The sequence below is a fragment of the Halopseudomonas maritima genome (assembly GCF_021545785.1).
In the GTDB taxonomy this organism is placed as follows: Bacteria; Pseudomonadota; Gammaproteobacteria; order Pseudomonadales; family Pseudomonadaceae; genus Halopseudomonas; species Halopseudomonas maritima.
Window position 1 is genome coordinate 3501135 of the sequence record NZ_CP079801.1, and the last position, 114596, is coordinate 3615730.

Annotated in this window: 105 protein-coding genes (2 of these 105 cut by a window edge); 73 read left to right on the forward strand and 32 right to left on the reverse strand. The window is 60.8% G+C overall.

The features are described 5' to 3' along the window. On the forward strand, positions 1-393 hold the end of the coding sequence (sppA, locus tag HV822_RS16205; RefSeq protein ID WP_238873634.1) for a signal peptide peptidase SppA. It extends 576 nt beyond the left edge of the window; 393 of the gene's 969 nt are visible here — the last part of the coding sequence; the start codon falls outside the window, past its left edge; it ends in the stop codon at positions 391-393. Here sppA and HV822_RS16210 read toward each other — a convergent pair whose 3' ends face one another. Continuing rightward, complete coding sequence (locus tag HV822_RS16210) at positions 394-972, reverse strand: Maf family protein (protein ID WP_238871275.1); 579 nt, start codon at positions 970-972, stop codon at positions 394-396. It abuts the gene before it with no gap. 202 nt (positions 973-1174) lie between these two features. Here HV822_RS16210 and HV822_RS16215 point away from each other — a divergent pair, with 202 nt between their 5' ends. The 13 genes from HV822_RS16215 to HV822_RS16275 all read left to right on the forward strand — a co-directional run bounded on the left by HV822_RS16215 (position 1175) and on the right by HV822_RS16275 (position 11212). Then, the gene (locus HV822_RS16215; protein WP_238871276.1) at positions 1175-1624 is read left to right on the forward strand and encodes a YceD family protein; all 450 of its coding nucleotides are present in this window, start codon (positions 1175-1177) and stop codon (positions 1622-1624) included. 19 nt (positions 1625-1643) lie between these two features. After that, on the forward strand, positions 1644-1826 hold the full coding sequence (gene rpmF, locus HV822_RS16220; protein ID WP_065335934.1) for a 50S ribosomal protein L32: 183 nt from the start codon (positions 1644-1646) through the stop codon (positions 1824-1826). 36 nt (positions 1827-1862) lie between these two features. After that, entirely contained in the window at positions 1863-2849 is a 987-nt protein-coding gene (gene plsX, locus HV822_RS16225) for a phosphate acyltransferase PlsX (protein WP_449555753.1), read from the forward strand. Between the two features lie 152 nt (positions 2850-3001). Continuing rightward, positions 3002-3940: an ACP S-malonyltransferase gene (fabD, locus tag HV822_RS16230; RefSeq protein WP_238871281.1), complete on the forward strand. Its 939-nt coding sequence runs from the start codon at positions 3002-3004 to the stop codon at positions 3938-3940. 10 nt (positions 3941-3950) lie between these two features. Continuing rightward, positions 3951-4691, forward strand: a complete 741-nt coding sequence (gene fabG, locus HV822_RS16235; RefSeq protein ID WP_238871282.1) for a 3-oxoacyl-ACP reductase FabG — start codon at positions 3951-3953, stop codon at positions 4689-4691. A gap of 174 nt (positions 4692-4865) precedes the next feature. After that, positions 4866-5102, forward strand: coding sequence for an acyl carrier protein (acpP, locus tag HV822_RS16240; RefSeq protein WP_088275384.1), 237 nt, complete (start codon positions 4866-4868; stop codon positions 5100-5102). A gap of 190 nt (positions 5103-5292) precedes the next feature. Beyond that, positions 5293-6534 (forward strand): beta-ketoacyl-ACP synthase II, encoded by a 1242-nt coding sequence (gene fabF / locus HV822_RS16245; RefSeq protein ID WP_238871284.1) that lies wholly within the window; start codon positions 5293-5295, stop codon positions 6532-6534. Beyond that, positions 6531-7364: an aminodeoxychorismate lyase gene (gene pabC / locus HV822_RS16250; protein ID WP_238871286.1), complete on the forward strand. Its 834-nt coding sequence runs from the start codon at positions 6531-6533 to the stop codon at positions 7362-7364. Before fabF ends, pabC begins: the two co-directional genes overlap by 4 nt. A 5-nt stretch (positions 7365-7369) precedes the next feature. Continuing rightward, positions 7370-8419 (forward strand): endolytic transglycosylase MltG, encoded by a 1050-nt coding sequence (gene mltG / locus HV822_RS16255; RefSeq protein ID WP_396265171.1) that lies wholly within the window; start codon positions 7370-7372, stop codon positions 8417-8419. Beyond that, complete coding sequence (tmk, locus tag HV822_RS16260) at positions 8416-9048, forward strand: dTMP kinase (protein WP_238871287.1); 633 nt, start codon at positions 8416-8418, stop codon at positions 9046-9048. Before mltG ends, tmk begins: the two co-directional genes overlap by 4 nt. 13 nt (positions 9049-9061) lie before the next feature. Continuing rightward, positions 9062-10033 (forward strand): DNA polymerase III subunit delta', encoded by a 972-nt coding sequence (locus HV822_RS16265; RefSeq protein WP_238873636.1) that lies wholly within the window; start codon positions 9062-9064, stop codon positions 10031-10033. Positions 10034-10070: 37 nt separating this feature from the next. Then, a complete protein-coding gene (locus tag HV822_RS16270; RefSeq protein WP_096004676.1) occupies positions 10071-10427 on the forward strand; it encodes a PilZ domain-containing protein in 357 nt (118 codons plus the stop codon). A gap of 5 nt (positions 10428-10432) precedes the next feature. Beyond that, a complete protein-coding gene (locus HV822_RS16275; RefSeq protein WP_238871288.1) occupies positions 10433-11212 on the forward strand; it encodes a TatD family hydrolase in 780 nt (259 codons plus the stop codon). Between the two features lie 204 nt (positions 11213-11416). Here HV822_RS16275 and HV822_RS16280 read toward each other — a convergent pair whose 3' ends face one another. Then, positions 11417-12580, reverse strand: coding sequence for an aminotransferase class V-fold PLP-dependent enzyme (locus HV822_RS16280; RefSeq protein WP_238871290.1), 1164 nt, complete (start codon positions 12578-12580; stop codon positions 11417-11419). 193 nt (positions 12581-12773) lie between these two features. Between HV822_RS16280 and HV822_RS16285 the strand changes: the two genes are divergently transcribed. Together HV822_RS16285 and HV822_RS16290 are read left to right on the forward strand one after the other, a co-directional pair. Further along, the gene (locus HV822_RS16285; RefSeq protein ID WP_238871292.1) at positions 12774-13421 is read left to right on the forward strand and encodes a TetR/AcrR family transcriptional regulator; all 648 of its coding nucleotides are present in this window, start codon (positions 12774-12776) and stop codon (positions 13419-13421) included. Between the two features lie 76 nt (positions 13422-13497). After that, positions 13498-14505, forward strand: a complete 1008-nt coding sequence (locus HV822_RS16290; RefSeq protein ID WP_238873637.1) for an amidohydrolase family protein — start codon at positions 13498-13500, stop codon at positions 14503-14505. A gap of 29 nt (positions 14506-14534) precedes the next feature. Here HV822_RS16290 and HV822_RS16295 read toward each other — a convergent pair whose 3' ends face one another. Next, positions 14535-16205 carry a carboxylesterase/lipase family protein gene (locus HV822_RS16295; protein ID WP_238871294.1) on the reverse strand — a complete coding sequence of 557 codons (1671 nt, stop codon included), beginning with the start codon at positions 16203-16205 and terminating at the stop codon, positions 14535-14537. Positions 16206-16405: 200 nt separating this feature from the next. Between HV822_RS16295 and HV822_RS16300 the strand changes: the two genes are divergently transcribed. The 6 genes from HV822_RS16300 (at position 16406) to HV822_RS16325 (ending at position 24542) form a co-directional block, all read left to right on the forward strand. Then, positions 16406-17302 (forward strand): radical SAM protein, encoded by an 897-nt coding sequence (locus tag HV822_RS16300; protein ID WP_396264931.1) that lies wholly within the window; start codon positions 16406-16408, stop codon positions 17300-17302. Between the two features lie 22 nt (positions 17303-17324). Beyond that, positions 17325-17921, forward strand: a complete 597-nt coding sequence (locus HV822_RS16305) for a DUF4823 domain-containing protein (RefSeq protein WP_238871296.1) — start codon at positions 17325-17327, stop codon at positions 17919-17921. Between the two features lie 73 nt (positions 17922-17994). Then, entirely contained in the window at positions 17995-18576 is a 582-nt protein-coding gene (locus tag HV822_RS16310) for a DUF1285 domain-containing protein (RefSeq protein WP_238871298.1), read from the forward strand. A gap of 140 nt (positions 18577-18716) precedes the next feature. Further along, positions 18717-19505 carry an alpha/beta fold hydrolase gene (locus HV822_RS16315; protein WP_238871300.1) on the forward strand — a complete coding sequence of 263 codons (789 nt, stop codon included), beginning with the start codon at positions 18717-18719 and terminating at the stop codon, positions 19503-19505. Positions 19506-19553: 48 nt separating this feature from the next. After that, a complete protein-coding gene (locus HV822_RS16320) occupies positions 19554-21641 on the forward strand; it encodes a PQQ-dependent dehydrogenase, methanol/ethanol family (protein ID WP_238871301.1) in 2088 nt (695 codons plus the stop codon). 207 nt (positions 21642-21848) lie between these two features. Next, entirely contained in the window at positions 21849-24542 is a 2694-nt protein-coding gene (locus HV822_RS16325; RefSeq protein WP_238871302.1) for a LuxR C-terminal-related transcriptional regulator, read from the forward strand. 185 nt (positions 24543-24727) lie between these two features. Here the strand turns inward: HV822_RS16325 and HV822_RS16330 are convergent, their stop codons facing one another. Both HV822_RS16330 and HV822_RS16335 read right to left on the reverse strand, forming a co-directional pair. After that, positions 24728-26101 (reverse strand): DUF1329 domain-containing protein, encoded by a 1374-nt coding sequence (locus HV822_RS16330; protein WP_396264932.1) that lies wholly within the window; start codon positions 26099-26101, stop codon positions 24728-24730. A gap of 17 nt (positions 26102-26118) precedes the next feature. Next, on the reverse strand, positions 26119-27918 hold the full coding sequence (locus HV822_RS16335; protein ID WP_238871304.1) for a DUF1302 domain-containing protein: 1800 nt from the start codon (positions 27916-27918) through the stop codon (positions 26119-26121). Between the two features lie 229 nt (positions 27919-28147). On the opposite strand from HV822_RS16335, the gene HV822_RS16340 reads away from it, so the two are divergent. Further along, a complete protein-coding gene (locus HV822_RS16340) occupies positions 28148-29620 on the forward strand; it encodes a helicase HerA-like domain-containing protein (RefSeq protein WP_238871305.1) in 1473 nt (490 codons plus the stop codon). A gap of 56 nt (positions 29621-29676) precedes the next feature. Beyond that, entirely contained in the window at positions 29677-31251 is a 1575-nt protein-coding gene (gene rmuC / locus HV822_RS16345; protein ID WP_238871307.1) for a DNA recombination protein RmuC, read from the forward strand. 32 nt (positions 31252-31283) lie between these two features. On the opposite strand, the gene rnk is transcribed toward rmuC, so the two are convergent. Beyond that, the gene (gene rnk / locus HV822_RS16350; protein WP_238871308.1) at positions 31284-31691 is read right to left on the reverse strand and encodes a nucleoside diphosphate kinase regulator; all 408 of its coding nucleotides are present in this window, start codon (positions 31689-31691) and stop codon (positions 31284-31286) included. A gap of 290 nt (positions 31692-31981) precedes the next feature. Here rnk and HV822_RS16355 point away from each other — a divergent pair, with 290 nt between their 5' ends. The 9 genes from HV822_RS16355 to HV822_RS16395 all read left to right on the forward strand — a co-directional run bounded on the left by HV822_RS16355 (position 31982) and on the right by HV822_RS16395 (position 39085). After that, positions 31982-32839 carry an urease accessory protein UreD gene (locus HV822_RS16355; protein ID WP_238871310.1) on the forward strand — a complete coding sequence of 286 codons (858 nt, stop codon included), beginning with the start codon at positions 31982-31984 and terminating at the stop codon, positions 32837-32839. 15 nt (positions 32840-32854) lie between these two features. Further along, positions 32855-33157 carry an urease subunit gamma gene (gene ureA, locus HV822_RS16360; RefSeq protein WP_083725878.1) on the forward strand — a complete coding sequence of 101 codons (303 nt, stop codon included), beginning with the start codon at positions 32855-32857 and terminating at the stop codon, positions 33155-33157. A gap of 9 nt (positions 33158-33166) precedes the next feature. Continuing rightward, positions 33167-33472: an urease subunit beta gene (locus HV822_RS16365; protein ID WP_238871312.1), complete on the forward strand. Its 306-nt coding sequence runs from the start codon at positions 33167-33169 to the stop codon at positions 33470-33472. A gap of 26 nt (positions 33473-33498) precedes the next feature. Then, positions 33499-35199 carry an urease subunit alpha gene (gene ureC, locus HV822_RS16370; RefSeq protein WP_238871314.1) on the forward strand — a complete coding sequence of 567 codons (1701 nt, stop codon included), beginning with the start codon at positions 33499-33501 and terminating at the stop codon, positions 35197-35199. 10 nt (positions 35200-35209) lie between these two features. Continuing rightward, positions 35210-35695 carry an urease accessory protein UreE gene (ureE, locus tag HV822_RS16375; protein ID WP_238871316.1) on the forward strand — a complete coding sequence of 162 codons (486 nt, stop codon included), beginning with the start codon at positions 35210-35212 and terminating at the stop codon, positions 35693-35695. Beyond that, positions 35688-36377, forward strand: coding sequence for an urease accessory protein UreF (locus tag HV822_RS16380; protein ID WP_238871317.1), 690 nt, complete (start codon positions 35688-35690; stop codon positions 36375-36377). Before ureE ends, HV822_RS16380 begins: the two co-directional genes overlap by 8 nt. A 13-nt stretch (positions 36378-36390) precedes the next feature. Further along, positions 36391-37029 carry an urease accessory protein UreG gene (ureG, locus tag HV822_RS16385; protein WP_118129559.1) on the forward strand — a complete coding sequence of 213 codons (639 nt, stop codon included), beginning with the start codon at positions 36391-36393 and terminating at the stop codon, positions 37027-37029. A gap of 166 nt (positions 37030-37195) precedes the next feature. Next, entirely contained in the window at positions 37196-37669 is a 474-nt protein-coding gene (locus HV822_RS16390) for a CreA family protein (RefSeq protein WP_238871318.1), read from the forward strand. A gap of 63 nt (positions 37670-37732) precedes the next feature. Beyond that, a complete protein-coding gene (locus HV822_RS16395) occupies positions 37733-39085 on the forward strand; it encodes a TAXI family TRAP transporter solute-binding subunit (RefSeq protein ID WP_238871320.1) in 1353 nt (450 codons plus the stop codon). Here the strand turns inward: HV822_RS16395 and HV822_RS16400 are convergent. After that, complete coding sequence (locus HV822_RS16400) at positions 39025-39927, reverse strand: alpha/beta hydrolase (RefSeq protein WP_238871322.1); 903 nt, start codon at positions 39925-39927, stop codon at positions 39025-39027. The genes HV822_RS16395 and HV822_RS16400 overlap by 61 nt on opposite strands. A 119-nt stretch (positions 39928-40046) precedes the next feature. Between HV822_RS16400 and HV822_RS16405 the strand changes: the two genes are divergently transcribed. The 12 genes from HV822_RS16405 (at position 40047) to HV822_RS16460 (ending at position 55522) form a co-directional block, all read left to right on the forward strand. Next, complete coding sequence (locus tag HV822_RS16405) at positions 40047-40964, forward strand: AAA family ATPase (RefSeq protein WP_238871324.1); 918 nt, start codon at positions 40047-40049, stop codon at positions 40962-40964. Positions 40965-40972: 8 nt separating this feature from the next. Next, on the forward strand, positions 40973-41935 hold the full coding sequence (locus HV822_RS16410; RefSeq protein WP_396265172.1) for a DUF58 domain-containing protein: 963 nt from the start codon (positions 40973-40975) through the stop codon (positions 41933-41935). Next, on the forward strand, positions 41932-43944 hold the full coding sequence (locus HV822_RS16415; RefSeq protein ID WP_238871328.1) for a transglutaminase TgpA family protein: 2013 nt from the start codon (positions 41932-41934) through the stop codon (positions 43942-43944). Before HV822_RS16410 ends, HV822_RS16415 begins: the two co-directional genes overlap by 4 nt. A gap of 70 nt (positions 43945-44014) precedes the next feature. Continuing rightward, positions 44015-44473: a DUF3429 domain-containing protein gene (locus tag HV822_RS16420; RefSeq protein WP_083729439.1), complete on the forward strand. Its 459-nt coding sequence runs from the start codon at positions 44015-44017 to the stop codon at positions 44471-44473. Between the two features lie 118 nt (positions 44474-44591). Then, positions 44592-46685 carry a type VI secretion system Vgr family protein gene (gene tssI, locus HV822_RS16425; RefSeq protein WP_238871329.1) on the forward strand — a complete coding sequence of 698 codons (2094 nt, stop codon included), beginning with the start codon at positions 44592-44594 and terminating at the stop codon, positions 46683-46685. A gap of 134 nt (positions 46686-46819) precedes the next feature. After that, entirely contained in the window at positions 46820-49918 is a 3099-nt protein-coding gene (locus HV822_RS16430; protein ID WP_238871330.1) for a hypothetical protein, read from the forward strand. Further along, a complete protein-coding gene (locus tag HV822_RS16435; RefSeq protein ID WP_238871332.1) occupies positions 49915-51141 on the forward strand; it encodes a hypothetical protein in 1227 nt (408 codons plus the stop codon). Before HV822_RS16430 ends, HV822_RS16435 begins: the two co-directional genes overlap by 4 nt. A 64-nt stretch (positions 51142-51205) precedes the next feature. Next, positions 51206-51739, forward strand: a complete 534-nt coding sequence (locus tag HV822_RS16440; RefSeq protein ID WP_238871334.1) for a hypothetical protein — start codon at positions 51206-51208, stop codon at positions 51737-51739. Continuing rightward, positions 51736-52968, forward strand: coding sequence for a hypothetical protein (locus HV822_RS16445; RefSeq protein WP_238871335.1), 1233 nt, complete (start codon positions 51736-51738; stop codon positions 52966-52968). The genes HV822_RS16440 and HV822_RS16445 overlap by 4 nt, the downstream gene beginning before the upstream one ends. A 236-nt stretch (positions 52969-53204) precedes the next feature. Continuing rightward, complete coding sequence (locus HV822_RS16450; RefSeq protein ID WP_238871336.1) at positions 53205-54014, forward strand: hypothetical protein; 810 nt, start codon at positions 53205-53207, stop codon at positions 54012-54014. Between the two features lie 41 nt (positions 54015-54055). Then, on the forward strand, positions 54056-54406 hold the full coding sequence (locus tag HV822_RS16455) for a hypothetical protein (protein WP_238871338.1): 351 nt from the start codon (positions 54056-54058) through the stop codon (positions 54404-54406). A 114-nt stretch (positions 54407-54520) separates the two neighbouring features. After that, complete coding sequence (locus HV822_RS16460; RefSeq protein WP_238871339.1) at positions 54521-55522, forward strand: hypothetical protein; 1002 nt, start codon at positions 54521-54523, stop codon at positions 55520-55522. Positions 55523-55529: 7 nt separating this feature from the next. Here the strand turns inward: HV822_RS16460 and HV822_RS16465 are convergent, their stop codons facing one another. The 12 genes from HV822_RS16465 to tssA all read right to left on the reverse strand — a co-directional run bounded on the left by HV822_RS16465 (position 55530) and on the right by tssA (position 71242). Then, complete coding sequence (locus HV822_RS16465) at positions 55530-55865, reverse strand: zinc ribbon domain-containing protein YjdM (RefSeq protein ID WP_238871341.1); 336 nt, start codon at positions 55863-55865, stop codon at positions 55530-55532. Positions 55866-55972: 107 nt separating this feature from the next. Beyond that, on the reverse strand, positions 55973-57109 hold the full coding sequence (locus HV822_RS16470) for a YbaY family lipoprotein (RefSeq protein WP_238871343.1): 1137 nt from the start codon (positions 57107-57109) through the stop codon (positions 55973-55975). A gap of 93 nt (positions 57110-57202) precedes the next feature. Beyond that, complete coding sequence (locus HV822_RS16475; protein ID WP_238871345.1) at positions 57203-59596, reverse strand: fatty acid cis/trans isomerase; 2394 nt, start codon at positions 59594-59596, stop codon at positions 57203-57205. Between the two features lie 63 nt (positions 59597-59659). Further along, the gene (locus HV822_RS16480) at positions 59660-60511 is read right to left on the reverse strand and encodes a DMT family transporter (protein WP_238871346.1); all 852 of its coding nucleotides are present in this window, start codon (positions 60509-60511) and stop codon (positions 59660-59662) included. A 57-nt stretch (positions 60512-60568) separates the two neighbouring features. Next, positions 60569-62104 (reverse strand): sigma-54 interaction domain-containing protein, encoded by a 1536-nt coding sequence (locus tag HV822_RS16485; protein WP_238871347.1) that lies wholly within the window; start codon positions 62102-62104, stop codon positions 60569-60571. Then, on the reverse strand, positions 62091-64571 hold the full coding sequence (gene tssH / locus HV822_RS16490; RefSeq protein WP_238871349.1) for a type VI secretion system ATPase TssH: 2481 nt from the start codon (positions 64569-64571) through the stop codon (positions 62091-62093). The genes HV822_RS16485 and tssH overlap by 14 nt, the downstream gene beginning before the upstream one ends. Then, positions 64568-65581, reverse strand: coding sequence for a type VI secretion system baseplate subunit TssG (gene tssG, locus HV822_RS16495; protein WP_238871351.1), 1014 nt, complete (start codon positions 65579-65581; stop codon positions 64568-64570). The genes tssH and tssG overlap by 4 nt, the downstream gene beginning before the upstream one ends. After that, positions 65545-67323, reverse strand: a complete 1779-nt coding sequence (gene tssF / locus HV822_RS16500) for a type VI secretion system baseplate subunit TssF (protein WP_238871352.1) — start codon at positions 67321-67323, stop codon at positions 65545-65547. Before tssF ends, tssG begins: the two co-directional genes overlap by 37 nt. Before the next feature lie 2 nt (positions 67324-67325). Then, the gene (gene tssE / locus HV822_RS16505) at positions 67326-67754 is read right to left on the reverse strand and encodes a type VI secretion system baseplate subunit TssE (protein WP_238871354.1); all 429 of its coding nucleotides are present in this window, start codon (positions 67752-67754) and stop codon (positions 67326-67328) included. After that, positions 67754-69229 carry a type VI secretion system contractile sheath large subunit gene (tssC, locus tag HV822_RS16510; protein ID WP_238871355.1) on the reverse strand — a complete coding sequence of 492 codons (1476 nt, stop codon included), beginning with the start codon at positions 69227-69229 and terminating at the stop codon, positions 67754-67756. The genes tssE and tssC overlap by 1 nt, the downstream gene beginning before the upstream one ends. A 13-nt stretch (positions 69230-69242) precedes the next feature. Further along, positions 69243-69740 carry a type VI secretion system contractile sheath small subunit gene (tssB, locus tag HV822_RS16515; RefSeq protein ID WP_238871356.1) on the reverse strand — a complete coding sequence of 166 codons (498 nt, stop codon included), beginning with the start codon at positions 69738-69740 and terminating at the stop codon, positions 69243-69245. After that, complete coding sequence (gene tssA, locus HV822_RS16520) at positions 69740-71242, reverse strand: type VI secretion system protein TssA (protein ID WP_238871358.1); 1503 nt, start codon at positions 71240-71242, stop codon at positions 69740-69742. The genes tssB and tssA overlap by 1 nt, the downstream gene beginning before the upstream one ends. 359 nt (positions 71243-71601) lie before the next feature. Here tssA and HV822_RS16525 point away from each other — a divergent pair, with 359 nt between their 5' ends. From HV822_RS16525 to HV822_RS16535, 3 genes are all read left to right on the forward strand, one after another. Further along, positions 71602-72183 (forward strand): DJ-1/PfpI family protein, encoded by a 582-nt coding sequence (locus HV822_RS16525; RefSeq protein ID WP_238871360.1) that lies wholly within the window; start codon positions 71602-71604, stop codon positions 72181-72183. A 35-nt stretch (positions 72184-72218) separates the two neighbouring features. Further along, a complete protein-coding gene (locus HV822_RS16530; protein WP_096004767.1) occupies positions 72219-72530 on the forward strand; it encodes a ribbon-helix-helix domain-containing protein in 312 nt (103 codons plus the stop codon). A 78-nt stretch (positions 72531-72608) separates the two neighbouring features. After that, positions 72609-73244 (forward strand): LysE family transporter, encoded by a 636-nt coding sequence (locus tag HV822_RS16535; protein ID WP_238871361.1) that lies wholly within the window; start codon positions 72609-72611, stop codon positions 73242-73244. Here the strand turns inward: HV822_RS16535 and HV822_RS16540 are convergent. Further along, complete coding sequence (locus tag HV822_RS16540; protein ID WP_238871362.1) at positions 73237-74115, reverse strand: AraC family transcriptional regulator; 879 nt, start codon at positions 74113-74115, stop codon at positions 73237-73239. The genes HV822_RS16535 and HV822_RS16540 overlap by 8 nt on opposite strands. Positions 74116-74297: 182 nt before the next feature. Here HV822_RS16540 and HV822_RS16545 point away from each other — a divergent pair, with 182 nt between their 5' ends. From HV822_RS16545 to HV822_RS16570, 6 genes are all read left to right on the forward strand, one after another. Continuing rightward, complete coding sequence (locus HV822_RS16545) at positions 74298-75203, forward strand: DMT family transporter (protein ID WP_238871364.1); 906 nt, start codon at positions 74298-74300, stop codon at positions 75201-75203. A gap of 20 nt (positions 75204-75223) precedes the next feature. Beyond that, positions 75224-75466, forward strand: a complete 243-nt coding sequence (locus HV822_RS16550) for a hypothetical protein (protein ID WP_238871366.1) — start codon at positions 75224-75226, stop codon at positions 75464-75466. 96 nt (positions 75467-75562) lie between these two features. After that, positions 75563-75796 carry a DUF2789 domain-containing protein gene (locus tag HV822_RS16555; RefSeq protein WP_238871367.1) on the forward strand — a complete coding sequence of 78 codons (234 nt, stop codon included), beginning with the start codon at positions 75563-75565 and terminating at the stop codon, positions 75794-75796. 44 nt (positions 75797-75840) lie between these two features. Next, positions 75841-76032 (forward strand): CsbD family protein, encoded by a 192-nt coding sequence (locus HV822_RS16560; protein WP_238871368.1) that lies wholly within the window; start codon positions 75841-75843, stop codon positions 76030-76032. A gap of 225 nt (positions 76033-76257) precedes the next feature. Beyond that, positions 76258-77448, forward strand: coding sequence for a multidrug effflux MFS transporter (locus tag HV822_RS16565; protein ID WP_238871369.1), 1191 nt, complete (start codon positions 76258-76260; stop codon positions 77446-77448). Between the two features lie 348 nt (positions 77449-77796). Next, entirely contained in the window at positions 77797-79848 is a 2052-nt protein-coding gene (locus HV822_RS16570) for a TonB-dependent receptor family protein (protein WP_238871371.1), read from the forward strand. A 51-nt stretch (positions 79849-79899) separates the two neighbouring features. Here HV822_RS16570 and HV822_RS16575 read toward each other — a convergent pair whose 3' ends face one another. The 7 genes from HV822_RS16575 to HV822_RS16605 form a co-directional block, all read right to left on the reverse strand. Continuing rightward, a complete protein-coding gene (locus HV822_RS16575; protein ID WP_238871373.1) occupies positions 79900-81357 on the reverse strand; it encodes a methyl-accepting chemotaxis protein in 1458 nt (485 codons plus the stop codon). Between the two features lie 191 nt (positions 81358-81548). Then, a complete protein-coding gene (fabB, locus tag HV822_RS16580) occupies positions 81549-82763 on the reverse strand; it encodes a beta-ketoacyl-ACP synthase I (protein ID WP_238871375.1) in 1215 nt (404 codons plus the stop codon). Between the two features lie 11 nt (positions 82764-82774). Next, positions 82775-83290 (reverse strand): 3-hydroxyacyl-[acyl-carrier-protein] dehydratase FabA, encoded by a 516-nt coding sequence (fabA, locus tag HV822_RS16585; protein ID WP_088275273.1) that lies wholly within the window; start codon positions 83288-83290, stop codon positions 82775-82777. Between the two features lie 344 nt (positions 83291-83634). Continuing rightward, positions 83635-85194 carry a class I adenylate-forming enzyme family protein gene (locus HV822_RS16590; protein WP_238871376.1) on the reverse strand — a complete coding sequence of 520 codons (1560 nt, stop codon included), beginning with the start codon at positions 85192-85194 and terminating at the stop codon, positions 83635-83637. A 153-nt stretch (positions 85195-85347) separates the two neighbouring features. Beyond that, on the reverse strand, positions 85348-87270 hold the full coding sequence (locus tag HV822_RS16595) for an ATP-binding protein (RefSeq protein ID WP_238871377.1): 1923 nt from the start codon (positions 87268-87270) through the stop codon (positions 85348-85350). Then, on the reverse strand, positions 87267-88151 hold the full coding sequence (locus HV822_RS16600; RefSeq protein WP_238871378.1) for an ABC transporter substrate-binding protein: 885 nt from the start codon (positions 88149-88151) through the stop codon (positions 87267-87269). The genes HV822_RS16595 and HV822_RS16600 overlap by 4 nt, the downstream gene beginning before the upstream one ends. A gap of 83 nt (positions 88152-88234) precedes the next feature. Then, the gene (locus tag HV822_RS16605; RefSeq protein ID WP_238871379.1) at positions 88235-90433 is read right to left on the reverse strand and encodes a TonB-dependent receptor plug domain-containing protein; all 2199 of its coding nucleotides are present in this window, start codon (positions 90431-90433) and stop codon (positions 88235-88237) included. A gap of 177 nt (positions 90434-90610) precedes the next feature. Here HV822_RS16605 and HV822_RS16610 point away from each other — a divergent pair, with 177 nt between their 5' ends. The 7 genes from HV822_RS16610 (at position 90611) to HV822_RS16640 (ending at position 96571) form a co-directional block, all read left to right on the forward strand. Beyond that, positions 90611-91651, forward strand: coding sequence for an NAD(P)H-dependent glycerol-3-phosphate dehydrogenase (locus HV822_RS16610; RefSeq protein WP_238871380.1), 1041 nt, complete (start codon positions 90611-90613; stop codon positions 91649-91651). Between the two features lie 9 nt (positions 91652-91660). Next, positions 91661-91975: a DUF4389 domain-containing protein gene (locus HV822_RS16615; RefSeq protein WP_238871381.1), complete on the forward strand. Its 315-nt coding sequence runs from the start codon at positions 91661-91663 to the stop codon at positions 91973-91975. Continuing rightward, on the forward strand, positions 91972-92442 hold the full coding sequence (gene sixA / locus HV822_RS16620; protein ID WP_238871382.1) for a phosphohistidine phosphatase SixA: 471 nt from the start codon (positions 91972-91974) through the stop codon (positions 92440-92442). The genes HV822_RS16615 and sixA overlap by 4 nt, the downstream gene beginning before the upstream one ends. Positions 92443-92576: 134 nt before the next feature. Then, the gene (locus HV822_RS16625; protein WP_238871383.1) at positions 92577-94253 is read left to right on the forward strand and encodes an AMP-binding protein; all 1677 of its coding nucleotides are present in this window, start codon (positions 92577-92579) and stop codon (positions 94251-94253) included. After that, complete coding sequence (locus tag HV822_RS16630) at positions 94250-94678, forward strand: hotdog fold thioesterase (protein WP_238871384.1); 429 nt, start codon at positions 94250-94252, stop codon at positions 94676-94678. Before HV822_RS16625 ends, HV822_RS16630 begins: the two co-directional genes overlap by 4 nt. A 119-nt stretch (positions 94679-94797) precedes the next feature. Then, positions 94798-95661 carry an alpha/beta hydrolase gene (locus HV822_RS16635; RefSeq protein ID WP_238871385.1) on the forward strand — a complete coding sequence of 288 codons (864 nt, stop codon included), beginning with the start codon at positions 94798-94800 and terminating at the stop codon, positions 95659-95661. 91 nt (positions 95662-95752) lie between these two features. Further along, the gene (locus HV822_RS16640; RefSeq protein ID WP_238871386.1) at positions 95753-96571 is read left to right on the forward strand and encodes a DUF4892 domain-containing protein; all 819 of its coding nucleotides are present in this window, start codon (positions 95753-95755) and stop codon (positions 96569-96571) included. Between the two features lie 88 nt (positions 96572-96659). Here the strand turns inward: HV822_RS16640 and HV822_RS16645 are convergent, their stop codons facing one another. Further along, positions 96660-99068 (reverse strand): penicillin acylase family protein, encoded by a 2409-nt coding sequence (locus HV822_RS16645; RefSeq protein WP_238871387.1) that lies wholly within the window; start codon positions 99066-99068, stop codon positions 96660-96662. Between the two features lie 98 nt (positions 99069-99166). Between HV822_RS16645 and HV822_RS16650 the strand changes: the two genes are divergently transcribed. From HV822_RS16650 to HV822_RS16685, 8 genes are all read left to right on the forward strand, one after another. After that, positions 99167-100156, forward strand: coding sequence for a patatin-like phospholipase family protein (locus tag HV822_RS16650; protein WP_238871388.1), 990 nt, complete (start codon positions 99167-99169; stop codon positions 100154-100156). A gap of 120 nt (positions 100157-100276) precedes the next feature. Next, on the forward strand, positions 100277-101314 hold the full coding sequence (gene selD / locus HV822_RS16655; RefSeq protein WP_238871389.1) for a selenide, water dikinase SelD: 1038 nt from the start codon (positions 100277-100279) through the stop codon (positions 101312-101314). Beyond that, positions 101314-102420, forward strand: a complete 1107-nt coding sequence (mnmH, locus tag HV822_RS16660; RefSeq protein ID WP_238871390.1) for a tRNA 2-selenouridine(34) synthase MnmH — start codon at positions 101314-101316, stop codon at positions 102418-102420. Before selD ends, mnmH begins: the two co-directional genes overlap by 1 nt. A 106-nt stretch (positions 102421-102526) precedes the next feature. Next, positions 102527-103288 carry an SDR family oxidoreductase gene (locus HV822_RS16665; RefSeq protein ID WP_238871391.1) on the forward strand — a complete coding sequence of 254 codons (762 nt, stop codon included), beginning with the start codon at positions 102527-102529 and terminating at the stop codon, positions 103286-103288. A gap of 170 nt (positions 103289-103458) precedes the next feature. Beyond that, positions 103459-104148, forward strand: coding sequence for a DOMON domain-containing protein (locus HV822_RS16670; protein ID WP_238871392.1), 690 nt, complete (start codon positions 103459-103461; stop codon positions 104146-104148). Between the two features lie 6 nt (positions 104149-104154). Then, positions 104155-105876: a hypothetical protein gene (locus tag HV822_RS16675; RefSeq protein WP_238871393.1), complete on the forward strand. Its 1722-nt coding sequence runs from the start codon at positions 104155-104157 to the stop codon at positions 105874-105876. A gap of 112 nt (positions 105877-105988) precedes the next feature. Continuing rightward, positions 105989-106453 carry a phosphate-starvation-inducible PsiE family protein gene (locus HV822_RS16680; RefSeq protein WP_238871394.1) on the forward strand — a complete coding sequence of 155 codons (465 nt, stop codon included), beginning with the start codon at positions 105989-105991 and terminating at the stop codon, positions 106451-106453. A 4-nt stretch (positions 106454-106457) separates the two neighbouring features. Continuing rightward, positions 106458-106850 carry a DUF6559 family protein gene (locus HV822_RS16685; RefSeq protein WP_238871395.1) on the forward strand — a complete coding sequence of 131 codons (393 nt, stop codon included), beginning with the start codon at positions 106458-106460 and terminating at the stop codon, positions 106848-106850. A 124-nt stretch (positions 106851-106974) separates the two neighbouring features. Here the strand turns inward: HV822_RS16685 and htpX are convergent, their stop codons facing one another. The 3 genes from htpX to HV822_RS16700 all read right to left on the reverse strand — a co-directional run bounded on the left by htpX (position 106975) and on the right by HV822_RS16700 (position 109664). Continuing rightward, the gene (gene htpX / locus HV822_RS16690; protein ID WP_083727383.1) at positions 106975-107868 is read right to left on the reverse strand and encodes a protease HtpX; all 894 of its coding nucleotides are present in this window, start codon (positions 107866-107868) and stop codon (positions 106975-106977) included. Positions 107869-108017: 149 nt separating this feature from the next. Then, the gene (locus HV822_RS16695; protein ID WP_238871396.1) at positions 108018-108440 is read right to left on the reverse strand and encodes a hypothetical protein; all 423 of its coding nucleotides are present in this window, start codon (positions 108438-108440) and stop codon (positions 108018-108020) included. A gap of 12 nt (positions 108441-108452) precedes the next feature. Beyond that, on the reverse strand, positions 108453-109664 hold the full coding sequence (locus HV822_RS16700) for a pyridoxal phosphate-dependent aminotransferase (protein WP_238871397.1): 1212 nt from the start codon (positions 109662-109664) through the stop codon (positions 108453-108455). Between the two features lie 138 nt (positions 109665-109802). Between HV822_RS16700 and msrB the strand changes: the two genes are divergently transcribed. The 3 genes from msrB to HV822_RS16715 all read left to right on the forward strand — a co-directional run bounded on the left by msrB (position 109803) and on the right by HV822_RS16715 (position 111291). After that, positions 109803-110216 (forward strand): peptide-methionine (R)-S-oxide reductase MsrB, encoded by a 414-nt coding sequence (gene msrB / locus HV822_RS16705; protein WP_238871398.1) that lies wholly within the window; start codon positions 109803-109805, stop codon positions 110214-110216. A gap of 125 nt (positions 110217-110341) precedes the next feature. After that, positions 110342-110824, forward strand: a complete 483-nt coding sequence (locus HV822_RS16710) for a glutathione peroxidase (RefSeq protein WP_238871399.1) — start codon at positions 110342-110344, stop codon at positions 110822-110824. After that, the gene (locus HV822_RS16715; RefSeq protein ID WP_238871400.1) at positions 110821-111291 is read left to right on the forward strand and encodes a MarR family winged helix-turn-helix transcriptional regulator; all 471 of its coding nucleotides are present in this window, start codon (positions 110821-110823) and stop codon (positions 111289-111291) included. The genes HV822_RS16710 and HV822_RS16715 overlap by 4 nt, the downstream gene beginning before the upstream one ends. 16 nt (positions 111292-111307) lie before the next feature. Here the strand turns inward: HV822_RS16715 and HV822_RS16720 are convergent, their stop codons facing one another. Continuing rightward, positions 111308-113671, reverse strand: coding sequence for a hybrid sensor histidine kinase/response regulator (locus tag HV822_RS16720; RefSeq protein ID WP_238871401.1), 2364 nt, complete (start codon positions 113669-113671; stop codon positions 111308-111310). A 127-nt stretch (positions 113672-113798) separates the two neighbouring features. Between HV822_RS16720 and HV822_RS16725 the strand changes: the two genes are divergently transcribed. Next, positions 113799-114596, forward strand: the 5' portion of a protein-coding gene (locus HV822_RS16725; RefSeq protein ID WP_238871402.1) for an ATP-binding protein. Its footprint extends 90 nt past the window's final position; the window shows 798 of its 888 coding nt (coding positions 1-798); its start codon is at positions 113799-113801; the stop codon falls past the right edge of the window.

Here is a 114596-nt window from a genome sequence, read left to right on the forward strand (position 1 = left end):
GAGCGGCGGACTTACACGGCTGGTGAGCACAAGGCGTTTCTTGACCCGTTCCAACCGGAGAAGCCGGAGGAAAGGGCGTTCTGGCAGCGGGTGCTGAATACCACGCATCAGCAGTTTATCGATAGCGTGAAGGCAGGGCGTGGCGATCGTCTGAAGGATAATCCGGATCTGTTCAGTGGTCTGGTCTGGTCGGGTGAGCAGGCGCTGGAGCTGGGTCTGGTCGATGGCTTGTCCAGCACCTCGGCGGTCGCGCGCGATGTGATTGGTGCTGAGGAGCTGGTTGACTTTACTCGCCAGGAATCACCGCTGCAGCGCTTTACCCGTCAGCTGGGCGCCAGTATGGGGGCTGAGCTGGCTACCCGTATCGGCCTGAATGGTCCGCAGCTGCGCTGATCAAGGTAGTTGAACGCCTTCTGCTGCCAGCATGGCGCGCAGGCGAATCAATGGCAGTCCGATCAGGCTGTTGGGATCATCTCCCTGCATGCGTTCGATCAGGGTGATGCCCAGGCCTTCGGACTTGAAGCTGCCGGCACAATCGTAGGGCTGTTCACTGCGCAGGTAGCGCTCAATCTCGGCGCTTGTCAGTGAGCGAAAGGTGACATGGTAGGGCTCTACTATAGATTGGCCCTGCTTGCTGGCGCTGTTATAAAGGTAGAGCGCGGTAGAAAAGGTGAGGGTGCGTCCGCTGCTGCGGGTGAGCTGATCAACTGCGCCGGCGTGGTCGCGCGGCTTGCTGACGGGCTCGCCGTCCAGCAGGACGACCTGGTCGGAGCCGATGATCAGGTGAGCAGGGTAACGCTCGGCCAAAGCCTGTGCCTTGCTGCGGGCCAGGCGCTCGGTCAGGCTGGTTGCGCACTCGAAGGGTTGTGCTGTCTCGTCGATGTCCGGCGCTGCGTACTCGAAGGGGAGTTGCAGGCGTTCGAGCAGGGCCTTGCGATAGATCGAGCTCGAGGCGAGGACAAGTGGCAGCATGGTCAGTCTCCGGTTGATTGGGCGCCCATGGTAGCGGCATCTGTGGACGGTTTGCGAGCCGCTGAACGGCAAGCGATCGAGTCTAAATAGTTTTGACAGGCGGGGCGTGTCCCCCTAGAATTGCGCGCTTATGTCTGGAACCATACCCCCGCACATTGAGCCGCTCCGGCTGGTAGACCGCAGAATCACGCTGGAAGGCGTGGTGAAGACGTCCAGTCTTGGGCGTTTGGCTGCACTGCTGGATGCGCCGACGGGCGATGTACAGGTCGAGCTGTACTTCTCTCGCGACGAACAGGGTATCGCCACCATGCATGGCCGCTATCAGGTAGATGCACCTCTGGTGTGTCAGCGCTGCCTGGAGCAGGTTGTGGTGCCGATCGACAGTGAATGTGATGTGGGGTTTGTAAAAAGCGACGAGGCCGCCAAACAGCTGCCGCGTCGGTATGAACCGGTTTTTGTGGGTGAGGAGCCTCTCGATCTGTTTGCGCTGATCGAAGACGAGCTGCTGTTGGCGCTGCCAGCAGTGCCGATGCATCCGCCACAAACATGTCAGCATCCGCCAGGGTATCGCCCTGAGACGGCGGAGCTGGAGGAAAAGTCTGAGAAGCCTAATCCTTTCAGCGTGCTGGCCAATTTAAAACGCGATACCTGAGCTTAGGAGCTTATTAGTCATGGCTGTTCAGCAGAACAAAAAGTCCCGTTCCGCACGCGGCATGCGTCGTTCCCACGATGCGCTGTCCTCCGCTGCCTTGTCTGTCGACAAGACCACTGGTGAAACTCATCTTCGTCACCACGTTTCTCCTGACGGTTTCTACCGTGGTCGTCAGGTAGTGAACAAGGACAACGACGAATAAGTTTTGTCCGCGTCAATCCGCATTGCGATTGATGTGATGGGCGGGGACCGCGGTCCCCGCTGCATTGTCTCCGCTGCCCGGCGTAGTCTCTCTCTTTATCCCTCCCTGTGTATCACCCTGGTTGGCGCTGCCGATAGCGTTGAGCCGTTGCTGACACCTGCCGATCTTGCCTCCGGGCGGATTGTCTTGCGGCCTGCCCGCGAACAGATTCTTGCTGATGACCCGCCTGCCAGCGTCCTGCGTGGCAAGCCTGATGCGTCCATGCGCGTGGCCCTGCAATTGGTGCGCGATGGCGAGGTGGATGGCTGTCTGAGTGCGGGCAATACCGGTGCGCTGATGGTGCTTGCGCGCGCGGTGCTGGGCACCCTTGATGGCGTGCGGCGGCCGGCGATCATGGCGGCGCTGCCTGTATCCGGCAAGCTCTGTCATGTGCTGGATCTGGGCGCCAATGTCGACTGTCCGGCCGAGCAGCTCTTCGAGTTTGCGGTCATGGGGTCGGCGGCCGCAGCGCAGCTGAGCGGCAACCCGGCGCCGCGAATCGCCCTGCTCAATATTGGTAGTGAAACCCATAAGGGCAATCGTCAGGTGCGTGATGCAGCGAGCTTGCTGGCATCTTGCGGTCAGCTCAATTATATCGGGCACATTGAGGGCGACGGGCTGTTCCGCGGCGAGGCCGACGTGGTGGTGTGCGATGGGTTTGTGGGTAATGTGCTGCTGAAAGCGAGCGAAGGGCTGGCGCGCTACCTGCAGGGCGAGCTGCGCGCGGCCTTTGCTGGTAGTCGGCTGCTACGCTGGTTGGCGCCGCTGGTGTTGCATGCAACCCGCGGCGTGCGCGAGCGGCATGATCCGGGTCGCTACAACGGGGCGAGTCTACTGGGGCTGCGCGGTGTGGTGATGAAAAGTCATGGCGCCGCGGATGAGGCGGCCATGGTGGCAGCCATCGGGCATACGATGCGTGCCTGCGAGGTGCGGCTGCCCGAGCGCATTGCCGGCTGCGTGCAGGAATATCGGGCTGCGCTGTGACCTCGATCGAGGGCGGGGCATCCAAAAAACCAGTTAAGGTCTGTTGCCGCCTCGTGATCCTGCCTGCTGTAGTCTGTTGTCGAGCAGGCAGTGAAAAGCGTGGCGTGGTTTAAACCGTAAACTCTGCAATCTTTTGATAACAGGATGATGATATGACGTATTCCCTCGGCTTTGTTTTCCCCGGTCAGGGTTCGCAGTCGGTTGGCATGCTTGGTGAGCTGGCTGAACAGCACGCCGTCATCAAGGATACCTTTGCCGAAGCTTCTGATGCGTTGGGCTATGATCTGTGGGCGCTGAGCCAGAATGGCCCCGAGGCTGACCTGAATCGTACCGATCGGACACAGCCGGCTATCCTGACTGCATCGGTAGCGCTCTGGCGCTTGTGGTGTGAGCAGTCCGCTGCGCGCCCGGATTTTGTTGCGGGTCACAGCCTGGGTGAGTATTCGGCGCTGGTTGCTGCCGGCGTACTGAAATTTGCCGACGCCGTTCGCCTGGTTGAGCGTCGCGGTCAGTTGATGCAGCAGGCCGTGCCTGAAGGGCAGGGCAGCATGGCTGCGATTCTGGGGCTGGAAGATCAGCAGATCATCGACCTGTGCGCTGCAGCGTCTCAGGGTGAGGTGGTCAGTGCGGTGAACTTTAACGCGCCGGGCCAGGTCGTTATTGCTGGTCAGGTGGCGGCGGTTGAGCGTGCTATCGAAGCTTGCAAGACTGCTGGCGCCAAGCGTGCATTGCCGCTGCCCGTCAGCGTGCCGTCGCACTGCGCACTGATGCAGCCAGCCGCCGAGCAGCTGGCGGACGACTTTGCTGCGCTGACCTGGCAGGCACCTGAAATTACCCTGGTGCAGAACGTTACGGCGCGTCCGGCGGCCGATCAGGCGGCGCTGCGTCAACTGCTGGTTGAGCAGCTCTACAGCCCGGTGCGCTGGGTTGAATCGGTGGTATATATGGCTGATCAGGGTGTGACTGATCTGGTCGAATGTGGGCCGGGCAAGGTGCTCGGTGGGCTGAACAAGCGTTGCGCCAAGGGCGTCAACAATCACAGCCTGGAAAGTGCTGCGGGTTTCGAGGCCTGCCGCGCACAGTTTGCTTGAGGAGCAGGACATGAGTCTGGAAGGAAAGGTAGCGCTGGTCACCGGCGCGAGCAGAGGCATCGGGCAAGCCATTGCCCACGCATTGGCAGCGCAAGGCGCCGTCGTTGTAGGGACGGCAACCAGTGACCAGGGCGCTCAGGCGATTGGCGACAAACTGGCTGCTGCGGGGTACAAGGGCGCTGGCATGAAGCTGGATGTACGTGACCCCGAATCGGTTGCTGCGGTATTGGCTGCGATCACCGAGAGCTACGGTGCGCCGGCGATCCTGGTCAACAACGCGGGTATTACCGCCGATAATCTGCTGATGCGGATGAAGGATGACGAGTGGGATGATGTTATCGGCACCAACCTCAGCTCGGTCTACCGTTTGTCCAAGGCTGTCCTGCGGGGCATGACCAAGGGTCGCTGGGGGCGTATCATTAACATCAGTTCGGTGGTGGGCGGCATGGGTAATGCCGGTCAGTCCAACTACGCGGCAGCCAAGGCGGGTATGGAAGGTTTTACCCGTGCGTTGGCCCGTGAAGTTGGCTCACGCGCCATTACTGTGAACGCGGTTGCACCCGGCTTTATTGACACTGACATGACGCGTGCGCTTAATGACAGCCAGCGTTCGGTCATGCTGGAGCAGATCCCGCTCGCGCGTCTGGGGCAGGCAGAAGAAATTGCTGCTGCGGTTGCATTCCTGGCAAGCGAGAGCGCTGGCTACATTACCGGTGCTACACTGCCAGTCAACGGTGGCATGTACATGTAACTGGCTGCCGCCGATGGCACAGCCGTCGGCGGTGACGAGTTTCAACAGGTGGAAGCCGCAGGCTTTGACCTCATTTGCGTAAGATACGATTCACGCTTGAAACCAAGAGAATTGTTTCTATAAACTACCCGCAGTCCGGCTTCTCGGAACTGCAAATAGGAGTGAGAACAAGGTATGAGTACCATCGAAGAACGCGTCAAGAAAATCGTTGCCGAGCAGCTCGGTGTCAAAGAAGAGGAAGTGACCAACAGCGCTTCTTTCGTTGAAGATCTTGGCGCTGACTCCCTGGACACCGTGGAGCTGGTGATGGCTCTCGAAGAAGAATTCGAGACCGAGATTCCGGATGAAGAAGCCGAGAAGATCACCACCGTTCAGGAAGCTATCGACTACGTGAATGCTCATCAGAAGTAATCACGTCGCTTGCTGACTGAAAGAGCCGCAGAGCCGAATAGCCCTGCGGCTTTTTTGTGTCTGCGTATTGTCGATAGCTTGCCGGTTGGCATGCCTGTATTGCCGCTATCGTCATTTGCGCCGACAATAGGGCAGTTTTGCGGCCGTTGTCGGCTGCTCTGATGTTCAAGCGTTTAATAAGGAGTGTGCCGTGTCGCGCAGACGCGTGGTAGTTACAGGTCTGGGGATGTTGTCGCCACTGGGTAATACGGTCGAAAGCAGCTGGCAGGCCGCACTGGCGGGAAAGAGCGGGATCGGCCCGATTGAGCACATGGATGTCAGTGCCTTTGGTACGCGCATCGGCGGCTCGGTGCGTGATTTCGAGGTTGAGCTGTACATGGCCGCGAAAGAAGCGCGCAAGCTGGATTTGTTTATCCAGTACGGGTTGGCTGCCTGCATTCAATCGATTACCGACTCGGGACTGGAGATTACCGACCAGAACCGTGATCGTATCGGTGTTGTGATGGGTTCCGGTATTGGTGGCCTGACCAACATCGAGAAAAACCACGAGCAGTTGCTCAATAGCGGTCCGCGCCGTATTTCTCCCTTCTTTGTGCCCGGCTCGATCATCAACATGGTTGCTGGCTATCTGTCCATTCAGTACGGTCTGCAAGGTCCCAACTATGCGCTGACCACCGCGTGCACCACGGGTACGCACAGCATCGGCATGGCGGCCCGCAACATTGCTTACGGTGAGGCGGATGTGATGGTGGCGGGTGGCTCGGAAATGGCGACCACCAGCCTGGGTCTGGGCGGTTTCAGTGCGGCTCGTGCCATGTCGACCCGTAATGATGATCCCCAGGGCGCCAGCCGCCCTTGGGATCGTGAGCGTGACGGTTTTGTGCTGTCTGACGGCGCCGGCGCCCTGGTGCTGGAGGAGTACGAGCACGCCAAGGCGCGTGGCGCAACTATTTATGCCGAGCTGGTTGGCTTTGGCATGAGCGGCGACGCCTATCACATGACTGCTCCGCCGGAAGACGGTCGGGGTGGCGCCAAGTGCATGGAGAATGCCCTGAAAGATGCTGGCCTGAACCCGGATCAAGTGGACTACATCAACGCCCACGGGACGTCGACCCCCGCCGGGGATGTGGCTGAGACCCGTGCGGTCAAGTCGGTGTTTGGTGCTCATGCCAGCGAGCTGGCAATCAGTTCGACCAAGTCCATGACCGGTCACCTGCTGGGCGCTGCCGGCGCCGTGGAAGCGGTTTTCAGCGTGCTGGCGCTGCGTGATCAGGTCGCGCCGCCAACCATCAATCTGGATAACCCGGATGAAGGCTGTGATCTGAATTATGTGCCGCATCAGGCGCAGCAACGCGCGCTGAATGTCGTGCTGTCCAACTCCTTTGGTTTTGGCGGTACCAACGGCAGTCTGGTATTTCGTCGCTGCGAATGAGCGCTGACGCCAAGCCGGTGAGCTGGACCTTGGTCAATGGCGAACCGGCTGGTAGCTTGCCGGTGAGCGATCGCGGCCTGGCCTACGGCGACGGCCTGTTTGAAACCCTGCGCGCTGTGGCTGGTGGCTTGCCGCTATTGCAGCGCCACCTGAAACGCCTGCAGCGTGGCTGTGAGGCGCTGGCAATACCCTTTGCCAGCGCGCAGATCGAAGCCGAGCTGCGCGACGCCGCGGTGCGGTTGGGTGAGGGGGTCATCAAGCTGACGCTGACACGCGGCAGTGGCCCGCGGGGTTATGCCGCGCCGTCAGAACCGCAGCCAACGCGCATTCTCAGCGCTGCTCCAGCGCCGGTTACCGACCCGGCACGACGCGAGGGCATAGCACTGTTTGCCTGCCGCACGCGCTTGTCGGAACAGCCTCTGCTGGCGGGGTTAAAGCACCTCAATCGATTGGATCAGGTGTTGGCGCGTAGCGAGTGGCAGTCGCCCGAATTTGCTGAAGGTCTGGTGTGCGATCAGCAGGGAAGGCCAGTAGAGTGCACCATGAGCAATTTGCTGATTTGGTTGGACGAGGGGTGGGTTACCCCCTCGCTCGAGCATTGCGGTGTGCGCGGTGTGATGCGCGATTATCTACTTGATACGCTGACCGCGCGGGGCGTCCCGGTAGTAGAGCAGTCGATTGATATGGATATGCTGTTCAGCGCGCAGGAAGTTTGCTGCTGCAACAGTCTGATTGGCGTCTGGCCGGTGATACGGTTGGGCGAGCAGCGTTGGTCGGTAGGGCCGCAAACACGCTTCCTGCAAACCCTGGCAGAACAGGTTTATCAGTGAAAAGTATTGGTAAGTTTTTGGTTGTAATGCTGTTTCTTGGCGTCGTTGTGGGGCTGTGCGGCGGTGTATGGGGCTTTGTTACCTTGCAGCGTGCGCTGCACCAGCCGCTGCAGCTGAGCGCCCCCGAGACGCTGGTGGTGCAACCGGGCAGCAGCCCGGCGCGGGTGTTCAGCGAGCTCCAGCAGCAGGGTGTGCTGCATGACGCCGCCTGGTTGCGGCGTTACTGGCAGTGGCAGATGGAAGGCGCCGTGCTGCATGTTGGCGAATACCAGCTGCAGCCGGAAATGACCGCAGCAGAGCTGCTGCACATGATGGAGCGGGGCGAAGTGCTGCAGCGCTCGGTGACTCTGGTCGAAGGCTGGAACTTCCATCAGGTACGCGCCGCGCTGCGTGCGGCCGACAAGCTGGAGCAAACCCTTGCTGCTGACCTGAGCGATGCCGAGGTGATGAGCACCCTTGGCTTTGAGGGTGAGCACCCAGAAGGCCGGTTTTTCCCGGATACCTATCAGTACACCTTGGGTATGAGCGACCAGGACATCCTGCGTCGCGCCCACGAGCGCATGGTCGCGGTACTGGCAGAGGTCTGGGAGGCGCGCGCCGACAAGCTGCCAATCGACTCGCCCTACCAAGCGTTGATTCTGGCTTCCATTGTTGAAAAGGAGACCGGCGTACCCTCCGAGCGCGGAGAGATTGCCGGCGTCTTTACCCGCCGCTTGCAGATCGGCATGCGCCTGCAGACCGATCCGACCGTGATTTACGGCATGGGGGCTGACTACCAGGGCAATATCCGTCGCCGCCATCTGCAGCAGGCTACGCCCTACAACACCTACGTCATTGACGGTTTGCCGCCGACGCCAATTGCGATGCCCGGACGCGAGGCACTGGAGGCCGCTGTCAATCCAAAGCCCGGCAAGAGCCTGTATTTTGTCGCCAAGGGTGACGGCTCCCATGTATTTTCCAACTCGCTGCGCGAACACAACCGAGCGGTGCGCGCTTATCAGCTGCAGCGGCGCAGTGACTACCGCTCCAGTCCGGCGCCGGAGAGCACCCCGTGAGTGGTGTCTTTGTCACGCTGGAAGGCCCAGAGGGCGCCGGCAAGTCGACCAATCTCGCTTATATCGCTGACGCTCTGCGCGCGGCTGGCTGTGAGCCGGTGCTGACCCGTGAGCCGGGCGGCACGCCCATCGCCGAGCAGGTGCGTGGGGTGCTGCTGGCGCACCATGAAGAGCCGATGGCAGATGATGCCGAGTTATTGTTGGTGTTTGCCGCTCGCGCGCAGCATCTTGATCGGGTTATTCGCCCGGCCCTGGCGGCTGGCCGTGTGGTCATCAGCGACCGCTTCACTGACGCCACTTACGCCTATCAGGGTGGCGGACGTGGCATAGATCAGACGCGGATTGCCGAGTTGGAGCAGTGGACGCAGGGCGACCTGCGCCCCGACCTGACCTTGATTCTGGATGTGCCCGTTGAGGTCGGTATGCAGCGTGCCCGTGCCCGTAGCGCGCTGGACCGCTTTGAAAGTGAGCAGCAGACGTTTTTCGAGGCGGTACGCAGCAGCTATCTCACGCGTGCAGCGATGGCGCCCGAGCGCTACGTGGTGGTGGACGCCAGTACGGACCTGGCTCAGGTGCAGCAAAGCCTGCAGCCGTTTATTGACCAACTGCTGGAGTGCTGGCGTGCTTGATGCTGTCACCGCCATGCCCTGGCATCAGGGGCATTGGCAGGCGCTGGTCGCCCAATCACAGTTTGCTCATGCCTACCTGTTTACCGGACCATCAGGCGCGGGCAAGCGCGCGTTCGCCAGTGCCTTTGCGGCCTGGTTGATGTGCGAGCAACCCGCTACGGGTCAGGCGTGCCAGCAGTGCCGCAGTTGCCTGCTGCGACAGGCTGGCAGTCATCCCGACCTGCTGACTATCGCACCGGAGGAAGAGGGCAAGGCGATCCGCGTGGATGCGATTCGCCAACTGGTCGACTTTATTGCCCAGACCGCTCAGCAGGGCGGGCGCAAGGTGGTGGTGCTGCACCCCGCTGAGTCGATGAACCAGAACGCGGCCAACGCGCTGCTGAAATCGCTGGAAGAACCCACCGCTGATACCTATTTGTTGCTGATCAGCGATCAGCCGAGCCGGTTGTTGCCGACCATTCGCAGTCGCTGCCGCGTGCAGCCGCTTGGGCCGCCGGCGGCGGAGCAGGCGCGTAGCTGGCTGGCGGGGCAACTGCCGGACAGCAGTCCCGAGCAGCATCAGTTGTTGTTGCAGATGGCCGGCGGCGCGCCGTTGCGTGCCCTGGCGTTGCAGCAAATGGACGCTCTGGCATTGCGAGACAAGGTGGTAGAGGGCGTAAAGGCGCTGCTCAAGGGGCAGGTGTCTGCGCCGCGCCTGGGCGAGCAGTGGAACGCCGTGCCGATGGAGTTGTTGCTCGCGTGGTTTGCCGACTGGACGCTGGATTTGCTCAAGCTGCAGCAAAAGGCCCAGGAGGTTGCTCACAACGCCGATATGGATAAGGTGCTGGGTTACATGGCGCAACGTGTGCAGCCGTTGGCGCTGCTACACTGGCAAGAGTGGTTGCTGGCACATCGCCGTCAATTCGACAATAAAGCGAACCTGAATCGCCAACTGTTTTTGGAAAAGCTGCTCGCAGAGTGGAAAACGCTCGTTGAAAGGCGTTAACCTTTCAGTCATTGCTTGATACCAAAAAGGAATAAAGATGACCACCCCTGCTGCTCCGGGTCCGCGTAACGGCATTCTATCGCTGACCATCAAGGACAAGTCTGTGCTGTATGCGGCTTATATGCCGTTTGTGAAGCACGGCGGGCTGTTCATTCCGACCAATAAGAGTTACCGCTTGGGTGATGAAGTCTTCATGCTGCTCAACCTGATGGAAGAGCCAGAGAAGATCCCCGTTGCCGGTAAGGTTATCTGGGTCACCCCCAAGGGGGCGCAGGGTAATCGCGCTGCCGGTATTGGCGTGCAGTTCAGTGATCAGGACAACACCGCACGCAGCAAGATTGAAACCTATCTGGCCGGAGCCCTGCAGTCCGACCGCCCGACCCATACCATGTAGTTGTTATGCTGATTGACTCGCACTGCCACCTTGATCGTCTAGACCTCACCCCTTATAACGGATCCCTCGATGCCTTGCTTGACGCCGCCAGAGCGCGCGGCGTTGGCAAGTTTCTATGCATCGGGGTGGATGCCGGCAACGCCGCGCGAGTCCAGCAACTGGCTGACTCCCACCCGGATGTGTACTGCAGCGTCGGCGTGCACCCCCTGGACCTGAAAGACGGCCACAGCACTGACCTGGACTGGCTGCTGGCAACGCTTTCGCATCCGCGCACTGTTGCCATCGGCGAGACCGGCCTTGATTATCACTACGAGCCAGCGTTGGCCGAGCAGCAGAAGGCGTCCTTCGCCATTCATCTGCAAGCTGCGCAACACACTGGCAAGCCGGTGGTTATTCATACGCGTGCTGCGCGGCAGGATACGCTGGACATGCTGCGCGCGGCTGATCTGGCCAACGCCGGTGTGTTGCACTGTTTCACCGAGGACTGGCCCATGGCCCGAGCCGCGTTGGACATGGGCTATTACATCTCGCTTTCGGGCATTGTCACCTTCCGCAATGCCGACGCGCTGCGTGAGGTTGCCCGGCAGGTTCCGGCTGACCGCTTACTGGTCGAAACCGACTCACCTTATCTCGCGCCGGTACCACATCGGGGCAAGCCCAACGAGCCGCAGTACGTCTGCGAGGTTGCGGCGTTTCTTGCCGAGCTGCGTGGCGAAACGCTGGAGCAGTTGCAGCAGCAGACGACGGATAACTTCCATCGACTGTTTCCGCTGGCGGCGGGCTGAGGGCAAAAAAAAACCCGAATTCTGGGGGATGAATTCGGGCCAAGACCATTAGGAGTGATACAGAGGCAGGACGGTGCCTGCCCGCTCAGGAATGACACTTGGGGGGGATGTCGTTCCTGATAGCTTCAGTATTGTCGAAAATCGCCGGCTTTCCACTGCGCTTTCCCGCTTTTATAAACTGATTTGGAATACGCTCGCTGCAGCTTATCGTGAAGGGTTTTTATCGCCGGTGTTGGCGATCAGCTCGGCCAGATGAGCGAGTGCCCGCTCCAGTGTCGTCTCCGGTGTGTAGAAGTGGGGTGACCAGCGAATGCCGCCGCCGCGCAGCGCGCAGACAACCCCCCGTTCCATCAATGCCTTGTGTAGCGCTTTATGGTCCAGACCGGCGACGACAAAGGTGATGATGCCCGAGCGCCGCGCCGGGCGCAGATCGCTCAGAATCGTCACTCCCGGCAGTTTCGCAAGTTGCTCTGCAAGCAGGCAGATGCGCGCATCGATCTGCGTCTGGACCCACGCCATGTCTGCCTCCAGCAGCAGTGACAGGCTCGCTGACAGGGCTTGCTGTGCGAGGGTGTTGGGGCTGCCCGCCTCAAAACGTCGTGCTGATCTGGTCGGGCGCCAGTCGAGCCGATCATAGTCCCCCAGCGCTTCGACCATATGCCAGCCGTGCTGCGTCAGCTGCAACTGCTCGCGCACCCGCGCATGGCAGAAAAACACGCCCAGACCCTCCGGGCCCAGCAGCCATTTGTGACCGTCTGCCATCGCGAAGTCGCAATCAATCTGCTGAACGTCAAAGGGGTGGGCGCCGAGGCTTTGAATGGCGTCAACGCAAAACAGAATGCCGCGTTCCCGGCAGGCTGTGCCCAGTTGCTGCAGGTCTAGTCGCAGGCCGGTGCCGTATTGGACCGAGCTGATACTCAGCAGTCGGGTGTGCGGGCCCATGGCGGCGATCAGTGCTTGCTCGGGATTGTCGCCCAGCTCCACTGCAATCACCTCCACCCCTTGGTCGCGCAACGCTTCCCAAGGCAGGCGGTTGGAGGGGAACTCCTGGTTGCTGATGATGACCTGCTCGCCGGGTTGCCAGGTCAGGCCTTGGGCGACGAAAGACAAGGCCTCGGAGGTGTTCTTGACCAGTGCGATGTCGTCGCTGTGCGGCGCATTCAGCAGCTCGCGGAGCTGGTTGCGCAAGTGTTTCTCGGTGCGGCTCCACTGAGGGTAGTGCTGGGCCCCGCGGAAAAGGTTTTCACGGGCAAAGTCGCTGACGGCATCGGCGGCACGCTGGGGCCAGGGGGCGACCGCCGCGTGATTGAGATAGCAGAGGTCGGCTGCCTGCGGAAATTGTGCGTGCCAGCGTTGGCTGTCGATCATGGGGGCTCCCTGTGTCATTTCGGCCAATGTCGGGACTCTTTGTTTGCGCCCTGTCACAAAGCCCGTCAAATGGCCGCTAAAGCCACATTTAGACACATCTGAACTGGATAGTCAGCTTATAAGCAAATCTGGGCACAGGGTCATCAACTTTGGCATAATGAAGCACTTTGCCAAATTGAATCCGGGTAGCTGAATGCAGAAAGAGTCACGTAAAGTCCGCGAATTTCGTCGTCGCGAGCAGGAAATTCTGGACAGCGCCCTGCGCCTGTTTCTGGAACAGGGCGAGGACAGCGTCACGGTGGAAATGATCGCCGATGAAGTAGGCATTGGCAAAGGCACCATCTACAAGCACTTCAAATCCAAGGCGGAAATCTATCTGCGACTGATGCTGGATTACGAGCGTGATCTGGCCGAGTTGCTGCACTCCGAGTCCATCGAACGGGACAAGGCGGCGCTGTCGCGCGAGTATTTCGCCTTCCGTATGAGCGACCCGGAGCGCTATCGCTTGTTTGATCGGCTGGAAGAGAAGGTGGTCAAGGCCAATCAGCTACCCGCCATGGTCGAGGAGCTGCACCATATCCGCACCTCCAACTTCAATCATGTCACCAGTGTCATTCAGTCACGTATCGACGATGGCAAGCTGGAGGATGTGCCTGCGTACTTCCATTATTGTGCTGCCTGGGCTCTGGTGCATGGGGCCATGGCCATGTACCACTCACCGTTCTGGCAGGACGTAATCAAGGACAAGGACGCCTACATGCAGTTTCTGATGGACGTGGGCGTGCGTATGGGCAACCGCTTCAAAAGGCGCAAGGAGTCCGAGGGTGCCGACGCACCCTGAACTCCATGGCGGGGTGACAGTCTGAGGTTGCGGAGCCCATGACAGGAGCCGCCCCGTGTCCCTCACGCGTAGTCTTTTGGCCGGTGCATGCTGCGCCGGTCTGCTGTTTTCTTCGCCATTGTTCGCCCGCGATTACCGCTATTCCGATGCGCATTTGCATTACGTGGATTTTTTTCAGGAAAGCGAAGGTTTCAATAACCTGCTGGCAGCGATGGATGCGGCCAATGTCGAGCATGTGATGCTGTCAGGCATCCCGGTAGCCAAGCAGTGGAGCGAGAACGAGCCCAAGCGCCCGCGCTATTACGCGGGCGATGATGGCAGCGCCTACTGGTTTAGCGCCACTGACGTGCTGATTGCCAAGGCGTTTGAGCAGGTCCCGGCCGAGCAGCGCCACCGATTCCATCCCTTTTTGTCTGGCTTCAACCCTAATGACAAGAACGCCGACGCGCACATTCGCCGCATGCTGGAGTTGTATCCAGGCGTGTGGCAGGGCTTGGGCGAAGTCTTCACTCGTCACGATACCCTTACGGCGCTGATTCACGGGGAGGCGCCACGGGCCAATAGCGAGGCGATGAACCGTGTCTATGATCTGGCCGAGGAATATGATCTGCCGGTATTGGTGCACAGCAATATAACCTCCTGGCGCGAACGTAATCCGTTGTATCTGCAGGAGCTTGAAGAGCCCTTGCGCAATCACCCCGGCGTGCGGATTATCTGGGCGCATGCTGGTACCAGCATGGAAATCCATCGCCATCAGGATTACCTTGAATTTCTCCTGCCGACATTGCGGCGCATGCTGACTGCTTACCCCAACCTCTATATCGATATGTCCTGGACGGTGCGCGAGCCGTATCTGCTCAATGCCGAGGGCCAGCCGGACCAGGAGTGGGTGCAACTGGTGGAGGATTTTCCGCGCCGCTTCATGCTGGGCTCCGACGTGGTTGGCCGCTTCGACAACCTGGGCAAGCATATGAGCGGGTTTGACCCGTTTCTGGATGCGTTAAGCGAGGAGGTGGCTCAAGCGGTTGCCTTGGACAACTTCCTGGCGGTGTTGCCGGCGGCGCAAGAGCATGCCGCAGAGTAAAAGGCCCCGCAGAGCGGGGCCGTTGTGCCTTAGCGGGCGCTGGGTAGAGTCAGCGGTGGCGCCTGCCAGTAGGCGCAGTTGTGATAGCCAAGGAAGCCGAGGGCACTGCTGCTGGCAGCATTGGGTACGTCCAGCACCTGCAGGTTTCCGCTAGCCGCCTGCGCCCAGGTGGCGGCCACGCCGTCACTGGTGTTCGGGTCGCCGTTCTTGGCGAACTGGGTCCAGTAGTCGACCATCTCTTCAGACAGGCTGAGTAGATCTGCCTCGGCGCCGGTATAGCGGCTGCGCATCAGTGCGTCCGGGTATAGCACGTAGGGGATTTCGCCCGCGTGGGTCGCGCCCAGCGGAAAGCTCACTGCAAAGGGTGGCACCAGCGTCCAGGGGGCATCTTCATCGCGGAACCAGTACTGGAAGGTGTTCATGTTGGCCGCAGCAAAGGTGTTGGCGTGCACATAGGCATTGCAGGCGAATGTGAAATCCGTCCAGATCGCGGACAACGCAGCCTCATAAGGCTTGCTGGCACCGGCAACCCGCGCAAGATAATCGGTGGCGATCTGGCCTGCATCGTAGGGGACGCTTGCCTGATAAGGTTGGAAGAATTCGTCCACGCGAGACCGGTACTCGGCTTCGTCATCGATCGGGTCACCACCGACCTCATCCAGCGCGACAAATAACGTGCCTTCGTTTTGATTGCTGCCAATCAACACATCCAGGTTGTCATTGAAGCTGCCTTCGTTAAGCGACTGCATGATGGATTTGGGCAGCAGGTCTGAATCAGGATCAACGGTTGGCATGGCCTGCGAGCCCTGTGCCGCCAGCAGGCTGGCTACCGGCAGTGCGCGCAGGCAGTCCGCGGCCGTGGCCAGGTCGCTGCAACCAAGGGCGTTGGCGACGCTTATACCGCCTGCTTGTGCAGCGGCCTTGGGCGCCTGGAAGGGGGCGTATGAGCCGCTTTGCACGATGGCGCGCTGGAACAGGTCTTCTGCCTCTGCGCGCGGCGAGACGATATGGCTCATTACACTGTGGCCGCCGGCGGACTCACCAAAGAGGGTTACGTTTCCAGCATCACCGCCAAAGGCGTCGATGTTCTGTTTCACCCAGCGCAGGGCCTGCTGCTGGTCCATCAGGCCGAAGCTGCCGCCGTTCGATGCCAGCGACGGGTGGGCGAGAAAGCCCAGGTTGCCCAATCGGTAGTTGAGGGTCACCACCACCACACCCTCGGCGACCAGTCGCGTGGGGTCATACTCACCGCCGCCATTGCCGAATACGAAGGCGCCGCCGTGGATCCATACCATCACCGGCAGGTCGCGGGCGTCGCTGGGCGTGTAGATGTTCAGGTACAGGCAGTCTTCGTTGCCGGCGGCTGCTCCAGTGCTGATGTCGCTTTGCGGACAGCTGTTGGCGAACTCATTGGTGAGCGTAAGATCTGCGCTACGCTTATCCAGCGGCTGTGGTGGAGCAAAGCGCAGCTCTCCAACCGGCGGCTTGGCGTAAGGAATGCCGCGAAAAATACGCATGCCGTCGGTCTTGACGCCTATCACAGCTCCTTCGGTGGTTGTTACGGCCAGAGGGTTGGGCGCGGTGTCGTCATCGCCTCCACCGCCGCCTGACAGGCAGCCGGTCAACGAGAGGGCGGCTACCGCCAGGCCAAGGGTCTTGAATACAGCGAGCCCGTCCGGGCGAGGGAAAGCAGCTTGCATTATTGTTGTCCTGTGCTTGGAAAAGGCCGCGACAATTGATGGAGTTGTTTCGTTGTGGGGCGAAAGTCGCGGCTGGCACGGGAACTATATGTGAAGCGTGTCACGCCGGGCTAAACACGTCCGGGTGGTTTGAATCGGCAGAATTGCTCGTTATGATGACCGGTTTTGCCGTGTGCCGTGCCATAAAAAAGAGAGCCCTGATGATGCAAGAAGCCTTTCCTGTCAGTTACATAGAACCGGTTTTTCGTCCTCCAAGTGAGGCGCACTCGTTGATCCTGCCGGTCACTAACGGCTGTTCCTGGAACAAGTGCACCTTCTGCGAGATGTACACGGCACCACAAAAGAAATTCCGTGCACGCGACGAGGCAGAGGTATTGGATGAGATTCGCCGGGTAGGGGAGCGCTACATCGTGCAGCGCATCTTTCTGGCTGACGGCGATGCCATGGTCTTGCCGACACATCGCCTGCTGCGCATTCTGCAGGCTATCTCAGAGCACATTCCGAGTGTCGAGCGGGTGACCTCTTACTGCCTGCCGCGCAACGTGAAACGCAAATCGGCCGAGGAGTTGCGTGAACTGCGGGACGCCGGTTTGGCGATGCTGTATGTCGGTGCCGAATCGGGTGACGACGACGTGCTGGAGCGGGTCAACAAGGGTGAAAGCTATGCGTCGACTGCCGATGCGCTGCACAAAGCGGGTGAGGCCGGGTTGAAGCGCTCGGTGATGATCCTTAACGGCCTGGGCGGCAGCGTGCTGAGTGATCAGCACGCCGACAACTCGGCGCGGCTGGTCAATGAGACTCAGCCGGAGTTTGTGTCTACCCTGGTGGTCAGCTTTCCCCAGGGCATGGAGCGTTTTCAGGCGCGCTATCCGGATTTTTCACCGCTGACACAGGATCACCTGTTCCACGAGCTACAGCGCTTTGTCAGCGCGTTGGCGCTGGACAACACTACCTTTCGCAGCGACCATGCTTCCAACGCGCTGGTGCTCAAGGGCGAGCTTGGTCGCGACAAGGCACGCCTGCTGGCGCAGATCGAAGAGGCCATCGCGCGGCCGGATTCGGCCGGTCTGCGCCCGGAGTGGATGCGCGGGCTTTAGCGTATAACTGAGGTCACAAAATATGCGCATGGTATTGATTGCATTTTGTTTTTTGTTGCTGTCTGGCTGCATGAAGCCATCGGATATGCAGCAGCAGGCCAGTTATTACATGGGTGATGCTGGGTTGCTCAATCATTACCGCATCCAGCGCAGCAGCACCTGGGTGCTGCAATCGGACTCCAAGCTCTATATCGCCCAAGGGCACTTCCTGCCGGTTGGCGAACCCTACGCTCGACCCAATGTCGTAGCAGAAGAGGCGTTTGCTGCAGCGGTTGAGGTCTTTCCGATGGTGCGTCGCTCGACGCAGCCGCTGGGGTTGGAAGAAGCCCTGCTGGAGGCGAAGGGGTTTGGTTATGACTACCTGCTGTACACCCGCTTTGCTGCGGCCGAAGATTCGGTTGGTAGCCGCGAAGAGTGGGAGACCTCTGAGCAGTGGGGTGATGTAGGTCGCGACCGCGGGGTGCTGCAGCTGATGCTGTTGGAAGTAGGCACTCGTCATCTGGTAGATTTCGCCCGCATCGAGACCCGCGGTGGTTTCCTGCAGTTTTATAATGCCTCGCCTGACGACCTGCTGCGCCCGCCGCTGCAGGACTACACCCGGCAATTGCTGGGCAGGTAACGTAGGCGCTGTTGGTGTTTTGTTGGCCTGCGGCAGGCGAAACGTCAACAGGCCCTAGGCAATAGGAGAGCCCATGTCCCGTCGTGCCCCACCTCCCCAGTCGCTACTCGACAGCATCCCCCAGCGCGGCGCCTTGCAGCGCCGTGACCCGGCGCCGGTCGACCAGTGGAATCCGCCGCTCAGCGGTGAAATGGACATGCGCATCGCGCGTGACGGCACTTGGTATCACGAGGGCGACCCGATCGAGCGTAAAGCGCTGGCGCAGCTGTTTTCCAGCATCCTTCGGCTGGATGATGACGGTCGCTACTATCTGGTGACCCCGGTCGAACGCTGGGGCATTCAGGTCGATGATGCGCCCTTTGTCGCTACACGCTTGCGTGTTGAGGGGCAAGGTGAGGACCAGCGTCTGTACTTTACTACCAACCTAGAAGACGAGGTGGCGCTGGATGCCGAACACCCGCTGCGGGTTGAGGTTGACCCCGATACTCAGGAACCTTCGCCCTATCTGCTCTTGCGTCGCAACCTGGAGGCGCTGGTGGGGCGGAATGTGTTCTACCAACTGGCCGAATTGGCCGTGGAGCGTGAAGACCGGGGCGTCACCCGGTTGGGCGTCTGGAGTTGCGGTCGTTTCTTTGCTCTGGATGGTAGCCGATAAGGCTGAACGGCGTCCGCGCCGTCCGGCGCGGAGCTATGATGATGCATCATTTTCCCCCATATCCCCCAAGAGGGGGGTGAATCCCGGTATCCCACCTCTTCTAGCATCAGGCTCTGATGATCGCATCGGAGCCCCCTCCCATGGCCTACCTGACGGTGAACGATGTCCGTCTGTATTTCGAGCGCTACCCTCAGCCCGGCAAACCGGTTCTGGTACTCAGTCATTCGCTGTTTTTCGACTGGCGCATGTTTGAACCGCTGATTGCGTTGTTGCAGAAGGATTTCGAGATACTGGTCTACGACCACCGGGGGCAGGGTAAAAGCAGTCGTGGTGGCGCCCGCGACATGGATACGCTGACCGAAGACGCGCTGGCGCTAATCGACGCCCTGGAACTGGCGCCCTGTTATTTTGCGGGCAATTCGATGGGCGGCTTTGTAGCGCTGCGTCTGGCCGCGCGGCATTCCGACCGGTTGCGTGGGTGCATCGTGATGGGCAGCAGCGCAGATCTGGAGCACCAGTTGGCTGAGTTTCAGCCTCTGGTGGAGCAGTTGGCCCGCGAAGGTGCTGCCGATCAAATCGATACCCTGATGTACATCATGTTCGGGGATGACACGCTGCGCAGCCCTGCCCAAGCGGCGCTCTGCGCCCAGTGGCGTGCCCGTATGCGCGAGCTGGGCAGTGAGATCGGTGCGGCGGCGCACGGTGTCATCAGCCGGGCGAGTGTGCTGCCTGAGCTGGCCGGGCTACAGGTGCCGCTATTGGTGCTTGCCGGCGCGCAGGACCACGCTTACAGCGTTGCCCAATCTGAGCAGATTGTCAGCGCCAGCGGCCGCGGCCATTGCAAAGTGATACAAGCGGCCGGTCACTCGGTCGCGCTGGAACAGCCGCAGCAGGTCGCCGAGGCGATCTGTTTATTTGCGCAAGAATAAACCCGGGGCCTGGCCCCGCTCATAACAACAACGACAGACGAGTAGCCCATGACACACACTCTCTCCCGCCAGTTGCGCGGCACCCTGATGTTCTCCCTGCTTGGTCTGGGCGTCGCGGCCCAAGCCGCTCCGGTGGATACCGCCGCGATGCTGGCAGCTGAAAGCGACGGCGCTCAATGGCTCAGCTATGACCGCACCTGGTCGCAGCAGCGCTTCAGCCCCTTGCAGCAGATCAACACTGAAACGGTCGAAAACCTGGGCCTTGCCTGGTCCATCGACCTGGATAACACCCGTGGCCTGGAAGCGACGCCGTTGTACCACGATGGCGTGCTCTACACCTCGCTGTCCTGGAGCCGGGTGATGGCAGTTGATGCCGGCAGCGGTGAGGTGCTCTGGAGCTATGATCCGCAGGTCAACAAGGCCAAGGGGCGTCAAGCCTGCTGCGATGCCGTGAATCGCGGCGTGGCGCTGTGGCAGGGCAAGGTGTATGTCGGCACGCTGGATGGCCGTTTGATCGCACTGGATGCCAAAACCGGCAAGCCGGTATGGACTCAACAGACCACCGACAACAGCAAGCCTTACACCATCACCGGAGCGCCGCGTGTACTCAACGATATGGTGCTGATTGGTAACGGTGGCGCGGAATTCGGCGTGCGCGGGTACTTTTCGGCCTATGACGCGGCGAGCGGTGAGTTGCGCTGGCGCTTCTACACTGTCCCGGCAGACCCGGCAGACGGTCCACAGTCCAGCCCTGCGTTGACCGAGGCGCTGAAAACCTGGAGCGATAAAACTGACTGGAGCCTGGGTGGTGGCGGTACGGCCTGGGACAGTATGGCCTATGATCCGCAGCTGAATCTGCTGTACGTGGGAACCGGCAACGGTGCCCCCTGGAACCGGGAGATTCGCAGCCCCGGCGGCGGCGATAACCTTTATCTGTCCTCCATTCTGGCGCTGCGCCCTGAAACCGGCGAGCTGGTTTGGCACTATCAGGTCACCCCTGGCGAAAGCTGGGACTACACCGCGACACAGCAACTGACCCTGGCCGAGCTGGAAATCGACGGCAAGCCACGGCAAGTCATCATGCAAGCGCCCAAGAATGGCTTTTTCTACGTGCTGGACCGGGCGACTGGTGAGCTGCTGTCTGCGGAGAAATACGGCAAGGTCACTTGGGCTGAACGGATCGATATGGCGACCGGTCGCCCGGTAGAAGTTGCCGGGGCCCGCTATGAGAGTGGTGAGCCGGTGACTATCTGGCCGAGCCCCTTCGGTGCGCATAACTGGCATTCGATGTCGTACAGCCCGCTCACCGGACTGGTGTACATCCCCTACCAGGAAGTACCGGCGACCTACGTTAACGAAGGGGGCGAATTCTCCCGCATTTCTGGCTTCAATACCGGCTCAGGGCTGGAGAACAAGGAAATGCCTGCCGCCTATACCACTGGCGCGTTGGTGGCGTGGGACCCGGTCAAGCAGGCGGCCGCCTGGCGAGTGGAACGTCCCACCCACTGGAATGGCGGGACACTGGTTACCGCGGGCAACCTGGTGTTCCAGGGCACGGTTGCAGGGCAGCTGGAGGCGTACAGCGCTGATCAGGGCAAGGCACTATGGCAGTTCCCCACCCAGACAGGTGTTGTGGCAGCGCCAATGACCTATCAGCACGAAGGCCAGCAATACATCGCGCTCATGGCCGGCTGGGGCGGGGCCGCAGCTCTGTATGGTGGTGAGGCCTTCGCTAATGCGGGTGTGCGAAACGTTAGCCGGATGCTGGTCTTCAAGCTCGGTGGCCAACAACAGCTGCCGACCCTGGCCGGCCCGACACGGGTGGAGCGAGAGCCGCAGCCGGTCGTAGCAGCAGCCAGTGACCTGGCCGCAGGGGAAGAGGTTTACGCCCAGTACTGCGCTATCTGTCACGGTGCCGCGGCTGTTGGTGGCGGTGTCCTGCCGGATCTGCGCTACTCCTCGGACGCGATCCGCGGTGCCTGGGAAGCCATCGTGTTGCACGGCGCGTTTCAGGGTAAGGGCATGGCAGCCTTCGGTGATAGCCTGACCCCAGAGCAAGCCAACCAGATCAAGCTGTATGTCATGCAGCGTGAGTACGAGAGTTGGGTGGAGTCGATGAAGCAGGCGGAAGAATAAGTAACAGGCTGTAGTCAGGGTGTGACTCAAAATTCGTTTTGAGTATTTACTCTAAAACAGGGGGTTCGTATCATGGGGGTGTTCGGCAGCAGGCCAGCACCCTCATATCTGCTATGCTGAAAACAGACCTGCCGACAGCACGCTGTCGGTAGTGAATAACAAAAAGAGGCTGTCCGAGACAGCCCGTGCTCGGCATGGATCGACCTCATGAACAGCAAAACCCTGGCACGCCTGGTGCCGCTGCCTGAATCTGGGTATGTCGGCAATGACGAGATACCCCTGCTACTGACTACCAAGATCACTGCGCCCCGTCGTGGCCGAGGCATATTGCCCAGGCCTCGCTTGGAACAGTACGCCGAGCACCTTGGCGAGCGGCGCATCAGCATTCTCAAAGCACCTCCCGGGTTTGGCAAGACGACACTGGCCACCATCTGGGCTGAGCGGCTGGGCGCACTCGGTCACTCGGTGGCGTGGCTATCGCTAGATGCCGAAGATGACAACCCCCAGCGCCTGCTCTACTACCTTTCCGCTGCCTTGAACAGGGCTTGCCCGCAGGTGGGTAACGCCTGTCTTGGGCGCAGCACTGACCTGTGCCTGCAGCGTAGCGAGGTGCTCGCCAGTCTGCTGATCGAGGAGCTTTCGTTGCTGCAGCAGCCCTTGACGCTGTTTATCGATGATTATCACTGCATCGATGACGCGGTGCTGACCGAGGCGCTGAGCTTTTTGGTACACCGTGCGCCGGCGCTGTTGCATCTGGTGTTTGTTGGCCGGCGAGAGCTGCCCGAAGGCATTGTTGACCATTACTACGCAGACGAGCGGCTGGAGATCGACAGCGCGCAATTGCGCTTTGAGCTGGAGGAAACCCGCGACCTGATGCGCAAGGGAGGAGTGCAGCCCGAGCAGGGCGGTGATCTCAACTTGCTCCAGTTGGCCTCCGATGGCTGGATTGCCGCGCTGCGCGCTTATCTGCTGACGCCTAGCCCAACTTCGATACGCAATACCCCGCGCAGCTTGAGCAACCTGTTTGACGATGTTCTGCGCCAGTTGGATGAGCACGTGCGTCTGTCCCTGTATCTGGTTGGCCTGCTGGACAAGTTCAGCGCAGGCCTGTTGCAGACCCTGCTGGGCGGCGTCAAGGCGCACGAGTTGCTGGGGGTGCTGCGCCAGCGCCAGTTGTTTGTGACGGCGCTGGATGACCAGCACACCTGGTTTAGCTTGCACCCGCTGTTTCGTGACCATCTGCGTGAGGGCTGTCTGCGGCTGCACGAGTCCCAGGCGCGCGAGTGCATGTTGGGTGCTGCGCATTGGTTTGCCGAGCGCGAAATATGGCTGGATGCGATTCGCCTGGGCCTTGCGGCTGGCGCCGTACCCCAGGTGCGCGAATGGATTGAGCAGAGTGCCAATACGCTGATAGAACAGGGCGACTTCAGCACCCTGGTGGCGTTGGAAAAACGCTGGAAGCTGCAGTCGGACGACTGTCCGCTCTCGCTCAAGGTGGCTCGAGCCTGGGCGATGGGGCTGTCGCAGGAACACCAGTCGGCAATGGATCTGGTGGTAGAGCTGGAGGCAGAGCTGGGTGGGCCAGGAGATGACCCCGCCCGGGCGGACCTGTATTGGGAGGTGCAATCGCTCAAGGTCATGCTGTGGGCGCTGGATGACCGCTACTCGCTGGTCTCGCCGCTGGCTTTTGACTGCTATGCCGCCGGCCGCTGGCGCCCCTGGACACGGGAAGTGCTGGTGAATGTGATTGCTGGCGCCCACCTGCGAGCCTGTCAGTGGGAGAAGTTATATGCCTTGCCCCCTGTGGAAGCCATGGATCGCGGCAATCGCGGGTATTTCTTGCATGCCTGCTATCGTCAGTCGCTGTATGCACTGGGTGAGTACTATCAGGGGCGGGTGGTCCAGGGCATGGCGTCGCTCGACGCCCTGCTGGAGCATGTAGATGAGGTGTACTCGCACGGCCTTTCGCGCCCCAATCCGGTGCTGATGGCGCTACCGCGTGGCATGAAGGCCTATGCTCACTACTTGCGCGGAGAGCAGGAGGCCGCTGAGGTCAGCCTGCAGGAAAGCATGCCGTATATCTGCATGGGCAGCTTTATCGAATGTATCGCCTTTACTCATACCGCGCAGGTGCGGCTGCTGTCACATCAGTCGCGTTTTGCGCAGGCCAGGCGAACCCTCGACAATCTGGAGTCGGTGGCGCTGGCGCGTGACTGGCCGCGTTTGCAGGCGCGAGCACTGCTGGAGCGGGTTCGTCTGCATTTGCTTGAACGCAAGATGCGCGAGGCGCAGGTTTGCTGTGCTCTACTGCAACAGCTGGCAGAGCTGGAAGGGTGTGATGAATGGGTTGATCGGCGCTATTTCGCGCTGCTTGCCCGGCTATGGCTGGCGCTGGATGCGCCGCAGTGTGAGGCGTCGTTGCTGGACGAAGGGTTGCAGTTGCTCGATTGGTTGCAAAGCCGCGAGCTGTGGCTTTATCACACCGAGATGGCTGTGGTGCTGGGGCTGCTGCTTAGCCGGGAGCGGGGCAGCGACGCTGCCGAGCCTTTGCTGCTGACAGTGCTGGAGCAGGTCCGGCACAACGGTGCGATAAGCCTATTGTCCGATGTGCCCTGCAACGAAGCGGCTGCTCTGTGGCGTCGGCTGTGCCCAGTGTCGCTGCAGAGCGAGTTTTCGCAACTGCTGGGTGATACTCAGGAAGATTGCAGTGCCGCGCTGTTAGCGCTGACAGTGAAGGAGCGTCAGGTTGTACAGCTCGTCGCCGAAGGCAAGTCCAACAAGCAGATCGCACGTGATCTGAGCGTCACACCCGAAACCATCAAGTCGCATATGAAGAGCATCTTTGCCAAGCTGAAGGTGGACAATCGCGCGCAGGCGGCGGTGATGCTGCAGCAACGCTAGCGGCGGTAAGGGCAAGCTATTAGCCGCAAGCCGCAAGCCGCAAGCCGCAAGCCGCAAGCCGCAAGCCAGAAGCAAAGGTAAAAGTGGGGAGGGAATGGAAGCGGTCAGCTTGTAGCTTGCCGCTAAAAGGAGCCCTCCCCCGTGCCGCCCGGAGCAGCGGAAACGGCAGGGGGAGGGCGTAGGGGTTAGCGGATACCCGCAGCGCGTAGCGCGTTGGGCGTAAAGTCCGCCGATGAGCCTTCAAAGCTGAAGTCGTAGTTCTGACGTTCCTCGTTGGTCATACCCAGCGCCATGTAGCGGCCATTTTGCAGGTCGTACAAGGTTTCGAGAGCGTAACCGGGTACCTGATGGTCGAAGCGTTGCAGGGCAATGGCTTCGGCGACACGCCACAGGCCGCCGCGACCGTCGTAGTGGTCGATGGCTCCAGCCTGCCAGTTGTCCTCGTCAATGAAGAAGTGGCGCTTGGCGTATACGTGGCGCTGACCTTCCCTGAGGGTGGCTTCGACTTCCCACACACGGTGTACCTCATAACGCACCAGGTCCTGATTGATGTGGCCGGGCTTGATGATGTCATCGTACTTCACATCCCGCGAGGCGATGGCGAAGTTGTTGTAGGGGATCAGCAGTTCGCGTTTGCCTATCAGCTTCCAGTTGTAGCGGTCTGGTGAGCCGTTGTAGAGGTCGTAGTTGTCCGAAACGCGCGTGCCGTCAGCGCTAAACGCCGGGCCGTCATAGGCAACCTGCGGGGCGCGGCGTACACGACGCTGGCCAGCGTTGTACATCCAGGCAGCGCGCGGCTCCTTGAACTGGTTGATGTTCTCGTGCACCAGCAGCACGTCACCAGCCAGGCGTGACGGTGAGAGGATGCGCTGGGTGAAGTAGAACATCAGGTTGTCGGAGATCTTTGGGCCGTAGTCGGTCAACGCGGTAGCGAAGCTGAAGGCATCCTGCAGAACCACCATGGTGTTAGAACCGTTGGCCTGCGGGGTGGCCTGAGCCATAACCCGCGTGAAACTGCCGCCGCGGTAGCGCGTGATGTGGTTCCAGATGACTTCGATGCCGCTTTGCGGAATCGGGAACGGGTAGGCGGTATCGAAGTTCTCCAGACCATTGCCGCCTTCAGCCAGGTTGGTGTTGACCGCGTTGCGGGCAATGGCGTCGAACACCTCCTGCGGTACCGTAGCGCTGCGATTGGTCTTGAATACCCGCAGCTTGTAGGTTTCGGGATAGCGCGTCAGCATCGCCTTCTGGCCATCGGTCAGCAGCTCTGCGTACTGGTCCATGTTGGCAGCGGTGACGGTGTACAGCGGCTGTTCGCCGGCAAAGGGGTCAGCGTAGAAGCCATCGCTGTCGACGGCGGCGGCGTCTTTGGCCATGCCGCCGGTCCACTCGGGGATAGTGCCGCTGGCGTTGCCGGCGCGTTCGGCACCCATTGGTGTCAGGCTGGATTGCAGCTTGGCTGCTTCGTCAGGCGATACGGCAGCGCTAACCGACAACGCCAGTGCACTCAGAACGGCGCCGCCGAGCAGTTGCAGGGATCGTTTTTGCATCATTTTCATCGCTTGCTCCGTTGTTATTAGAAGTTGACGCCGACGCTGACGGCGACAAAGTCACGGTCGGTGTTCGGGTTGTAGTCGCCGCCAAAGAAGTTGGTGTAGCTGACGTTGGCGTTGTACTTGTTGTTGTACACAGCGGTCAGGCCGAGGCTTGCGGCCATCGAGCCTTCAACGAAGTTTGGACCTGTGCCGTCAACATCGTGAGAGAAGGCAAGACTGGGCTTGAGTGTCACGCCTGCAAAACCGGCGTATTCCATGTTGACCAGGGCGCGGTAGCCCCAGGAGCTGGTGGTGTAGAAGCCGTCGTCGTTGCAGTACTTGGGTTGTGCGGCGTTGATGCCCTGACAGGCACCTGCTACCGGCAGTTCGCCTGAACCGTACAGCGAGTCGCGGCCATAGCGAAGCTCACCCATACCGCTGTTGATGCCGCTGATATGGTTGTATCCCACTTCGCCGATTAGGGTCATGCTGCGTGCGCCCAGTACGTTGTCCAGAATGTGCACAGCGGTCATCTGCGCCTGGGTAACTGGGAGGCGCTTGTAGCCCTGAAGCTCGGTGCCTGCGACGATCGGTACGCCAAATACAGCGCCCGGTACGTGTCCGCTGCTGCTTAGAGGGGTGATAGGGTTGCCTAGCGCTGCGCCTACCAGGTCATTGGAGCTGATCTGCACGGGTTGGTTGGGGCGATAGCTGACTTCGCCAGACAGTGCGGTGCCACCAAGGTTGGTCTGGAAGCTCATGCCGTAGATACGAATGTCTTCGGGGTAAGCCAGGAAGTAGTTGCCCAGCAGTGCCACATCAGTCTGGCCTGTCTGCGAGTTTGGCTGCGCGCCGGCCACAGTCTGACCGCCTGCAGCGATGGTGTTGAAGGTTGGCAGTCGGCTGTGGATGTTCATGAAATACAGGCCGAACTCGGTCTGGTTCAACTGCTCCGCGTAGTAGCGGAACGAGGCACCAAACTGGCCTTCATCTTTGGCATCACGGTCTGCGGCGCGCGGCACGTACACGAAGGTAGGGTCGCCGTTGGCGCCATTCTGGCTGCCGCCGACGCCGACCTGGTAGCAGCCGTCAGCCAGCGTGTCACTGGGCGAGAAGAAGGTACCACAGTTGTCGATGACGGTTTGATCCCACTCCAGCTGGTAGAACAGTTCCATCCCCAGGTTGTCGGTCAGACTCTGGGATAGATACAGCATGTTTACCGGAATCAGACCTTCCTTGATCTCCGCGCCAGGGCGACGGAAGGCGGCCACGTCAATTGGGTTGATGCTGTTGATGCCGTTCTGGATAAAGGTGCTTTCGCCCCAGCTCACCACCTGCTTACCAATACGCACGGAACCCGGCATGTCGCCGATGTTGTAGTTGTGGTAGAGGAAAGCGTCGAGCAGCTGTACGCCGGAGGCTTGGGCTGCCGTCTTGCGATTGTCATCGCTGATGTCGTACAGGTCCTGGCTGCCGTCCTTGAGCTCAAAGTCGTACCAGTACTTGCCGCGCAGAAAGACGCCGGTCTTGCCGTACTGCAGTGACAGGTCATGGATGCCTTTGAAAATCGTCGAGAAGGCATCGCCCTTGTCGAAGTTCAGGCGGTTGTCGTCGGTGTTGGCGGCGTTGGCATTGCCACCGTTGTTGGCCCAGATGTGGTCTTTGTCTGGGCTGGCCGCCGCCCAGCTGGAACCGACAGAGATACTGGAGTCGAACTGGCCTTCGATATCACCGATATCAAAACGCACAGCGTGGGCAGGTAGAGCAGAGGCCATCGCAACGGCAACTACCATGGGCTTCAGGCTGCATTGCAGCATTTTTTTTGTTTTTGTACTTGTCATGTTGTCCTCGCGCCGGGCGCTTGTTGTTATTGAGGATCTCTGGTTGCGGTACGGGACGGGCTCCTGCCGTCGCGTTTATCACCGCTGTAACTGACTCTATGCGTATGCCCCGGCGGTTTATCCCCCCCTAATGGGGGAGCGCGGGGGAGGGGCTCGCACGCTTGCGCAAGCGGTTTGGTGGTACATAATGCGGGCGGACTAACTGCTTCTGTCGCAAGGAGAACTGCTGATGACTACCCCTGCACTTTTTATTGGTGCCAACGCCGCAGGTGGCGTTGCCATAGCCCCGCGTATGGCCAACCGTCACGGGCTGATTGCCGGCGCCACCGGTACTGGCAAGACCATTACCCTGCAGGTGCTGGCGCAGGCGTTCTCCGATCTGGGCGTGCCGGTGCTGGTACCCGATATCAAGGGAGATTTTTCCGGTATCGCCAAGGCTGGTGTGCTCAGTGACAAGCTCAATGCCCGTGCGGCCCGAGTAGGCATCAGCGACCTGCAGGTGGCTGCGGCACCAGCGGTGTTCTGGGATGTGTACGGCGAGCAGGGCCATCCGCTGCGTCTGACTATCAGTGAACTCGGGCCGCAGCTGCTCAGCCGCCTGTTGGGGCTTAACGAGACCCAGAGCGGCATCATCGACATTCTCTTTCGGGTGGCCGATGACGAGGGCTGGCTGTTGCTGGACATGAAGGATCTGCGCGCCATGCTCAACCATCTGCACGAGCAGCGCAGTGCTCTGGGGCCGCGTTACGGCAATATCTCGTCAGCCAGCGTCGGCGCCATCCAGCGCGCGCTGTTGCGCTTGGAGCAGCAAGGTGCAGAGCAATTGTTTGGCGAGCCGGCGGTGTGTCTGGATGACTTTCTGCAAGTGGACGAGCAGGGGCGTGGGGTAGTCAACATTCTGCATGCCGAGCGTCTGTACCGTGATAGCCCGCTGGGCTACGCCTGCATCCTGTTGTGGTTGTTGTCAGAGCTGTTCGAACAGTTGCCTGAGGTGGGTGATGCCGACAAGCCGCGCTTTGTGCTGTTTTTTGACGAAGCCCACCTGCTGTTCAAGGATACCCCCAAGGCGCTGCTGGATCGTATTGAGCAGGTGGTGCGGCTGATTCGCTCCAAGGGCGTGGGCGTGTACTTTGTCACGCAGAATCCGCTGGACCTGCCCGACAGCGTACTGGCTCAGCTGGGCAATCGGGTGCAGCATGCGCTGCGGGCCTTTACCCCGCGTGACCAAAAAGCGGTGCGCGCCGCCGCTCAAACCTTTCGAACCAACCCCGAGTTGGACACCGAGGCAGTGATCACCGCGCTTGGAGTCGGTGAGGCACTGGTGTCAGTGCTCGACGACAAGGGTACGCCCTCGGTGGTGCAGCAGGTGTTGATCCGCCCGCCGGCCAGCCAGATGGGGCCGCTTACTGCGCAGGAGCGCAAAGCCTTGCTGGAGGCCTCGCCGCTTAAGGGTGTCTACGACCAGCCGGTGGACCGGGAATCGGCCTTTGAGCTACTCAAGCAGCAGGCCGAGCGGTCCCTGTCCGAGCAAAAGCCACAGACACGCACGCAGGGCAGCCGTCGCGCCCCGCGAGAAAAAAGTATGGCCGACGAACTCGGCAGCATGGCCAGCGCGTTCGGCCGCAGTGCCATGCGCGCCTTCGGTACTCAGCTGGGTCGCCAGATCATGCGCGGCCTGCTTGGCTCACTGCGCAGCCGCTGACGGTTACATTCAAGCGCGTGCACAGGGATAATGTCCGCAGCTGAAAGGAGAACTGAATGCCCGCGCTTGATCTGACCCTGTTGTTGCCTTTGATTTCACTTGCCTTGCTGGCCGGCTGGGGGCTGACGGCCTGGCTGTTGATGCGGCGCAGCGCCACGCTGCAGGTGCAGCTGGCTGATGAGCAGGCGAAGCTGAGTGAGGCGCAGATGGCGACGCAGCAAGCGCAGCTGGAGCTGCACCAGCAGGGCAGCGAGCGAGTTGCGCAGTTGACCCGCATCGAGCACCTGCAGGAGTCGCTGGCCGAGCTGCGCGACCAGCAGCAAACTCTGCAAACCAGGCTCAGCGAGCAGCAGGCGCAGCAACAGCATTGGCAACTGCAGGCCGAGCGTGCGCAAACGCTGGGAGCAGAGCAGGGGCGGCAACTGGATGAGCTGCGCAACGAGCGTCAGCGGCTGCAGGGGCGTCTGGATGCCGTGCAGCACGAATATGAAGAACTCAAGGTGCGTCACTCCACGCTGGAAAGCTCGCTGGAGCAACGCCAGCAGCACTTTGCCGAGCAGCAGAAACTGCTTAAGGATAGCCGCGAGCAGCTGAAGATGGAGTTTGAGCAGCTGGCCGGCAAAATCTTCGAGTCCAAGGGGCAGGCGTTTTCGCAGACCAGCCAGGAGTCGCTCAACGCGCTGCTCAAACCCTTCCGTGAACAGATCGACCAGTTCCGCGCCAAGGTCGAAGATATCCACCACAAGGATACGCAACAGCAGGCCACGCTATCGGCCGAGCTGAATCATCTGAAAGAACTGAACCGCCAGATCACCCAGGAAGCCCATGACCTGAGCACCGCGCTGCGCGGTCAGAAGAAAACCCAGGGCAACTGGGGTGAGCTGATTCTGGAGAATGTGCTGGAGCGTTCCGGCCTGCGCGCAGGTAAGGACTTCCAGCGCGAGGTCAGCATCAACAACGCCGAGGGCAAGCGCCAACGCCCCGACGTGCTGGTCTACCTGCCGCAGGACAAGCACCTGATCATCGATGCCAAGGTGTCGCTTAACGCCTACACCCGCTACATCAACAGCGAGGATGAAGCCGAGCGACGCATCGCGCTGAGCGAGCATGTGCAGTCGGTCAGTGATCGCATCCGTGAGCTGTCGGACCGCAACTACTTCGAGCTGCCGGGGCTGAATGCGCCAGAGATGGTGTTCATGTTCATTCCCATCGAGTCAGCCTTCGTTGAGGCGCTGAAGGCCGATGAAGGGCTGTTCCAGAAGGCGATTGAGCAAAACGTGTTGGTCGCCACCCCAACCACGCTGTTGACCAGTCTGAATATCGTGCGTCAGCTCTGGCGCTTTGAGGATCAGAATCGTCATACCGCTGAACTGGCCGAGCGTGCCGGCAAGATTCACGACAAGTTGCGGACCTTTCTGTCCAGCATGGACGGCATTGAAGGCAGCCTGGAAAAGGCCTCACAGGCGTATCGCAAGGCGCGGGATCAACTGGTCGATGGGCGCGGGAATTTGGTCAAGCAGGTTAACGAGTTCAAGGAGTTGGGCGTCTCGGTCAAGGCAGAACTCAGCGAGGAGTGGACCGATCGCGCTGCGCTCGAGCTGTCCCACGAACGCAGCGAACAGACGCCCTGATACGGTGCATTGCCCCGGGCCGGAGCAACTACTCAGAGGTGGAAGTCACCGTTGGCTTCCGGCTGATAGAGCACATCAATGATTTTTAACCGCAGCGGGCGCCCGGCCGGGCCCTGCCAGTTGATGCTCTGACCGACCTTCAGACCAATCAAGGCCATGCCGACCGGCGCAAGCACCGAAATCGTGCCGGGGCGGCCGGCCTGATCCGGATAGACCAGTGTCAGCACAAACTCTCGCTCACTGGCTTCATCCGCAAACCGCACCGTTGAGTTCATCGTGACCACGTCGCTGGCAATCTGCTTGTGGCCGATGACCCGGGCGCGCAGCATCTCGTCCTCCAGCGCTTCGAGCATTTCCAGAGGGGCTGGTATGTCAGCCATTACCTTCTCCAGACGTTGCACATCCAGACGTGTCATCACGATTGCAGGGGATTTGTTCATGGCGAACGGCATTACTCCTTGATCAGAGTTGAGCATATAAAGAGACAGTGGGAATACATCGGCAGAACGCCGACTTGTCGACCCTACCAGATCGGGGCGGGGTTACAAGATGGTGAGTGTATCCAATTATGCGCAATTGTGGTGCACGAAAAAGCTGTCCAGGTGGTCAGTGAGTCAAGTTGGTGCACGTCGCAGTGCGCCAGGCCTGTGCATCCCGCGAAATCAGGGCGCGCTTGTATGGCATGGCACTTGCTCTGTATTTCGGGATTTTTGCAGGAAGACGAGTACGCATGACACACGCCTGGCACCTTGAGCAGCACGACAGCGCACTGAACTGGCAGGCCGGGCTGCGGCTCGGTTTTGTACGCACCGGCGCACGCACTCAGCTTGCTCACACCAGTCACCGCGGCCCGCTACGCGTGCAGCGTCCCTTCACCCCGGAAGGGGTCGATTGCCCGCATCTGTACATCCTGCATCCGCCGGGTGGCCTGGTCAGCGGTGACAACCTGCGCCTGCAGGCTGACATGCAGCAGGACGCCTGCGCGGTACTGACCACGCCGTCGTCCGGCAAGTTCTACCGCGCTCGCGACAACGGCACGCTGCAGGTGCAGCACAACCGCTTTTCGCTGGCGCAAGGCAGCTGCCTCGAATATCTCCCGCAGGACAGCATCGCCTTCGAGGGCTGCAATGCCCGCATGATCACCCGCATTGATCTGGCCGCAGATGCCCGCTGTGTTGCCTGGGATTTGCTCTGCCTTGGCCGCCCCGCGGCGGGTGAGGGCTTCAGCTATGGTCAGGTAGACCAGCGGCTGGATGTCTGGCGCGATGGCCGTCCGATCTACATCGAACGCAACCAGTTCGTCGGTGGTGATCCCTTGCTCGAAGCACGCTGGGGCCTCGGCGGCTGCGGCGTCAGTGGCACCTGGCTGGCGACCGTGCAACTGGACCGTCAGCAGATGGATGACCTGCGCGAGAGCCTGACCGATTGCCCCGAGCTGGCGCTGACCCAGCGCAATGGGCTGCTGATCGGTCGCTATCTTGGGCTGCATGCCGAGCACGCCCGCAACACCTTTATTCGTTTGTGGCGGCAGCTGCGACCGTTGATCAACGGCCGTGAACCCTGTGCACCACGCATCTGGAACACTTGAGATGGAGCCCTCTTCATGGAGCTGACCCCCCGCGAGAAAGACAAGCTGCTGCTGTTCACTGCCGCGCTGCTGGCCGAGCGCCGGCTGGCCCGTGGTGTGAAGCTGAACTACCCCGAGTCGATGGCCTATATCAGCGCCGCCATCATGGAGGGCGCGCGCGACGGCCGCAGTGTTGCCGACATGATGAGCTATGGTCGCACGCTGCTGACCCGCGAGCAGGTGATGCCCGGTGTGCCGGAGCTGCTGGCCGAGGTGCAGATCGAAGCCACTTTCCCGGACGGCACCAAGCTGGTCACCGTTCATAACCCGATTCCGTAGGAGCCCAGCATGATTCCAGGAGAAGTGCAGACCCGCCCCGGCGTGCTGCAACTGAACGAAGGCCGCGAGACCTTGGTGATCAGCGTTGCCAATACCGGCGACCGCCCGGTGCAGGTCGGCTCCCACTACCACTTTGCCGAGACCAACCCGGCGCTGCAGTTTGATCGTGATACGGCGCGTGGCTTTCGTCTCAACATCGCCGCTGGCACCGCCGTGCGTTTCGAGCCGGGCCAGAGCCGCGAGGTGGAACTGGTGGCGCTGGCAGGTGAGCGCAAGGTCTACGGCTTCCGTGGCGACGTCATGGGCAGTCTCTGAAACCGGGTTAGTGACAGGAGCATAAGATGGAAATCAGCAGACAGGCCTATGCGGAAATGTTTGGCCCGACCACCGGAGACCGGGTCCGCCTCGGTGATACCGAGCTGTGGATCAGCGTCGAGAAGGATCTGACCCGCTACGGCGAAGAAGTGAAATTCGGTGGCGGCAAGGTCATTCGTGATGGCATGGGGCAAAGCCAGCGTACCCGCGCCGAGACGCCGGATACCGTCATTACCAATGCCTTGATTGTGGATTGGTGGGGCATCATCAAGGCCGATGTGGCGATCAAGGAAGGCAACATCCAGGCTATCGGCAAGGCGGGCAACCCGGACATTCAGCCCGGTATCGATATCATCGTCGGGCCGAGCACCGAGGTGATTGCCGGTGAGGGCATGATCCTTACCGCCGGCGGTATCGACGCGCACATTCACTTTATCTGCCCGCAGCAGATCGATGAGGCGCTGATGTCGGGCGTCACCACCATGATCGGTGGCGGCACTGGCCCAGCCACCGGCACCAACGCCACCACCTGCACACCGGGCGCCTGGCACATCGGCAAGATGCTGCAGTCGGCCGAGTGCTTTCCGATGAATCTGGGCTTTCTCGGCAAGGGCAACGCCAGTCTGCCGGACCCGCTGGAAGAGCAGATTCAGGCCGGTGCCATGGGCATGAAACTGCACGAAGACTGGGGCACCACCCCGGCGGCCATCGACTGCTGCCTGAGCGTGGCCGATGCCTTCGACGTGCAGGTGGCGATCCACACCGACACCCTGAACGAATCTGGTTTTGTGGAAGACACCCTGGCGGCAATCAACGGCCGGGTGATTCACACCTACCACACCGAAGGTGCTGGTGGCGGTCACGCACCGGACATCATCAAAGCCTGCGGTGAATCCAACGTGCTGCCGTCCTCGACCAACCCGACGCGGCCGTACACCATCAACACCGTCGATGAGCACCTCGACATGCTGATGGTCTGCCACCACCTCGATCCGGCCATCGCCGAAGACGTGGCTTTTGCCGACTCGCGCATTCGCCGCGAGACCATCGCCGCCGAAGACATCCTGCATGACCTGGGTGCCTTCTGCATGATCTCCTCCGACTCGCAGGCCATGGGTCGCGTCGGTGAGGTGATTACCCGTACCTGGCAAACCGCGCACAAGATGAAAGTGCAGCGTGGCCCGCTGGAAGGCGACGACGACTGGTCCGACAACGCGCGGGTCAAACGCTACATCGCCAAGTACACCATCAACCCGGCCATCACCATGGGCTTTGGTCATGTCGTCGGCTCGATTGAAGTCGGCAAGCTGGCGGATCTGGTGCTGTGGAAGCCTGCCTTCTTCGGTACCAAGCCAAGCCTGATTCTCAAGGGCGGGGCCATTGCGGCTGCGCCCATGGGTGACCCGAATGCTTCCATCCCGACGCCGCAGCCGGTGCACTACCGGCCGATGTTCGGCGCCTTCGGCCGGGGCATGGACACCACCTGCCTGACCTTCGTCTCGCAGGCGGCGATTGATGCTGGCGTGGCGGACAAGCTGGGCCTCAAGCGTCGTCTTGAGGCCGTGCGCAATACCCGCACTATCAGCAAGGCCGACATGAAACTGAACGATTATCAGCCGGACATCAGCGTCGATCCGCAGACCTATGTGGTCAAGGCCGACGGTGTTGAGCTGCTTTGCGAGCCGGCTGACGAGCTGCCATTGGCGCAGCGTTACTACCTGTTTTAAGGAGAGCACGATGCTGGAATGTCATGCCTGGCTGGAAGAGTCCGGCCCCCATGACCACGTACTGGAGCTGACCTACGAGCTGCGCACCCGCAGCCGCCTGCGCGCCGAGACGGTCGCCGGTGATGAAGTTGGTCTGTTTCTGCCCCGTGGCCGCGTGCTGGCGCAGGGCGATCGCTTGCAGTGCCTGGATGGCAGCGTACTGATGATTGCGGCCGCGCCAGAGACGCTGTCGCGCGTGGTCTGTGACGACACCCTGAAACTGGCCCGCGCGGCCTACCACATGGGCAACCGCCACGTAGCGCTGGAGGTGCATGCGACCGAGCTGCGCTACCAGTGCGATCATGTGCTGGACGCCATGCTGGTCGGCTTCGGGCTGGAGGTCGAGCAGATCACCGCGCCGTTCAATCCGGAGAAGGGCGCCTATCACAACCACAGTCACAGCGTCGCGACGCCTGCCGCGCCGCTGCTGCGCCTGGCAGGGCACGCACATGACTGAGCTGAGCCCGGTCGCCGATCTGGCCCTGCTGCGCGTGCTGCAGTTGGCCAGTCCGGCGCTGCCGATTGGTGCCTACGCCTACTCGCAAGGGTTGGAGTACGCCATCGAGCAGAACTGGGTGAGCGACATCGACAGCGCCGCCCACTGGCTGGACGGCTTGCTGGGTCACTCGCTGGCGAAGCTGGATATTCCGTTGCTGCTGCGCCAGTACGATGCGCTGGAGCGGGGCGATGAGGGCGCGCTGTTTTCCTGGAATGACTGGCTGCTGGCCAACCGGGAAACGGCAGAGCTGTACCTTGAAGACAGCCAGCAGGGCGGGGCGCTGCTGCGCCTGCTCAAGTCACTGTCCGTGCCGGCGGCGCTGGAATGGCCGCAGGGCGAGCCGATTGCGCTGATGACCGCACTGGCGATGGCCGGGCAGTACTGGCAGACCGGCGCCCGCGCCTTGGCGCTGGGTGCGCTCTGGAGCTGGCTGGAAAACCAGACCGGCGCCGCTACCAAGCTGATTCCGCTCGGGCAGACCGACGCCCAGCGGTTGCTGGATCGCATGCTGCCCGATTTGCCTGCGGTGGTGGATACCGCCGCCACACTGTCCGCCGATGATCTCGGCGCAGGGTTACCGGGCCTGGCCTTTGCCAGCGCCCGCCATGAACATCAATACACCCGATTGTTTCGATCATAAGGAGCACTGACACATGACTTCCAGACCTGCACTGCGGGTAGGCATCGGCGGACCGGTCGGGTCCGGCAAGACCGCGCTGGTTCGCACCCTCTGCGAGCGCCTGTATCCGCACTACAACCTGGGCGTGATCACCAACGACATCTACACCCGTGAAGACGCCGACTTTCTGCTACGCCACCAGGCGCTGCCGGAAGATCGCATCCTCGGTGTAGAAACCGGCGGCTGCCCGCACACCGCGATTCGTGAAGACGCCTCCATGAACCTGGCGGCGGTTGCCGAGCTGCAGGAGCGCTTCCCGGACATGGAACTGGTGCTGGTAGAAAGCGGCGGCGACAACCTGGCCGCGACCTTCAGCCCGGAGCTGTCTGACCTGACCCTCTACGTGATCGACGTTTCCGCCGGTGACAAGATTCCGCGCAAGGGCGGCCCGGGTATCACCCGTTCTGACCTGCTGATCATCAACAAGACCGATCTGGCCCCGCTGGTTGGTGCCGATCTGGACGTGATGGACCGCGACGCCAAGAAGATGCGCGGCGAGCGTCCGTTCGTATTCTCCAACCTCAAAAGCGGTCAGGGCGTAGAGCAGATCATCGAATTTATCGCTGCCCAAGGCATGCTGAAGGCCCCGCCGAGCGCAGCCGTCGGTCAGTAAGGTTTTGTTAAAGCGCTGATCAGCTCCAGATGCCAAGGGCTTTGGGGGATCAGCGCTTTTTTATGCGCGGACTCATCCGCGTTTTCCGGAAACGCGTTTCTCTCGGCCTGTAGGCGCCGCGTACACTAACGGCTGAATGCAGTGTGGATGGCGAAACGGAGTAGACATGAAAAAAGTACTGGTACTGACAGCCATGCTCGGCCTGCTGGCAGGCTGCTCGGATAACAACGAAGTAGGGGATGTATCGCTCGGGGTATTTACCCTCAAGGACATAAAACTGCACTCGCTGGTCGACCCAGAGGTGCCTGGTGTGACTTGTCATATCGCTTCAATCGAAGCCAACCTCAGCTTTTCAGACCCCAGCGACAGCGCTATTTCCTGCCGTCAGACCGGCGAGATAACGCCGCAGATGATCGCGCAGATTGATAAAAGCGATTCGGGTGAGATTGTCTTCAGGCAGTCCAAGAGTGTGTTCTTCAAGACCATGAAGGTGCGGCGTATCTACGATCCGCAGCACCAGACGCTGATGTATTTGTCTTACTCCACCAAGGAAACCACCGGCAGCTTCAAACACAGCCTGTCCACGGTGCCTTTGTGGGGCACTGCTGCCTATCAGGCTGGGCAGCCGCTGGCTGACTAGCGCGATGCGTTTGCTGCGGGCACTGATTAGACTGTCAGGACGATTCGTTGCTGGAGTAGCAGGATGCAAAATCTGAAGCAGATAGGACTCTTTGTACGTACCAACCTGTGGATCGTCCCGCTGGCGCTGCTGCTGGTGTGGTTGTTATTTCGCTTTCTTGATCCGGCGCCGCCCAAGGTGCTTGTCATGACCACCGGCAGCGAAAGCGGTAGCTACCATCAGTTTGGACTGGCCATGCAGCAGGAGCTGGCCAAGCAGAATCTGGAGTTGCAGCTGCGCCCCAGCCGTGGCTCGCTGGATAACCTGCAACGTCTCACCGACGGTAGCGGCGAGGTGCAGCTTGGGCTGATCCAGAGCGGTACCGAACAGCTGCTGGCACCTGCGCAGCGCAGTCAGCTGATGGGATTGGCAGCGCTCTACCACGAACCGCTGTGGTTGTTTCAGCGTCAAGACGTGAACATCACCCAGCTGTCAGATCTGCAGGACAAGCGTGTGGCGGTGGGCAGTGAAGGCAGTGGCACCTGGGCGGTATTAAAGGGGTTGTTTGAGCAGCGTCAGGATGGTGCGCGGTTGGAGCTGTTGAACAACGGCCTGTGGCGCAAGATGGGCAGTGCCGCAGCCGCCGATGCGCTGCTGGCTGGTGAGCTGGACGCAGCGTTCTTGGTGTTGCCAGCTGACAACCGGCTGGTCACCCGCCTGGCGGCTAACCCGGAGGTGTCGCTGGTCAATCTGGCTCAAGCCGATGCCTATGCCGCACGGCTTCACTTTCTGGAAGCGCTGGAGCTGCCCAGAGGGCTGTTGAATATTACGGCCAGCATGCCGCCGCAGGATACCAAGCTGCTGTCGCCGGTCGCTATGTTGGTAGGTAATCAGGACTTTCATCCGGCACTGACGGCCGTGGTGCTGGAAGCTGCGCGCAAGGTGCTGCGCGAGGGCAACCTGCTCGACAAGCCGGGGCGCTTTCCGGCCGGTGAGCCCATGGGGCTTGAGTTGAGCAAGGAGGCGGACTACTACCACCGCCAGGGTATGCCTTTTTTACAGCGCTACCTGCCGTTTCAGGTGGCCTCGGCGATTGATCGCTACGTGGTGCTGATCATTCCCTTTATCGCCATCATGTTTCCGCTACTCAAGACCATGGGCCCACTGTATCGCTGGCGCGTGCGTGCTCGGGTGTACCGCTGGTACGAGCACCTGCGGCGCATCGACAAGCTGATCTACAGCGGCAAGATCAAGCAGCAATACGCCGAGCAGATTCAGGGGCTGAAAGCACTGGAGTCGGAGCTGAATCACGTTGATGTTCCGCTCTCCTATGCCCACGAGCTCTACAGCCTGCACTTGCACGTGCGCTACATGATTTACCGGCTGGAGACGCTGCAGGCTGAGGAAGAGGGCGGCGAGAAACCTTCGCCGGCCTGAGCGCTGACAAAGCAGGTAACCTGCTCGATCACCGGCGCCCAGTGCTGAAAGGGAGAGGCCAGGGTGAGCAGGATCTTGATGTGGCCGATATCTGCCAACACCTCACTCTGGACGCTGACGTCCTGCGCTTGCAGCGCCCGGGTCAACTGCTCGGTATTGCGCTGCGGGTCAACCAGGTCGTCGTCTGCGCCGGCCAGCAGCAGTGCGGGCGGACTCTTTGCGCTCGCGTGGACCAGCGGCTGTGAGTCGACCGGCGTTTGCGGGTGATAGAAAACCGGCTGCACGTCCGGGTTGATGATCGGCAGAAAGTCATAGGGGCCCGCCAGGCCGATCCAACCGCTGAGTATGTCGGGCGAGAGGTTCTCCTGCGCCAGCCAGCGATCATCCAGCGCGAGCATGGCCGCGTTGTAGGCGCCGGCGCTGTGGCCCATGACAAACAGCGGGCCGTTCGGGCTGCGCCATTCGCCTCGGTGTGCCTGCGTCCAGGCCAGCGCCTTGGCGCTATCGCGCAGAAACTCGGGGTAACGCACCTCGGGGTAGAGCCGGTAGTCGGGGATCACGGCGATCATGCCGCGACTGGCCAGCGCCTGCCCGACAAACCGATAGTCAGCGCGCTCGCCGTTGCGCCAACTGCCGCCGTAAGAGAACACCACTACGGGGGCGTCCGGTTTCAACTTTACTGGCAGGTAAACGTCCAGTCGCTGGCGCGGCAGCTCACCATAGCTGAGGCCTGCAAGGGTGTCGTAGCCGCTGCTCGGCACCAGCCAGTTGACCGGTGCCAGGGCTGAGCAGCCGCCCAGCAACATCGTGAGCAGCACCGACAGAGTGCGCAGTAACCGCATGGAACCCCCTCAAATTCGCATGATGAGCAGCGTATAGGCTGTTACAAGCTATTGCGTTTGTCTTTCGCGCAGCAGCGCTTGCACCTACCATGGCATGGTAGCCCGGAGAAGAGGTGAGCATGAAGGATGCGTTAAGCGCGGCGCAGGACGCGATAGACAAGGTACTGCTGGGCAAGTCCCATTCGATCAAGCTGGCACTGGCATGCATTCTGGCCAAGGGGCACTTGCTGATTGAGGATTTGCCGGGCATGGGCAAGACCACGCTGTCGCAAGCGCTAGCCCGGGTGCTGGGCATGAGCTACCAGCGTATTCAGTTCACCAGCGATCTACTGCCCGGCGATATCTTGGGCACCTCGGTGTTTGATCGCAACAGCGCCCAGTTTGTCTTTCATCCGGGGCCCATCTTTGCCGAGTTGATTCTCGCTGACGAGATCAACCGCGCCACACCCAAAAGCCAGAGCGCACTGCTGGAGGCGATGGAAGAAGGGCAGGTAACGGTGGATGGGGCAACCCGTCAACTACCCGATCCCTTCTTTGTGATCGCCACGCAGAACCCGGTATCGCAGTCCGGCACCTTTGCGCTGCCTGAATCCCAGCTCGACCGCTTTCTCATGCGTCTGTCGCTTGGCTATCCGAGCGAGGCTGCTGAAAAGAATCTGCTGATGGGAGCCGAGCGCCGTACTCGCCTGGACGCGGTTGAGCCGATATTGGGGCATGAGCAGTTGCGTGCGCTGCAGGCGCAGGTGCCGCAGGTGACCGCCAGCGAGGCGTTGGTCGATTACATTCTGCGCCTGGTCAACCACACCCGTAACAGCGACAGCTGCGCCTGGGGCTTGTCTCCACGCGCCAGCCTGGGCTTGCTGGCGGCTGCGCGGGCCTGGGCCTTGCTGGAACAACGCCATTACGTGATTCCTGAAGACGTGCAGGCGGTGCTGCCCGCGGTTGTCAGCCACCGCTTGCGGGCAACCAACGACCCGACCGGGCATGGCGGTGACAGCCTGGCGCGCTGGCTGCTTAACGAGGTCTCGCCGGTGTGACTGCCGCTATCCGCGCCAGGGCACGGCGCTGGCACCAGGGCTGGCTGCGTCGCAGGATCCCGCCAGCTCGCTCTCTGCGGCTGGACCATCGGCGGATATTTATCTTGCCGAGTCGCGCTGGCATGGCCTTTTTGCTGTTACTGCTGATCATGCTGATCGGCGCCATTAACTACCAGAACAGTCTGGTTTACGGGCTCACCTTCACCTTGCTCAGCCTGTTTTGGGTCGCCCTGCATCACACCTATCGCAATCTGGCTGCCGTGCAGCTGCGAGCCACCGGCGGGCGCGCCGTGTTTGCCGGTGAGCAGGTGCCGCTGGGGCTGACACTGCGCTCAGAGCGCCGCGAGCACCAGGCTCTTAAATTGCGTTGGCCCGGGCTGGACGCCGTGTCGGTAGACGTCCCTGCGGGTGACGAGCAGGCGCTGACGCTGTTTCACCCCACCGAGCGCCGCGGTTGGCTGGTGCTGGAGCGTTTGCGCATCGAAACCCGTTACCCGCTTGGCTGGTTTGTTGCCTGGAGTTTGGTTGATCTGGATTGGCAGGTACTGGTGTACCCCAAACCGGTCAGTGCCCCGCTCCCGGTAGGCGCAGCGCCCGATGGCGAGGAGGGTGACCAGCCCCATGCACAGCAGGAAGGGGTGGCCGACTTTCAGGGGCTGCGTGCCTACCGCCCCGGTGATTCGCGCAGACGCCTCGATTGGCGCGCCTGGTCTCGCGGCCAGGGGCTGCATAGCAAGGTATTTGCCGAGCCACAGCAGCAAAGCCTGTGGCTCGACTTGGCCGCCGCTGCCGGGCGCGACCTGGAAGAGTGCCTGGGCATGCTGACCGGCTGGGTGCTGGAGATGGAGCGTGAACAGCGTCCTTACGGCCTGAGCCTACCGGGTGTACGTATTGAGCCGGCACAGGGCGATCGCCATCGCGAGGTCTGCCTGCGGGCGCTGGCACTCTATGGGCTGGAGGCGCGAGCGTGAGTACGGCACTGATTCCGCGTAATGCGTTGGCCTGGCTGCTGGGTGCCCAAGTGGTGGTGCTGCTGCCGCATTTGCCGCGCCTGCCCTGGTGGGTAGCCGTGCTCTGGCTTGGTTGTGCGGCCTGGCGCGTGCAGATTCAGCGCATGCGCTGGGGGTATCCTGGGCGCATTCTGCGGGCCGGTGGGCTGCTGCTGACAGGGGTTGCGGTGTTCGTTACCCAGGGCACGCTGATCGGCCTCGACGCCACCGTGATGCTGCTGTTGTTGCTGTTCATGCTCAAGCTGTTGGAGATGCGTAACCCGCGTGATGCGTTGGTGGTTATCTACCTGGGCTTCTTTATCCTGGCTACGGCCTTTCTATTTGATCAGGGTATTCCCCTGACGCTCTATCAGTGCGTGGGTGCCGTGGTGCTGGTTGCGGCGCTGATCGGCCTGCAGCAAAGCCCTGCGCGCAATGACCCTTGGCGCGCGTTGCGCAGCGCGGCAGCCATGTTGCTGCAGGCGCTGCCGTTGATGTTGCTGATGTTTCTGTTCTTTCCCCGGCTGGCGCCGCTGTGGACGATCAACCTGCCCAGCGCCGAGAGTCGCACCGGGCTGTCTGACACCATGGCGCCGGCGGATATCGCCAATTTGGCGCAGTCTCCTGAACTGGCGTTTCGGGCGAGCTTTGAGGGGGATATCCCGCCGCCCAGCAGGCTCTACTGGCGCGCTATGACCCTTAGCCGCTTTGATGGCCGGGTGTGGTCGCAGGACCGTCTGCTGGAGGGGCGCCAGCCGCAGGCTGTGGAGCGCAGTGGCGCTGCGCTGGAGTACCAGGTTGTCGCACAGCCTACAGGCCGCAACTGGCTTTACAGCCTGCCCGGGAGTGTCTCGGATAGTCCTGAACTACGCGCAATGGGTGACGATACCCTGCGTGCCAAGCGCCCGCTGAGCAGCACCTTCGGCTATACGGCTACCGCCTATGAGCACGTCCAGCGTCAGCGTGACGGCCTGCCGGACGACGAGCGTCAGCGCCTGTTGCAACTGCCAGAGGACAGTGACCCGCGTAGCCGCGCCTGGGCCGAGGAGCTGCGCCAACGCTACTCCTCCGACGCCGAACTGGTGAATGCATTGCTGCGGCATTTCAACCAGCAGCCGTACCATTACACTCTGCGTCCGCCCACCCTGGGCAGGCACAGCAATGACGAGTTTCTGTTTGATACCCGGCGCGGCTTTTGCGAGCACTATGCCGGCGCCATGACCTTTGTGCTCCGCGCCGCCGGCATTCCCGCCCGGGTGGTGACCGGCTATCAGGGCGGCGAGCTGAACCCCCGCGGTGGTTATCTGCTGGTCCATCAGTTTGATGCCCACGCCTGGATTGAGGCGTGGCTGCCGGGGCAGGGCTGGCAGTCCTTTGATCCGACCTTTCAGGTGGCCCCAAGCCGTATCGAACGGGGGCTTGAAGAGGCCATGCGCGAGGAGGGCAGCTTTCTGGCTGACGCGCCTTTGGCCGGCTCGCGCTATCGCGATATCAGCTGGGTCAATAATCTGCGTCTGACGTGGGACGACATCAACTACCAGTGGCAGCTGCGGGTGCTCAACTTTCAGTCCGAAGAGCAGCTGGCGCTGTTTAAGCGTTGGCTGGGCACCGCTGACTGGCGGCGTATCGGTGTAGTGGTGCTGTCGTTGGTTGGTCTGGTCATGGTGGTGCAGGCACTGATCTGGCTGCGGCCTCGGCGCCTGTCCGGTTCGCCTGCGCAACTGGCCTGGCAACGGTTGGATCAGCGCCTGGGCAAACTGGGTCTTGGCGTACGCGCCGGTGAGGGGCCGCGGGATTGGCAGGCGCGTCTGCGACAGGCGTTGCCGCAGCAGCGCGCGGCCATCGACGGGTTTTTTGATCGTTTTATAGAGCAGAGCTATGCGCAGCGTCAGCCGGGTGAGGCGCAGGCTCAACTGCAGCCCTCGCTGCAGACGCTGCTGCGATCCTTGCCCAGGCGACGCCCACCTGCGCCTAGCCAGGCCCTAGATTAGCGCTGTTGCCTGGCCGCAGCAGCGCCCTATAATCAGACTCACCTCGGGACAACTTTGCAGCGGAGTTTGCATGCATCCATTCAATGCGACACAGCCCCCCAAACTCGCTTTTGCGCTGGGCTTGGCGGGCCTTGTGCCTTTTGTCTCCGGGGCATTGGGGCTGTGGGTGACGCCCGAGGCCTGGCGCGAGCGGGTACTGGAGGAGTTGCTCAGTTACGCGGCAATTACGCTCGCGTTTCTCGGTGCAATCCACTGGGGCCTGGCGATGCGCGCGGAAGAGAACAGTGACAAGGCGCCGGTGCAACTGGGGCTTTCGGTTATCCCGCCGCTGCTGGGCTGGTTTGCCCTGGCGCTACCTAACGACTTGGGCTTGCCGGTTATTCTCTTAGCCTTTGCCGCCCTGTATTTTGCCGATCTCTGGGCCGTTGATCACGGCGTCGCCCCCGTCTGGTACCCGGCCCTGCGCAGGCCGCTGAGCATCACGGCGGTGTGTTCGTTGCTGATTGCCTGGTTCGCTACCTGGCAATAGCCAAGCGCCAATTGCGCGGCAAAATGCGCACTGCATCGCCTTTTGCCGGGTCGGCCCCTGCCAAACCCTAGCGTAATCCGTAACCTCAGCTCACGCATTATCTGCCGAGGAACAACGGATGTTCTCCCCCGCCAATCAGGCGCACTTCAGCCTCGAAATTGACGGCGCCGCACATGACTTCAAAGTGTTGGAGTTCACTGCCCGTGAGGCGCTCAACCAGCCCTATGCGGTGCTGCTGACGCTGGTCAGCGAACGTCCGGATATTGACCTCTCGAGCCTGCTGCACCTGCCAGCCTGGCTGGATACCGGTGCCGGCAGCGGCTTTCACGGCTTTATCGATCAGCTCACTCAGGGCGAGTCAGGTCGCCGGCTGACGCGCTATCAGCTGCGCCTGCAGCCGCAGTTGGGGTACCTGCAGCACCGCATCAACCAGCGAATCTTTCAGCACCGCAGCGCCGCCGAGATCATTGCGGCTGTGCTGCAGGAGCACGGTATCCACAGCGACGCCTATCGCTTCACCGTCAATACGCCGCTGCCCGCGCGCCGCTACTGCACCCAATACGATGAGAGTGATCTGCACTTTATCCAGCGCCTGTGCGAGGAGGAAGGGCTGCACTTTCACTTTGAGCACCAACGTGACGGCCATACCCTGGTGTTTGGTGACGATCAGACCTGCTTTGCACGCCTGCCCGAGATCGGCTACAGCCAGGGCACCGGCCTGGTGGCAGATCAACCCGTAGTCAAACGCTTCAGCCTGACTGCCGCCACCCGGCCTGATCGGGTCGCCCGCCGCGATTACGACTTTCTGAAGCCGCGTCTGCACATGGAAGCCGAGGCCCGGCTGGAAGATGGCGCGCCCCAGCCGGCACTGGAAGACTACGACTATCCCGGGCGCTTTAGCGACCGCGAACGCGGCAAGCATCTTAGCCGCATCCACCTGCAGCGCCACCGTAGCCATCAATTGCAGGCTAACGGTGAGAGCGATCAGCCTGGCCTGCGCAGCGGCTATTTTCTACCGCTGACCGGCCACCTGCGTGATGACTGGAACGACCTCTGGTTGCTTACCAGCATTGAGCATCAGGGCAAGCAACCGCAGGTGCTGGAAGAAGCCGTCACCAGTGACACCAGCAAGCAAGACGGTTTTACGCAAGGCTACCGCAACCGCTTTATCGCCACCCCCTGGCAAGCCATCTGGCGCCCCGCACTGGAGCACCGCAAGCCGCGCATCGCCGGCAGTCAAAGTGCGGTAGTTACCGGGCCAGAGGGCGAAGAGATTCACTGCGACCCGCACGGCCGCGTGAAGGTGCAGTTTCACTGGGACCGCGAAGGCCAGGCCGACGACACCACCAGTTGCTGGCTGCGGGTTGCCAGCGGCTGGGCCGGCGACCGCTACGGCGCCCTGGCCATTCCCAGGGTTGGCATGGAAGTGCTGGTGAGCTTTCTTGAAGGCGACCCGGATCAGCCCTTGATCACCGGCTGCCTGTACCACGCCGAACACGTGCCCCCGGTGGATCTGCCTGCCCACAAGACCCGCAGCACCTTCAAAAGCCTCAGCTCCCCCGGCGGCGAGGGCTACAACGAGCTACGTATTGAAGACAAGAAGGGTGCCGAGCAGATCTACCTGCACGCCCAGCGCGACTGGGACCAGCGCATCGAGCACGATCAACGCCTGCATGTGGGCAATGAACGGCACGACCACATCGTCGCCAACCACTACAGCGAGCACCTGGCCGAAGTACACCGCACCGTCCACGCCAACCGCCTGACCGAACTCAAGGCCAACGATCATCTGACGATCGCCGAGAGTCAGCACACTCGCGTTGGCCAGCGGCAGCTCACCGAAGCCGGACAGGAAATTCACCTGGCCAGCGGCCGCAAGATCGTGATCGACGCCGGCATGGAAATCACCCTCAAGGCCGGCGGCAGCTTTATCAAGATCGACCCCAGCGGCGTCACCGTCACCGGCGCCAACATCCGCCTGAACTCCGGCGGCAGCCCGGGGCAGGGCACACCGGCGGAGCCGCTGCTACCAGAGATGCCAGAGCACGCCGCATTGGATAGCGCAGGGGAAATGACTGGCAGAGCAGCGTCTAACCAGCCAGCTGCAGAGTCGAATCAGAAGTCGGTGCTGGAGCAACTGATCGTAGACGTGTGGGGAGACCCGGCGTTCGGCGGGCAGGTACAACTGCTGGACCCTGAGGATAAGCGATGAGTGAACTCAAGGACGAGTCAATCGAGCAAGGCACGCGCAAGCGGGCCCAGTATGCCAACGCACAGCGAGCCAACCTGGCGTTGAACCTTGAACGAGAGGATGGTGGCATCCTGCAGATTGTGGTCGAGCAGGACATGCGCAGCCACGAGGAAGAGCCGGAAATTCAGCAAAATACCTTCCTGGCAATCGTCCCCATGGCACGCCTGCCTGTCGGTGAGGGCGCCGACCGGGAACCTGTTGGTGCACTGACCAGGCCGGGGCGCATCTATGTTTTTCGCAAGGGCAAGCTCTGGCGTGAACAGGTCTGTGATGGCAAAGGGGCGCTTGCCGACGTTGATGTGAGCTACTGGCGAAGTCAGTCGGCGGTGGGCCAACCCTGCGACGACCGTGCCGCCGTAGGCAAGCCACTGGCACTCACGTTGGTGCCCGTATTACTACAGGGGCGCTACGTCGGCGATCAGATCGACATGGCCTACAGCGAGATGCCCTGGACTTGGGAGTACATCAGTTGGCTTGAGGCGGACAGTAGCAGGGTCAAGGCGCGCTGCCAGAACGTAGCGCCCGCCTGGGCAGCAGCCGTGGTCGGCAAGGAACACTGGCGACCGACTCTTGCGATGCCCGCCGTGCTGGTCGATGCACTGGAAAGCGGCCTGCGCCCTCGAGACCTGCATCTTGAGTGCCTACTCAGCAGTCCCGACACTTTCACGCCTGCACTGCTGGAGCTAAGCCCTGACGAGCCGCTTGTACGCTTGCACAGCCACCAGCAGGCCCTGGCCGAACACATGTCAACACAAGGCCCGCAGCCGCTGCCGGCGTTGCCGCCTGCCAATGATGTGCTGGATGACAAAGCCCTGCGAGGTTACCCCAAGCTGGTCGGCCTATTGTTGAATGATCCGCTATTTGAGTTTCGCCATGCTGTTGAGCAATCTCGTTTGGCGACCGAAACCCTGCAAACCTGCAACGCGCTGATCCCCTACCAGCCCCATGGTCGTTATGCCGAGCTGCTGCATCAGTGGGCCATGTCGGCTGATGCTCCTTTGGCCCACTTGCGCGCGCAGGTCGACACTCATGCACTGAACAAATCGATGATGGATCAGGAGCGACGTATGGCGCGCGACTGCCTGCACCGGCAACTCGATCGCACCATGTCGCTGTGCCGCGGCGGCCTTTCAGTCGTCTGGAACGACTGGATTTACACCCGCGATGAACGTCTGCTTGAGCCATATAGCCTGCTGATAGAACTATTGGAGCAACTTGGCCGCCTGCCGCACGATACTGACGCGCGCAGCACCGCAGCGGATAGCCGCCGGCTGTTGCGCTCGATAGAGCGCCTGGTAACCCACCTTGCGGAAGCCAGTCACCCGCTGACGCGGGCTGCGCTTGCCGCAGGGGAGGGGGAGCTGCCGGAGCTGGCCAGCCGACTGGCTGACCTTGCTGCAAAAGCGCAGCCGGCAGACCCAGAGAATATGGGTATCAGTACCCTCGCGCTGTTTGCTGGAATGGAAAGCCAGGGCAATGCTAACTATCAGTACTCCACCCAAAATCTGGCTCTGGCAGTTGATGAGTGGCTGGCGCACTTGTCGAAAGTGATGCTGATGACGCTGCGAAAACTGCGGGTAGCCCCCTCTACCGTGCAGGTGGAGTTGCCGCGCCTGTTTACACCCACAATGGGGTTGTTGAAGTCGCTTCACTCCAAAGCAAAGTCGCTTCAGTTTCTACCCCAAGGTCAGGCACTGGCGCAGGATATGGTGGTGCTGGGCGTACATGGCGCGGGCCTGAGTTTTGGACTGACGCCCAGCGAGCGAACCACCCTGACCCGAGAAAACTACCTTTACAGCAACCTGCAGGGCCGTTCCGGAGACGTGCTCGGCACCTCCAGCGGCAAGCTCGCAAAGGCGAACCACTTTGCGAGCAAAGACCTGGGCCGCCTCATGGTGGTTGCTGCCCCGGCAAACGACCCGCTGGTGCAGGAACTCAATAGCTGGCGGGTGGGTGCCTCTAATGCTGGGCGGGCTGCGCAACTAGCCAAGTCGCCCGCGTTGCCGTTGTTGGCGACGGTGATGGCTGCGTATAACTTGCATGTGAATACGGTTGGAGCTGCCGGGCTTCTGGAAGAAGGTCAGAAGGGACGTTGGCTTGTGGGTTGGATTTCCGCGCTCGCGGATCTGTCTCTTGCTTCTAATAACGTGGCTTTGAAGGTTGTCGAGCGGACCGGTGCAAGGTCGCCCTGGTATCTGCTCTGGGAACAGGGGCGTATCGACGTTTCAAAAGTATCTGAGCGCTGGGCGGGTAATTTACAGAAGCGCACTGGTAGCACCTGGCTTAACGCTTCTCGCATAGCGGGTGGCGCCGCGATGGGTATTACAGCTCTGATTTTTGTATGGGACGCCAAGCGTGCTTTTGATGCAGGTGACAAAGACGTTTCGGTTGCGAACGCGATAGCGGCAGGGGGCGGTGCGATATGGGCATTGTATACGATAGGTATACTGGCAAGTCCCTGGGTGCTGGCGGCGGGTGTGGTGTTGCTCATCGGCGGCGCGTTAGCGGCGGCGCTGATGGCCGACGGTGCGATTGAGCAGGCGATTAAGCACGGCCCCTTCGGCATTGAACAGCGCTTACCGCATATGAACGATCCGAGAATTGCCTACCAGCAATTACTGGGCGCCATTGGCGAACCGCGGGCAAAGATCTCGCGCTTGAGCGCCTGGACCGCGGCAGCGTCGGAAGAGGAGCGCCGAAAACTGGAGCTGGCCGCGCGTGCGAGGCAACGGGAGTTACACCCCCTCGACTGGGTAGTTGAGCTGCAGTCAGGTTTGCTGGGCCAATATCCTAACGACAGCCGGTTCCGGTTAATGGCCTCTGAGCTGCAGTGGGTTAGGGGGCACCAGACAGGCTGGAAGCGCCTACCAGCCGGGCCGCTCTCTCATTACAAACTAGGCGCGGTGGTTATGGACGCCAGCCGCGTTGTCTATGTCTTGCCGCATATTGGTAGTCAGGCTCGCACTGGCCTTATGCAAATGCAATACGCCCTTAAAGTGAGGGCGCAGTTTGCGTTGGGGCGACAAGAGTGCAGGCCGAATGATCCCTTTCCTGCCTTCGATGATCTGGTGCTACCGCAGCCCGCCGCACGTGACTGGGCGGTTTTTAACCCGCGGCTTCTTCCCGCAGAGCAGGATGTTAACGGCAGTGTGCCTTACTGGCTGATTGCGCTAAGTGAGCGGGACTCGCTATGAGCCAAATGCTGAGTAGTACAGTGTATGCCGCCAGTGCCTATGATTCGCGCCAAATACCCCGGCAGCCTACTCATAAGTGGCAGCAAGACGAAAACCGTACCAATCTTCGCCGTACCCAGTTGAGCTGGGGGCATTACGCTGGACTTGATCCGTGGCAGGTTGTCGATATGCAGCTGCAGGGGAAGGAGCAAGCATGGTTAGAGCACACTGGTGGTGGCGATACTTATTGTGATCATCAGCGCTGGAGATTTGAGAATTTCAATAAGATTATTTTGTTGTTTATTTATTTTAAGTACTTTTTTCTCCTCGTTATTACTTGGATGTCTTGGGCATTTTCAGTGGTGGAGCTAATACCCGATGAGTCTGATGACGTTCATCAGGTGGCTGCCTTACTGATGGGGCTCGGAGTTTTTTGTCTAATTATGATGGTTGTCAGTGTCTGGCTATATTGGGAGAAAAGCTTTAAGTCATACTTGGTGCACTCAATCTCTGGTTTGGGCGTAAGCGTTGTATGTGTATCTATTGCGCACTTTTGGCTTGACAAGGACGTAGAGATTTTCTGGTTTCCAGTGGTCATGGGGCTATCCATATTTATGGCAGCCATCGGTTTTGACCTGTTGATCGCGCTTTATCTGCGCCTGTTCAAATATGACGGCAGCGGATTTAACCGTCAGACAGGGATGGTGACCGTTGCACGTCGCTTTCGTAAGCCCTTTATGGCGCCGTTCTATGAGTTTGATGTCACCATGGAATACCGCCCCGGCTCGCACGGCAGCGGTGGTATGGCGCTATGGCTACACCATAGATACACCACCTGTGAGGTGTTCTTGGGCGGCAAACTGCATCCCTTGGGGCTGTCACCAGAGGAGGCGATGGCGTTCTGGGACTGTCTGCAGCGCTATATGGATACCAGTCAGCCGCTGCCGGATTTGCCGGTGCTGGAGCAATTCCGTCATCTTGATCCGACCACCGCGGAGTACGATGCTCAACGCGGCAGACCGCCACGCCGCTGGCGCGATACCAATGCCCGCGCCTGGCAACGGCGCGGCCAGCATGAATCCATGCGGCGTAACGCGGCGCATCGCTGGCAACAACAACCCTGCATTCTGCGCGCTCGCATCGACCCAGAGTTGAGCATCGAGACCTACTACCGCGAACAAGAGGCGCGTGGCGTTCAGGCTACGCCGAAGGCGGATGACTATGACAACGTTCATCGCGGCTGAGAGTTGGGGCCCTATGCTACTCGCTCCGCTACCCATCCCTACCGGCCAGGCCGCCAGCGATCTGATGAATACCATCTGGCGCAAGAATGACGTCTACCTAGATATCGGCAGTTTTGCTATGGGCGCGGGTTGGATGACGTTGCATATGGGCTCCGTTATGTTTTTGGCTATTTCAGTTTGGATTGCCGCAAGCGGAGATATTTGGCTGAGCCTAGCGATTCTGGCAGTTTTGGGGGTAGGGGTGATGGGCACCCTCTGGTACCTGTTTATCAAACAGTGGCGCAAGCCGTTTTACTCCCCCATTCGCTTCAACCGTCATCGCCGACAAGTCCTTATTACCGAGCCTGGTGGTGAGTATTGGTTGGCGGTTGCACTCAGCTCCTGCAACCGCCCCCTTAAAGTCAGAGCGCAGTTTGCGCTGGGGCGACGAGAGTGCAGGCCTAATGACCCCTTTCCTGCTTTCGATGATCTTGTGCTACCGCAACCCGCCGCCCGTGACTGGGTCGCCTTTAACCCGCGACTGTTGCCCGACGATAGTGATGTTGATGGTAGCGCCCCCTACTGGCTGACTTCGCTAAGTGAACGTGCCCCCTTATGAGCGAAATTCTGACTAATACGGCTTATGCCGACAGCGCCTACGATTCGACCCGTATACCTGCTCAACCACCACACAAATGGCGGGAGGACGAGAATCGCACCAGCCTACAGCGCACGCAGTTGAACTGGGGTTGCTACTCCTGGCTGGACCCATGGCAGGTGGTTGATATGCAGTTGCAGGGTCAAGAACAAACTTGGTTGGAGCGTCCGGGCGCCGGTGACATTTACTGTGATCACCAGCGCTGGAGGTTTGAAAATTTCAACAAAATAATTTTGTTGTTGATCTATTTTAAATATTTTTCGCTTCTGATTGTTACTTGGGTTTCTTGGATGGGCTCTGCGATTGAAGCAATTCCGATTGCTGAATATATGGAGCGCCAGACTGTTGTTGTGTTGGCTGCTATAGTGGTTGTTTCTGTGTTTATGATGATATTAAGTGGTTGGTTGTATTGGGAAAGAAGTTTTAAATCTTACTTGGTTCATGCTCTTTCTTGTTTAGGGGTGAGCTTTTTGCTTGCCTCTATTGGTTGCTTTGTGTTTGATAACGGAGGCGGCCTTTTTTGGTTTCCGGTGGTAATGGGTTTATCTATATTTATGGCCGCCATCGGTTTTGACCTATTGATTGCCCTTTACCTGCGCCTTTTCAAATACGATGGCAGTGGATTCAATCGCCAGACCGGCATGGTGACCGTTGCACGTCGCTTTCGTAAGCCCTTTATGGCGCCGTTCTATGAGTTTGATGTCACCATGGAATATCGACCGGGCTCACATGGCGACGGTGGTATGGCTCTGTGGCTGCACCACAGATACACCACCTGTGAGGTTTTTCTGGGTGGCAAGCTGCATCCCCTGGGGCTGTCACCGGAGGAGGCGATGGCGTTCTGGGACTGTCTGCAGCGCTATATGGATACCAGTCAGCCTCTGCCGGACTTACCGGTGCTGGAGCAATTCCGCCACCTTGATCCGACTACCGCGCGATACGACGCTCAAAGCGGCAGACCACCACGCCGCTGGCGCGATACCAATGCCCGCGCCTGGCAACGGCGCGGCCAGCATGAATCCATGCGGCGTAACGCGGCGCATCGCTGGCAACAGCATCCCTGCATTCTGCGCGACCGCATCGATCCGCAGTTGAGCATCGAGGCTTATTACCGCGAACAAGAAGCCCGTGGCATTCAGGCGACGCCCAAGGCAGATGACTTTGACAATGTTCATCGTGCTGGTGCGTAGAACCCGACAGTGAAAAAGTCCCGCTTGTTAGACGCGCAAGCTGCAGCTCACTGATTCAAGAAGGTTTTCACGCGGTTTCGCGGCAGCAAAGGAACTGAATTGAACACCCTATCAACTGGCCTTACATACGCCGACAGCGCCTATCATTCGAGCCAAATGCCCCGGCAGCCACCAGATAAGTGGGGTAGAACCCCTCGCTGTTTTTTCACCCATGGAAAGTAAGCAAAGGAAATGCATTGAATACTGCACAAACTGAACTTTCGTATGCGGCGAGCGCATACGATTCAACTAACATTCCTAGCCAACCGCCGCATAGATGGCGGGAAGATGAAAACCGAACCGGGTTGCGGCGTACCCAATTGACCTGGGGGTATTACGCCGGCTTGAATCCTTGGCAACTGGTGGATGGCCAACTGCGAGGGCAAGAGCAGACTTGGCTCGAGCGCACCGGCGATGCTGATATTTATTGTAATCATCAACGATGGCGGTTCGAGAATTTTAATAAGATTCTTACCCTGGTCCCCTTTTTTAAGTACATATCGCTATTACTCTTGCCGTGGCTATTTGCTGTTGTTTCCTTGCTGGAGTTTCTCCCGAAAGTCGAGCTTGCCTATTTTGTTATGGCGTTTGCAGGGTTACCCCTGTGCGCGTTAAGCGCTTGGCTTTATTGGGGACGAGGTTTAAAAGCGTATTTGTATCTGATGAGCCTACCCGTGGCTTTGGCGGCAATAGGTGGTGCCTATAATTACCTTGCTTCTGGCGATTACGCTTCGCTAGTTATGTGTGGCTATATCGTTTTGGCCGTGTTCATGGGGGTGGTCGGCTTTGACTTTCTGCTTGACCTGTATCTGCGCTTGTTCAAGCACGACGGAAGTGAACTCAACCGCCAGACCGGTATGGTGACGATTGCACGTCGCTTTCGTCAGCCCTTTGTAGCTCCGTTTTATGAGTTTGATGTGACCATGGAGTACCGACCAGACCACTTGGCGGCGGTGGCATGGCGCTCTGGCTGTACCACAGGTACACCACTTTTAAGGTGTTTTTAGGTGGCAAATTGCATCCGTTGGGGCTCAAGCCGGAAGAGGCCATGGCCTTCTGGGACTGCATGCAGCGTTACATGGATGTGAGCCAGCCTTTGCCTGAGCTGCCGGTGTTGGAGCAATTCCGTCACCTTGATCAGACCTCCGCCCAATACGATGCGAAAAAAGCCAAGCCTTCACGCCGCTGGCGTGACTTCGATCCTCGTGCCTGGCAGGAGCGCGGCCAGCCTGAAGCGGTACGCCGCAACACAGCCTATCGCTGGCAACAGCGGCCTTGCATTTTGCGCGCTCGCATCGACCCTCATTTAAGCATCGAGACCTACTATCGCGAACAAGAGGCCCGTGGCATTCAGGCGACGCCCAAGGCAGATGACTACGATGATGTGCACCGAGGCTAGGCCGACTCCGGCAGCTTTGGACGCGGGTACTTAGCGAGGGCTCACCACTACGGGTGATGGGCGCGGTTGTTGGCCTGTGGTCAAGTGGCGGAAAACAACAAAGGCAGGCTTGTCGTGCACCCGCAACCTCTCCCGCATAGCGTTGATGGCCGCTGGCTGTTGGCGCTTTATCTGGTTATCCCGGTTTCCCTCGTCCTGGTCTTGATCGACCTGCTGCTATTTGAGCGCCAGTTTCAGCAGCAGTTCTTGCCGGATGACCCTAATAACTGGGCAGTGTGGGCACTGCTGTTTGGTTTGCCGCATATCATCGCCAGCGCGCTGACCGTGGCGCGGCCGGCTTATGTACGTCACTTCTGGCGCCGCCTGCTGCCGGCGCTGCTGGTGTTTGTCGTGATCAGCCTGCTGGGGTTGCTGGGGCCGCAGCCACTGAGCTATCAGGTGTTGTTTGTGTTCTTTGCAGCTTTTACGGTGTACCACGTGCTGTCGCAGCAATTAGGCGTGGGGCTGCTGCTGGCCGGACGTCGCCCTGATGCGTTGTTTGTGCGCTGGAAGTGGGTCGCCATCATCTGCGGTTTGGCGATCTATCTGAATGTCTATGGTCAGCAGTTTCTAGGGAGGGTGTCGCTGGCAGGCTGGGACCTGTATCAGGCGCTGGCCTTGTTGGCTGGGCTGCTCTGCGCTGCGCTGGTGGTGTTGACCTGGCAGCTGGTGCGAGTGACTGAGAACAAACTGGGCCGAGCCTACCTATGGGCCAATGCGTTGTTGCTGTTGTCTGCGCTGTTGATAGACCGGCTTGGCTACACCCTGTTTGTGATTCTGATGCCGCGCTTTATCCATGATCTGACAGCCTACAGTGTGTACATAACCCATGATCGCAATCGTAACCAGGGCGGTGAGTCGGGGCTGTTGTACCGTTGGTTACCGCGCGGTCGCTGGGTGCCTTTGCTGTGGCTACCACTGTGCTCGGTGGCCATTGCCTGGCCGCTAAATAACCTGCAGCACTATTGGCCGGTGGCGGCTGCCGTGCTGGTGGTGTCGTTTATGCACTATTACTACGAGGGGTTTGTCTGGCGCGGCGATAGCCCGCTACGCCAGCATGTGCGTTTCAGTCGTTGAGAGTCTTTCAGGCCTTTTTGACAAACTCCGACTTGAGCTTCATGGCGCCGATGCCGTCGATACGGCAGTCAATATCGTGGTCGCCGTCTACCAGGCGTATGTTTTTGACCTTGGTGCCAACCTTGACCACCAGCGATGAGCCCTTGACCTTGAGATCCTTGATAACGGTCACGCTGTCACCATCGGTCAGCGGGTTACCGTTTGCGTCCTTGATCTGCTTGTCGTCTGCGTTGCTGTCGTCTTGCTGGGGCCATTCGTGCGCACACTCGGGGCAGACGTACATCAGGCCATCTTCGTAGGTGAAGCTGGATTGGCAAGCGGGGCAGGCGGGCAGATCAGTCATGGGATACCTTGTTGCGATGATGACCCTGCAAAATGCAGGGTCTTTGAGCGCCGCATGATGCCCCATGTGCCTGATACTGTCTATGATGCGTGACCACTAAACAGGTATCACTCTTTGGCGTGAGCAACAATTTTGCGGTCGTCGGCACTGATCAGCACCAGGTTACCCTGCGCATCCAGGTCAAAGCGTTGGACGTGCTGCAGCAGGTCAAACAGCTGTTGGTCCTGCTGCATCAATGGCGCGGCGCAGGCACGCTGGGTCGCGGCAATTGCCTTGCTGCTGAGGCCTTCGGCGTTGACTACATAGCTGGTCGTGAACTGGTTGCAGGCACCCTGGCCCCCTAATCTTCCGTCGGCTCCAAATTCGAGGGTGGGGCTATACTCCGGATCGACTGGCTCGCCGGCAATGGTCGCGACCTCCCAACGGGTGCCGATCAGCAATGCTTGCGCAGCGCCTCCGCAACCTTCGAGATGCATATCGGCGTTTTGCACGCTGACCTCGTAGGGGTAGGGCATTCCGGTCATGCTGTCGCGGCATAGCTGGGGCGTCAGGCGCACACGCAGCTGGTTGGTGGCGTTACTGGCGTCAAATTGATAGGTCGTGCCGTCCATGGTGGCGCTTGGTGTGGGAGTCAGTTGAGTAGCGGTGCTGTCCTGGCGCGACAGGCTCATACGTTGACTATCCATCTGCAGTGTCCAGCCGGGTTCGTTGCCGGACGCATGCAGGGGAAGCACCTTGCTGACATCAACTATCTCAGCGTCGTTCGCGACGCGGCCACTGACCTTGACCATGTTCAGCAGGCCCAGTTCGTTCACCTCCTGGCTGGTGTCGATCAGGTTGGTGGTGTCGGTGGTCCACAGCAACTCGCCGGAGGCGCTGCGAATCTGCGCCGATACGCTGTAGCGCATACGCGCGTCGAACATGCGGGGTTCTACATCCAGCTCGAAGGGTACGGGTACTTGAGTGCCAATCAGGGTGGTGTTCTGTTCAGCCAGCACGGCTGCCGGGGCGCCGGCGCGCGACACGTCAAGCAGTTTGATATGTGCCACGCTGCCAGGCGGCAGCGCTATACGTTCCCGGTAACCGATCGAGCCTGTGACCAGGCGGGTGCGGGGCATGGCCTGTTCATCCATGCTGCCATTTTGTGCAGTAGGAGTTGGGGCGGTTGCTTGGGTCGAGGCGCAGGCGCTGACCGCCAATGCGATGGTCAGCGGCAGCATCAGGTGAATGTTGAGTTGAGGCATTGAGTCCCTCCGGCAAAGTAGTCACGTCGACGTGATCCATCAGAGTGTAAACCAATCTGCCGGGGACACAGCGCGCGACTCCCCGGACCCGGTTCACAGGTTTTGATAGCGGTTGATATCGAATAGACCGGCCTGGACTGGATCAGTTTCTTCGACATACTGCTGAAAGTCGGCAAGGATCTCCCAGAACTGCGGATGAGTGCGGCGCACGCCCCAACGGTCGGCGACCCGCTCCAGACTCTCGCTGTCGGTTGCTGCTTGCAGTGCGGCGACAAAATCTGGCAACGCCTGCAGCTCAACGTCGAAGCTGAAGTTGGGGTAGCTACCGAGGGTGCCTTCCATAATGGTCAGATCATCCTGCTGGGGCAGTAGGCGATCTTCTTCGCCAAACATGAAGGCGACGTTGGCGTGGGCCCGATTGTGGACCAGGCTGTAGACCCAGCGTTCCTCGCCGTTGGTGACGCGCAGGAAGCTGACTTCTGGTAGCAGTGGAATTACCGGCAGGCTGGCGCCGGTTTCCTGCGCCAGCGGGCGCAGCAGTTGCTGAATCTGCTGCTGCGCTGGGGTCAGGTCTGGACGTTGGCAATTGTCCTGCGGACACCGATTGAGGGTGTCCGGTGTACCGGCTACGGCGCTGCCGCGCTCGGCCAGTTGAGCGGCGAAGCGGCGCATTACCGAGCGGTTGTCGGAACGGTCACTGGGGCTATAGCTCAGGGTTGTGGGTGTCTCCAGGTCAAGGCCGGTATAGGCAATGGCATCTTTGAGTTTGGCTTGGCCCTGATACCACTGGTCATAAAGTCCCTGGCGCTGCTCGGCCGGTACATAGCGCAGGAAATTATGCTCTGCGCCATTGCGGATCAGGTCGAAGTACAACCGGGTCTGCGCCTGATGTGAAAGGCTGCCGAAGACGTTGAAGTTGACCACCAGCTCGTAGTAGGTGCGTTCGAGCAGCGGGTAGTCCATAACCCAGATGGTGTCTGGCACCCGGCCCCAGAGGCCGCGCCGTACAGAGGCGCTGTCGTGATGGCGGAAGATGGTCAGCAAGGCATCCTGATTGTAGCCGTCACCGTCCCAGATCTCGTCCAGGCTGGCACCGGCTGGCTTGCGCGCGGCGTAGTGCTGGCCACGCAGCTCAAGGTACTGGTTGCGCTTGCCGTTGTATTCCAGCCAGGCGCTGCCCAGGGCCAGCAGGTCGCTGTTCTGCCCGGGCAAGCCTAGCAGGGGCGTTGCTTGGCTGCGGTAAAGCGGATCGTTGACGTAGGCTTCTTGTGATGGGTCCTCAAAGACGGTCCAGAACTGGTCGCGGATAACGTCAGTGGCAACCTGTCCGCGGCAGACGGGGCCGCGGATGAAGGTGCGCACAAAATACTCAGCAGTGTCCAGCATGAACTGGTAGCGCGCTTTGGCCGGAATGGCGTTGAAGGTGGCAAAGGGGTTGGCTCGTTCGCTGTAGCCGTAGCCGGGCAGCACCGCCAGATCCCAGTCGTCGCCCAGGAACAGCTGTCGCCAGCGCTGCATGCGCTGATCGTCCAGGCCGTAGGTGATGTGGGTTTTCTCTACCAGGGTTTCGCGCAGCGGGCGCAGGCGATAGTAGAAGGCTTTGTCCGGTGCATCGTTGGGTCGCACGGTGCGCAGTGGCATGATCGGCTCGCCCGGCGGGGTGCTCGAACGTACCAACTCATAGAAGCTGCTGCCGCTGATGGTAGGGAAGTGGATGTGCGCCACAAACAGGTGCTCGAACAGGTAACGGGCGACCAGCTGTTCACGTTGCCCGCGCTGGTTAAAAAAGGCTTCCCAGCGTTCGATACTGGCTTGTTCGGCGGCCGAGGGTTGCCAGGGCATCGGCTCGGTCACGGCGCCTTCGGCAATCCACTGGCTGATGCGGGCAAACTCCGCAGCGCTCAGTCCGGTAGTGGCGTAGGGCATACCGCCGTGCGGGTTGGCCTGGGCATAGTCGGCGATATTTTCCAGTGTTGGGCAGCTGAAGGCGTGGTCGGTGCCTATTTTGATGTCGTCCGGCAGGCGGCTGTTGGGTGGTAGCGGATTGCGCTGGGCTAGCTCAAGCATGCGGAACAGCAACGACCCGTCCAGGCCGGAGGCGTTGCCTTCGTCGGCGTCGTGCAGTACCGAGAAGAAGCCTTGTTCACGCCACTGGGCCTCACTGTGGGCGTCGGTGCCAAGGCGTGTTGGCGGCATGTCCTCAAGTCGCGCTGCATCATAGACTTGCAGCAGCGATGCTCCTCTCTTGATGCCCTCTGCGCTGGTCAGCTTGAGCTGGCAGGGGGCGTCGTAGCAACCGTGACAGGCCATGCAGCGGTTTTCCAGAATCGGTTTGATGTCGCTCTGGTAGCTGAAGCTTTGACGCGATGCCACTGTTTGTTCGGCGTGCGGGTAGGTCGGGATATCGCTGCAAGCGAAAATCAGGGCAATAACAGCGAACAGCCCGGCGCCGAGCAACCGGCGTGGCGAGCGTGCGAGGAACTTCATGACAGCATTCCTTAATAGGCGTAATCAGCGGCCTCGCTATGTTGCACGAAGCCGGCAGGCGCCTCAACGACTGGCTGCTCTGGGCCCTCCGATCACCAGTGCGATGCCCCCCAAAATGGCCAACGACGCAATCATGAGTAGCAGGCTGGGCGCTTCGTTCAGCAGAAGCAGACCGCCTGCGGCAGTAATGACGGGCACGCTCAGTTGCACGCTGGCGGCGGCACTGGCCCGCAGCCCGGGGAGTGCAGCGTACCAGATGGCGTAGCCGAGGCCTGAGGTGATAGCGCCAGATGCGAGGGCGTAAAGGGCTCCGTTGGCATCCACGCTTAGCCAGGGCAAAGCGAGTGCCGACAGGCCGAGAGCCAGCGGTACTGCGCGGACAAAATTACCGGCGGTGGCGGCCAGCGGGTTGCTTGCGCCACGCCCGCGTAGCGAATACAGCCCCCAGGCGACGCCCGCGGCGAGCATGCTCAGAGCCGGTAGTGCCGGCGGGGTGCTGGCGCTGGGGAGCAGCAGGGCAGCCAATCCGATTAGTGCAAGAGCAAAGCCTACGCTTTGGACTGGGCTCAGACGCTCGCCGCGCAGCAGGCCAATGCTGAGCATACTGACTTGCACGGCAGCAAACAGCAGCAGGGCGCCGGTGGCAGCGTCAAGTTGGATGTAGGCCCAAGAGAAGGCGGCGGCGTAAACGAAGAGGGCGGCAGCAGAGGCCCAATTGCCACCGGTGAGCGCAGCTTGCCGGCCGGGCCAGTGCAGTAGCACCCAGAGCACCAGGGCACCAGATGTCAGGCGCAAGGTCGTGAAGGTTGCAGGGTCAATCTCGGTATCGCGCAGCGCCAGGCGACACAATACCGAGTTGCCCGCGAAGGCCAGCATGGCCAGGGTGGTCAGAAAGGTCAGGCGTGTTGCAGACATTTGGCGCTCCCATTGAGTCCGCCCTGTTATGCCTTTCATATACCTGATAATGCAATGCTACTTTGTGCTGGCTGATGTCAAACCCAGGCGCTGCATGCGGTAAAGCAATGTACGACGTGGTAGCCCCAGGGCTTGGGCGGTCAATGTCTGATTGCCGCCGTGCAGCTGCAGCCCTTCGATCAGCAAGTTGCGCTCCAGCGCTTCCAGCTGTTCGCGCAGGCCCAGGCGGTGTGCGTGCTGCGGGGTGTCCGGCAGCTGCAGGTGTTCAGGCAGTAGCAGGTTGCCGTCACACAGCAGCAAGGCGCGGGCAATCAGGCCTTTTAGCTCGCGGACATTGCCTGGGAAACGATGACTGGCCAGATAGGCAAGGGCACTGTCACTCCAATGACAGGGACTGCGCTGGAGGAAGGTACAGGTATCGACGGCAAATTGCAGCGCCAGCTGGCGGATGTCGCTGCCTCGGTCACGCAGTGGTGGCAAGTTGATGGGAAAGTGCCCTAGTCGGTAATAAAGGTCTTCGCGGAACAGGCCGCGCTGCACTTGCTCATGCAGGCGCTGATGGGTGGCTGCGAGGATGCGCACGTCTACCCGGTGGCTCTGGGTACTGCCCAACGGGCGAATCTCGCCTTCCTGCAATACGCGTAGCAATTTGGCCTGCAGAGCCAGCGGCATATCGCCGATTTCATCAAGAAACAGGGTGCCGCCGTCGGCTGCGTCAAATAGCCCGGTGCGATCTTGCATGGCGCCGGTAAAGGCGCCTTTGCGGTAGCCGAACAGCTCGCTTTCCAGCAGTTGCTCAGGCAGCGCGCTGCAGTTTTGTGCAACAAAGGGCTTGCTGCGGCGCGAGCCATAGTCATGAATGGCGCGGGCTACCAGCTCCTTGCCGGTGCCGGTTTCGCCGCCGATCAGAACGGTCACCGGGTTGTGTAACACCTTGCTGATCAAACGGTAAACCTGCTGCATGGCGGGGCTCTGACCAATCAGGCCGAAGCTGCCGTGCTCCGGTTGGCTATTGGGTGGCGCCGGCTCGTTGTGCTGGCATTGCTGGAGGTCTTGCTGTTGTTGCAATAGCCGCAGGCGGCCCAGGCCAATACCGCCCAGGTGGCGCACCGGTTCAGTCAGAGCATCAGCAATATCGCCTTGCTGTTTTGCCAGCAGCAAAAGCCCGGCTAGCTGCTGATTGGTATCTTGTAGCGGCACGCACAGCAGGCTGTGCCAGGGCTTGGCGCTGTTGGGCAGGAAGGGCGTGGCGTACAGGCTGTGGTCAAGGTCGCGCAGATTCAGGCTGCGATTCTGGGTCAGGCAGTACTGTAGCAGCTGTTGCTCGAACCAATTGGTGGGTGCCTCACCTATGTTGCAGTGTAGGGGGGCGCCGTCAAACCACTGGCTGCTCAGGTGCAGCCGGGTATGCGTCTTGTCCAGCAGGTAGAGCTGCGCCAGCGGGCATTGGGTCAGCTGGCTGGCGCAGGCCAGCAGCTGTTGCTGCAGCTGCTGCGGCTCGCTGGCCAGCTGGGCCAGACAGGCCAGCAACGGTGCTGCGCAGGTGAGCGGGTGCGTGCTGTCGGGCAGACTAAGCGATTCAAGCAAGGTCACACCGGATGCCTCCGTCGTCTTCCAAGTGAACATGAATGCAGCTGACTGCGTTCATGAGCGATAGCAATTGATTGGCGATAGGCGCCTGAATGTGCCGTTCTATCCAGCGCTCAACCAGGCGTGCGCCGCCTTCGCGTTGACATTGTCTGGCGATATGGGCCGGTAGCGCGGGGTCGTATTGCAGGCTCAGCTGGCGGCCTGCCAGTCGCTCTTCAAGCCGCTGCAAGCGCTGACGCACAACGGCGGCCAGGGCGTCGTTATCCATCGGCAAGTAGGGCAGCACCCGCATGCGCGCCAGCAGTGCCGGCTTGAAATAGCTGCGCAGAGTCGGCTCGATTTGTGCCAACACCTGTTCTGCCGTCGGTCGCACACCCTGACATAGCTGATTGATCTGCTCGCTGGCCAGGTTGGAGGTCAGCAGGATCAGGGTGTTGCGAAAATCGATCTCACGGCCTTCGCCGTCGTTGGCAATGCCCTTGTCAAAAATCTGGTAGAACAGGTTGAGCAGCTGCGGGTGCGCCTTCTCCACCTCATCCAACAGCACCACGGAGTAGGGCCGCCGACGCACCGCTTCGGTCAGCTGGCCGCCTTCGCCGTAGCCAACGTAGCCGGGTGGTGCGCCGATTAGCCGTGCCAGGCTATGGGGCTCCTGGTATTCGCCCATGTTGATGATGGTAAGAAAGTCCGCGCCACCGTATAGCAGCTCGGCAATGGCCTCGGCGGTGGCCGTTTTGCCGACGCCACTGGGGCCGATCAGCAGAAACACGCCGCTGGGGCGATCTGCTCGGCTGAGACCGAGGGCGGCGGCGCGCAGAGTCTGGTCCAGCTCGGCGATGGCTTCATTCTGACCATGCAGGCGCTGGCCAAGCTGCTCGGCAAAACCGGCGATTTGCTCGCTGCGAGAGCCTTGCAGCCGCTCTAGCGGGATGCCGGTCCAGCTGCTGACGACCTCGGCGACCGCGCGGCTATCCACCTCGGCGCTGACCAGCGGTGTCTGCTGTTGCAATGCGATTAGCTCTGCGCGGGTGGCCGCGTGCTGTTCACCGGGCTGGGTTAACTGGCGGGCCAGCGCGCGCTGGGCGTCCCAACTGTCATGCAGGGCTTGGGCTTTTTGCTGTGCGCCTGGCTGCGCGCTTTGCAGGCGGTCCAGTAGCGCTAGCTCAACGGCTAAGCCGCGTTGGTGATCTTGTTCCAGTGCGCTGCTGTGCCGTTGGGACTGCTGAATCTGCGCCTCCAGCTGGTCAACGGCCAGTGGCGGGCAGGCCAGGTTGACTCTGGCTCTGGCGCAGGCGGTGTCGAGCAGGTCGATGGCTTTGTCGGGCAGTTGCCGGTCCGGCAGGTAGCGCGCGGCCAGCTCGACAGCGGCGACCACTGCCGCGTCGGAGATGTACAGGCCGTGGCTGGCGGCGTAACGCGGAGCCAGCCCGCGCAGTACGGTGGTGGCCTGGGCGATATTCGGAGCATGCAGCATGATGGGCTGGAAGCGGCGAGCCAGTGCTGGATCCTTGTCGATGTGTTTGCGGTACTCGCTCCAGGTGGTGGCGGCGATGGCCTTGAGGCTGCCGCGAGCCAGTGCCGGTTTCAGCAGGTTGGCGCTATCGGCTGTACCGGCGTCGCCGCCGTGTCCGATCAGGGTATGAGCTTCGTCGATAAACAGAATGATGCGGGAGGCGGGCTGACAGGCTGCACTGATCACGCCCTGCAGCCGTCGCTCCAGTTCACCGCGCATGCCCGCGCCGGCTTGCAGCAGGCCCAGATCCAGTGACAGAACCCGGTAATCGCGCAGGGTGTCGGGCACTGTGCCGGCGATGATGCGCTGCGCCAGACCTTCGACCAGTGCGCTCTTGCCAACGCCTGCCTCACCGAGAATGGCCGGGTTGCTTTTGCGGCGGCGACAAAGAATGTCGATCATCTGGCGCAGTTCACTTTCTCGACCCAGCACGGGGTCCAGCTCGCCGGCGGCGGCTTGGCGGGTCAGGTCCTGGGTGAATTCGTCGAGCAGTTGCTGGTTGGCGGCGGGTTCGGTGTTGTGGGTCTGGTCGGCGAGCTGCTGCAGTTGATCTGCATCCAGCCCGGCCAGCAGCTGGGGATCGGTCGGGGGCTCGCGTAGCCAGGCCAGCAGCAAGGCGCGCTGGTCGATCAGGCGTTGTTGCAGTTCGGTGCTGGCGAGCAGCAGGGCCCGCTGTAGCCAACCGATCAGGGCGGCGGAGAGCACCGGGTTGCGTGGCTCCCCGTTGCCCGAGCCGGAGAGCTGCAGGGCGTTATTCAGAGCGTCTGGCTCTTGGCCGCTGGCCAATAATGCTCGTTGCAAGAGGCTGTCTGGCCGTTGCAGCAGGCTCAGTAGCAGATCTTCTGGCTGAACACTGTGGCCGCCACGCTGCAGGCAGTGCGCCGCAGCGGCTTCCAAATCGCGGCGCAGGTCGTTGCTGAGCAGGCGCACCAGTTGATGGAGGTCGAGGTTGATCATGGGGCTGTGTCTCTCATATGGGGCGTCAGCAGAATGTGCGCATCATCGGCCGGCTGGCCTAGCCAACTGGTCCAGCCAAGGCGGCAGGGGGTGTGCTGACCGAGGCGCAGTTCGCGTAGCTCGTCGCGACGCAAGTGCAGTTGCAGGTCGTACTGCAGGGGTGTGCGTAACACGAACGCCAGCAGTGCACAGAGTGGTTGATGGTCCTGCCCGGGCGGCAGGAAGCGGTGGAAGTCATTCCAGTCGAGCTGGAGAAGCCGCACGCGAAAACGGCCGCTGCCATCCATTACGCTGCGGCCTAGTACGCAGTTGTCTGCCAGGCTGCTGCTCTGCTGGCCGAGCCGGCACAGCTGCTCGCTTGGGATGTCGATGCGTTGCGGCAGGCACTGCTGTAGCTCGATATGCGGGTAGCGGAAGTAGTAGCGCAATACGGCGCAGACCAGTTCGGCTGACTGACTGCGCATGCCAATCAAGCCCAGATACGGCAGCAGGCGGCGCGGCTGCAGGCACGCATGCGGGGTGTCGTAATCCAGCCCAGCACTGGCCAGCAGGCGCTGGGAGAGCTGGTCGATAGCGCCACCCTGAAAGCGGCTGTAATAACGGTACTTTTGCCAGATCGGCAGCAGCAGGCGTTGCAGGCGGTCGTTGAACAGGTCCAACAGGTCTCGGATGCTGCGGCTGCCGGCGTCATCCCCCAGCGCCTGTTCGACGTAGCTGGCAGGCAGCGGAGAAGCGGCGCCGCTGAGAGCGATCAGGTTCAGCTGCAGGTGACAGTAGAGGCCGTCGTCGCGGTGCTCGAAGCTCAGTAGCTCGATATCCCGGGTGGCAAAGCCAAGGCTCGGGTTGGCGCTGAAGCTGATGCGCCGGTACAGAGCCTCGGGGCTGAGGTCGGGGTGCTGCAGCTGCAACTGGTCGAGCAGACGCAGCAGTGCCTGGTACAGGCTGTAATGCTGAATGTCCCGCTGCAGGCGGGTTAAAACAGGGGCTGTAGGCCCATGCGCGGCGCCCATTGATAGGCATCCCCCTGTAGCGTGGTGACAGACAGTTCGTGATAGGTATTGAGGCAGGCATGGTGAGCCAGAAACTCATTGAGCACCGAGCAAAACAGGTACAGATCGCCGGCGCCGTTATAGCGCTCGGCGTCCAGCTGCAGCTCGGTGCGAATGCCGCGTAGTGGCAGCCCCTGCTGCAAGCGGGCGACCTGGCGGTGCGCTACCTGCAACAGACCGTCGAGTCGCTGCTGACTGATACGGGCGGCCTGCTGGTCGTGGTGACGTGGCAGGTCATAGGAGCCGAGCACGCGGCGCAGGGCGCCGATGTCTTCCAGGCTCTGGTAGTTGAGCGCCATGTTGCTGATCAGTCGCCACATGCCATCTTCCTGCAGCGGCGGCGCATAGCTGGGGGTCACCCGTCCGATATTGCGAAACTGGACGAACTCGGGGGTGCCATCGCAAGGCAGGCAGATATCGCCCTGCGCCAGACGGGTTGGCAGGTGATGGTTGGTGCAGGTCAGCTCGACCGAGAGGGTTTCCTGCTGGTCCTGGCTGTGCTGTGCGAAGCAAAGATAACTGTCGGGGTTATCGCCAAGCAGCGATGGGTATTGGCGCAGGCTGTAGCAAGGTGCTGGCTCGCCGTTGCCCAGGCGTCGGTCGTGCTCGAATGACTCGAACGGCGCGTAGCGGCGGTAGCCCATGCCACCCGGTTTCCAGCCGGTGACCTGGTCCACCGAGAAGATGCCGCAGTGTTCGCCGGAGAGCTCCGCCGGGCGCAGCAGGTACTGGTCTTGCCGGCCGTCCAGGCGTATGGGCGTCGCGTCGTGGGCAAACAGGTTGACCACGGGGGCGCAATGCAGCCGCAGGTGTTCACGACCAGGGTTGATCTGCCGGCAGCTTGGGTGGCGCAGTTCAAGTTGCAGGCGCAGGCCGCGGGCCGTTTTCATTGCGCCACCGGACTGCGTTTGTAGTTGGGACAGGCCGGTTAGCTCGACGAACAGGAATTTTTCGGCAAAGGCGAAGTATTCCTGCAGGTGGCGGTAGCCGGCAAAGGTGTTGTCGGGGTAGGGCAGCAGCGCCTGGCCAGCGTCAAAACCTGCGGCTTGCAGCTGGCTACCGGGCAGGTGCAGGCTGCTTCCATCGCTGCCTAGCGGCTGTCCGTCGTTATCCAGTACCTGAGCTTTTATGTCCTGCAGGTGTTGGGCGAGCAGCAGGTAGAGACTGCGGCTGACATGCTCGTCGCCGGTCAGGTGCAGGCGCAGGGGCTCCAGCGGTAGATCCTGCAAGCTGCCTTCAGCGGTCATTCCCAGACGCAGCTCCAGGCGTGCGCCCAGACTGTGGCTGTGATAGCTCACATGCTGAATGTCTAGCGGCAGTAGCCGGGTTTGGCCGGCGGTACGGAAGCGGCAACGCACACCATCAACCGGACGCGATTCAACAGGGGTGCCGGCGGGCACCAGTAGTTCCGGTTGTGGGCGTTTCAGCGGTTCGAATTGCAACATGGCAAAGGACGGCAGCGGTCGCATGCAATTGGGCCATAGCAGATGCATCAGCGAGTGGGTTAGTTCGGGTAGCTCGTCGTCCAGCTTCTGTCGCAGTCGGCCGGTCAGAAAGGCGACCCCTTCGAGCAGGCGCTCTATGTCCGGATCGCTGCTGCTACTGGCCAGATAGGGGGCCAGCGCAGGGTTGCGCTGAGCGAAGTGACGGCCTTGCTCGCGCAGGGCGCTGAGTTCGCTTTGATAATAGTGATTGAAAGACATGCTCAGTGCGTTCCGGTTTGCTCTACCTGGGTTTGACCCTGCCCGTCCAGCTGCACGCAGAAGCGCACGGGGTGTTGTAACTCGGCCATGTTCAAGCGCGCGTGGATATCAAATGTGAGGTGCAAGGGGTCGTCGCCGTTGCTGTGGCTGACCACCCGAACCTGCTGCAGGCGTGGCTCGTAACGGGTGATAAAACGCTCGATGGCGGCGCGGGCCTGTTGGCGGGTGTCGTGCAGCGACAGGCGCATGTCGTTCAGCTCTGGCAGGCCGTAGTCCGGCAGCATTTGCACACTGCCGGCGCGGGTGCTGAGCAGGCGCGCCAAGTGGTTGGCGATGGACGCGCTGACACTGGCCTCGCGTGACTGGGTTCGGCGCGCCTCGACCTTGCCGCCAAGGCGCTCGAACAGGGTGCCATAGGGCTGGGCTGTCATCAGTCACGATCCAGCTTGCCGACCAGCGACAGGGTGAAGTCGGCCCCCATGTACTTGAAGTGCGGGCGTACACTGAGGCTGACGCGGTACCAGCCTGGCTGCCCGGCCACGTCCTGCACCTGCACTTCGGCGGCGCGCAGTGGCCGGCGGCCACGGACTTCGGCACTGGGGTTGTCCTGGTCGGCCACGTACTGGCGAATCCACTTGTTCAGCTCCAGCTCAAGGTCGGTGCGCTCCTTCCATGCACCGATCTGCTCGCGTTGCAGCACCTTCAGGTAATGGGCTAGCCGGTTGACGATGAACAGGTAGGGCAGCTGAGTGCCGAGACGGAAATTCAACTCGGCGTTTTTGCCTTCTTCGCTATTGCCGAAGAAGCGCGCCTTCTGTGTCGAGTTGGCGGAGAAAAACGCGGCATTGTCGCTGCCCTTGCGCATGGTCAAGGCGATGAAACCGGCGTCTGCCAGTTCGTACTCGCGGCGGTCAGATACCAGTACTTCGGTCGGGATCTTGGTTTCGATTTCGCCCATGCTGGCGAAGTGGTGCAGCGGCAGGTCGTCTACTGCGCCACCACTTTGCGGGCCGATAATGTTGGGGCACCAGCGGTAGCGGGCAAAACTGTCGGTCAGGCGGGTAGCAAAGGTAAAGGCGGTGTTGCCCCACAGGTAGTGCTCATGGCTGTCGCTGACCGATTCGCGGTAGGCGAAGCTGCGCACCGGATTGTCTTCAGGGTCATAGGGAGTGCGCAGCAAAAAGCGCGGCAGCGTCAGGCCAACATAGCGGGCGTCTTCACTCTCGCGGAAGCCTTGCCATTTGGCGAACTGCGGGCCGTCAAAGTGATCCTTTAGGTCTTTCAGGTCGGGCAGGCCGGTGTAGCTGTCCAGGCCGAAGAAGCCGGGGCCGGCGGCAGCGATGAAGGGGGCATGGGACATGCTGGCCACGCCGGCAACCTGTTGCAGCAGGCGGATGTCCTGGGTGCCTGGGCCGAACTGGTAGTTGGCGATGATGGCGCCGACTGGCTGGCCACCAAATTGGCCGTACTCGGCGGTGTAGACATGCTTGTACAGGCCGGACTGGACCAGCTCCGGGCTGTCCTCGAAGTCGTCGAGCAGGTCTTGCTTGGAGGCGTTGATCAGCTCCAGACGAATGTTCTCGCGAAAGTCGGTGCGCTCGACCAGCAGTTTCAGGCCACGCCAGGCGGACTCCAGTTGCTGGAAATCGGGGTGGTGCAGAATGCTGTCCATCTGCCGACTGAGTTTGTTGTCGATTTCGGCAATCATGCGGTCGACTAGTGCTTTTTTTACCGGCTCGCTCTGGTTGTGCGGTTTCAGTAGCTCGCTGATAAAGGCCGAAACGCCGCGACGGGCAATGGCGTAGGATTCGTCTTCAGGGTTGAGGTGGGTTTCGGCAATGACGCGATCGAGCAGGCTATCACTGCTCTGGCTGGTGCTTTGCTGTACGGCGGCTTGGATACTCATGGGGTGGCTCCGGTCAGGCGTTGTCGGCAAGGCCCAGCTCAGCCAAAACCTGGCTGCGGGCCTGTTCGTCATTGAGCAGCGCTTCGATTGCGCGGCGGAAGGCCGGGGTATTACCCAGCGGCCCCTTGAGGGCCACCAGTGCCTCGCGCAGTTCCATCAGCTGGCGCAGCTCCGGCACCTGCTGAACCAGGCTGGCGGGGTTGAAGTCGCGCATTGATTGGATATCGAGTTGCACTGGCAACTCGTCTTCGCTGCCGCTGTCATCTTGCAGGCGGTTGGGCACGGTGAAGGCGAGTGACAGCGCCTGTTTGGCCAGTACGTCGTCGAAGTTGCCGGCGTCGACGGCGATTGGTTTGCGCTGTTCGATGCTGCGCTCATCCTGACGCTGGGTGAAGTCGCCCAGCACCACGAGCTTGAGCGGCAGCTCGACATCCTGCTGGACGTCACCGGTGTTGGGTGTGAAGGTGACGTTGACGCGCTCACGCGGGGCGACGCTGCTGTCTTTGGCCATCAGGGCTCTCCTTGCATGGCAGGCCGGACGGCCTGTTCGAGGGTGTGTTCAATGTCCAGCCAGGCCAACTGCTGCTGCAGAGCCTGTTGGCGTTGTTGGTTGGTTTTATCGCGGGGCAGGTTGGCGCAGCTTTGCTGCAGCAATTGCAGGGTGTCGATCAGTAGCGCTGGCTCCCAAAGCGCCAGCGCCTGGTTGTGCTGCATTTGTTGCCTCAACCCCTCAAGCAAAGTGCGGGCCTGCTCGGTTTGACCGCTGTGCAGGTGCAGGCGGGCCAGCTCCAGACGGGCGATGACGCGCGGGCGCTCGCCGGGCTGACTACCGAGTTGTTGGTGCAGTTGAGCTGCGGCGGCGGCGAAACCCTCACGTTGCAGCACCTCCAGCGGCTGAGCGCTACTGGCGGAGGCTGATGCCTCGTCCGGCTGGCGGCGGGAGCCTTCTTGTCTGGCGGCTAGCCATTGGCGGGTCGCAGTGCTGGCAAAGGGGCTGCCGTCGCTGAATTTCAGCTGTTCCAGACCGGGCAGGTCGCGCAGTAACTGTTGCACTTGCAACAGGATTTCGTCGGCAGCAGTGTTGGCATTGAGGGCTTGGCAGCATTGCCAGGCCAGGTGGTGGCCATCCAGCCAGAAGGGCGCACGGCGCAGGCTGTTCTCGATGTCGTGCAGTAACTGGCGGTGATCGCCGTTGGTGATCTGTTGGTGGTAGTAGGCCAGGCGCTCGGCCGGCGGTGGACGCAGTTGCGTGATGGCCTGATCGTCGTGTTCCGGCACATTGTCCAGACTGGCGCGGCTCAGGCTGCGCATCAGGCGCAGGGCGTGCTGTTCGCGTCCGCTCTCGCTCAGCCACCACTGCACCAGTGGGGCAGCCATGTCCTGCAGGCGGCGCAGCCGCTGCAGGGCTTCTCGTTCACTGCTGATCGGGCTGTTGTCGCTGGCGGGCGCAGTGGCTTGTGTGCTGGCTGTTGGCACCGGGGCAGCGGCTGGCTGTGCTGTTGCTGGCGGCTCGGGGCTCTCTAATTGGTCGGCCAGTTGCTGATAGAGACTGGCGTGCTCTGCGTCTATTGCCAGCAGGGCGTTGGTCAGCTGCTGCAGGCTGGTTTGCAGGTGGCCGCGCAACGGCTCTTCGGTGTTGATCAGACTGGCGTGCGAGGCCAACTGTCCGTGCAGCCAGCTGAGGGCTGCCAGGCGCCCGCGAGGTCGTTGTGGATAGCTCTCAGGCCAATGGTTGTTGATCAGCGTTGTTAGCTTTTGCAGGCCATCTATAAGTGCGCTGCTGCCTTGAACCTGAAGGCCGCTCAGGCTGTGCCAGCAGCACAGGTGAAGGTCATGGCTGCCGGCGAGTAGCTGCGCGCTAATACGCTGAACCTGCTGCCAGTCAGGTTGCTCGGTGTGCAGTGAGGTCAGTTTGCCAATCTCGCGCTCGAGTAGCAGAAACTCGTCGGTGCCGCGCAGATTCGCGTTGTCCGCGCTGGTGCTGGGGTGCTTTGGGCTGGCTGCTTGCGACATGTTGACGGTCCTGTCCGGTGGCTGGCGATACGTCCTGTTCGCCATCAAACCCTGATGCCTGGTTTGCCCGCGCATGCTATGGCGGGCTGCGTCGGCCAAGCAAATGCGCAGGCTGTGAACCGGTTGGCGACCTGCCGAGCAGATCGGCGCGATTGAAATCGTTGTTTTTTATTTTTATTGTTTAAAAGCAATCTCTTATGTTTGGTTTTTTAGGCTGTTTGTACGGTTTTAATCCTCACTTCAGACCTGCCTTATCTGTGCGCCAGTCATCATTTACCGGGTGTAGTACTCCGCTGTTACCCGCCGAGCACGGCCTGGGTGCATCATCGGGTCTTACTCAAACGCATGGAGGATGCGACGTGTCGACCAAGAAGATTCTGCTGCTGGCTGGTGATTTCGCTGAAGACTACGAGACCATGGTGCCGTTTCAGGCGCTGACCATGCTCGGCTACCAGGTTGATGCGGTGTGCCCGGACAAGGCAGCCGGTGATACCGTCAAGACAGCAATCCATGACTTTGAAGGTGACCAGACCTACACCGAAAAACCTGGCCATCTGTTTGCATTGACCGCTGACTTTGCCAGCGTCAAGGTAGAGGACTACGTAGGCTTGGTGGTGCCCGGTGGGCGGGCGCCAGAGTATCTGCGATTGAACGAGCGGGCGCTTGAGATTGTGCAGGGCTTTGATGCTGCCGGTAAGCCGATCGCTGCGGTGTGTCACGGTGCGCAACTGCTGGCGGCGGCAGGTATCCTGCAAGGCCGCGAATGCAGCGCTTACCCTGCTTGCGGGCCTGACGTGCGCATGGCTGGCGGGACCTACATCGATATCCCGGCCGATCAGGTACACGTACAGGGCAACCTGGTAACAGCACCTGCCTGGCCGTCTCACCCCCGTTGGCTGGCGGCCTTCGTCAAGCTGCTCGGTGCGCGTATCGAGCTGTAAGTGCAGTAGTCCGTCAACGGCGGCAGGAGAGCAATATGTGTGAACTCTACGTCAAGGCTGATCCTATTTTGTACGAGTCGCGTTCGCGCTCGTTGCGCATCCGTGGGGTGGTGACCACGCTGCGACTGGAAAACCAGTTTTGGGACATCCTGCAGGAAATTGCCGAGGTTGACGGCATGACCACCAATCAGCTGATAACCAAACTCTACGACGAGGTCATGGAGCTGCGCGGAGAGGTGGTCAACTTCGCTTCCTTTCTGCGCGTCAGTTGCACGCGTTATCTGGCTCAGCGCGAGGCGCGCGTGGTGCCACTGGCGCTGGTGGGGCGCAGTACAGCACAAGGCTGAATTGCTGCTCAGCTGTACGGTTGGTGGTCAACGGCATCCTGTTAGGATGCCGTTTTCATATGCATGGCGGGATATTTCATGTCGCTCGATACTTGGCTGGCTTTTGTTCTGGCGTGCTGGATTATTAGCCTGTCGCCAGGTGCTGGCGCCATTGCGTCTATGTCCAGTGGGCTCAATTACGGCTTTGCCAGAGGCTATTGGACGGCCCTGGGGCTGCAGCTTGGCCTGGTGTTGCAGGTGGCGGTGGTTGCCGCCGGGGTAGGGGCCTTGCTGGCAACCTCGGCGCTGGCCTTTACCCTGATCAAGTGGTTTGGTGTGCTTTATCTGCTTTACTTGGCGCTGCGTCAGTGGCGGGCTCCGGTTGCGGCCCCGGATACGGCCAGCTTGTCAGGCTCTTTTGCCGCCCGTCCAGGAGGACTGTTGCTGCGTGGGTTTCTGGTCAATGCCGGCAACCCCAAGGCGGTGGTTTTCATGCTGGCGGTACTGCCGCAATTTCTCGATTTGCAGCAGCCGCTGGCCACCCAATACCTGATTATGGCCGCTACCATGATCGCGGTTGATCTGATTGTCATGGCCGGTTACACCGGGCTTGCGGCCAGGCTATTACGTTTGTTGCGCTCGCCGCGCCAGCAGCGCGCCTTGAATCGCACCTTCGCGGGTTTGTTTGCAGGTGCTGCGGGGGCCTTGACGTTGGTAAGACGCGGCGTCAGCTAACGCGGCTTCGGTAGCCTGAAGGGGGGACGCCCATTGCCTGGCGAAAGCGGTTGCTGAAGTGGCTGGCTGAGCTGAAACCGCAGCGCAGGGCGATCTCCAGCAGGCTGATCTGGCTGTTACGCAGCAGTTCGCAGGCTAGTGCCAGACGGCGGTTCATCACGTACTGGTGGGGCGCCAAACCGACGCTGCGTTTGAACATACGGGCAAAGTGGTACTCGCTGAGCTGGCACTGCATTGCCAGCTCAGCCAGTGGCAGCGGCTGATCCAGATGCGCCTCGATGTAATCGAAGACGCGCCGACGCTGATGCGGCGCCAGGCCGCCGGTAACGCCGGGTACCTGCCAGTTGACCTGGGTGTAGTGGCGCAGCACATGGCTCAGCAGCAGGTTGCTGGCGCTGCTAAGGATGAGCTGGTCGCTGTTGTCGTGCCAGTTGGCCTGCAGCAGGAAATGGCGGTATAGCAGCGCAATCTGCGGGTCATCGGCAAACAGCCGTTCATTCACACTGAGGTTCAACGGGCTGCGATCCCACGTCTGCTCAGCCAGTTGGCGCAGGTGTTGATCGGTGAAATACAGGTGAACAAAAGACAGTGGGCCGCGTATGTCCCAGGTGGAGCTGTACTGCTGGGGCAGCAGGCAGAGGCGGTCCGGCCCTCCGCCATTGTGCCAGCCGTCGGCAGCCCTGAAGTAAGACTGATAGCCGTCGGCAGTGTACAGACTGAGGGTGTGGTGGTCGGCATTTTCCAGTGCAATCAGGTCCTGCTCGTTGTACCAGGCAGCCAGCCCCGTGCCGTTACCCAACTGCGCATGGTTGAGCAGGCGGGCGTTGTGCTGGCGCAGACTGTCAAATACCTCAAACCTGTCGTCTGTCATCGTGCTGCTCGCCGTACCGTTGTCTGTTGTGCATGGTAAGCCTGCCGGTGGTACGCGCCAATAGGCGGGTAGTCTGAGGGCTAAATAAACCGCAGCAATCTGCAAGTCGACGCAAGAGGATGCAAGCGCCGGCGCAGGTTGATCGGGATACTGGGCATCGGTTATCTGATTGGGGAAGGGGAATGAACGCCACGCTGTACGCGGCCACAGTGCTGATTTGGGGCACCACCTGGATTGCCATCGCAATGCAGTCCGGTCCGGTGCCTTCGGCGGTTTCGGTGTTCTACCGCTTTGCTCTGGCGAGCCTGTTATTGCTGGCGGTGCTGCTGGTCACTGGACGCCTGCGGCGCATAGGGCCGCGCGATCACCTGTTCTGCCTGTTACAGGGCCTGTGCGTGTTCAGCTTCAACTTTTATTGCTTCTACAGCGCCAATGCCTACATCAACAGCGGCCTGGAAGCGGTGCTGTTTTCCATGGCGACGCTGTTCAATGCCATTAACGCAGTGCTGTTTTTCGGGCAGCGCCTTGAGGCGCGCCTGGTGCGGGCGAACCTGCTTGGCTTGGTGGGTATCGTCTGCCTGTTCTGGCATGACCTTAGCGCCGCCCATCTCGGCCAGGATACGCTGATCGGTATTGGTCTGTGCCTGCTGGGGACTTATGGGTTCTCCCTCGGCAACATGATCAGCGTGCGACATCAGGCACGGCGCCTGGATGTCTTTTCTACCAACGCCTACGCCATGGGCTATGGCGCCGTGGCGATGTTGCTGCTGGTTTGGTGGCGGGGGGATAGCTTCGCCTTGTTGTGGACGCCGGCCTACTTGGGCGCGCTGCTGTATCTGGCAGTGATTGGATCGGTGGTGGGCTTTGCTGTGTACTTTATGCTGATTGGCCGCATCGGCGCTGGGCCGGCAGCTTACGCGACTGTCCTGTTTCCGCTCATCGCGCTGGGTATGTCTACGCTATTTGAGGGCTATCGGTGGAGCGGTATGGCGATAGTCGGCTTGGCGCTGATTATCTGCGGCAACCTGCTGCTGTTCCATCGCCCGCGACCGGTTGTCACGTCGCCGACGCAGGCCGAGCGCGTATAGTTTGGGGACAAGGAGGGCGCATGGACTATTTTATCATCGCCGTTGTTACTCTCAGTGGTCTTTACTTTCATTGGTGGCTGTATCGCCGTATTCGCCGCTGGTCTGATCGCGACCTGGCCCTGTCGATGGCGGGCGACTCGCCGCAGAAGCGCCAGTTTATGCTTACCAGCCTGGAGCAGGCGCAGCAGCAGAAGGTTTCGCGTAAGGCACTGGAGGCCTGGTTGCAGGGTGCCGCCGAACGGTATGAGCGCGATCACGTGTAACTGCCTCGGAACTCGCGCGCCTGCCGGGCACTCTGTTTAAGTGACGCACGCCTGATACCGGACGGTTGAAATCATTTTCGAGCGAGGAGAGTCACGATGGAACTGCACAATAAAGACCTGGGAACCCTGTTCGAGCAACTGGGCCTGGATTCTGACCAGAAAAGCATGGACGCATTCTTTGCCAGCCACTCCCTGGCACACGACACCAAATTGAGCGAGGCGCCGTTCTGGACGCCAGCTCAGGCGGCTTTTTTGCGAGAGGAGATCCGCGAGGACGCAGAGTGGGCACCGCTGGTAGACGAGCTGAACGCCCGTCTGCACGAGCAGTAAGACTGAGACATGCACACCTTTAATCCATTGAGTGAGGAATGATCATGACCAGTACCACAGACAAACTGAAAGGCAAATACAACGAGACTGTCGGCAAGGCCAAGCGTGAAACTGGCCGCGCCCTTGACGATGAGGAGCTGCAGGGCGAGGGCGAACTGCAGAACCTCAAAGGCAAGGCAGAATCGACTAAAGGCAAGGTCAAGGAAAAGCTCAAGGATTTAGTCGATCGGAGCTGAACGCTGACCTGAGATAAACAACAACGCCCGGGCTTGCCGCGGGCGTTGTTGTTTGCTGTATAGGCGGGACAGGTGAGGGCGTTTCTGGCATCATGCAGGTCATTCGCTTGCTAAGGAATTGCGCCGTCCTGTTCGTACAGCCGATACGGGCATGCTGGACCGCGCCGACCCTTGGCTGCAGCTGCTGCTCCTCGATCGGGCCTGTGCCCCACGGAAACCTGCCCTATGCCACTTCATATACTGCTCATTCTGGGTGGTCTCAGTGCTTTTGGCCCGCTGGCCATTGATATGTATTTGCCGGCGTTTCCGGCCATTGCCAGCGCTCTGGATGCCAGCACCGAACAGGTGCAGCTCAGCCTGTCGGTCTACTTCGTCGGTCTGGCCAGTGGACAGTTGGTTTACGGGCCGCTGGCCGACCGTTTCGGGCGCCGTGCACCGCTGTTATTTGGGATTGCACTGTTTTGCCTTGCCTCGCTTGGTTGCGCGTTGGCACCCACATTGGAGTGGTTGTTGGTAGCACGTTTTGCGCAGGCGCTGGGTGGCTGTGCAGGTATGGTGGTCAACCGTGCGGTGGTGCGCGATCTGTGCGAGCCAATTGATGCGGCCAAGGCGTTTTCCCAATTGATGCTGGTGATGGGCGTGGCGCCCATCCTCGCACCGCTGGCGGGCACGGCGTTGCTTGGACTGGGCGGTTGGTCGAGCATTTTCCTGTTTCTCAGCCTGTTTGCTGTGCTGTTTGCGCTGGCGGTCTACTTCTTTCTGCCTGAAACCCTGCCAACACAGATGGCGCGCCCGCCGCTAAAAAGCGCGTTTGGACGCTACTTGCGTCTGCTGGGTGAGCCGTTGTTTATGTTCCATGCACTGACAGGCGGGGTGGCGATGGCGGGTATGTTCGCCTATATCGCGGGCTCACCCTATGTGTTTCTCGAGCTGTATGACGTGCCGGTCGAGCAATACGCCTGGCTATTCGGGGGCATCGCTGCCTGCTTTATCCTGTCGGCGCAGCTCAACTCACGCTTTCTGAGGTACTGGAGTCAGCTTGCTGTCATTCGTGGCACGACGCTGGTCTACATGCTGGCGACCTCAACGTTGCTGCTGGCGGCCTGGCTGCAGGTAAGCAGTCTGTGGCTGTTTCTGCCGCCACTGGTACTGAGCGTGGCCGTGATTTCCCAGGTGTTGCCTAATGCCTCGGCTTGCGCTCTGGCTGGTCATGGTCATCAGGCAGGTATTGCTTCGGCGTTGATGGGCACCATGCAGTTTGCCATCGCCGGGGTTACCTCTGCTGCCGTTGGTGTACTGCACGACGACAGCGCCGTGCCCATGGCTGGCGTAATGGCGGTCTGCGGTGTATTGACTGTGCTGATGGCGCTCATGGCACGTCGTGTGAGCGCCAGGCAAAGTATGGCTTCCACCTGAGCGTTTTGCTTCGATCACTAGCGGCGGCCAACCGCCTCCGGTAGTGCCGCGCGGCGTCTCTGCGCGGGCCGCTTTCACTCTTAGCGGCGCTGTATACCGTTGTCGATTGCTTCTCTCACCCCTTGCTTGAGCCGGCCGGCCGGCCGAGTCATGCCTTTGCGATGTGATCGCTGGGGCCCGACACAGGCGGCCCATGCCGCCGAAATATAATTAAACACTTTTCTAATTAGCAATATTTATCATTTGTGTTTAGAGTGCGATCGCAAGGTGTCGCACCTGCGTGAGCGCGTGCCACATCTGAGCACTCTCCTGGGGAGGGGAGATTCTATTTCAATAACAGGAACTGCCATGAAAACAATACCCTTCTTTGCCCGTCATCTGGTGGCGATTGCTGTAGCTGCTGCAGCCCTGCCAGCCAGCGCGCTCGCCGACTCTGACGCTGCGTTGACCCTGCCTGCGATTGATGTGGTCGGTTACGGTGCGGATGACCTGTCGCGCCAGACTGGTGCCGTCGTGGTTATCAAACGCGAGGAAATTGAGCGCCTGCAGCCGATCTCAACCGAAGACGTCTTGCGCCGAATTCCGGGTATTAATGTCAAGACTGAGGAAGAGTCAGCTGTCGTCAGCAATATTGGTATTCGCGGTCTGTCTGCCAGCGAAGCCAAGTCACTGGTGCTGGAAGACGGCGTCCCTGTTGCTCCCGGGTTGTTTATCGGCAACGATCGCTATTACAACCCGCGTATTCAGCGTATGGAAGGTATCGAGGTGCTCAAGGGATCAGCGTCCCTGCGCTACGGCCCTTCGACTATTGGTGGGGTGATCAACTACAAGACCAAGACGCCTGAGGGCGTTGCAGTGTTCACCCGTATCGGCTCTTTCAACACCCGTGAGGCGACGCTGGAAGCCGGCGGCCGCAGCCCGTCCGGCGATGCCTATGCAGGCTTGGTTGCAACAAAGGCTCGTAGTGACGGTTTCCTGGACCGCGATTACGATATGACCGACCTGATGTTGAAGGCCGGCAGCGCCATTGGTGAAAACCAGACCTTTGGGGTGAAGTTCTCCTGGTACGAAAATGACGCGAATATTTCCTACCGCGGCATGTTCCTGCAGGACTATCGTGACGGTCGTACCTACAATCCGGCGCCGGACGATTACTTCCTGACTGACCGTCGCGCGTTCGATATTAACCACGAGTGGTTCATCTCTGACCGCGCGACTCTGCAGACCCTGGCCTACTGGAGCGAGTTGACGCGTGACTACTGGCGTTACTCGGTAGACACTGCGGCCTCCAATGCGGCTGGTCGCTGGGTTTACACCGATTCGCTGACCGGTAACAACCGAAGCTTCGAGCGTATTGGGCTGGAAACGCGGCTGATGTTGGATCACGACCTGTTCGGTCTGGTCAACGAGGCTGAGTTTGGCCTGCGCTTTATGGAGGAAGAGTCGGATGACAAGCGTATCCGGGCCACGCGTGATCAGGATCGTACCGGCGTCAACGACCGCCACCGCGAGGACAGCGCAGAAAGCATGGCGGCCTACGTGCAAAACCGTTTCGTTATCAGCGAGCGCCTGGCGATCACGCCCGGTCTGCGTGTGGAGTCCTATGAGCAGAAGCGCAAGGTGCTCACCAATAACGGCGCATCTGAAACTACCTCCAACACCGAATGGCTGCCTGGTATCGGCTTTACCTATCAGTTGATGCCCGCTGCGCAGCTTTACGGTGGTGCCTACCGCGCGTTTTCTCCTGCATCCAACGGCGTTGCGCTGGACGGACTGGTAGACCAGAAGCTCGACGGTGAGCGTTCGGACAACTATGAGTTTGGTCTGCGCGGCAACAACGGTGCCTACACCTATGACGTCACTGCGTTCTACATGAACTTTGATAATCAGGTGGTAACGGGCAATAGTGATCCGAACCTGTCACAGTCCAACGCAGGCAAGACATTGCACTACGGTCTGGAAGCAGCGCTGAGCGTAGAGCTCGGTGGCGGCTTCAGCATCGATAGCAACCTGACCTGGGTGTCTGAGTCCGAGTTTCGCTCTGGTGCCAACAAAGGTAACCGTCTGCCCTATGCGCCGGAGTACCTGGCCAACGTAGGGTTGAACTACACCGACGGCCGTTTTAGCAGTGCGCTGAATATGCACTATCAGAGCGAGCAGTTTGGTGATGCCAGCAATCGCAAGGACATTCCGACCGGCGCCGAGGGTGGTATCTGGGGAGGTCAGATTCGTTCCTATGCCCTGTATGATCTGCTGGCTCAATATCAGGTGAACGATCATCTGCGCCTGCAGGGTGCGGTGAAGAACCTGACCGACAAGCGCTACATTACCGGCTTGCGTCAGGGCATCTATGTTGGCCCCGAGCGCTCGTTTGAAGTGGCTATGAACTACCGCTTCTGAGTGCAGGCCGGGCAGCCTGATATGGGCTGCCCGGCTATGTGTGATCGATGTCTACGCCCAGGCCGGCTGCGTTCTGGGTGTGTTCACGCTGGCGTACGACCGCTGCGCGTGCCCTTCTTGCAGCAGGGCAGACAATCGGATGTCGGCCCCCAGAACGTATCGCAGCTGTCCGCGTTCATCCAGAACCGGCGCCGACAGAGTGAAGCAGAAGCCGTCGGTTGCCGCAGAGCGGTACACATCGCTGATAAACGGCGAAAGCGTATCGCGTACGTTTGAGAACCACGGACGATTTGACCAGTTCTTGCCTCGTGCACTACTGCGATTGCCGTCCTGCAGGTCGGCACTCAGGATGTTCTCGCTGACTTGCACGCCATCTGCGCCAACCAGATACATCAACTCAAACCGGCCGTCCTGCTCAATCCAGCGCTGCATGGCCTGCTCCGCGCCGGCGCCGCCGCGCGCCAGCTCTGTACTGGCGGCCATTTCGGTTACCCGTTGGCGAATGAGCTGATGCACACCCAATTGGAAGCCGCCGAGGCCCTCCAGCAGGCGATCACCTTCGCTGCGTACCGCTTCACTGTGGTCGCGCACCGAGGAGGCTTTCTGCATCATTGAGCTGGCTACCCCGGCCACGCTTTGTACGTCCTGGCTGACTGAGCGCACCGCCGCGCCAATCTGCTCTGCACCGCTGGCGATGCTGGCGATACGCTGATCAAGCTGGCCCATTGCCGCGGTGGCGTCGCTGAGGCTGCGATCCATGCTGATGATACGTTCGCGGCCGGTCGCAACGGCGTTCTGCATTTGGCTGCCGGCGGTATTGAGGCTCTGCATGCCAGTGCGGAAGTTGTCGATGATCTCGCTTACCTTGTCGGTGGCGGCGGTGGTCTTGCCCGCCAGCGTACGCACCTCGTCAGCGACCACGGCGAAGCCGCGCCCTTGTTCGCCGGCTCGCGCTGCCTCAATTGCCGCGTTCAGTGCCAGCAGGTTGGTTTGCTGAGAAATGGTGGCGATCATGCCAATGACCTGGGTTATTTCCTCCAGCTGTTTGCCAATTTCGCCGATGCGGCTGGTCAGCTCGGATTCGCAGCCGTTGATGGTCTCGACCTGTGCCAGCACGTTGCGACTGTCTTGTTCACAGCGATTGAGCTGCGCGCTGACGTCGCCGGAGAGTTGCGCTACCGCAGTGGTGCCGGGTACCAGCTCGGCGTCCAGCGTGGTGCTGACCTGTTCGGTGGCGCTGGCAATTTCTTCGGAGGACTGGGCCAACTGTTCGCCGTGGGCCTGACTGTCAGCAGCGATGCGTGCTAGCTGCGGTGCGTGAGCGGCAATGCCGACAGCAGCGTGCAGGCTCTGGGTTATTCGCTGTTGCAGGGTTTGGGCAAACTGGTTCAGGTCGGCAAGGGCGCCCGGCTGCTCTGGTAAGTCGGCGGCGAGGTTCAGATCCTTGAACAGGGAGGCGGTGGCGCTGGCTTGCGCCCGCTGATGGCGTGCGAGTGTGAAGATTCCCATGGTAGCTCCTTGCCGACGGCGTGTTCATTGGGCAAGCAATTACCAGGCCACCAGGCAAGCGGGGTAATCAGTGGGAGTAGGGGACACAGGGAGCGTAATCGAGCGCCGCGTTGGTGCGTCGCGCGTCAAAAGAGGGCAGAAACAACAAGGCCGCGACAGGTGTCGCGGCCTTGTTGGCTCAGCCTGATGGTTCAGGCAGCCCAGCGCTTGAGGATCAGGGTGGCGTTGGTGCCACCAAAACCGAAGCTGTTGGACATGATGAGATCAACCGCCTGGTCCAGACGCTCGCGCAGGATCGGCAGATCGCCGGCGTTCTCGTCCAGCTCGTCGATGTTGGCCGAAGCCACCAGAAAGTTGTCGCGCAGCATCAGCAGGCAATAGATGGCTTCCTGTACACCGGCGGCGCCCAGCGAGTGGCCAGACAGGCTCTTGGTCGAGCTGATCTTTGGCGCTTTGTCGCCAAAGACTTCACGAATGGCCTTGAGCTCCGCCACGTCGCCCACCGGGGTGGACGTGCCGTGGGTGTTGAGGTACTCAACGGCACCGTCTACGGTGGCCAGCGCCTGCTGCATGCAGCGTATCGCGCCTTCGCCGCTGGGAGCGACCATGTCGTAGCCGTCGGAGGTAGCACCATAGCCCACCACTTCGGCGTAAATCTTCGCGCCACGGGCTAGGGCGTGCTCCAGCTCCTCAACGACCACCATGCCGCCGCCGCCGGCGATAACAAAGCCGTCGCGGTTGGCATCGTAGGCGCGAGAGGCCTTTTCTGGCGTCTCGTTGTACTGGGTGGAGAGCGCGCCCATGGCGTCGAACAGCATGGTCTGGGACCAGTGTTCCTCTTCACCGCCACCGGCAAACACGATGTCCTGCTTACCCAGCTGGATCAGCTCGGCCGCGTGACCGATGCAGTGCGCACTGGTCGCACAGGCTGAGGAGATCGAGTAGTTGACGCCCTTGATCTTGAACGGGGTGGCCAGACAGGCCGAGACGGTGCTGCCCATGGTGCGCGGTACGCGGTATGGCCCGATCTTCTTGACGCCCTTTTCGCGCAGGATGTCGATGGCTTCCATCTGGTTCAGGGTGGAGGCACCACCGCTACCGGCCACCAGGCCAGTACGCACATTGCTGACCAGCTCTTCGCCGAGGCCGGCGTCGGCAATGGCCTGCTGCATGGACAGGTAGGCGTAGGCAGCGGCATCGCCCATAAAGCGCTTGATCTTGCGATCAATGGCGGCGTCCAGGTCAATATCGACCGAACCGGATACCTGACTGCGCAGACCCATTTCGGCGTACGAGGGATTGAAACGGATGCCGGGTTTGCCAGCTTTCAGGCTGGCGGCTACGGAGTCCAGATCCTGGCCCAGGCAGGAAACAATGCCCATGCCGGTAATCACGACGCGACGCATAGTGATGATCCTCAGAAACTATCGGTAGAAGTGAACAGACCTACGCGCAGACCTTCGGCGCTGTAGATCTCGCGACCATCGACGGCCACGCTGCCATCGGCGATGCCGAGGGTCAGGGCGCGGTTCATGGTGCGCTTGATATGAATGGTATAGGTCACCTTCTTGGCGGTCGGCAGCACCTGACCGAAGAACTTGACCTCGCCGGAGCCCAGTGCGCGGCCGCGACCCTGGAAGCCCAGCCAGCCGAGGTGGAAGCCAACCAGCTGCCACATGGCGTCCAGACCCAGGCAACCCGGCATGACGGGGTCGCCTTCGAAGTGGCATGCAAAGAACCACAGGTCGGGGGTGATATCCAGCTCGGCGACGATCTCGCCCTTGCCGTATTTACCGCCGGTCTCGCTGATGTGGGTGATACGGTCGATCATCAGCATGTTGGGGGCTGGAAGTTGTGCGTTTCCGGGGCCAAACATTTCGCCACGGCTGCATTTCAGCAGCTCTTCCCGGGTGTACGCATTCTGTCGTGTCATAGAGGCTCCTGCTCGTCCCCGTCCTCGGGGCACTATTGATTCGGCTTGTTCTGTGTCAGCAAGCATCCGAAAGGGCGCGCGGCCAGTCATGATAAATCAGCTGGAGGGCGTTGACTGTGTCATCTGCATGACCTGAGTCAAGCTTGTGCACTCTGTACGCCTGCCTGCACTGCGCTTTCGGTTGGCTGCTGAGCGTTTTTTGTTCGCGTAAGCTCAGACTCAGTGCCTGCCGAGAAAGTCACAACATCCACGTTTTGCGTGTGATGAGGCGTTGAGGATACCCGCGAAGGCGAGTCAGGACAAAGTTTCTGTGTCCTGACTCGCCCGCGGGAGAGCAGGAAGGATCAGGCCAGCACGCCGAACTCGGCCAGGAACTGGTCACGCAGTTCGCGCTTGAGCACCTTGCCGATGGCGCTGCGTGGCAGCTCGTCGGTGATGATGACGCGGGTCAGGCGCTGCGTCTTGCCAACGCGCTCATTGAACCAGGCCTTTACTTGCTCGGCCTCTACCGTGCGGCCTGCAAAGGGCACGATGTAGGCGACCGGGGTTTCGCCCCAGCTAGTGGAAGCCACGCCCACAACGGTTACGTCCTGCAGGTCGGGGTGCTTGCGCAGCTCGGCTTCCAGGTCACTGGGGTAAATGTTGAAGCCGCCGCTGATGATCATATCCTTGCGACGGTCCATCAGGGTGAGGAAGCCTTCCTCGTCAAAACGGCCGACGTCGCCGGTACGGATAAAGCGCTTGCCGGTGCTGTCGTACCACTCCGCCTCGGCGGTTTTTTGCGGCTTGTTCAGGTAGCCGGCCATCATTGCGGGCGAATGGCCGACGACTTCACCAATCTCGCCGCGCGGCAGCTCAACGCCATCCTCGTCAATCACGCGCATATCGTGGCCTTCCATCGGTAGACCCACGGTATGCAGTTTGTCGGGGTAGGTGTGCGCTGCCAGGGCGCAGGAGCCGCCGCCTTCGGTCATGCCGTAGAACTCGACCAGGCCGCCGGGCCAGCGTTTGAGTACATCGGCTTTCAGCTCGGCGTGGAAGGGCGCGCTGGTACTGAACTTCATGATGTAGCTGCTGAGGTCGTAACTGTCGAAGTCCGGCCGTGCCATGATGCGTTGGTATTGCACCGGGACCAGCATGCTGTGGGTAATGCGGTTGGCCTCTGCCAGCTTCAGGTAACGCTCGGCGTCAAACTTGGCCATGATGACGACGGTGCCGCCCAGGCCGATGGTCGGCAGGAAGGAGACCAGCGTGGTGTTGGAGTAGAGCGGGGTCGACATCAGGGTGCGGCAGTCCGGGCCATAGCCCATGGTCAGGCCGCGCTGAATGTGCGACCAGCGCATGCCGTGGGACTGCACGATACCTTTCGGCTCGCCGGTGGTGCCCGAGGAGTAGATGACGTTGAAGGTCATTTCCGGGGTGATGTCGACCGGGCTCGGTTTGGCGCCGTCTGCTGCCAGCCAATCATTGTAGTGGCGCTCGGCACCGCTGTTGTCCAGGCTCAGCAGCGGCATGCCCAGGCGCTCACGAATGGCGTCGATGGCGTTCAGGGTGCTGACGTCGGCAAAAAACAGCTTGGCAGCCGAGTCGGCCAGCATGCCGAGCAGGCTCTCGGGGGTAGAGGAGGGAGCGAGCGGAGCGACAGTGACGCCAGCACGCAGGGCGCCGACGAAAAGCACGGCGTAGTTGATCGAGTTGGCGGCACAGATGGCGATAGCGTCACTGGCCTGCAGCCCGTCACGCTGCAGTGCGGCCGCAACGCGGTCGGCCTCGGCGCTCAGCTCACGGTAGGTCATGCGCTGGTCGCCCTCGATCAGCGCGGGATGGTCGGCACTTTCCTGCGCGTGGGCGGCGATCAGGGCGGGCAACGTGGTATAGGGCGATTCGAGGGTAACTATGGACATGCGTGAGGCGCTCGACTGGAGTTGTTGTTGGCGTAACGGCTGATCGTCTACAGATGAGACAGCCAAGTTTGCCCCAGTGTCGCTATTTGCTGCCTCTGAATCCAGCGTTGCAGAGGCCTTGGCCGCCGGTGGAATGGTGCACGATCAGCGCCATCAATGGTTGGACTGATGCAACCATGGTTCCAACGCCTGCAGTAAGGCCTGCCTGGTTACCGGCTTGCTGAGGAAGTCTTGCATGCCTGCTGCGGCGCTGTCACGGCGATCTAATTCGAAGGCGCTGGCGGTCAGTGCAATGCAGGGGATGGGGGGCTGGTTGTGCTCTGCACAATGTGCGTGATAGCGGCGACAAACCTCCATACCGTCAATGTCAGGCAGTTGGATGTCCATCAGTGCGGCGGCATAGCGTCTGGGTGAAGACGTCAGCTGGCGCAGCGCCTCTTCGCCGCTGGCAACCACGGTGACGCTGATGTCGGCGGTGTTGAGCATACCCTCGATCACCATCTGATTGACCGGGTTATCTTCCACCAGTAGCACCGGCAGGTTGCTGCGTTGGCCACTGGGCAGCGTCCGTGATCTTGGCTCTCCGAGCGGATGCTCGCGGAGGGTCAGGGGTATTTCGAAGGTAAACACAGACCCTTGGCCCTCGTGACTCTCGGCGACCAGCTCGCCGCCCATCTTCTCCGCGAAGGTGCGTGCGATAGACAGTCCCAGTCCCGTACCGCCAAAGCGGCGCGAGGTGCTGCTATCGGCCTGCTGGAAAGCGTCGAACATGCGCTCCAGGCGCTCGGGAGCAATGCCGATACCGGTGTCGGATACCGCGCAACGCAGCCAGAGACTGTCGGTACCGGTTAATTGCCAGCTGGCGTGCACGGCAATGTAGCCCTGCTCGGTGAATTTCATGGCATTGCCGACCAGGTTGACCAGGATCTGGCGAATGCGCGTGGGGTCGCCCACTACTTCGCTTTGGGCGTCGCTGCCGTTCAGTCGTGTGATCAACTGCAGCTTCTTTTGTCGCGCTGTGTGCTCAAACACGCTGACCGATGACTGGATCAGCTGGGGCAGATTGAAGGGGATGTGCTCAAGTTCCAGAGCGCCGCGCTCAATACGCGAGAAGTCGAGTATGTCGTTAATAACCTTGAGCAGGTGGTCGGTGGACTCTCCGGCAATGTGCACGTACTCGCTTTGCTCGCTGTTCAGCTCTGTGGTCTCAAGCAATTGAAGCATGCCTAGCACGCCGTTCATCGGGGTGCGCAGCTCGTGACTCATCATGGCAAGAAATTCCGACTTGGCGCGGTTGGCAGCCTCGGCATCCTCGCGGGCGCTGATCAGCTCCTGCATGGCACGCTGTTGCTGATTCTCCGCGTGCTCAAGTGTTTCGGCCAGACTGTTGATGTTGCGCATCAACTGACCTATTTCGTGCTCATCATCGACGTTAAGGCGGGTGTCGAGCTTGCCCTGCTGCAGCTGGGAGACAGTTTGCCCCATGCGCACCATGGGGTCGGCCAGCGCCTTGGCCAGACGCAGCGCGAGAAAGAGCGTGGCAATCAGCACCAGGGCGGCGAGCCCCAGGGTTTTCAGCAGCATACTGTGTTGACGCTTGATGAACGCGCTGTTGCTTAGGCCAACGTGCACCTGGCCAAGATAGCGCTGCTGCTCGCTGCCAGGCTGGGGCGGGCTGTCGAGCAGGAAGAGGTCGTTTTGCAGCGCGATGCGCTCGCGCAGGATATCGGCGACAAACACCTGCAGTCCGTCGTGATCGGCCTCGGCGGCGCGACCAAGATGCAGCAGCGGCCGGCCGGTGCGGTCGTAGACTTTGACATAGCGTACATGTGGTACGTTGAGGGCACCTTTGACCAAGCTCTCGAGGGTGCGCAGATTGCCGCTGATCACACCGTACTCGGCGGCGGGCGCTAACTGCTCCGCGATCAGTTGGCCGGTTACCTGCAGCTCGCGATTGACGTCGTCCAGGCGAGCGGTGGTGAAGAAGGTGAACCCCACGACGCCCATCAGCAGCGCCGGCAAGGTAGCGATCAGTATCAGGCGGCTATAGATGGTGCCGCGTCGCAGAAAATTCATGGTTCTTGCTCCAGCTCGGCCAGGCGGCGGGCGAGGGTGGCATCGTCCGGCAACGGAATACCCAGGGAACGAGCCACCTGGGTGTTGCTCAGCACGGAAAAGTAGCGGGGGTAGGACGCTGCATTGGGGGGCGCGCCCTGTTCAATCAGATAAGCGACGCTGCGCGCCATATCCTCGGGGCTGCTGTAGGTAGTGCTGAGGCTGCCCGCATCGATAAAGGGCGCGCTGGGGCCAATCAACACCTTGTTGCGCGAGTAACTGGTCAGCAGAATTGTTTTCAGGTTGTCCGCGTTGTAGATGTTGCTGTCATCGGTACCAATCAGGAGATCACTTTGGCCAATCAGGCCCAACAATTGCCGTGACAGCTCATCAGGTTTATCCAGCTCGGCAACGATTAACTCGATGTTCAGCCGCTCCGCAGCCCTAAGCCAGCCGGTGCGCTGCCAAGCGGTGGCGGGGGTCAGCAGCATTCCTGCGCGATCCAGGCGCGGCATCAGCGTTCGGCTTAATTGCAGCTGTCGGGCCGGTTTGGGGTTTGCGTAAAGCACATGCAGCCAAGGCGGAGCATCTTGGCTGCGCGGATGCCAGTACTCGCCTGTCAGGTAGGTTGCAAAAGTACGGATTTGAGCGCTTTGGCGTAAACGCCAGTTGAGCGCTTTCTGTCCCATGGTGATGATCTGGCGATATGAGGGCTGGGCAGGCAGATCAGAGTCATCGCTGGTCGCAACCTCTACGGAGCGCCCCAGTGCTGTTTGCAACTCGGCAATGAATGCATCGGTCAGGCCGCTGTGTCCGGGCAGTACCACAAGTGTTTGCGCAGCCTGGACAGGCAGGCAAAGAGCCAGCAGCAAGGTAATGAGCGCTACACGCAGTGCGTTCATTGGCCGTGGCGCCTGCGGTCAATCAGATAGAGGTAAGACATTCCTTGTCCGTGTTCCCTGTAACAGTGGTTTGCGCATCTGCCTCAAAACGATAGTTCGGCACTCAGGTAGTACTGGCTCTGGCTGTCGTACAGGTTCTCATCCCAAGTCAGTGCCTCATCATCCAAACGTTCTTGCCAGGTCAGCGCCAGACTCAGGGCTGAACTGGCTGACAGTTCGAAGCGCTTTTCGAGCCGCAGATCGGCGCGCTCGAAACGGCGCTCGTTCAGCTCGTCTGCGCCATAGTAGAACAGGCTGCTGGTGAAGCCGGCGGGCCATTCGTGAATCCAGCCTGCGCTGCCAGAATGCCGTGGGGTAAGTCGTTCATCCAGCTTGCTACTTGCGTCATAAACAATATGAGCATAGGTCAGGCGAAGGCGATCCGCGTACCCCAGGCGCCAGTCGACCTCGGCCTCGCCACCCCGAAATTCCACGCGCGAGTTGTTGTTGGGGTAGAAGTCGGTGATTTTCAGCGGCTCGCTGTTCATGTTATCGATGCGTTCCTGGAAAAAACGTACATCCAGCGATACACCCTGACGGCTGAAGTTACCGTGGTACCCCAGCTCGACGGCGCGCATCCGTTCCTGCTCCAGGTCGCCAGGTCCGATGCCGGTTGCGTAGTACTCGGGGTTGGCTGGTACGGGGCCACTGGCGTTCTTGATCGGGTAACTCCAATAGGCGTTATTTTCATACATGTCGGGGGAGCGTACCGCCTCGGAGTAGACTGCACGCAGGCTGTGCAACGGGGCTATGAAAAAGTGCCCGGCAATACGTGGTGAGAACGAAGTGCCGATCAGACGGTCGTCTTCCAGCATGCCGCCCAATTGAAACAGCCAGCGGGCGTGCGGCCGGTACTCCAGGTTGCCGAAGCCTTGGACGATGTGGTTCTCCACGGTGCCACCAAAAAAAGTTTCCGAAGTGGCGCGGTCGTAGCGGTAGCTCAAACCACTCATCAAACGTAGCTGGTCATTAACCCGCAGAGTGTCCTGAACTTCGAGGTGTATGCGGTTTTCTTCCATGTTGTGGTCGATGTCCCAGCACACTGGCTCACTGTTTCGGTAACCGTTGCGCGCTTGCTTGATGGCTTCGCCCAGGGCTCCGAGTTGAGCGGTATATTCGCTACCGAGACTGATCTGCATGGCAGTGCGCATATCGTAGGCTGCGTCAGCGTATTCTAGGAACTTACTCACCCGGCGAGCTGCGGTGGGGTTCAGGTCGTACAACTGCTTGAGCTCATCAATGAACACAATGGGGCTGTCACAGGCACGCCAGGCCTGCTCGCGGTTCATCTGCTGGGCATAGGCGAGGATCTGCACACTATGGTCGGGATTAATGTCGTTTTTCCACAGTCCCTGCAGCGAGTAGTCGCTTATCTGGCTGTCCGAATCGGGGTTGTGTTCGGCGATGGCGTAATCGTAGGCGCCCAGCGTGTCGCGGCTCGGCCGTAGCGCCTTGAGGTAAGGCTCATAGTCGTAATAATACTGCTGCTTTGAGTGACTGGCAGCGAGTTGCAGCTCCAGGGTCTGCTGGTGCGTTATGTTGAAAGCGCCGCTTAGATTGAAGCGTTCCAATTGCCGACTATCGCGGTACTCGACACCAGGTTCCAGCAGGTCGAAGCCATCGTCGGCCACCCCGGAGAGGCTCAGACGCCAGTCGCTCTGTGCCAGCCGGAAATGCTGGTTGCCGTACCAGTCGCTGACGCCTCGGTCGCCCTGAGTGTACTTCAGCGTCGTGCCAGCGTAATCGCGAGGGTGGCGCGAGATGATATTGATCACGCCCATCAGAGCGTTGGCGCCGTAGGCCGCAGTGTTGGGGCCGCGAAACACCTCGATTCGTTCGATGTCTTCTATGGCCAGGGGGATGGCAGACCACTCGACCGTGGCAAAGCCAGGCCTGTAGACGGAGCGTCCGTCAACCAGTACCTGCATGCGCCGAGCTTCGCTGATATTGGTCCCGTGCAGGTTGACGTTCATCTGGTTGCCGGAGCGGTAGCCCACCATCATGCCAGGCACCAGGCGCATCAGCTCGGGTACGTCTCGCGCTCCGGAAGCTCGAATCAACTGACGGTCCAGTACCGTCATGCTGCCTGGCACTTCGGCCGGACTCTGTTTCAGGCGGGTTGCGCTCAGGACGGTGGGTAACTTCAGTTCGCCAAGTAGCGGGTCGTCGCCCAATGACTGAGCCTGCAACGGCAGGCTGGAGCCCAGCAGGGCGAAAGCGAGGATGTGGCGCGGCGCAGACATAGTGGTGGCACTTTGGTTCTTTATAGGAGTGCGCCCATCTTAACCAGTGCGACAGGTTTTTCCAGCGGCAAATTGCCGTGCATTTTTGCGCTCGGGTGCATCTAACTAGGGGGGTAGCATTGATCAGCGCCGCGCTGGGCTTATACTGGCGCCAGATTCATTGTCTAAGGATGTTGCATGACCGATCGCAAAGCGTCTGTCTGTGTGTTGGGTGGGGGGAGCTTTGGTACTACGCTGGCCAACCTTATGGCCCGCGAGGGCGTGCCGGTAACCCTGTGGCTGCGTGACCCCGATGTGGCTCGGCAGATCAGCGAACAGCACGAGAATCCGCGCTACCTGCCGGGGGTCGCGCTGGATGAGCGCCTCTCGGTCACGACCGACATCAATGCGGCCCTGGCGGCCGCCGAGCTGGTGTTTCTGGCCATCCCGTCCGGCGCTTTCCGTACGGTGTTGCAACAGATCGGATCCCAATTGGCCGGCAAGCAGGTTGTGAGTACCACCAAGGGGATCGAGCAGCCGGGCTTTTTGATGATGAGCCAGATAGTCGAGCAGGAGGCGCCTGCGGCCCATGTCGCGGTGCTGTCTGGCCCCAACCTGGCCAAGGAGATCGCAGCCGGCGAGCTAACCGCTACCGTGGTGGCCAGCGAGGACGAGCAGCTGTGTCGCGATGTGCAGGCGGTGCTCGGTTGCGCCAATCTGCGTGTTTACGCCAGCCAGGACCGCTATGGCGTGGAGCTGGGTGGTGCGCTGAAGAACGTCTACGCGATTATCTCCGGGATGGCGGCAGCGCTTGGTATGGGCGAAAACACCAAGGCGATGCTGATCACCCGCGCGCTCGCGGAGATGACCCGCTTTGCGGTGCATATGGGGGCCAATCCGTTGACCTTCCTGGGGCTGGCCGGCGTTGGTGACCTGATCGTCACCTGCGTGTCGCCGCAGTCGCGCAACTTTCAGGTGGGCCATGCGCTCGGCATGGGCGAGACGCTGGAGCAGAGCGTGGCGCGGCTCGGCCAGGTGGCCGAGGGCGTGAATACCCTCAAGGTGCTCAAGCAAAAGGCCGCTGAGGAAGGCGTGTACATGCCGCTGGTTGATGGCCTGTACGCCATTGTGTTTGAACAAAAGCCGCTACCGGCGGTGATTGCTCGGCTGATGTCGGCTGAGCAGAAAAACGATGTCGAGTTCGCTGCCTTCATGTCTGCAGCGCCGGCCAAGCTCTGAGGAGAGTCTGTGAATACGTTTTTGAACAATCTGTGCTCGGCTGATTTCTGGTTGCGTCTGGTGTACGTGGTGTTTTTTGCGCTGGCCTGGCAGGTAGCTGAGGTCGCTCTGGCGGTGCTGACACTGATCCAGATTGCCTACCGCCTGTTCAGCGGCGAGCCCGATGCTGACTGCGCGCGCTGGGGTAGTAGCTTGTCGCAGTTTGTCTGGCAGAGTGGTCGTTACTTGACTGGTGCGAGCGAGCAAAAGCCCTGGCCCTTCAGTGACTGGCCGGACGGTAACGCACAGTGGACCACGCAGCCGCAGGACCGGGGGCAGCCGTGAGAGTCTGGGTCTTGCGCCACGGTCAGGCAGCGGCGCAGGCGCCAACCGACCCTGAGCGCCCGCTGACAGCGGCGGGCGAGCAAGAGGTGCGCAGCATGTGTCGGCTGCTGGCAGGCCAACCCTTGGACACCATCCTGGCCAGCCCCTACCTCCGCGCTCAGCAGACAGCAGCTCTGGTGGCAGGTGAGCTTGGTTTTGTCCGCGGGGTGTCGATCGCCCCCTGGCTGACGCCGGACGATGACCCCGCTGAGGTGCTGGGTTACCTGGCCGAGCGAGGCGAGCAAAATGTGCTGCTGGTCAGCCATCAACCATTGGTTAGCCAAGTGCTGAGCCTGCTGTGCGAAGGGCATCGACGGGCGCACTTGCCTATGCCAACGGCGGGGCTGGCCTGCGTCGACACCGATTTTGTGGCAGCTGGCCTTGGCCAGCTTCAGCTTCTGCAAAGCCCGGCGCAGCTGGCTGACTGATCAGCAGCGCTTGCTTCGCTCTGCTACGGCCTTGTCGGCGTCTGTCTGCTGGGATAGTGTGAGCGCAGATTCCAGCGGTTGGTCGCGCTCCAAGTGGCCGCCGCCACAATAATAATGATTCGGCGGAGCAAAGCATGGGTGCATTGGCAAGGCAGCCTGCGACGGCGTTAGAGGCCTTTTTACGACAAGAGACCCTGCGCCCGAGCAGTACCTATCTTATTCAACCGCTGCCGGACGGCAGTGTACAGGCGTTCAGTTGGGCTGAGGTGGGCGATCAGGCGCGCCGAGCGGCGGCCTACCTTGTCGGCCTGCAGTTGCCGCCGGGTAGCTGCATTGGGCTGCTGGCACGTAACTGCGCGCATTGGATAATCGCTGATCTGGCAATCTGGATGGCCGGACACGTGTCGGCGCCGCTTCACCCCAATCTCCCGGCCGATGCCATTGCCCAGGTGGCGCGCCACGCCGAGTTGCAGGCTATCTTTATCGGACATTTGGAAGGCTGGTCCGCCCAGCGCCTGGGGCTGCCGGCCGAGGTCCATCGACTGGCACTGCCGCAAGGGCCGGAGGAGCCGGGCCTGGTGTCCTGGAGTCAGCTGCAGCAGCAGGCGCCCGCCGAGCCGATAATGCCAAGCGCCGACCAGCTGGCCACTATCATTTACACCTCTGGCACAACCGGCGTGCCCAAGGGTGTGATGTTGAGTTTCTCCAGCATGTTTCTGGCGGCCACCAACTTCCTTCGTCTGTTCACCATCTCGGTCGATGACCGCATGCTGTGTTACCAGTCTCTGAGCCACATTGGCGAACGACAGTTTGTTGAGATGACCTCCTTGCTGGGTGGGCAGCAGGTGCATTTCGTCGAGCGTGCCGCTACGTTCTTGCGCGACACACGCCGTGCCAGGCCAACGCTGTTCTTCGCTGCGCCACGTATCTGGCAAGACTGCATGGATGCCAGCCAGCAGCGCTGGTCGCCACGCTGGCTAGCGCTGCGTTTGCGTCTGCCTCTGCTTGGGCCGCATCAGGGACGCCGGGTGTTGGCGTATCTGGGGCTGGACCAGGTGCGTTATGCGGTCAGCGGCGCGGCGCGCCTCAAGCCAGCCTTGCAAGACTGGTTTGCCGGGCTGGGCCTGCAGGTGGTTGAGGCGTACGGCATGACCGAAAACTGCGGCTACTCGCACCTGGGGCGTCCCAGCCGTCCGCGACCGGGTTACATCGGTTTGCCGAATCCGGGCGTGGAGTGTCGGCTCGATGAGCAGGGTCAGATACTGGTGCGCAGCAAAGCGCTGATGATGGGCTATCACAAAGACCCGGCGCGCACGGCGGAAGTGCTGGATGAGGCTGGTTTTCTGCACACAGGCGATGTGGGCGAAATCGATCAGGAGGGCTTTTTACGGCTCACCGGTCGCGTCAAGGATATCTTCAAGACCTCGCGCGGGCGCTATGTTGTCCCGGCGCCGATTGAGCAGCAACTGATGGACGATGCCTTGATCGAGGAGGCCTGCGTGGTTGGCCAGGACCTGCCGCAGCCGCTGGCACTGGTTCGGCTGAGCTCGCAGGCGCTGGATAAACTGGCGGCGCAGCGGCAGCTACAGGCTGCGCTGGAGGCCGTCAATCTGGCGCTGCCCAGCACCGAGCGACTGGGTTGTCTGGTGGTGGTAGAGCAGGCTTGGGACATTGCCGGCGGTTTTCGCACGCCAACGCTCAAGCTGCGGCGCAATGTGGTGGAGGCGACCTATCACGATCGCTTTCATTACTGGCTGGTCAGCGGGCAGAGCGTGCTCTGGCACAGTGACAGCGAGGAGAGCAGTACATGAGTATCTGGCATCAACCCTTGGATATCGAGCGCCTGAATGCGCCTGGTCCGCATATCAACACGCTGCTCGATATTCGCATCGAGGAGGCCGGCGACGACTGGATGCGTGCCAGCATGCCGGTCGATCAGCGTACGCATCAACCCTACGGTATCCTGCACGGCGGCGCGTCGGTGGTGTTGGCCGAAACTGTCGGCAGCATGGCGTCCTATGCCTGTATCGATACCAGTGCGTATTACTGCGTAGGGCTGGATGTCAATGCCAACCACTTGCGTGCGGTGCGTTCTGGCCGTGTGAGCGCTCTGGCAACGGCGGTGCACGTGGGCCGCACGACGCATGTGTGGGACATCCGGCTGACGGACGAGCAGGGCAATATTACCTGCATCGCGCGTCTGACCATGGCCATAGTGCCGCTCAAAAACCCTTGATGCAGGCCGAATCAGCCATCTATGGGTCTGTATTCACAGCACCGCTCGCGCTTGCTAGCGTGCTGTGTGCCCAGTAGATTCCTGCAGCATTCCGTTATCTACCGTCTGTCGGAGGCTGCATGACCCTCTCAAGCCATGAAGTGCGTTTTACCCTGTCCGGGATCGAGGTTGCCGGCAAGGCCTGGGGTGAGCCGGGCGGGTTGCCGGTCATCGGCATGCATGGTTGGCTGGATAATGCTGCCACCTTCGATCTGATTGCCCCCGCGCTGGATGGGGTCTATCTGGTCGCCCTGGACCTGCCCGGCCACGGCCTGTCGGGGCATCTGCCGGCGGGTGGCTACAGCCTCTGGCAGCAAGCCGCTACCGTGTTGCAGGTAGCCGAAGACCTGGGGTGGAAGCGTTTTGCGTTGCTTGGGCACTCCATGGGCGCCATCATCAGTGGCATCCTGGCGGGCAGCCTGCCAGAGCGCATCATCGGTGCGGCCATGATCGATGGGCTGATGCCCTTTACCTCCGAAGCGGACGATGCGCCAAGACAGATGGCGCGGTTTTTCAACTCCAGCCTGCAGTTAGGCAATAAACGTAAACCGGTTTATGACAGTGCCGACAAGGCGATATCGGCGCGGGTGCTGGGCGGCACCACACCCATCAGTCGCGAGGCTGCCGGCCGCTTGGTCGAACGCGGGCTGATGCCGCATGACGGCGGCTGGACCTGGCGCACTGATCCCCAGTTGATGCTGCCTTCGCCGTTGCGCCTGACTCAGCGCCACGCCACGTCCTTTATCGAGAACATCAGCGCGCCGACCTGCCTGGTACTGGCCAACCAGGGTGTGATGCACAAGCACCCGGAGGTGCTGGCGCGTATCGATGCGTTCAGCCACCTGCAGATTCATCGCGTTGATGGCGGGCACCATTTGCATCTGGAGGAGCAGGCGGCCAGCGTTGCTGACATCCTGAAAGACTTCTACACAAGCCTGAGCTGACCCATCGGCCCAGTCGCGCTATCCTCGGGGTATAAGTGCGGCGCGCCAGCGCCCACACAACGATGCCCGCAGGCGGGCGCTGAGGAGATGCATGGGGTTAATAATACGAAGCGCGTCGCTGCTGCTCGCCGGGCTGCTGTCGTCCGGCCCGCTGTTGGCTGAAGACGCCGTGTCGACACTGGTTGTCGAACCTTTCACCCATTCACGTCTGGTTGACCAGCGTCTGCAGGCGCAGGCCGATCAACCCGTGGTTATCGGCAGTATTCGTCGCATCAACAATCAGCTGCGCGCCGAGCGAGAGGTGCGCGCCAGTGGCGAGTTGGCCTCGGTCAGCTGGGAGGTTACCGACGGCTACGCGCCCGAGGCAGCCTTCAGCCATGTGTTGGCTCAGTTGCTGGAACAGCCACATACCCTGTTGTACGCCTGTGACGGGCGTGAGTGTGGCAGCAGTAGCCTGTGGGCCAACCAGGTGCTGCATAACGCGCGACTCTATGGTCCGGACGATGACCAGCGCTATCTGGCGCTGCGCCTGGATGCTGAGCCGCAGCGCTTTGTGACGCTCTACAGCATTACCCGCGGCAACCGTCGCAGTTATCTCAACATGAGCCAGCTTACGCCCGATCAGCCGGTCGAGCAGACGTTGTACCCGACCCCCTCAACCTTGCTGAAGGTGTTGCGCAGTGAGGACAGTCTGGCCCTGCCAGCACTGGACGATGCGGTAGCGCGGGCCGATTGGACGCGCCTGCTGGTGCGCATGATGCGGCTGGATTCACTGTTGCGCGTGCGGCTTGACGGTGCTGCAGCTCCGCAGCTGGCCAGCGATATGAAGGCCGCAGGTGTGAATTCTTCAAGACTCCAGCTCGGTGAGCCAGAGCCCGCGCAGGGCGTGCTGCTGCAGCGTATCCGCTGAGCAAGGGAAGCAGATCAACTCCACGCGCCCTGCGGCCCAGCCTGAACGCCACAGGGCATGCGGAATTAATCAGTGCTTCCCAAGGGGTTCAGTCCGGTTGCAGTACCAGATGGTCGGGCAGGGCGCGGATCGACAACCAGTCAAATAGCTGCGCCCGGTAACGGCCTTCGTTGAACAGCTCGGCCTGATCTCGCGCATGGCTATCAAGGGGGTTGCCTGCTTGGCCGAGCGGGTTGATGCCCAGGCTGGAGTTCAGGTCGGACAGATCGATCAGACGGCGGGTGGATGGCCCTGCCTTGATCTGGTAGTAGCCGGTGCCCCGGTCAAAGGCCATGTTGTTCAGCGTCTCGTTCGCACCGTTCACGACCACCGGTTGGCTATTCAGATACCCGCCAAAGGGTAAGCGCTCGGCCAGCGCATGCTGGTGCTGCAGGGTTGCCAGACGTGACCACTGCCATTGCTGCGGGTCGCTACCCAAATCCGTAACCATGCCTTGCAGCGCGTTCTGCCAGGCATGGCTGATGGCAGCCTGGCGCCCGTCCAGACTGGGGTGCTCGCGGTTGTCCCACCAGGGGGACGTGGGCTTCCAGTAGAGGCTGGCCAAGGTCTTTTCAGCCATGAAGGTGTTACGGAAGTAGCTGTAGCGCGGCCCCAGCTCGTCGGCAAACAGCGCCTCGGACAAGGCATCTTGCCAGCGCTGGAAAATGCTCGCCGCCTGACTGTCACGGTGGTAGTGACCATCCCATGCCCCCAGCAGTGCCAACGCTTGGCTGCCGATAGTCTGCAACGGGTCAGGGAGTTGCTGTGGGTCCAGTAGCGGCATGGCGTCGGCGATCATGCTCAGGGCCAGCGGGCGCTGGTCATCGAGCTGGAAGGCCTTGAAGTCCGACAGATCGAAGGGTTCTTCGCGGTTCAGCAGCTCTTGCAGGCGCTGTGCTCGATCGGTAGGCGCATAGTAGCCGGGCAGCTTGCGACGCGGATTGTTTTCCGGGTAGGGGTTGTTGGTAGAAAAAATCACGCCGTCGCGCGGGTTGATAATGCGCGGGTTGGTATCAAAGGGTTGGTAGCCGAGAAAGTCATCACGGCCCGACCCGCCGTTCAGCAGAGAGAAGCCGTTGCTGCTTTGCGGCCAGCGCTTAAGCTTGCCGATGGCCCACATGGCAATGTTGTCGTCTACGTCGGCGTAAATCAGGTTCAGACCCGGTGCGCTGTGCAAGGCCGCCGCAGTCTGAAACTCCTCCAGACTGGTGGCGCGGGTAAAGCCGTAGAAGGCGCTGGCCGAGTCGTTTTCGGGGTCGAGAAAGCTCCAGAACAGGCTGACGGGCTCGCGCTCCAGGCTGCCTGGCAGGTCGTTGATGATCGGGCCGTGGCGGCTGCTGCGGGTGCGAATCAGGCGGTCTTCCTGGCCGCGAATCTTGATCACTTCTTCATGTATGCGCAGCTTTTGCCAGCGGTCCACCGCCCAGACCTGCTCTGGGTCGTCAGGGTTGACGCGCTCGCGGTAGAAGTCCACGTCATCGTTCATCAGCATGGTCAGGCCCCAGGCGTGATGGCGAGTCTGGCCCAGCAGCGGAAAGGGAATACCAGCGAGGAAATGGCCGTAGACCTCGTTGTCGGGCGTGCGGATATGCGCTTCGTACCAGACCGCCGGGGCGGCAAAGCCGATGTGCGGGTCGTTGGCGAGTAGCGGGGCGCCGCTGGCGCTGCGTTCGGCGTTGACCACCCAGGCGTTGGAGCCCAGGAACTGGCCGACCGGCAGGGTCTGTTCTACCTGACTGATTTGCTCCAGCATGGGGGTCAACAGCTCGATGTACGGTTGGCCCGAGGAGCGTACCGGCGGTAGTTGGTCGGGCCAGCTGGGTACCAGATCGCGGTAGTGGCGCTCGCTCAGGGTGCCGCGAATGGTATCCACCAGGGCATCTGTCTTGAAAGCCTCGGCAAAGGAGTAGGCCATGTAGCCCATGGTGTTGGCGATGTCTTCTGCGCTGAAGTAGTCGGGCTTGGTCATCAACAGGCGGTACTCCAGCGGCCGTCCGCCGTGATCGATGTACTGGTTGATGCCGTCCTGGTAGGCGTGAATCAACTGCGCGTGCGGGCTGTCGGCCTGCTGCTCCAGCCGTTCGGCGTATTGGCGTGCATAGCGGCTGATGCCCAGGGTGCGAAAGAAGCGGTCGGTGGCGAATGACTCGACGCCAAGCAGCTCCGACAGCCGTCCGCCGCCAATGCGTCGTAACAGGTCCATTTGAAATAAACGGTCCTGGGCGTGCACGTAGCCCAGCGCCAGGTAAGCATCGTGCTCGCTCTGGGCGTCGATGTGCGGCACGCCCCAGGCGTCGTAATAAACTGACACCGGGCCACTCAGGCCTTCAAGCTTTAACTCGCCGCTGCGTTGGCTCGTGGCCGTGTGCAGTATCCACACCAGCAACAGGCCAGCAAGGGCGAGCAGTAGGGCAGCGCAAAAGAAGACTTTCAGCGGGCGATTCAGACGTGCGTTCACGATGGGCCTTGTGCAGCGGAAAAACGTCCGGGCATCATGCGCAGCGCGGTGGTATACGTCAATCGGGACACGCGAGTTTGTGAAGGAGCAACAGCACGATGGCACGAAGAGTCGCATTGGTATTGGGTAGCGGTGGCGCGCGGGGCTATGCGCACATCGGCGTGATCGAGGAAATTGAGCGGCGCGGCTATGAAATTGCCTGCATCGCTGGCTGTTCGATGGGGGCGGTCGTGGGGGGTATCCACGCTGCTGGTCGCCTGGCCGATTACCGTGACTGGGTGTCCGGACTTGATTACCTGGATGTGATTCGCCTGCTCGATATCGGCTTTGGCACGCTGGGGGCGATCCGCGGCGAGCGGGTGTTTGGCCGCATCCGCGAGATGCTTGGCGAGACAGATATCGATGACCTTGCCATTCCCTTTACGGCGGTGGCTACCGACCTGACCAACCAGCAGGAGGTGTGGTTTCAATCGGGTTGCCTGCACCAGGCCATGCGCGCGTCGGCTGCGATCCCCAGCTTGTTCTCTCCGGTACGTCAGGGTAATCGGGTGCTGGTCGACGGCGGTTTGCTCAATCCGCTGCCCATTGTGCCGGTGGTATCGGCCCACTGCGATCTGATCATGGCGGTGAACCTCAATTCGATTGAAAGCAACCACTACCAGATGCCGGTCATCGAGCGGCCTGCGCCGATCCGTCAGCAGTGGGAACAGTGGATGGCGGCGCTCAAGCCCTCCTGGCTGGGCCGTCGAGCGGAAGAAGAGGAAGAGCACGCCGGTCAGCAAACGCTGCCATTTACCCCGGAGGAGGGCGATGAGCCGCACTCACGGGAGGAGGACCAGAACGCGCCGGTGGAAGTGGAGCCGCCGGTAGGCCCGGCCAGCATGTTGGAGCTGGTCAACTTGTCCTTCGAGACCATGCAGGCTTCGTTGACCCAATACAAGATTGCCGGTTACCCGCCGGACGTGATCTTCAATGTGCCCAAGCGGTTGTGTCGCTTTTTCGAGTTTTATCGCGCGCCTGAGCTGATCGAACTCGGCCGTATGGTTGCCAGCGATACCCTGGATCAGTTCGAGCGGCGCCAGCACTAGCCAAGCACTGGTCAATTCCCTGCGCCGGGCGGCGTGCGGAATTGATCCGCGCTCTTAAAGCCTGTGGCCTGAGCAGTCTGCTAGAATCCGCCCTTCGATGTGACAGCGGCGGAGCCTAGCATGACCCAGACCATACGTTTGACCGAATACAGCCACGGCGCCGGGTGCGGCTGCAAGATCGCTCCGCGGGTGCTGGACGAGATGCTCTCGGTCGGCCAGCCGGGCCCGGAGTTCGAGCGGCTCTGGGTAGGCAATGCCAGCCGCGATGACGCCGCTGTGTTCGGGCTGGACGCCGAGCAGGGCATTGTCAGTACCACCGACTTCTTTATGCCGATTGTCGATGACCCTTTCGACTTTGGCCGTATCGCCGCCACCAACGCCATCAGTGATATCTACGCCATGGGCGGTACGCCGCTGATGGCCATTGCCATTTTGGGTTGGCCGGTCAACCTGCTACCCGCTGCCGTGGCCGGCGAGGTGCTGGCCGGTGCTCGTCAGGTCTGCACCGAAGCCGGCATGCCTCTGGCTGGTGGTCACTCCATTGATGCCCCTGAGCCGATCTTTGGCCTGGCGGTAACCGGTCATGTGCTCAAGCGCCAGCTCAAACGCAACGACCACGCCCGCGTCGGCGCGCAGCTGTTTCTGACCAAGCCGCTGGGTATCGGTATTCTCACCACCGCCGAGAAGCAGAAAAAACTGCGGGCCGAGGACGCGGGTGTGGCGCGCGATCTGATGTGCCAGCTGAATCGACCGGGTCAGCGTTTTGCCACCTTGGATGGTGTGCAGGCGATGACCGATGTAACCGGCTTTGGCCTGCTTGGCCATCTGACTGAAATGGCTGAAGGGGCCGGCCTGCAGGCCCGTCTGAACAGCGCTGAGGTGCCGCGCCTGCCAGCGGTCGATTATTACCTTGAACAGGGCTGCGTACCGGGCGGCACGCTGCGCAACTTTGACAGCTACGGTCACAAGATCGGGGCGCTGACCGAGGCGCAGAAACAACTGTTGTGCGATCCGCAAACCAGTGGCGGCCTGCTGGTGGCAGTCGAGCCATCGGCGGTAGATGATTTTCTGCTGGTGGCGCGCGAGCTGGGGCTGGCGTTGGCCAGCATCGGCGAGCTGGTCGAGCACCAGGGCGGGCCTTGGGTCGAGGTGCTCTGATGCGTGACAACACAGAGGATTTTCGTCAGCTGTTTTTGCAGAACGTGCCGCTGATGGATGTGCGCGCGCCAATTGAGTTTGGCAAGGGTGCCTTTCCCGAGGCGGTCAATTTGCCATTGATGAACGACAGCGAGCGCCAGAAGGTCGGCACCCAGTACAAGCAGCAGGGACAGGCTGCCGCTATAGAGTTGGGACATCAGTTGGTACGCGGCAAGGTCAAGGCTGCTCGCATCGACGCCTGGCTGGCCCGCGTGCAGGCCGCCCCCGAGGGCTACCTTTACTGTTTCCGTGGCGGGCTGCGCTCGCAATTAGTGCAGCAGTGGCTGAGCGAGGCGGGCGTGCAGTACCCGCGGGTAATCGGTGGTTACAAGGCCATGCGGCGCTTTCTGATCGACACCCTGGACGCCGCTGCGCTTGAGTGCAGCCCCATGCTGGTTGCGGGCATGACCGGCACCGGCAAGACCGAGGTGATCAGCGCGCTGGATAACAGCCTGGATCTTGAAGGGCACGCTCATCATCGTGGTTCCAGCTTCGGCCGCCATGCCACCCCGCAGCCGGGGCAGATTGACTTTGAGAACCGGCTTGCCATTGCCGCGCTGAAGGTCCGCGCCACCGGCGCCAGGCGCTTGGTGCTGGAGGACGAAGGCCGTATTGTCGGCAGCTGCTCTGTGCCCCTGACCCTGTATCAGGTCATGCAGGAGGCGCCGCTGGTCTGGCTGGAAGACAGCTTTGAAAACCGCGTTACACGGATTCTTGGCGATTACGTCATCAACATGCAGGCCGAGTACGCAGCGTTGCATCCGAGTGATGCCGACGCCGGCTTCAACGCCTTTGCCGACTATCTTTTGGGCAGTTTGCAGCGTATCTACAAGCGTCTGGGCGGGGAGCGCCATCAGCAGCTTGATGCTCTGATGCGCGAGGCCCTGGATATTCAGCAGCGCACGGGTGATGTGCAGGCGCACCGGCGCTGGATTGAAGGTTTGCTGACGCATTATTACGACCCCATGTATGTCTATCAGCGTGAAAACAAGAACGCGCGGGTAGTATTTCGAGGGGAGCAGCAGGCGGTCATCGACTGGCTGCGCGAGCACAGCATCAGCGAATAACATGATGCGTGAACAACAAGCCTGAACTTGGTCGAGTTGTGACTTCTCTGGCGCTACTATCCTGAAAAAACGCCGCGCGAGCGCGGCCCTGAAGGAGCGTAGACGCATGAGCAACGAGTTTTCCGGCAAGGTAGCACTGGTGACAGGCGCGGCGGCAGGTATCGGCAAGGCAACAGCCGAGGCCTTTGCGGCAGCCGGTGCGCAGGTGGTTCTCTCTGATATCGATGTTGACGCCGGTGAAGCGGTTGCCGAAGGTATCCGCGCGGCTGGCGGGGATGCGGTGTTTATTCCCTGCAACGTGGCCGAAGGTGGCGAAGTCAGAACGCTGATTGAGCGTATTGATGCCGAGTTTGGCCGCCTGGATTGCGCCTTCAACAACGCGGGCATCGAGATCGAACTGGGCAAACTTGCTGACGGCGACGAAGCTGTATTCGACCGCATCATGGACGTCAACGTGAAGGGTGTGTGGCAGTGCATGCGCTATGAGTTGCCGCTGATGCTAAAGAACGGCGGCGGCTCCATTGTCAACACTGCTTCCATTGCGGCGCTGGGCGCGGCGCCGAAGATGAGTATCTACGCTGCCAGCAAGCACGCAGTGCTCGGCCTGACACGTTCTGCTGCGGTGGAATACGCCAAGCAGGGTATCCGCGTTAATGCGGTGTGCCCGGCGGTAATCGATACCGAGATGTTCCGCCGCGCTGTGGCCATTGAGCCGCGCAAGGCCGAGTTCGCTGCTGCCCTGCATCCGGTTGGCCGCGTTGGCCGCGCCGAAGAAATTGCCGCCGCCGTGCTGTACCTGTGCTCCGACGGCGCCGCCTTTACCACCGGCATCGCTCTGCCGGTCGACGGCGGTAGCACCTGCATCTGATCTGATATTAGGCACAAGGGCGTCGCACCGCTGCGACGCCTGTCTAATCTGTGCCTTGCGGCTTGTGCCCAGGCCGCTAGAACCGCTGCCCGTTCCGGGCTTTGCTATGCTGCTGCAGGTAAGCAAGCTCGGATACGCCTTATGCTGTCGATGCCAATACGGATGTTGCCTTGAGCAAGGCTATAGCCTGCACGCTGCTGCTGGGCTGCCTGGTGATGCAATGGTGGCCGGCCTGGGGGCAGGAGGTGTTGGGCGATCAGAACAGCGAAACCGCTGATGCGGCGGCGGCTGATAATGCCCAGCTGCAAGCCCCGAATATTCCTCAGCTAACGACCCGGCTGAACACGGGCGCGCCGCTGATCGACGGCGATCTTTCTGAGCCGTTCTGGCAACCGCTGGACAACATCGCCATTGAATACGAGTTGTTCCCCGTGCGCCTGCGTGCTGCCGGGGTAACCACTCGGGTGCGCATCGCACTGACCGATACCCATTTTTACGCCGCTTTTGATGCTCACGATCCGGACATCAGCGCGCTACGTTCGGCGTTGCGTGAGCGCGACGGCCTCAAAAGTGACGACTACGTATCACTGGTGCTGGATCCGGCCGGGCAAGGGCTGCGCAAGTACGAGTTTCGGGTCAATCCACATGGTAGTCAGTCTGATGTGCTGCAGGACACGGTGGGGGACCGCTACCTCTACGACTGGGACACCGACTGGCAAGCTGCCGCACAGATCACTGACCAGGGATACCGTGTTGAACTGGCGATCCCCAGGCAGGGCGCGCACCTGAACCCGAAAGACCCGCATGCACCCGCGCGGCTGCTGGTTATGCTCAAGCGGCACTATCCCCGTCAGATCTAGCGCACCTTGGGCACTGCTGTCGAGCTGTTGCTGCCCGACGGTGCGCCGTTGGCCGAATTGCCGGCAGGTAGCGCGCGGCGCCTTAGCCTGACGCCGCATTACGTCTACGACCTTGATGAAGATCGCGACATCGGCGGCCGCTTTGCGCAGGTGGACGAGCAGCAGCGGCACGCCGCCGGGGTGTACCTGGACTATCAGATATCGGCTGAGCGGCGCTTGCTGATGACGGTCAACCCCAACTATGCGGAAGTCGAGTCCGACATTGCCCGCGACAGCATCAATAACCCCTTTGACCCTTACGAACCCGAGAAGCGAGAGTTGTTTGTCGACGCTAGGGAGTATTTCCGCACGCTCAACGAAGTGGTTTACACCCGCACTATCGTGGAGCCGGATGTCGGCGCGGCGCATGTCTGGAGCACGCCAACGACAACCAGCGGCCTGCTGGGCGCGGTGGACTCACAAACCCGGGTTTACATGCCGGACAACCTCGGCTCGGACGTGGTTACCCTGGTCGATAACAGCCTGTCTTTCGCCTTCAATTACGAGCGCCAATCAGATAAGCGCAGTCTCGGCATGTTGGGCACCCTGCGCACGGCAGAGGATTATCACAACGCGGTGCTCAGCCTTAACGGCACGGGCAATCTCGGCGTGGATGACAAGGTGCGCGGCCAACTCCTGGTGTCAGACACGCGCTATCCGCAGCGCTTTGCCGAGGACCTCTGTGACAGCGCCGGCTGTACCGAGCTGCCGCCTGCGCACGATTGCGAGCTGGGCGACTGCGCCACTACGCCTTATGTACAGCGGGCCGACTTTGACGACACCCTGCGTGGTTATAACCTGCAGCTGCGGTATAACCACGATGGGCCGGACTCGCTGTACTGGGCGCGTTTTTACGACGTATCGCCGGATTTTCGCGCTGATTTGGGGTTTATTCGCCGGGTCGACTATCGTGCCCTGAACTTGGCTTATGGCCGCAAATGGTACTTTCAGGCCAACAAGGAGGACGAGAGTCAGTCGCGTATACGTGCCTACCTAATCGGCGGCCATATGCGTTCTCACTCCGACAACCAGCCGCTGGAGACCACGTTCGGCATCTGGGGCGAGTTTCGCGGCAGCTACCAGACTATCGCCAGGGTTGGTTGGCAGCACCGCAAGCGCGCAGTCAACCGTATCGACCAGAGCGATCTCTCAGCGGGGGATAACGCGCCGCGCTTTGATGAGCACTACTGGCAGTGGTTTTTTCAGACCTCGCCTTTTCCTGCCTGGACGCTGCACCTTGATGGCCGTTGGGGCAGTGTGGCCGACCCTGACAACCTGGTGCTGGGCAACATGCGTGAACTCAAGCCCAGACTGCAGTACAGCAGCGACCGGCTAGATCTCATGGCAGAGCTGACCCAGCGGCATTTTGAAACCGATGGGGAGCAGTTGTATAAGGAAAGCTTTGCCTCGTTGACCGCGCTATACCACGCAGACAATGGCATCACCCACCGTTTGCTTTGGCTACGCGACTTGACCAAGCGCGATACGGACCGCTGGCGCGGCGACGAGCTGGGCCGCGAGACCAGTCAGACGCTGGAATACACACAGATCTTTTCGCCGCACCGGCATTGGCAGTTGATGTGGGGTGTGCGGCTGGTGAGCGACTACGAGTCCGATATCGATGAGCGGGGGCTGACCGAACGCGAGCTGTATTTCAAGGTGCAGCGGGAGATCACCTTCTTTGACTAGTGGCCGCGGGGTTGCGGGTGCTGGGAAGTCGCCCCTGGGAGACTAATCAGCGCTTCCCAGCGTCTTGCAGATGGCTGATTATGGATAGCCCTGAGCATAAGAGGACAGCAGTGTGAGAAAAGAACCCCATGACGAGTTACCGCTGGATGATCCGGATCCGATTATTCGGGCCAGTCACCTCGCCATCCGTTTCGCGGTCAAACTGTTGGCCATTCTTATGGTCCTGGTGATCTTTTTTGGCATCGCTGACGTGGTCTATGTGCTGTATCAGCGGCTGACCTCCGAGCCGCTGTATCTGCTGAATATCAGCGACATCTTTGAAACCTTTGCGGCCTTTCTGGCTGTGCTCGTGGCGATCGAGATTTTCGTCAACATCCGTATCTACCTGAGCAGCTATGAACTGCCGGTCAAGCTGGTGGTCGCGACCGCGTTGATGGCGGTAGCGCGCAAGATCATCGTGCTGGACTTTGAAAAAATCGAAGCCCTGGAAGTGTTTTCCCTGGGCGCTGTGGTACTGGCATTGGGGGTAACCTATTGCTACATGCTGCATGTGCAGCACCGAGCAGGCTACAAGTAGCAGCATGCTGGGTTTCTTTCAACGCAGGCGTCTGCGCAGAGCCTTTCGCCGCTACCTCGGCGAGCTGGGGCCGGCGTTACTCAAGCGCTATGGCCCGCAGGACCAGTTCACCGTCAGGCAAGTGCTGGCGACTATTCATGATCTGCGTTTGGATACCCGCTTTGCTGCTTACGCCGTTGCGCTGTACCGACACGAGGCCTCGTCCAACTGCGTTGCGCTATTGGGGGTTGATCAACCGTTGCTGAACAGTCTGCGTCGGGAGATTGCGCTGGCGTTATTCTCTGGTAACAGTGGCTATACGGTGAACGACGTTCTTAGCCTGACCTGCAGACCTGGCTGGCAGGGCGGCCCAGCGCCAGACTGGATGGCCAGCAAGCACGGCCGCACAAGCCTCTAGCTCTCGCCGCTGTCATCGTATTAGCGGGGCACCTGGCCGCGCGATCATTGTTCTTGGTCACAAACAAAACGGGATCAGATTGTCACCTGATCCCGTTTTGTTTTTACGCTTGGCTTTCAGCCGCTTAACGATAGTTGCCAGCGCGCAGGGCGGCGATGCGCTCATCCAGCGGCGGGTGGCTCATCAGCAGGCCAGCCAGACCATTTTTCAGGCCGCCGTTGATGCCGAACGCGGTCATCTCACCGGGCATCTCGACCGGGATGCCTTGCTCGGCCTTCAAGTGTTCCAGTGCGGCAATCATGGCGCCTGCACCGGCCAATTGTGCACCGGCGGCGTCGGCGCGGAACTCACGCTGGCGCGAGAACCACATGACGATGATGCTCGCCAGAATACCCAGCACCAGCTCGGCAAAGATGGTCGCGATGAAGTAACCGATGCCAGGGCCTTCGCCCTCGTTCTTGAACACCGCACGGTCGACAAAGTTACCGATAATGCGGGCAAAGAACATCACAAAGGTGTTTACCACCCCCTGGATCAGCGACAGGGTAACCATGTCGCCGTTGGCAACGTGACCAATCTCGTGGGCCATCACGGCCTTGACCTCGGCCGGGCTGAAGCGCTGTAGCATGCCTTCGGACACGGCAACCAGCGAGGCGTTCTTGTTCCAGCCGGTAGCAAAGGCGTTGGGCGCGCGCGAAGGGAAGATAGCCACCTCCGGCATGCCGATGCCGGCGGTGCGGGCCAGTTCTTCAACGGTGCTGACCAGCCAGCGCTCCTGCTGAGTTTGGGGTTGTTCGATCACGCGGGCGCCGGTGCTGCGTTTGGCCATCCATTTGGACAGAAACAGCGACACAAAGGAGCCGGCAAAACCGAACACCGCACAGAAAATCAGCAGCGATTGCAGGTTCATGCCGCCCTGGCCGTCATGGACACTGCCCACGCCCAGCAGACTAAGGGTGACGCTGGCAACCAGAATGACCGCTATGTTGGTGGCCAGAAACAACAGAATTCGCATCATTTTCAGGGTATTCCTATCGAGGTAATCAGGCGTTTGAGCGGCTCTGGCCTGCAGGTGGGCGGCCGCCTCTTGAGGCCTATATTGGGCGAAAGCCGGCGTCTTTCAACGGCGACTCTATGACAAAACGTGTCCTGTGGCCGTTCCGCGCTTCAGCGATGAAAGCACTGCTGTACGGCGTCAAATATCTCGCTGCTGGCGCCGCTGCGCAGCGCATCGCGCAAACGCTGGGCAAGGCTGGCCTGCTGGCGGGCGACACTGGCTGGCAGATGGGGTTGCAGGCGTTCGGCATCGGGTGCCGAGAGCAGGGTGAAGGCGCGCTCGGTCAGGCAGGCCTGATCGATGGCGTCTTGTCTGATGGTGTCGGTGTAGCGCAGAAAGCCTTCGTCTGCTAGCCACAGCATGGCGCTGAAACAGGCGCTATGGCGCGGCGCTGGTACGCCGAACGGGTCAGGTTCGTGCTCGCCAATCAGGTCGGTCACGAACAGGCTGGCCGGCTGCGGGAAGCGGTTGTACAGCGCCACCAGGATGCGGGCAACATCCTGGTGAAAGTCTTCAATATGCAGGTCAGCCACGGCCGTCTATCACTACTGACGGTAAGTCTTGAGGAAGTTGGCGATACGCCCGATGGCCATTTCCAGATCATCCTTGCGCGGCAGCGAGACGATACGGAAGTGGTCCGGCCACGGCCAGTTGAAGGCGGTGCCCTGGACGATCAGGATCTTCTCCTGCAGCAGCAGGTCGAGGACCATCTTCTCATCGTTGTGGATCGGGTAAACCTTGGGGTCCAGTCGCGGGAACAGGTACAGCGCGCCCTTGGGCTTGGTGCAGCTGACGCCGGGGATATCGTTGAGCATTTCCCAGGCGGTATCGCGCTGCTCCAGCAGACGGCCGCCTGGCAGGATCAGGTCATTGATGCTCTGGTAGCCGCCCAGCGCGGTCTGGATCGCGTGCTGCGAGGGCACGTTGGCACACAGGCGCATGGAGGCGAGGATTTCCAAGCCTTCAAGGTAACTGGTGGCATGGTGCTTTGGCCCGCTGATGACCATCCAACCGGAACGGAAGCCAGCCACACGGTAGGACTTGGACAGGCCGTTGAAGGTCAGGCAGAGCACGTCAGGCGCAACCGCCGCAAGGGATTCGTGCACAGCACCGTCGTACAGAATCTTGTCGTAGATTTCGTCGGCAAACAGGATCAGGTTGTGCTCACGGGCTACCTGGGCCAGTTGTTCCAGTACTGCGCGCGGGTAAACGGCGCCGGTCGGGTTGTTCGGGTTGATGACCACCATGGCCCGGGTATTGGGGGTGATCTTGCTGCGGATGTCTTCGATATCCGGGTACCAGTCCGACTGCTCATCGCACAGGTAATGCACGGGCTTGCCGCCAGACAGGCTGACCGAGGCAGTCCACAGCGGGTAGTCGGGTGCCGGAATCAGCACCTCGTCACCGTTGTTGAGCAGGCCCTGCATGGACATGACAATCAGCTCGGAGACACCATTGCCCAAGTAGATGTCGTCAATGCCGACACCGGCGATGTTCTTGGTCTGGGTGTAGTGCATGACTGCCTTACGTGCAGAGAACAGACCGCGCGAATCGCTGTAGCCCTGGGCCGTTGGCAGGTTGAGAATGACATCTTGCAGAATTTCTTCCGGCGCCTCGAATCCAAAGGGTGCAGGGTTGCCGATGTTCAACTTGAGAATGCGGTGGCCTTCTTCCTCTAGGCGCTTGGCGTGCCGCAGAACCGGTCCGCGGATGTCGTAACAGACATTGGCCAATTTGTTGGACTTGCTAACCTGCATGGTACTTACCTTGTCGATCCGAGCTGAGTAGGGTGTCGGGAAGCAGGCGAAGGCTTCCCAGAGCGGGTATTAAACGCCCATCATACGTTGAGCGCGGGCGACTGTGAACGTCCTAATGGGCTTATCCGGAGTTAAATCATGAACAAGATCAACAAGAGCGAAGCCGAGTGGCGGGAGCAACTCGACGACACCCAGTTTCAGGTATGCCGCATGAAGGGGACCGAGCGCCCCTTTACCGGCGCCTACTACCGCAACACTGTGCCGGGGGTGTACCACTGCATCTGTTGCGATGCGCCGCTGTTTGATACCGCTACCCAGTTTGACGCCGGCTGCGGCTGGCCCAGCTACTACCAGCCGATCAGCGCCGATGTGCTAGAGGAGCACGAGGATTTCAGTCATGGCATGCATCGCATTGAGGTCACCTGTGCCAGCTGTGATGCGCACCTGGGGCACGTTTTCCCGGATGGCCCGCCGCCTACGGGGCTGCGTTATTGCATCAATTCGGTGTGCCTGCGTCTGGAAGCGCGGGAAGCTGAGGGAGGGGCTGGTTAATTCCATATGCCCTGAGGGCGTGTGAAAGTGATTGGCACTTTCTTAGGTTGTGCGCAATTTGGTTGACATAAATACCGCTGCTGTTAGCCTTGCGCCAATCCCTGTAAGTCTGAAAAGGAGGCGTTATGAGTACCTTGCTGGATATTCCCTGTACCACCATCGATAACCGCGAGTCGTCCCTCGGTGCCCTTGAGGGCAAGGCCTATCTGGTTGTAAACACCGCCAGTAAGTGTGGTTTTACCCCGCAATACAAGGGGCTGGAAGCGCTGTGGAAGGCCTACGGTGAACGTGGTCTGCGGGTGGCCGGCTTTCCCTGTAACCAGTTTGGTGCCCAAGAGCCGGGCGATAGCGGCGAGATCACCGAGTTTTGTGAGCTGAACTACGGCGTCAGCTTTCCGCTATTCAAGAAGGTTGACGTGAATGGTGCCAACGCACATCCCTTGTTCGTCGAGCTCAAGCAGCAGGCTCCGGGTGTCTTGGGCAGCAAGGGTATCAAGTGGAATTTCACCAAGTTTTTGGTGGATGGCCAGGGCCGGGTACTCAAGCGTTATGCCCCAGCCACCAAGCCCGAAGACCTGCGTGCAGACATTGAGGCGTTGCTGCCGTGAGTCAGTCTGCACCTTCGGAGCTGGATCAACTGCTCGCGCTGGACAACCAGCTGTGTTTTGCGTTGTACGCTGGCTCACGGGCGTTGATGCGCACCTACCGGCCGCTACTTGAGCCCCTGGGGCTCACCTACCCGCAATACCTGGTGATGCTGGTGCTCTGGGAATGGCAGCGCGAGCCACCCGAGCACCCTGGTGTCAAAGCGTTGGGGGCGCGTCTGCAGCTTGATTCTGGCACGCTGACGCCGCTGCTTAAGCGCTTGGAAACTCAGGGGCTGATTCGACGCGAGCGGGTGCGCGGCGGCGATGAGCGGCAATTGCAGGTGAGTCTGACCGAGGCCGGCAGCGCGCTGCGCGAACAGGCCGCCAGCGTGCCTCAACGCTTGATGTGCCGCACCGGCATGAGCGCTGAGCAGATACGCGAGCTGCGCGACGCTCTGAATCAATTGCTGGGCGCGATGCAGGAGTAACACGGCGCCGGTGTCTTCAGCTGCTTGGCGTGGTGTGCTGATCGCTGGCGGGTAACCAACGCTGTAGCATGGCTTGCAGGTCTTCTCGTTTAAAGGGTTTTGCCAGATAGTCATCCATGCCCGCATCCTTGCAGCGCTGGCGGTCTTCCTGCAAGGCGTTTGCCGTCAGGGCGATGATCGGAATGGTTTGCCAGCGCGGGTCCGCGCGCATGCGCCGGCTGGTCTCGTAGCCGTCCATAACCGGCATGTTGCAGTCCATGAGCACCAGCGCATAGTCCTGATCGGCCAGCTTGCCCAGTGCCGCCTCACCGTGTTCGGCCAGGTCGACCTCAAAACCCAGGCGGCCGAGCATGCCTTTGGCAACCATCTGGTTGACCGCGTTATCTTCCACCAGCAGCAGGCGCTGGCCGTGACCAACGGCTTGCTTGCTGTCGCTGTCGGCACTGTTCTGCGGCTGCTCAAAGAGTGCGTCGATGGCGCGCGCCAGGCGGTTGCGCGGTGGCGGTGTGGCGACCTGTTGGCGCACATGCAAGGCGCTGGCGCGCTGATTGTCCAGCTGCTGGCCATAGTTGCACAGCAGCAGGCGTGGTGTGCCGGGTTGCTGTTCGGCCAGTTGCTCGGCCAGTTGCGGGCTGTCCAGCAGCCAGAGATCGTATTCAGCCGGGGCGACGGGCAGGGGCTGTGCTGGGTCGTAATCGATAGTGGTACATGGCATCTGCCAGCTATGCAGCAAGCGCTCAATGATCGGCCCCTGCAGGCGGCCTGAGCGGTTCCACAGCAGCACCTTGCGCATCGCCGGAGGCTGGAGGCGCGCGGCGCTGTCATGCCGCTGTAGTGGCAGGGACACGCTGAAGGTGCTGCCTCTGCCGGTTTCCGATGACACCTTTAGCTCGCCCTGCATGGCGTCGGTCAGGCTTTTGCACAGCGCCAGGCCGAGGCCTGTGCCGCCAAAACGACGGGAAATCTGCGCGTCTGCCTGGATGAAGGGCGAGAAGATCTCATCCAGCGCTGGCGCGGGGATGCCGATGCCGGTGTCGCTGACCGTGATGCAGACGTGCTGCAAGTCGCCTTCCTCGCGAGTTAGCTGCAGGTGCAGGGCGACGTAACCCTGCTCGGTGAACTTCAGCGCATTGGACAGCAGGTTGCTGACGATCTGGCGGATGCGTGTCGGGTCGCCGAGCAGCAGCCCCGGCACCGCAGGATCGATCTCGCAGATCAACTCGATATCCTGTTTGCCAGCGTTCTGCGACAACAGGCTGGCGGTGTCTTCCAGCAGTGCGCCGAGGTCGAAGGGGATCTGTTCAAGTTGCAGCTTGCCGGCCTCAAATTTGGACAGATCGAGAATGTCGTTGAGCAGTGCCACCAGCACCTTGCCGGAGTCGTAGGCGATGGATAGCTGCTGACGCTGCTCATCGTTCAGGCGGCTGTCCAGGGTCAGGCCGATCATGCCCAGCAGACCGTTGATTGGGGTGCGAATCTCGTGACTCATGTTGGCCAGGAAGGCCGAGCGAGCACGTGCCATATCCAGCGCCGCCTCGCGTGAGGCTTCCAACTCACGGTTGGATTCGCGCAACTGGGCGTTGCTGTGCTGCACTTCGGTGGTACGGGTTTCGACGATGCTTTCCAGCTCTTCGAGATATTTGCGCAGGCGCTCTTCGGCGCGCAGCTTCTGGCGCAGGTTTACGTCAATGCTCTGAAGCTGGCGGTTTATCACCTCGACCAGAGCGCCGATCTCATCGCGCTCATGGCCGTAGGGGCAGGGCAGGCGGCTGCGTTCGCCCTCGGTGCGCATATCCAGCAGGTCATTGATCAGTCTTACCAGAGGCTTGGTCAGCATGGCGTAGAACAGCACCATCAGCACCAGCGATAGCACCAGACTGAGTACAAAGCCCGACAGCATGGTGAGCCCGGCGCGGCGCAGAAAGCTGGCGCCCTGGTAGAAGGTGTCCACTTCTATCACCAGATGGCCCAGTAGCTCATTGGGGGCATGCTCGACATACAGCGGCTGCGAATAATCACGGCGTCGCCCGAACAGCGCATCGCTGACGGTGCGGTAACGGCTACTGGCCATCGGGCGGCTGACGCTGGCCAATGCAATGCCATTGTTGTCGATGATCTCGGCGCGTACCACCTCGGGCGCTTCCAGCAGGCCGTTGACCAGTTCCAGCGCCAGTTCGGCATCAATGTTATAGGCGATACGGGCTGCCGGGCTGAGACTGACGTTGATCTGCGCCTGCACCTCCTGGTCAATCAGCGCGTCTTCAGAGCGGTAGTCGACAACCACCTGTGCCAGGCCAAGTAGAATGCCCAGCGCAAAGGCGACCAACACGCTCAGGCGCGCTTGCTTGAATGACAGGCGGTTGGTTAGGCGTATGTCCATTTCTGGCCTTGTTGGTGGTGGCACTCTGAGCTTAGCAGCCGGGACAAACTTCTGTATGGCAACAGCCCCTAGGCCCCGCTCTGGCGGCGTGGCATTCTTGCACGTTTGGCGGCCAGAGGAGAAACCCATGTCGGGTGTCAGTACCGAACAGTTCATGCAGCGCGTCGTGGCGTTTATCGAACGCTTTGAAGCGACGCTGCCGGCCCCTGCGGCTGAGATTGACTGGGAGCGCACCTATGCAGCGCGCTGGAGTGTCGAAGGGCAGCAAGGGCAGCTGCGTCCGCTCAACGTCAGTCTTAGCCTGCGCCTGCGCGATCTGGTGGGCGTTGATCGGCAGAAGAACCTGTTGGCAACCAATACCGGTCAGTTTGTGCGAGGTCTGCCGGCCAATAATGCGTTGCTATGGGGCTCGCGCGGTACCGGGAAGTCGTCGCTGGTGCGGGCGCTGCTGAGTGAGTATGCCGAGCAGGGTATGCGTCTGATTGAGGTGGACAAGAGCGACTTGGTGCACCTGTCGGCGCTGCTACCCCAGCTGGCGGGGCAACCCTGGCGCTTCGTGCTGTTTTGCGATGACTTGGCCTTTGAGGCAGATGACAGCGGCTATAAAGCCCTGAAGACCGTGCTTGATGGCACTGTGGAGGCTGCGCCGGACAACCTGCTGTTGTATGCCACCTCCAACCGCCGGCATCTGCTGCCGGAGCACAACAGTGACAATCTGGCGGCCAAGCAGGTGGATGGCGAAATCCATCCGGGTGAGGCCATTGAAGAGAAGATTGCCCTGTCTGACCGTTTTGGGCTTTGGGTGTCGTTCTACCCGTTCAGTCAGGAACATTACCTGGCGGTGGTGCAGCATTGGCTTGGGCAGCTAGCCACTGAGCATGGCCTGCAGTGGCAGTGGGATGCTGCCTTGCAGCTCGAAGCGGTA

Bases quoted from the DNA above. Each gene is read 5' to 3' on its own strand.
- ureA (WP_083725878.1), top strand. From the start codon at position 32,855: ATGGAGCTGACCCCCCGCGAGAAAGACAAGCTGCTGCTGTTCACTGCC.
- HV822_RS16470 (WP_238871343.1), bottom strand. From the start codon at position 57,109: ATGCCTCAACTCAACATTCACCTGATGCTGCCGCTGACCATCGCATTG.
- HV822_RS16325 (WP_238871302.1), top strand. From the start codon at position 21,849: ATGAACAGCAAAACCCTGGCACGCCTGGTGCCGCTGCCTGAATCTGGG.
- HV822_RS16285 (WP_238871292.1), top strand. From the start codon at position 12,774: ATGCAGAAAGAGTCACGTAAAGTCCGCGAATTTCGTCGTCGCGAGCAG.
- fabG (WP_238871282.1), top strand. From the start codon at position 3,951: ATGAGTCTGGAAGGAAAGGTAGCGCTGGTCACCGGCGCGAGCAGAGGC.
- HV822_RS16305 (WP_238871296.1), top strand. From the start codon at position 17,325: ATGCGCATGGTATTGATTGCATTTTGTTTTTTGTTGCTGTCTGGCTGC.
- tssB (WP_238871356.1), bottom strand. From the start codon at position 69,740: ATGGCCAAAGACAGCAGCGTCGCCCCGCGTGAGCGCGTCAACGTCACC.
- msrB (WP_238871398.1), top strand. From the start codon at position 109,803: ATGAACAAGATCAACAAGAGCGAAGCCGAGTGGCGGGAGCAACTCGAC.
- HV822_RS16400 (WP_238871322.1), bottom strand. From the start codon at position 39,927: ATGCGGTTACTGCGCACTCTGTCGGTGCTGCTCACGATGTTGCTGGGC.
- tssF (WP_238871352.1), bottom strand. From the start codon at position 67,323: ATGTCTTTCAATCACTATTATCAAAGCGAACTCAGCGCCCTGCGCGAG.
- tssH (WP_238871349.1), bottom strand. From the start codon at position 64,571: ATGATCAACCTCGACCTCCATCAACTGGTGCGCCTGCTCAGCAACGAC.
- fabD (WP_238871281.1), top strand. From the start codon at position 3,002: ATGACGTATTCCCTCGGCTTTGTTTTCCCCGGTCAGGGTTCGCAGTCG.
- HV822_RS16430 (WP_238871330.1), top strand. From the start codon at position 46,820: ATGCGCAGCCACGAGGAAGAGCCGGAAATTCAGCAAAATACCTTCCTG.
- HV822_RS16530 (WP_096004767.1), top strand. From the start codon at position 72,219: ATGTGTGAACTCTACGTCAAGGCTGATCCTATTTTGTACGAGTCGCGT.
- ureE (WP_238871316.1), top strand. From the start codon at position 35,210: ATGCTGGAATGTCATGCCTGGCTGGAAGAGTCCGGCCCCCATGACCAC.
- HV822_RS16610 (WP_238871380.1), top strand. From the start codon at position 90,611: ATGACCGATCGCAAAGCGTCTGTCTGTGTGTTGGGTGGGGGGAGCTTT.
- HV822_RS16355 (WP_238871310.1), top strand. From the start codon at position 31,982: ATGACACACGCCTGGCACCTTGAGCAGCACGACAGCGCACTGAACTGG.
- HV822_RS16320 (WP_238871301.1), top strand. From the start codon at position 19,554: ATGACACACACTCTCTCCCGCCAGTTGCGCGGCACCCTGATGTTCTCC.
- HV822_RS16380 (WP_238871317.1), top strand. From the start codon at position 35,688: ATGACTGAGCTGAGCCCGGTCGCCGATCTGGCCCTGCTGCGCGTGCTG.
- HV822_RS16445 (WP_238871335.1), top strand. From the start codon at position 51,736: ATGAGCGAAATTCTGACTAATACGGCTTATGCCGACAGCGCCTACGAT.
- HV822_RS16340 (WP_238871305.1), top strand. From the start codon at position 28,148: ATGACTACCCCTGCACTTTTTATTGGTGCCAACGCCGCAGGTGGCGTT.
- HV822_RS16395 (WP_238871320.1), top strand. From the start codon at position 37,733: ATGCAAAATCTGAAGCAGATAGGACTCTTTGTACGTACCAACCTGTGG.
- HV822_RS16630 (WP_238871384.1), top strand. From the start codon at position 94,250: ATGAGTATCTGGCATCAACCCTTGGATATCGAGCGCCTGAATGCGCCT.
- HV822_RS16560 (WP_238871368.1), top strand. From the start codon at position 75,841: ATGACCAGTACCACAGACAAACTGAAAGGCAAATACAACGAGACTGTC.
- HV822_RS16210 (WP_238871275.1), bottom strand. From the start codon at position 972: ATGCTGCCACTTGTCCTCGCCTCGAGCTCGATCTATCGCAAGGCCCTG.
- ureG (WP_118129559.1), top strand. From the start codon at position 36,391: ATGACTTCCAGACCTGCACTGCGGGTAGGCATCGGCGGACCGGTCGGG.
- HV822_RS16405 (WP_238871324.1), top strand. From the start codon at position 40,047: ATGAAGGATGCGTTAAGCGCGGCGCAGGACGCGATAGACAAGGTACTG.
- HV822_RS16665 (WP_238871391.1), top strand. From the start codon at position 102,527: ATGAGCAACGAGTTTTCCGGCAAGGTAGCACTGGTGACAGGCGCGGCG.
- tssC (WP_238871355.1), bottom strand. From the start codon at position 69,229: ATGAGTATCCAAGCCGCCGTACAGCAAAGCACCAGCCAGAGCAGTGAT.
- rnk (WP_238871308.1), bottom strand. From the start codon at position 31,691: ATGAACAAATCCCCTGCAATCGTGATGACACGTCTGGATGTGCAACGT.
- HV822_RS16435 (WP_238871332.1), top strand. From the start codon at position 49,915: ATGAGCCAAATGCTGAGTAGTACAGTGTATGCCGCCAGTGCCTATGAT.
- HV822_RS16710 (WP_238871399.1), top strand. From the start codon at position 110,342: ATGAGTACCTTGCTGGATATTCCCTGTACCACCATCGATAACCGCGAG.
- plsX (WP_449555753.1), top strand. From the start codon at position 1,863: ATGGGCGGGGACCGCGGTCCCCGCTGCATTGTCTCCGCTGCCCGGCGT.
- HV822_RS16455 (WP_238871338.1), top strand. From the start codon at position 54,056: ATGGCCTTCTGGGACTGCATGCAGCGTTACATGGATGTGAGCCAGCCT.
- HV822_RS16640 (WP_238871386.1), top strand. From the start codon at position 95,753: ATGGGGTTAATAATACGAAGCGCGTCGCTGCTGCTCGCCGGGCTGCTG.
- HV822_RS16700 (WP_238871397.1), bottom strand. From the start codon at position 109,664: ATGCAGGTTAGCAAGTCCAACAAATTGGCCAATGTCTGTTACGACATC.
- pabC (WP_238871286.1), top strand. From the start codon at position 6,531: ATGAGCGCTGACGCCAAGCCGGTGAGCTGGACCTTGGTCAATGGCGAA.
- HV822_RS16685 (WP_238871395.1), top strand. From the start codon at position 106,458: ATGCTGGGTTTCTTTCAACGCAGGCGTCTGCGCAGAGCCTTTCGCCGC.
- tssA (WP_238871358.1), bottom strand. From the start codon at position 71,242: ATGTCGCAAGCAGCCAGCCCAAAGCACCCCAGCACCAGCGCGGACAAC.
- tssE (WP_238871354.1), bottom strand. From the start codon at position 67,754: ATGACAGCCCAGCCCTATGGCACCCTGTTCGAGCGCCTTGGCGGCAAG.
- HV822_RS16540 (WP_238871362.1), bottom strand. From the start codon at position 74,115: ATGACAGACGACAGGTTTGAGGTATTTGACAGTCTGCGCCAGCACAAC.
- HV822_RS16335 (WP_238871304.1), bottom strand. From the start codon at position 27,918: ATGACAAGTACAAAAACAAAAAAAATGCTGCAATGCAGCCTGAAGCCC.
- HV822_RS16555 (WP_238871367.1), top strand. From the start codon at position 75,563: ATGGAACTGCACAATAAAGACCTGGGAACCCTGTTCGAGCAACTGGGC.
- HV822_RS16545 (WP_238871364.1), top strand. From the start codon at position 74,298: ATGAACGCCACGCTGTACGCGGCCACAGTGCTGATTTGGGGCACCACC.
- HV822_RS16315 (WP_238871300.1), top strand. From the start codon at position 18,717: ATGGCCTACCTGACGGTGAACGATGTCCGTCTGTATTTCGAGCGCTAC.
- HV822_RS16480 (WP_238871346.1), bottom strand. From the start codon at position 60,511: ATGTCTGCAACACGCCTGACCTTTCTGACCACCCTGGCCATGCTGGCC.
- HV822_RS16420 (WP_083729439.1), top strand. From the start codon at position 44,015: ATGCATCCATTCAATGCGACACAGCCCCCCAAACTCGCTTTTGCGCTG.
- HV822_RS16270 (WP_096004676.1), top strand. From the start codon at position 10,071: ATGACCACCCCTGCTGCTCCGGGTCCGCGTAACGGCATTCTATCGCTG.
- HV822_RS16600 (WP_238871378.1), bottom strand. From the start codon at position 88,151: ATGAACGCACTGCGTGTAGCGCTCATTACCTTGCTGCTGGCTCTTTGC.
- HV822_RS16365 (WP_238871312.1), top strand. From the start codon at position 33,167: ATGATTCCAGGAGAAGTGCAGACCCGCCCCGGCGTGCTGCAACTGAAC.
- HV822_RS16275 (WP_238871288.1), top strand. From the start codon at position 10,433: ATGCTGATTGACTCGCACTGCCACCTTGATCGTCTAGACCTCACCCCT.
- HV822_RS16590 (WP_238871376.1), bottom strand. From the start codon at position 85,194: ATGTCCATAGTTACCCTCGAATCGCCCTATACCACGTTGCCCGCCCTG.
- mnmH (WP_238871390.1), top strand. From the start codon at position 101,314: ATGCGTGACAACACAGAGGATTTTCGTCAGCTGTTTTTGCAGAACGTG.
- HV822_RS16390 (WP_238871318.1), top strand. From the start codon at position 37,196: ATGAAAAAAGTACTGGTACTGACAGCCATGCTCGGCCTGCTGGCAGGC.
- HV822_RS16575 (WP_238871373.1), bottom strand. From the start codon at position 81,357: ATGGGAATCTTCACACTCGCACGCCATCAGCGGGCGCAAGCCAGCGCC.
- HV822_RS16440 (WP_238871334.1), top strand. From the start codon at position 51,206: ATGAATACCATCTGGCGCAAGAATGACGTCTACCTAGATATCGGCAGT.
- HV822_RS16595 (WP_238871377.1), bottom strand. From the start codon at position 87,270: ATGAATTTTCTGCGACGCGGCACCATCTATAGCCGCCTGATACTGATC.
- ureC (WP_238871314.1), top strand. From the start codon at position 33,499: ATGGAAATCAGCAGACAGGCCTATGCGGAAATGTTTGGCCCGACCACC.
- HV822_RS16650 (WP_238871388.1), top strand. From the start codon at position 99,167: ATGGCACGAAGAGTCGCATTGGTATTGGGTAGCGGTGGCGCGCGGGGC.
- HV822_RS16310 (WP_238871298.1), top strand. From the start codon at position 17,995: ATGTCCCGTCGTGCCCCACCTCCCCAGTCGCTACTCGACAGCATCCCC.
- fabA (WP_088275273.1), bottom strand. From the start codon at position 83,290: ATGACACGACAGAATGCGTACACCCGGGAAGAGCTGCTGAAATGCAGC.
- HV822_RS16635 (WP_238871385.1), top strand. From the start codon at position 94,798: ATGACCCTCTCAAGCCATGAAGTGCGTTTTACCCTGTCCGGGATCGAG.
- acpP (WP_088275384.1), top strand. From the start codon at position 4,866: ATGAGTACCATCGAAGAACGCGTCAAGAAAATCGTTGCCGAGCAGCTC.
- HV822_RS16535 (WP_238871361.1), top strand. From the start codon at position 72,609: ATGTCGCTCGATACTTGGCTGGCTTTTGTTCTGGCGTGCTGGATTATT.
- rmuC (WP_238871307.1), top strand. From the start codon at position 29,677: ATGCCCGCGCTTGATCTGACCCTGTTGTTGCCTTTGATTTCACTTGCC.
- HV822_RS16720 (WP_238871401.1), bottom strand. From the start codon at position 113,671: ATGGACATACGCCTAACCAACCGCCTGTCATTCAAGCAAGCGCGCCTG.
- HV822_RS16605 (WP_238871379.1), bottom strand. From the start codon at position 90,433: ATGTCTGCGCCGCGCCACATCCTCGCTTTCGCCCTGCTGGGCTCCAGC.
- htpX (WP_083727383.1), bottom strand. From the start codon at position 107,868: ATGATGCGAATTCTGTTGTTTCTGGCCACCAACATAGCGGTCATTCTG.
- HV822_RS16570 (WP_238871371.1), top strand. From the start codon at position 77,797: ATGAAAACAATACCCTTCTTTGCCCGTCATCTGGTGGCGATTGCTGTA.
- HV822_RS16565 (WP_238871369.1), top strand. From the start codon at position 76,258: ATGCCACTTCATATACTGCTCATTCTGGGTGGTCTCAGTGCTTTTGGC.
- tssI (WP_238871329.1), top strand. From the start codon at position 44,592: ATGTTCTCCCCCGCCAATCAGGCGCACTTCAGCCTCGAAATTGACGGC.
- HV822_RS16550 (WP_238871366.1), top strand. From the start codon at position 75,224: ATGGACTATTTTATCATCGCCGTTGTTACTCTCAGTGGTCTTTACTTT.
- HV822_RS16465 (WP_238871341.1), bottom strand. From the start codon at position 55,865: ATGACTGATCTGCCCGCCTGCCCCGCTTGCCAATCCAGCTTCACCTAC.
- HV822_RS16330 (WP_396264932.1), bottom strand. From the start codon at position 26,101: ATGAAAATGATGCAAAAACGATCCCTGCAACTGCTCGGCGGCGCCGTT.
- fabB (WP_238871375.1), bottom strand. From the start codon at position 82,763: ATGCGTCGCGTCGTGATTACCGGCATGGGCATTGTTTCCTGCCTGGGC.
- HV822_RS16300 (WP_396264931.1), top strand. From the start codon at position 16,406: ATGATGCAAGAAGCCTTTCCTGTCAGTTACATAGAACCGGTTTTTCGT.
- HV822_RS16625 (WP_238871383.1), top strand. From the start codon at position 92,577: ATGGGTGCATTGGCAAGGCAGCCTGCGACGGCGTTAGAGGCCTTTTTA.
- rpmF (WP_065335934.1), top strand. From the start codon at position 1,644: ATGGCTGTTCAGCAGAACAAAAAGTCCCGTTCCGCACGCGGCATGCGT.
- tssG (WP_238871351.1), bottom strand. From the start codon at position 65,581: ATGGGCGCCGCGCATGGGCCTACAGCCCCTGTTTTAACCCGCCTGCAG.
- HV822_RS16280 (WP_238871290.1), bottom strand. From the start codon at position 12,580: ATGATCGACAGCCAACGCTGGCACGCACAATTTCCGCAGGCAGCCGAC.
- HV822_RS16265 (WP_238873636.1), top strand. From the start codon at position 9,062: ATGCCCTGGCATCAGGGGCATTGGCAGGCGCTGGTCGCCCAATCACAG.
- HV822_RS16475 (WP_238871345.1), bottom strand. From the start codon at position 59,596: ATGAAGTTCCTCGCACGCTCGCCACGCCGGTTGCTCGGCGCCGGGCTG.
- selD (WP_238871389.1), top strand. From the start codon at position 100,277: ATGACCCAGACCATACGTTTGACCGAATACAGCCACGGCGCCGGGTGC.
- HV822_RS16295 (WP_238871294.1), bottom strand. From the start codon at position 16,205: ATGCAAGCTGCTTTCCCTCGCCCGGACGGGCTCGCTGTATTCAAGACC.